At 44.4% G+C, this 115,343-nt stretch carries 93 protein-coding genes, 2 tRNA genes and 1 other annotated feature (1 of these 96 running past the window's edge); of the genes, 56 read left to right on the top strand and 39 right to left on the bottom strand.

Annotated elements, in window-relative coordinates; translation table 11 throughout:
• From AACT23_RS16485 to hemL, 12 genes are all read right to left on the bottom strand, one after another.
• Positions 1-32, bottom strand: the 5' end (the start) of a protein-coding gene (locus AACT23_RS16485) for a beta-N-acetylhexosaminidase (RefSeq protein WP_094128755.1). It extends 1,882 nt beyond the left edge of the window; the window shows 32 of its 1,914 coding nt (coding positions 1-32); its start codon is at positions 30-32; the stop codon falls past the left edge of the window.
• Between the two features lie 9 nt (positions 33-41).
• Positions 42-917 (bottom strand): N-acetylglucosamine kinase, encoded by an 876-nt coding sequence (locus AACT23_RS16480; RefSeq protein WP_094128752.1) that lies wholly within the window; start codon positions 915-917, stop codon positions 42-44.
• Positions 914-2,641 (bottom strand): glycoside hydrolase family 9 protein, encoded by a 1,728-nt coding sequence (locus AACT23_RS16475; RefSeq protein WP_094128749.1) that lies wholly within the window; start codon positions 2,639-2,641, stop codon positions 914-916. Before AACT23_RS16475 ends, AACT23_RS16480 begins: the two co-directional genes overlap by 4 nt.
• 148 nt (positions 2,642-2,789) lie before the next feature.
• Positions 2,790-3,782: an ABC transporter ATP-binding protein gene (locus tag AACT23_RS16470; RefSeq protein ID WP_013857643.1), complete on the bottom strand. Its 993-nt coding sequence runs from the start codon at positions 3,780-3,782 to the stop codon at positions 2,790-2,792.
• Between the two features lie 37 nt (positions 3,783-3,819).
• On the bottom strand, positions 3,820-4,803 hold the full coding sequence (locus AACT23_RS16465; protein ID WP_013857642.1) for an ABC transporter ATP-binding protein: 984 nt from the start codon (positions 4,801-4,803) through the stop codon (positions 3,820-3,822).
• Between the two features lie 2 nt (positions 4,804-4,805).
• Complete coding sequence (locus AACT23_RS16460; protein WP_013857641.1) at positions 4,806-5,831, bottom strand: ABC transporter permease; 1,026 nt, start codon at positions 5,829-5,831, stop codon at positions 4,806-4,808.
• Positions 5,832-5,833: 2 nt separating this feature from the next.
• Complete coding sequence (locus AACT23_RS16455) at positions 5,834-6,820, bottom strand: ABC transporter permease (RefSeq protein WP_013857640.1); 987 nt, start codon at positions 6,818-6,820, stop codon at positions 5,834-5,836.
• A 166-nt stretch (positions 6,821-6,986) separates the two neighbouring features.
• Complete coding sequence (locus tag AACT23_RS16450) at positions 6,987-8,657, bottom strand: ABC transporter substrate-binding protein (protein ID WP_013857639.1); 1,671 nt, start codon at positions 8,655-8,657, stop codon at positions 6,987-6,989.
• Between the two features lie 744 nt (positions 8,658-9,401).
• Positions 9,402-12,794: a response regulator gene (locus tag AACT23_RS16445; RefSeq protein ID WP_029189901.1), complete on the bottom strand. Its 3,393-nt coding sequence runs from the start codon at positions 12,792-12,794 to the stop codon at positions 9,402-9,404.
• 199 nt (positions 12,795-12,993) lie between these two features.
• Complete coding sequence (rsmC, locus tag AACT23_RS16440) at positions 12,994-14,037, bottom strand: 16S rRNA (guanine(1207)-N(2))-methyltransferase RsmC (RefSeq protein ID WP_094128746.1); 1,044 nt, start codon at positions 14,035-14,037, stop codon at positions 12,994-12,996.
• An 83-nt stretch (positions 14,038-14,120) separates the two neighbouring features.
• Complete coding sequence (locus AACT23_RS16435) at positions 14,121-15,206, bottom strand: AI-2E family transporter (RefSeq protein ID WP_094128743.1); 1,086 nt, start codon at positions 15,204-15,206, stop codon at positions 14,121-14,123.
• 277 nt (positions 15,207-15,483) lie between these two features.
• A complete protein-coding gene (hemL, locus tag AACT23_RS16430; RefSeq protein WP_026028237.1) occupies positions 15,484-16,779 on the bottom strand; it encodes a glutamate-1-semialdehyde 2,1-aminomutase in 1,296 nt (431 codons plus the stop codon).
• A gap of 322 nt (positions 16,780-17,101) precedes the next feature.
• On the opposite strand from hemL, the gene erpA reads away from it, so the two are divergent.
• The 3 genes from erpA to AACT23_RS16415 all read left to right on the top strand — a co-directional run bounded on the left by erpA (position 17,102) and on the right by AACT23_RS16415 (position 21,784).
• Positions 17,102-17,443, top strand: coding sequence for an iron-sulfur cluster insertion protein ErpA (gene erpA / locus AACT23_RS16425; RefSeq protein WP_026027518.1), 342 nt, complete (start codon positions 17,102-17,104; stop codon positions 17,441-17,443).
• 127 nt (positions 17,444-17,570) lie between these two features.
• A complete protein-coding gene (locus tag AACT23_RS16420; protein WP_094128740.1) occupies positions 17,571-18,677 on the top strand; it encodes an efflux RND transporter periplasmic adaptor subunit in 1,107 nt (368 codons plus the stop codon).
• Positions 18,678-18,685: 8 nt separating this feature from the next.
• Positions 18,686-21,784, top strand: coding sequence for an efflux RND transporter permease subunit (locus tag AACT23_RS16415; protein WP_094128737.1), 3,099 nt, complete (start codon positions 18,686-18,688; stop codon positions 21,782-21,784).
• Between the two features lie 51 nt (positions 21,785-21,835).
• On the opposite strand, the gene AACT23_RS16410 is transcribed toward AACT23_RS16415, so the two are convergent.
• Positions 21,836-23,128, bottom strand: a complete 1,293-nt coding sequence (locus tag AACT23_RS16410; protein ID WP_017048386.1) for a peptidoglycan DD-metalloendopeptidase family protein — start codon at positions 23,126-23,128, stop codon at positions 21,836-21,838.
• 129 nt (positions 23,129-23,257) lie between these two features.
• On the opposite strand from AACT23_RS16410, the gene tyrS reads away from it, so the two are divergent.
• Positions 23,258-24,445, top strand: coding sequence for a tyrosine--tRNA ligase (tyrS, locus tag AACT23_RS16405; RefSeq protein ID WP_013857629.1), 1,188 nt, complete (start codon positions 23,258-23,260; stop codon positions 24,443-24,445).
• A gap of 481 nt (positions 24,446-24,926) precedes the next feature.
• A complete protein-coding gene (locus AACT23_RS16400) occupies positions 24,927-25,772 on the top strand; it encodes a magnesium transporter (RefSeq protein WP_026027515.1) in 846 nt (281 codons plus the stop codon).
• On the opposite strand, the gene dacB is transcribed toward AACT23_RS16400, so the two are convergent.
• Both dacB and ompU read right to left on the bottom strand, forming a co-directional pair.
• The gene (gene dacB / locus AACT23_RS16395; protein WP_094128732.1) at positions 25,751-27,193 is read right to left on the bottom strand and encodes a serine-type D-Ala-D-Ala carboxypeptidase; all 1,443 of its coding nucleotides are present in this window, start codon (positions 27,191-27,193) and stop codon (positions 25,751-25,753) included. The genes AACT23_RS16400 and dacB overlap by 22 nt on opposite strands.
• A gap of 99 nt (positions 27,194-27,292) precedes the next feature.
• On the bottom strand, positions 27,293-28,324 hold the full coding sequence (gene ompU, locus AACT23_RS16390) for a porin OmpU (protein WP_094128729.1): 1,032 nt from the start codon (positions 28,322-28,324) through the stop codon (positions 27,293-27,295).
• Between the two features lie 553 nt (positions 28,325-28,877).
• Here ompU and greA point away from each other — a divergent pair.
• The gene (gene greA / locus AACT23_RS16385; protein WP_013857625.1) at positions 28,878-29,351 is read left to right on the top strand and encodes a transcription elongation factor GreA; all 474 of its coding nucleotides are present in this window, start codon (positions 28,878-28,880) and stop codon (positions 29,349-29,351) included.
• Between the two features lie 88 nt (positions 29,352-29,439).
• Here the strand turns inward: greA and yhbY are convergent, their stop codons facing one another.
• Entirely contained in the window at positions 29,440-29,736 is a 297-nt protein-coding gene (gene yhbY, locus AACT23_RS16380) for a ribosome assembly RNA-binding protein YhbY (RefSeq protein WP_010318529.1), read from the bottom strand.
• Positions 29,737-29,855: 119 nt separating this feature from the next.
• Between yhbY and rlmE the strand changes: the two genes are divergently transcribed.
• From rlmE to AACT23_RS16295, 17 genes are all read left to right on the top strand, one after another.
• Positions 29,856-30,485, top strand: a complete 630-nt coding sequence (gene rlmE, locus AACT23_RS16375) for a 23S rRNA (uridine(2552)-2'-O)-methyltransferase RlmE (RefSeq protein WP_047690104.1) — start codon at positions 29,856-29,858, stop codon at positions 30,483-30,485.
• A 98-nt stretch (positions 30,486-30,583) separates the two neighbouring features.
• Positions 30,584-32,533: an ATP-dependent zinc metalloprotease FtsH gene (gene ftsH, locus AACT23_RS16370; protein ID WP_017049783.1), complete on the top strand. Its 1,950-nt coding sequence runs from the start codon at positions 30,584-30,586 to the stop codon at positions 32,531-32,533.
• A 58-nt stretch (positions 32,534-32,591) separates the two neighbouring features.
• Positions 32,592-33,422, top strand: a complete 831-nt coding sequence (gene folP / locus AACT23_RS16365) for a dihydropteroate synthase (protein ID WP_019283238.1) — start codon at positions 32,592-32,594, stop codon at positions 33,420-33,422.
• Positions 33,423-33,444: 22 nt separating this feature from the next.
• Positions 33,445-34,785, top strand: coding sequence for a phosphoglucosamine mutase (gene glmM, locus AACT23_RS16360; RefSeq protein ID WP_088720912.1), 1,341 nt, complete (start codon positions 33,445-33,447; stop codon positions 34,783-34,785).
• 263 nt (positions 34,786-35,048) lie between these two features.
• Positions 35,049-35,384 carry a preprotein translocase subunit SecG gene (gene secG / locus AACT23_RS16355; protein ID WP_010318534.1) on the top strand — a complete coding sequence of 112 codons (336 nt, stop codon included), beginning with the start codon at positions 35,049-35,051 and terminating at the stop codon, positions 35,382-35,384.
• Positions 35,385-35,410: 26 nt separating this feature from the next.
• Positions 35,411-35,494, top strand: a tRNA-Leu gene (locus AACT23_RS16350).
• Between the two features lie 54 nt (positions 35,495-35,548).
• Positions 35,549-35,625, top strand: a tRNA-Met gene (locus tag AACT23_RS16345).
• 210 nt (positions 35,626-35,835) lie between these two features.
• Positions 35,836-36,291 carry a ribosome maturation factor RimP gene (rimP, locus tag AACT23_RS16340; protein ID WP_013857619.1) on the top strand — a complete coding sequence of 152 codons (456 nt, stop codon included), beginning with the start codon at positions 35,836-35,838 and terminating at the stop codon, positions 36,289-36,291.
• 36 nt (positions 36,292-36,327) lie between these two features.
• Positions 36,328-37,815 carry a transcription termination factor NusA gene (gene nusA, locus AACT23_RS16335; RefSeq protein WP_013857618.1) on the top strand — a complete coding sequence of 496 codons (1,488 nt, stop codon included), beginning with the start codon at positions 36,328-36,330 and terminating at the stop codon, positions 37,813-37,815.
• Positions 37,816-37,839: 24 nt separating this feature from the next.
• The gene (infB, locus tag AACT23_RS16330) at positions 37,840-40,554 is read left to right on the top strand and encodes a translation initiation factor IF-2 (protein ID WP_094128726.1); all 2,715 of its coding nucleotides are present in this window, start codon (positions 37,840-37,842) and stop codon (positions 40,552-40,554) included.
• A 105-nt stretch (positions 40,555-40,659) separates the two neighbouring features.
• Positions 40,660-41,076: a 30S ribosome-binding factor RbfA gene (gene rbfA, locus AACT23_RS16325; protein WP_026028089.1), complete on the top strand. Its 417-nt coding sequence runs from the start codon at positions 40,660-40,662 to the stop codon at positions 41,074-41,076.
• The gene (gene truB, locus AACT23_RS16320) at positions 41,077-42,027 is read left to right on the top strand and encodes a tRNA pseudouridine(55) synthase TruB (protein ID WP_013857615.1); all 951 of its coding nucleotides are present in this window, start codon (positions 41,077-41,079) and stop codon (positions 42,025-42,027) included.
• Between the two features lie 109 nt (positions 42,028-42,136).
• Positions 42,137-42,406 carry a 30S ribosomal protein S15 gene (gene rpsO / locus AACT23_RS16315; protein WP_010318921.1) on the top strand — a complete coding sequence of 90 codons (270 nt, stop codon included), beginning with the start codon at positions 42,137-42,139 and terminating at the stop codon, positions 42,404-42,406.
• Positions 42,407-42,722: 316 nt separating this feature from the next.
• Positions 42,723-44,849, top strand: coding sequence for a polyribonucleotide nucleotidyltransferase (gene pnp / locus AACT23_RS16310; protein ID WP_010318920.1), 2,127 nt, complete (start codon positions 42,723-42,725; stop codon positions 44,847-44,849).
• Positions 44,850-45,001: 152 nt separating this feature from the next.
• Positions 45,002-45,922 (top strand): lipoprotein NlpI, encoded by a 921-nt coding sequence (nlpI, locus tag AACT23_RS16305; protein WP_026029106.1) that lies wholly within the window; start codon positions 45,002-45,004, stop codon positions 45,920-45,922.
• Between the two features lie 119 nt (positions 45,923-46,041).
• On the top strand, positions 46,042-46,452 hold the full coding sequence (locus AACT23_RS16300; RefSeq protein ID WP_010318918.1) for a MarR family winged helix-turn-helix transcriptional regulator: 411 nt from the start codon (positions 46,042-46,044) through the stop codon (positions 46,450-46,452).
• Between the two features lie 40 nt (positions 46,453-46,492).
• Complete coding sequence (locus AACT23_RS16295) at positions 46,493-47,833, top strand: MATE family efflux transporter (protein ID WP_094128720.1); 1,341 nt, start codon at positions 46,493-46,495, stop codon at positions 47,831-47,833.
• Positions 47,834-47,870: 37 nt separating this feature from the next.
• Here AACT23_RS16295 and AACT23_RS16290 read toward each other — a convergent pair whose 3' ends face one another.
• From AACT23_RS16290 to AACT23_RS16280, 3 genes are all read right to left on the bottom strand, one after another.
• Positions 47,871-48,749 (bottom strand): U32 family peptidase, encoded by an 879-nt coding sequence (locus AACT23_RS16290; RefSeq protein ID WP_094128717.1) that lies wholly within the window; start codon positions 48,747-48,749, stop codon positions 47,871-47,873.
• 16 nt (positions 48,750-48,765) lie between these two features.
• Entirely contained in the window at positions 48,766-49,779 is a 1,014-nt protein-coding gene (ubiU, locus tag AACT23_RS16285; RefSeq protein ID WP_010318915.1) for a ubiquinone anaerobic biosynthesis protein UbiU, read from the bottom strand.
• A 101-nt stretch (positions 49,780-49,880) separates the two neighbouring features.
• Entirely contained in the window at positions 49,881-51,929 is a 2,049-nt protein-coding gene (locus tag AACT23_RS16280) for a bifunctional diguanylate cyclase/phosphodiesterase (RefSeq protein ID WP_026027438.1), read from the bottom strand.
• A 196-nt stretch (positions 51,930-52,125) separates the two neighbouring features.
• Between AACT23_RS16280 and ubiT the strand changes: the two genes are divergently transcribed.
• The 4 genes from ubiT to rimI all read left to right on the top strand — a co-directional run bounded on the left by ubiT (position 52,126) and on the right by rimI (position 54,257).
• A complete protein-coding gene (ubiT, locus tag AACT23_RS16275; protein ID WP_010318913.1) occupies positions 52,126-52,653 on the top strand; it encodes a ubiquinone anaerobic biosynthesis accessory factor UbiT in 528 nt (175 codons plus the stop codon).
• A complete protein-coding gene (locus AACT23_RS16270) occupies positions 52,637-53,140 on the top strand; it encodes a GNAT family N-acetyltransferase (protein ID WP_094128714.1) in 504 nt (167 codons plus the stop codon). The genes ubiT and AACT23_RS16270 overlap by 17 nt, the downstream gene beginning before the upstream one ends.
• Before the next feature lie 261 nt (positions 53,141-53,401).
• A complete protein-coding gene (locus AACT23_RS16265) occupies positions 53,402-53,806 on the top strand; it encodes a DNA polymerase III subunit psi (RefSeq protein ID WP_094128711.1) in 405 nt (134 codons plus the stop codon).
• A 4-nt stretch (positions 53,807-53,810) separates the two neighbouring features.
• Positions 53,811-54,257, top strand: a complete 447-nt coding sequence (gene rimI / locus AACT23_RS16260; protein ID WP_013857606.1) for a ribosomal protein S18-alanine N-acetyltransferase — start codon at positions 53,811-53,813, stop codon at positions 54,255-54,257.
• Positions 54,258-54,320: 63 nt separating this feature from the next.
• On the opposite strand, the gene AACT23_RS16255 is transcribed toward rimI, so the two are convergent.
• Positions 54,321-56,372, bottom strand: coding sequence for a putative bifunctional diguanylate cyclase/phosphodiesterase (locus tag AACT23_RS16255; protein ID WP_013857605.1), 2,052 nt, complete (start codon positions 56,370-56,372; stop codon positions 54,321-54,323).
• A 222-nt stretch (positions 56,373-56,594) separates the two neighbouring features.
• Here AACT23_RS16255 and prfC point away from each other — a divergent pair, with 222 nt between their 5' ends.
• Entirely contained in the window at positions 56,595-58,184 is a 1,590-nt protein-coding gene (gene prfC / locus AACT23_RS16250) for a peptide chain release factor 3 (RefSeq protein WP_026028084.1), read from the top strand.
• Between the two features lie 101 nt (positions 58,185-58,285).
• Here prfC and srmB read toward each other — a convergent pair whose 3' ends face one another.
• The gene (srmB, locus tag AACT23_RS16245) at positions 58,286-59,521 is read right to left on the bottom strand and encodes an ATP-dependent RNA helicase SrmB (protein WP_013857603.1); all 1,236 of its coding nucleotides are present in this window, start codon (positions 59,519-59,521) and stop codon (positions 58,286-58,288) included.
• Between the two features lie 92 nt (positions 59,522-59,613).
• On the bottom strand, positions 59,614-60,336 hold the full coding sequence (locus tag AACT23_RS16240; RefSeq protein ID WP_094128708.1) for a tRNA1(Val) (adenine(37)-N6)-methyltransferase: 723 nt from the start codon (positions 60,334-60,336) through the stop codon (positions 59,614-59,616).
• A 308-nt stretch (positions 60,337-60,644) separates the two neighbouring features.
• On the opposite strand from AACT23_RS16240, the gene brnQ reads away from it, so the two are divergent.
• The 5 genes from brnQ to AACT23_RS16215 all read left to right on the top strand — a co-directional run bounded on the left by brnQ (position 60,645) and on the right by AACT23_RS16215 (position 67,142).
• The gene (gene brnQ, locus AACT23_RS16235; protein WP_047690133.1) at positions 60,645-61,958 is read left to right on the top strand and encodes a branched-chain amino acid transport system II carrier protein; all 1,314 of its coding nucleotides are present in this window, start codon (positions 60,645-60,647) and stop codon (positions 61,956-61,958) included.
• A gap of 170 nt (positions 61,959-62,128) precedes the next feature.
• Positions 62,129-63,227, top strand: a protein-coding gene (prfB, locus tag AACT23_RS16230; protein WP_141195555.1) for a peptide chain release factor 2 whose coding sequence is annotated in 2 segments (ribosomal slippage) — positions 62,129-62,203 and positions 62,205-63,227 — 1,098 coding nt in all. Because the reading frame shifts where the segments join, the coding sequence is not laid out codon by codon here.
• A 33-nt stretch (positions 63,228-63,260) separates the two neighbouring features.
• A complete protein-coding gene (gene lysS, locus AACT23_RS16225) occupies positions 63,261-64,793 on the top strand; it encodes a lysine--tRNA ligase (protein ID WP_013857598.1) in 1,533 nt (510 codons plus the stop codon).
• Positions 64,794-65,055: 262 nt separating this feature from the next.
• Complete coding sequence (gene vpsR, locus AACT23_RS16220; RefSeq protein WP_017043264.1) at positions 65,056-66,390, top strand: cyclic-di-GMP-binding transcriptional regulator VpsR; 1,335 nt, start codon at positions 65,056-65,058, stop codon at positions 66,388-66,390.
• A gap of 500 nt (positions 66,391-66,890) precedes the next feature.
• Positions 66,891-67,142, top strand: coding sequence for a hypothetical protein (locus AACT23_RS16215; RefSeq protein ID WP_010319130.1), 252 nt, complete (start codon positions 66,891-66,893; stop codon positions 67,140-67,142).
• 37 nt (positions 67,143-67,179) lie between these two features.
• Here the strand turns inward: AACT23_RS16215 and AACT23_RS16210 are convergent, their stop codons facing one another.
• Both AACT23_RS16210 and mutH read right to left on the bottom strand, forming a co-directional pair.
• Positions 67,180-68,214, bottom strand: coding sequence for an NADP(H)-dependent aldo-keto reductase (locus AACT23_RS16210; protein WP_094128705.1), 1,035 nt, complete (start codon positions 68,212-68,214; stop codon positions 67,180-67,182).
• A gap of 134 nt (positions 68,215-68,348) precedes the next feature.
• Positions 68,349-69,014 (bottom strand): DNA mismatch repair endonuclease MutH, encoded by a 666-nt coding sequence (mutH, locus tag AACT23_RS16205; protein WP_026028083.1) that lies wholly within the window; start codon positions 69,012-69,014, stop codon positions 68,349-68,351.
• A gap of 605 nt (positions 69,015-69,619) precedes the next feature.
• Between mutH and rppH the strand changes: the two genes are divergently transcribed.
• Genes rppH through AACT23_RS16180 form a run of 5 tightly spaced genes read left to right on the top strand, consistent with a single transcriptional unit; the run spans position 69,620 to position 74,901 of the window.
• Positions 69,620-70,138 (top strand): RNA pyrophosphohydrolase, encoded by a 519-nt coding sequence (gene rppH / locus AACT23_RS16200; protein WP_010319133.1) that lies wholly within the window; start codon positions 69,620-69,622, stop codon positions 70,136-70,138.
• A gap of 2 nt (positions 70,139-70,140) precedes the next feature.
• Positions 70,141-72,387 (top strand): phosphoenolpyruvate--protein phosphotransferase, encoded by a 2,247-nt coding sequence (gene ptsP, locus AACT23_RS16195; protein WP_094128702.1) that lies wholly within the window; start codon positions 70,141-70,143, stop codon positions 72,385-72,387.
• Positions 72,388-72,395: 8 nt separating this feature from the next.
• The gene (locus AACT23_RS16190) at positions 72,396-73,187 is read left to right on the top strand and encodes a sulfite exporter TauE/SafE family protein (RefSeq protein WP_094128699.1); all 792 of its coding nucleotides are present in this window, start codon (positions 72,396-72,398) and stop codon (positions 73,185-73,187) included.
• 43 nt (positions 73,188-73,230) lie between these two features.
• Positions 73,231-74,034, top strand: a complete 804-nt coding sequence (gene lgt / locus AACT23_RS16185) for a prolipoprotein diacylglyceryl transferase (RefSeq protein ID WP_013857591.1) — start codon at positions 73,231-73,233, stop codon at positions 74,032-74,034.
• Between the two features lie 15 nt (positions 74,035-74,049).
• The gene (locus AACT23_RS16180) at positions 74,050-74,901 is read left to right on the top strand and encodes a thymidylate synthase (protein ID WP_094128696.1); all 852 of its coding nucleotides are present in this window, start codon (positions 74,050-74,052) and stop codon (positions 74,899-74,901) included.
• Positions 74,902-75,004: 103 nt separating this feature from the next.
• Here AACT23_RS16180 and AACT23_RS16175 read toward each other — a convergent pair whose 3' ends face one another.
• Positions 75,005-76,150: a Na/Pi symporter gene (locus AACT23_RS16175; protein WP_017047902.1), complete on the bottom strand. Its 1,146-nt coding sequence runs from the start codon at positions 76,148-76,150 to the stop codon at positions 75,005-75,007.
• A gap of 371 nt (positions 76,151-76,521) precedes the next feature.
• On the opposite strand from AACT23_RS16175, the gene nhaR reads away from it, so the two are divergent.
• Both nhaR and AACT23_RS16165 read left to right on the top strand, forming a co-directional pair.
• Positions 76,522-77,412, top strand: coding sequence for a transcriptional activator NhaR (gene nhaR, locus AACT23_RS16170; RefSeq protein ID WP_026027442.1), 891 nt, complete (start codon positions 76,522-76,524; stop codon positions 77,410-77,412).
• A gap of 274 nt (positions 77,413-77,686) precedes the next feature.
• Positions 77,687-77,980, top strand: a complete 294-nt coding sequence (locus tag AACT23_RS16165) for an ArsR/SmtB family transcription factor (protein ID WP_026028082.1) — start codon at positions 77,687-77,689, stop codon at positions 77,978-77,980.
• 152 nt (positions 77,981-78,132) lie between these two features.
• Here the strand turns inward: AACT23_RS16165 and rpsT are convergent, their stop codons facing one another.
• Positions 78,133-78,393: a 30S ribosomal protein S20 gene (rpsT, locus tag AACT23_RS16160; protein ID WP_026027444.1), complete on the bottom strand. Its 261-nt coding sequence runs from the start codon at positions 78,391-78,393 to the stop codon at positions 78,133-78,135.
• Between the two features lie 257 nt (positions 78,394-78,650).
• Here rpsT and murJ point away from each other — a divergent pair, with 257 nt between their 5' ends.
• The 6 genes from murJ (at position 78,651) to ispH (ending at position 86,258) form a co-directional block, all read left to right on the top strand.
• A complete protein-coding gene (murJ, locus tag AACT23_RS16155) occupies positions 78,651-80,213 on the top strand; it encodes a murein biosynthesis integral membrane protein MurJ (protein ID WP_026028080.1) in 1,563 nt (520 codons plus the stop codon).
• A 71-nt stretch (positions 80,214-80,284) separates the two neighbouring features.
• Positions 80,285-81,220 carry a bifunctional riboflavin kinase/FAD synthetase gene (gene ribF / locus AACT23_RS16150; protein ID WP_029189948.1) on the top strand — a complete coding sequence of 312 codons (936 nt, stop codon included), beginning with the start codon at positions 80,285-80,287 and terminating at the stop codon, positions 81,218-81,220.
• A gap of 63 nt (positions 81,221-81,283) precedes the next feature.
• Positions 81,284-84,142, top strand: a complete 2,859-nt coding sequence (gene ileS / locus AACT23_RS16145; RefSeq protein ID WP_094128693.1) for an isoleucine--tRNA ligase — start codon at positions 81,284-81,286, stop codon at positions 84,140-84,142.
• Positions 84,143-84,159: 17 nt separating this feature from the next.
• Positions 84,160-84,669 (top strand): signal peptidase II, encoded by a 510-nt coding sequence (gene lspA / locus AACT23_RS16140; RefSeq protein ID WP_026028078.1) that lies wholly within the window; start codon positions 84,160-84,162, stop codon positions 84,667-84,669.
• 168 nt (positions 84,670-84,837) lie between these two features.
• Positions 84,838-85,269 carry an FKBP-type peptidyl-prolyl cis-trans isomerase gene (gene fkpB, locus AACT23_RS16135; RefSeq protein ID WP_013857554.1) on the top strand — a complete coding sequence of 144 codons (432 nt, stop codon included), beginning with the start codon at positions 84,838-84,840 and terminating at the stop codon, positions 85,267-85,269.
• A 26-nt stretch (positions 85,270-85,295) separates the two neighbouring features.
• Positions 85,296-86,258 carry a 4-hydroxy-3-methylbut-2-enyl diphosphate reductase gene (gene ispH, locus AACT23_RS16130; protein ID WP_166538010.1) on the top strand — a complete coding sequence of 321 codons (963 nt, stop codon included), beginning with the start codon at positions 85,296-85,298 and terminating at the stop codon, positions 86,256-86,258.
• A 95-nt stretch (positions 86,259-86,353) separates the two neighbouring features.
• Here ispH and AACT23_RS16125 read toward each other — a convergent pair whose 3' ends face one another.
• Positions 86,354-87,838: a carbon starvation CstA family protein gene (locus tag AACT23_RS16125; RefSeq protein WP_017043277.1), complete on the bottom strand. Its 1,485-nt coding sequence runs from the start codon at positions 87,836-87,838 to the stop codon at positions 86,354-86,356.
• 243 nt (positions 87,839-88,081) lie between these two features.
• On the opposite strand from AACT23_RS16125, the gene AACT23_RS16120 reads away from it, so the two are divergent.
• A complete protein-coding gene (locus tag AACT23_RS16120; RefSeq protein WP_017046293.1) occupies positions 88,082-88,423 on the top strand; it encodes a DUF2799 domain-containing protein in 342 nt (113 codons plus the stop codon).
• Positions 88,424-88,474: 51 nt separating this feature from the next.
• Positions 88,475-90,271 carry a cation:proton antiporter gene (locus AACT23_RS16115; RefSeq protein WP_013857550.1) on the top strand — a complete coding sequence of 599 codons (1,797 nt, stop codon included), beginning with the start codon at positions 88,475-88,477 and terminating at the stop codon, positions 90,269-90,271.
• On the opposite strand, the gene murQ is transcribed toward AACT23_RS16115, so the two are convergent.
• The gene (gene murQ, locus AACT23_RS16110) at positions 90,268-91,197 is read right to left on the bottom strand and encodes an N-acetylmuramic acid 6-phosphate etherase (RefSeq protein WP_017048824.1); all 930 of its coding nucleotides are present in this window, start codon (positions 91,195-91,197) and stop codon (positions 90,268-90,270) included. The genes AACT23_RS16115 and murQ overlap by 4 nt on opposite strands.
• A 15-nt stretch (positions 91,198-91,212) precedes the next feature.
• The gene (locus tag AACT23_RS16105) at positions 91,213-92,325 is read right to left on the bottom strand and encodes an anhydro-N-acetylmuramic acid kinase (RefSeq protein ID WP_176428665.1); all 1,113 of its coding nucleotides are present in this window, start codon (positions 92,323-92,325) and stop codon (positions 91,213-91,215) included.
• Between the two features lie 98 nt (positions 92,326-92,423).
• On the opposite strand from AACT23_RS16105, the gene nagZ reads away from it, so the two are divergent.
• On the top strand, positions 92,424-93,410 hold the full coding sequence (nagZ, locus tag AACT23_RS16100; protein ID WP_094128687.1) for a beta-N-acetylhexosaminidase: 987 nt from the start codon (positions 92,424-92,426) through the stop codon (positions 93,408-93,410).
• A gap of 54 nt (positions 93,411-93,464) precedes the next feature.
• On the opposite strand, the gene btsR is transcribed toward nagZ, so the two are convergent.
• A complete protein-coding gene (btsR, locus tag AACT23_RS16095; RefSeq protein ID WP_017046291.1) occupies positions 93,465-94,181 on the bottom strand; it encodes a two-component system response regulator BtsR in 717 nt (238 codons plus the stop codon).
• Positions 94,182-94,190: 9 nt separating this feature from the next.
• On the bottom strand, positions 94,191-95,870 hold the full coding sequence (locus AACT23_RS16090) for a sensor histidine kinase (protein WP_088720932.1): 1,680 nt from the start codon (positions 95,868-95,870) through the stop codon (positions 94,191-94,193).
• 375 nt (positions 95,871-96,245) lie between these two features.
• Between AACT23_RS16090 and AACT23_RS16085 the strand changes: the two genes are divergently transcribed.
• Together AACT23_RS16085 and tyrA are read left to right on the top strand one after the other, a co-directional pair.
• Positions 96,246-97,325, top strand: coding sequence for a 3-deoxy-7-phosphoheptulonate synthase (locus AACT23_RS16085; RefSeq protein WP_010319158.1), 1,080 nt, complete (start codon positions 96,246-96,248; stop codon positions 97,323-97,325).
• Between the two features lie 11 nt (positions 97,326-97,336).
• Positions 97,337-98,464: a bifunctional chorismate mutase/prephenate dehydrogenase gene (gene tyrA, locus AACT23_RS16080; protein ID WP_017043283.1), complete on the top strand. Its 1,128-nt coding sequence runs from the start codon at positions 97,337-97,339 to the stop codon at positions 98,462-98,464.
• A gap of 45 nt (positions 98,465-98,509) precedes the next feature.
• Here the strand turns inward: tyrA and AACT23_RS16075 are convergent, their stop codons facing one another.
• Positions 98,510-98,887: a PilZ domain-containing protein gene (locus AACT23_RS16075; RefSeq protein WP_013857542.1), complete on the bottom strand. Its 378-nt coding sequence runs from the start codon at positions 98,885-98,887 to the stop codon at positions 98,510-98,512.
• Positions 98,888-99,077: 190 nt separating this feature from the next.
• The gene (ettA, locus tag AACT23_RS16070) at positions 99,078-100,745 is read right to left on the bottom strand and encodes an energy-dependent translational throttle protein EttA (protein ID WP_010319161.1); all 1,668 of its coding nucleotides are present in this window, start codon (positions 100,743-100,745) and stop codon (positions 99,078-99,080) included.
• Between the two features lie 259 nt (positions 100,746-101,004).
• Here ettA and AACT23_RS16065 point away from each other — a divergent pair, with 259 nt between their 5' ends.
• A complete protein-coding gene (locus AACT23_RS16065) occupies positions 101,005-102,954 on the top strand; it encodes a transglycosylase SLT domain-containing protein (RefSeq protein WP_141195554.1) in 1,950 nt (649 codons plus the stop codon).
• Positions 102,955-103,012: 58 nt separating this feature from the next.
• On the top strand, positions 103,013-103,312 hold the full coding sequence (trpR, locus tag AACT23_RS16060; RefSeq protein ID WP_013857539.1) for a trp operon repressor: 300 nt from the start codon (positions 103,013-103,015) through the stop codon (positions 103,310-103,312).
• A gap of 24 nt (positions 103,313-103,336) precedes the next feature.
• Here trpR and yjjX read toward each other — a convergent pair whose 3' ends face one another.
• From yjjX to bamD, 6 genes are all read right to left on the bottom strand, one after another.
• The gene (gene yjjX / locus AACT23_RS16055) at positions 103,337-103,864 is read right to left on the bottom strand and encodes an inosine/xanthosine triphosphatase (protein WP_094128681.1); all 528 of its coding nucleotides are present in this window, start codon (positions 103,862-103,864) and stop codon (positions 103,337-103,339) included.
• Positions 103,836-106,187 (bottom strand): putative bifunctional diguanylate cyclase/phosphodiesterase, encoded by a 2,352-nt coding sequence (locus AACT23_RS16050; protein ID WP_094128678.1) that lies wholly within the window; start codon positions 106,185-106,187, stop codon positions 103,836-103,838. The genes yjjX and AACT23_RS16050 overlap by 29 nt, the downstream gene beginning before the upstream one ends.
• Positions 106,171-107,217, bottom strand: coding sequence for a polyamine ABC transporter substrate-binding protein (locus AACT23_RS16045; protein WP_094128675.1), 1,047 nt, complete (start codon positions 107,215-107,217; stop codon positions 106,171-106,173). Before AACT23_RS16045 ends, AACT23_RS16050 begins: the two co-directional genes overlap by 17 nt.
• A 215-nt stretch (positions 107,218-107,432) precedes the next feature.
• Positions 107,433-108,611, bottom strand: a complete 1,179-nt coding sequence (gene pheA / locus AACT23_RS16040; protein ID WP_026028348.1) for a prephenate dehydratase — start codon at positions 108,609-108,611, stop codon at positions 107,433-107,435.
• 12 nt (positions 108,612-108,623) lie between these two features.
• Positions 108,624-108,742, bottom strand: a sequence feature (Phe leader region).
• 109 nt (positions 108,743-108,851) lie between these two features.
• On the bottom strand, positions 108,852-109,178 hold the full coding sequence (hpf, locus tag AACT23_RS16035) for a ribosome hibernation-promoting factor, HPF/YfiA family (RefSeq protein ID WP_026027341.1): 327 nt from the start codon (positions 109,176-109,178) through the stop codon (positions 108,852-108,854).
• A gap of 448 nt (positions 109,179-109,626) precedes the next feature.
• Positions 109,627-110,352, bottom strand: a complete 726-nt coding sequence (bamD, locus tag AACT23_RS16030) for an outer membrane protein assembly factor BamD (RefSeq protein ID WP_013857531.1) — start codon at positions 110,350-110,352, stop codon at positions 109,627-109,629.
• Positions 110,353-110,507: 155 nt separating this feature from the next.
• Here bamD and rluD point away from each other — a divergent pair, with 155 nt between their 5' ends.
• The 3 genes from rluD (at position 110,508) to clpB (ending at position 114,891) form a co-directional block, all read left to right on the top strand.
• A complete protein-coding gene (rluD, locus tag AACT23_RS16025; RefSeq protein WP_013857530.1) occupies positions 110,508-111,482 on the top strand; it encodes a 23S rRNA pseudouridine(1911/1915/1917) synthase RluD in 975 nt (324 codons plus the stop codon).
• The gene (gene pgeF / locus AACT23_RS16020; RefSeq protein ID WP_094128672.1) at positions 111,482-112,207 is read left to right on the top strand and encodes a peptidoglycan editing factor PgeF; all 726 of its coding nucleotides are present in this window, start codon (positions 111,482-111,484) and stop codon (positions 112,205-112,207) included. The genes rluD and pgeF overlap by 1 nt, the downstream gene beginning before the upstream one ends.
• 107 nt (positions 112,208-112,314) lie before the next feature.
• Positions 112,315-114,891: an ATP-dependent chaperone ClpB gene (clpB, locus tag AACT23_RS16015; protein WP_026027339.1), complete on the top strand. Its 2,577-nt coding sequence runs from the start codon at positions 112,315-112,317 to the stop codon at positions 114,889-114,891.
• The last annotated feature ends 452 nt before the right edge of the window (positions 114,892-115,343 follow it).

Raw genomic sequence — 115,343 nt, 5'->3', positions numbered from 1 at the left:
GAGAGTACCGCAAAGTCAATTCGATAGCTCATAGTGATTCCTTAATACAAATTATGCTCGGCTTTGCCGGCAAACATAATCGCGCCTTCGATAGCGTCGAATTGAGGTTGAACAATCCACTGTTGTACCGGTGGAGAAAGCCAATACAAGATACGCTCTGCAATGCTACCCATGAGGCAGATCCGCTTGGCTCCTTTGTTATGAAGAGCGACAAGAAACATTTCGATGTCTGCCGCGGTTTGTTTGAGAAGCTCGATCGCCAGCGCATCACCTTGTTGCGCTAGAGAAAAAATAACGGGAGAGAACTGGCCATAGTCGCGTGGGAGTGCAGTTTTTGACCATTCGACAATCTGATCAACATCGTGGTTAAAATGTTGCATCACATGAGCGCTTAATAATGAAGGCTCGCCGATGCCATCCTCAATGAGCAGCACGCGCTGGATTAGGCGTAAACTCATGATGGCACCACTGCCTTGATCGGATATGGGAAACTCACGTCCACCGACCACATGCTGCTGCCCTGCGTGTAAAAATAGGCCACAAGAGCCCGTTCCCGCGATCATAATTGCGCCATCGTCGCCATTATGAGCACCAATACAGGCACCGTAAGCATCTGTGTTGAGCGTTAGTGAAGCAAAAGGATGTGTCTGAGACATAAACGCATGCCATGCGGATTTTTGTTCTGCACCAGCCAGAGCAAGACCCACGTGCATCTGAGCAAAATTCTCTTTCGTCAGCCCGCTTTGGTGCGCCGCTTGAGTAATTGCATCAATGATTGCCTGCATGGCAAGTTCCACACCCAATAAAATATTGGCGCTACCGCTTTTCGCTTCACCTAACAGCGCGCCTTGCTCGTTGCGGATGCGTGCGCGACATGATGTGCCGCCTCCATCAATACCGACATAATAAAAAGTCATGATTGCCTCTCTAAGTCTGGTGTTGAGAAGTGGCAAAACTGGGTTGTGATGGCCAGCAGATACCAAGCACCATGAGGAATCCATTGCTCAGCCCAACGCCAGTTTTGCAGCATGTCATCCTTCTGTTTCGCTGGGTTAAAAGCGATATCTTCTTCATCTTCAAAACCGCCTGTAATGCCATTACACACTCCCCCTTTGGCGTTAAAAAAGCCTAAATGGGGTAGGTAGTCTGGATTGTTGCGACCGTGCCCATCGAGCATGCACATATCGTATGGATTTAATCCGATAATCCAGTTCAATGCATTTTGTGCAAAGGTGGTTAAAGGGGCATGCAGATCCGCGTTGACGAACGCTTGGGCGCGATAAGCCATACACGCGAGCGATCCTAAACGCGCATTTTCGCCTTGCCACCAGTAGCCGGATTCATTGTCGTGAGCGACAAAAAATGCGCAGCGTTTGTCGCCATTCACTGGTTTTACATATTGGCGTGGGTAGCCAAATGGGTTACTGACTTGATGAGTGATGGTGAGCTCAAAGCGGCAAGCATTCTCAATCACTTGAACGACTGATTGTTTGCGGTGTTCTTCTGTTTCAATCTCGAGATATTCGCACAGTGCAATCACTGGTAGTCCAGCTTCGGCGGCGTGATAATAAGGACGAGAGGCATCACTATTGGCTGCCCAATAATGAGCGATGTTAGCGTCGCTGTGTTGATAAGCGCATAACCTTTGTGCCCAAAGACGACACTCAAGTAGATAATTTGCTTGATGAGTTGAGCGGTAGAGTTCGACCGATGCAAGCAGAGCGCAATAGGCATCAATGATGTTTTCTTGGCCATCGTCGAGATAGCGCGTGTTATTTTCTTTTAAATGCCAGTAACCATGCTCCGCCGCTGTTAAATAGTGTTCTGAGGTGAAATCACCGTGAACATCTAAACGTGCTGCCACCGCAAGAGCGGCAATCGCAATACCGCCCCCTTGACGAAATCCTGCTTGATAATCGTCAGACTTGTGGCCGGATTGAGTAGCATAGGCGCAGATCTCTCGCTGCTTAATGTCCTTGCTCCATTTGTCAAAGACCGTTGTATAAAAGAACCCCTCGGAGTTTTGCATGCGGATCAGAAAATCAGCACCAAATAACGCCTCTTCCTTAAGGCGAGTGCGAGAAAATGCAGCAAAACTCGAGTGGTGTTCTAGTTGTGCCAATCCCTTTAGCATATTCCAAACCACCATTGGGGTTTGTTGAGGGTTTAAATAGTTGGCGTAAGAAAGGTGACTCAGATACTTACTGACGTCACCGGAAGCGTCGTACCAGCCACCGTGTACATCGGCAGTGGTTGATGTACCAAGCAGTGGTACGAGCTTATCTTGCTGGTCGAAAATGCCACCACAACGTTGTGATTTGAAGTAGTGCAATACATCAGAAAACGTTTTTTTCATCAGTATCCCTTCACCAATTTCAAAAATAGGGGAGTGGGTATTTTCAAAACGCAGGTAATACTGTCCTGAAGTGGTGTATTGAGAAAAGTCGATCGTATAAAAGCTACCTAAATGCCAATGTGCGACTTTAGCTTGTGGTTCAACAACGAAAGTCGACACCGTTTGATGGCTGTTTGCACAAACAAGCAGGGCGATATCGGAAGAAACACGGAGCGTGTTACTCACTAGTATCGCCTGTTTTGGCCCTTGTGGCTCATAACCAATATGGTTAATCAGTAGCAGCATTAAACATCTCCAAGCCAGATCTTTGATTTCTCGTCAGCACTCAACCCGTCGGGGGCGTGTGCTGAGTTTGTTTTATATTTTTACCTAAGGTATTGAAACCGATGAGGTTATGTCAGCGGCTTCAATACATTAAGGTGTGCGTTAGTGATTATTCAAATAAGTAACAACGAACAAAGTGGTTATCAGACAACTGAGTCACCGCTGGAAGTTGTTCACGACATTTGTCACTCGCCTGCATGCATCGACCAGCAAAAGGGCAGCCTGTTGATACCGGGGTCCAAAGTGGAATTTCGCCTTTGTTCCCTTTGAGCTTCTCGTGTATCGATTTACTAGGATCGGGCACCGCGGAAACCAATAGTTGGGTATATGGGTGCTGAGGATCGTGAATGATCTCTTCGGTATCGCCCCATTCCACCATATGTCCGACGTACATGACGGCTAAGTCTTCGGCGATGTAGCGTGCGGTGGCGATGTCGTGCGTGATATAAAGCAGCGACATCTGCTTTTCAAACTTCATCTCTTCCATCAGGTTGAGAACACCCGCACGAATCGACACATCCAACATGGAGGTTGGTTCATCAGCCAGTACCACTTCGGCACCAACCGCGATATTACGCGCTAAGTTGACACGTTGGCGCTGTCCACCAGACAACTGGTGCGGATATTTCGCGGCTGTTTCTTTTGGGGGAATAAGGCCGACTTGTTCCAGTAAATCGTGAACGCGTTCTTCTAACTCTCTCTTATTACCTGACGTCACTTTTTTATGGATAAGCAGTGGACGAGCAATATGATGAAAAATGGTATGAGTTGGGTTGAGTGAGCCAAACGGATCTTGCCATACCATCTGGACGCCTTCGCGATAGTGCATCAGGTCACTGCGTGAAGTGATGTCTAAAATATCGCGCCCTTTGTATTCAATTACACCGGATGTTGGGGCGTACATTTTGGCAATCATTTTAGCGGTTGTTGATTTGCCAGAGCCTGATTCACCCACGACAGCCAAGCCGCGGCTTTTGAACATTTTGAACGATACGTCGTTGATCGCTCGCATCATAGGTTGTTTTAGGGTGTTACTGTTGATTGGAAAATCTTTAACTAGATTTTTCCCCTCAACCAGTAATTCACCGAAATTTTTGCTCATAATTGTCTCCAGAAATTTTTGTAATACAGCTTGTGCTCTACAGTTTCACTTGAGCAATTGGGTCACCGTAAAGGTGGCAACTGGAGAAGCGTCCAAGCTCTATTTGGCGCAAACTCGTTGGAATTTTGGTGCAAGCTTCATGTACGCGATCGCAACGAGCTTGGAAACGACAACCTTGAGGTATATCCAATAAGTTCAACGGGTTACCTGGTATTCCAGTTAACTTCGTTTTAGGGCCTGTCAGTGGAGGGAAAGAACTACCCAGCCCTTTGGTATAAGGGTGGAAAGGGCTTTCCAGAATCTGTTTAGAAGGAGCCACTTCAATTAATTCACCGGAATACATGATGCCAATTCGATCGGAGAACTCGACCATCAACGACAAATCATGGGTGATGAACAAGATAGAGAAGCCAAACTCTTCTTTCAGCGCATAGATTTTTTGCAATATTTCACGTTGGACAACCACATCAAGTGCCGTAGTGGGCTCATCCATAATGATCATTTTAGGATTGAGCGCGAGAGCAATTGCAATCACCAAGCGCTGACGCATACCCCCAGAGAATTGGTGTGGGTAATCGTTTAAGCGACTTGGGTGAATATCGACAATTTCTAACAAACCTTCAGCGCGGCGTTTAGCTTGTTCACGAGTCATGTTGGTATGGCGCATGATCACGTCACAAAATTGTTCTTCCATCGTCAATACTGGGTTCAAAGCGTTCATCGCACTTTGAAACACCATCGACATTTGGCTCCAGCGAAAGGATTGCATGCGTTCATCGCTGTATTTAATGATATTTTCACCATTAAAAATCACTTCTCCACCAGTGATAAACGCGGGCGGCTTATGCAGACGCATCAGTGAAAATGCGATGGTTGATTTACCACAGCCAGATTCACCAGCAAGGCCAAATACTTCGCCAGGTGCGATGTCAAAACTGACGTTGCTGCATGCTCGAACATCACCGGCGTCGGTAATGTAGTCAACGCATAGGTTACGGATTGAAATAAGTGGGTTTGTCATGATTATTTATCTCCGCTCCAAAGTGCATTTTGTGGTGGCAGGTCAGGCTGACGCTCTTTCTTATCTTGCTCTGCGAGTTTTTTCCAACGCTTCATTCCTTTGTGTGAACGCAGTTGTGGGTTGGCAATTTCATCGACCGCAAAGTTCAGTAAAGCCAGACCAGTAACGAGCAGAGTCAAAGCAATACAAGGCGCAAGCAGTTCCCACCAAGCGCCAATTAGCATAGAAGAGGACGTTTGAACGTTGTACAACATGATGCCCCAACTGATGGTGTTTGGATCGCCAAGACCAAGGAAGGAGATGGTCGCTTCCATCATGATGGCGTACATCACTGAACCGATGAAGCTAGCGCCAACGATGGAGATGAGGTTAGGTAGAATCTCAACGAAAATGATGCGCCATGATGATTCACCCAAGACTTCCGCCGCTCTGACAAATTCTTTTTCACGCAGTGCGAGGGTTTGTGAGCGTACGACCCTAGCGCCCCAAGCCCAGGAGGTGCAGCCAATGATGAGTGCAATGGTTAATGGGCCGGCCTCTCCAATAAATGCCGCGACCACGAATAAAAGAGGATATTGCGGTATCACCAGCATGATATTCATAGCGGCGGTTAGAATGTCATCGACCTTACCGCCAAAGTAACCGGCAGAAACACCAATCACAGTCGCAAGAAAACAGACGGTCATTCCTGCGCCAAAACCCACGGCGAGTGAGACTCGTGCGCCATACACCACTTGTGACCAAACATCGCGTCCCATACGAGAGGTGCCTAGCACATGGTCTTCACCTTTTGAGAGTAGTAAGGTGCGGCGGTCAGTCGCCAAGTTTTCAGCAATCCAGCCATTCGGATCTGCTTTAGCGGCTTTGACGACGAACGATGGGTACTCGTGTGGATTTCCGGTACGTTTATCTGGCGCATGTTTGGTGATCAGTGGCGCAGCAAGGGCGATGAATAAAAATAGGCCCAAAATAATGACACCGACCATGGCAACGGTATTGCCGCGAATGAGTTTAATGAGATCTTTCATGATTATTTACCTCCCTTGCGTAGGCGAGGGTCTAGTACGACATAAAGCATGTCCGCCAACAGGTTAAAGAACAGCATAAAGAGCGTCATAATCAGTAGCTGCCCTTGCAGAACTTGGTAATCACGAGCGTTGATCGCATTAAATAAAACGGTACCAAGGCCAGGATAGTTAAAGATAATTTCAATGATGAGCTGGCCACCGATAGCCATACCCAAAGACATCGATAGAGCGGTGACACTTGGCAATAAAGCATTACGAGCGGCGTACTGGAAAACCACACGGTTTTCGCTGAGCCCTTTCCCTTTCGCCATCGTGATGTAGTCTTCAGCGAGCAGGTTAATCATGTTGTTACGCATGTTGACGAGAAATCCACCGATTTGTACTAGAGACGCACAGACAAGAGGTAAGAAAGCGTGGTAAGCCACATCTTTAATGAATGTCCAACTTGTCCAATCTGGCATCGTACCAGCAGTGTAGGCATAACCCGTAGGGAACCATTGCAAGCCGATAGCAAAAGTAAACATAGCGATCATCGCAATAACCACTTGCGGAACGGCTTGTATAACCAACATCCCTGGGGTAATAAACGTATCGTAACGACTGCCTCGTTTCCATGCGGCAAAAATGCCCAGTAGAGAACCGATTGAGAACGAGATCACAACCGCAGTACCCGCTAGAAATAACGACCAACCAAATGCACTACCCAGTAATTCATTGACACTTAACGGATAGAACTTAATCGACGTGCCTAATTCCCAACTTAGAATGCTTTTTAAATAGGTCAAATACTGTACGGGTAACGGACCATCAACGAAACCGAGAAGCTGTTTCATCGCTTCGATTCGTTCTGGCGTTACTTGCGTTGTTGCGTTTGCGAACATCATGGTCACTGGGTCTCCAGGCATGGCTCGCGGAATAATGAAGTTCAATGTTGCTGCAACCAGCAACGCGATAAAATAAAATGACAAACGTCTTAAAAAATAACCCATAACTCACACCTTACTCACCCAGTTTTATCCTGTACCTGGTTTCAGGTCGCTCCTAGCGAAATTTAGAGCGAAAAATCCCCTAACGACGAGCGTTATACATTTGCTAGGTATTTAGGGGATTTTATTTAGCGGCGCACGAAGTACGCCGCAAGGAATGAACTTCTACTTACTTAACTGGTTTTAGGTCCAGTACGTGTAATAGACGCTCAGGGATACCAGCCCAAATGTTTGGACGACCCTTAGGATTTTCTTCGTTCCACCAGCCGCTAAAGCGTGCTGTGTTGTATTGGTACATGTAAGCACCTGACATTACAGGGATGGTCACTTGGTTTTCAGCAATGATTTTCTGAATTCCGTGAGCGATTTCTAGCTGCTCATTTTTATCCGCTGTTTTATAGAAGCTGTCTAGCAAAGTATCTAGCTTGTCGTTTTTGTAGAAGTGCATAGCAAAACGAGGCATACCTTCACCTTTCTGTAGTGCAGAGTTGTATGCACTGTTCCAGTATAGATGTGGATCCGCACCGTGGAAGTAGTTGGTGTAAGCGACGTCATAAGTACCTTCAAGCATTGCTTGGTTATAAACCGCAAACTCTGGAGTACGAGCACGTGCTTTGATGCCTACTTCGGCAAGCTGTTCAACGGCAAGTTGTACTGTGTTGTTGAAGTCAGTCCAGCCATTTGGTGATTGAACAAGTAGCTCAAAAGATTTACCTGATGGAGTATCAACAAAACCGTCTTTGTTCACGTCTTTGAAGCCCGCTTTAGCAAGCAGTTTTTTCGCGCCTTCAACGTTGTACGTGTTGTAGCCTTTGTACTTATTGTGGATGTTTTCATCAGACCAAGCTTGGAATGCATAACCTAAGCCTGAAGCGAAGTCATTAACGGTACCGCCGCCATAGAAAGCGATATCGATAATAGTTTGACGGTCAAGAGCCATAGAGAATGCGCGACGGAAATCAACGTTGCTTAGCGCTTCATTTTTTACTGCATCTGGGTTTTTGAAGTTAACCATAAATGCTTGTGTGCCTGATGGCGGATACCAGTAGTGGTGGCTAGGGCTTGCAGCGGCATAAGTACGGTCAATATCCGGAACGAATGAAGAGGTCCAATCGAGTTCAGAGTTAACAATTTTACCTAGCAATTGGTCATTGTTTGCAATTTGAGGTACACGCAAACAGTCAACCTCAAGGTTTGCAGCATCCCAGTAATTCGGGTTACGGCATTGGATGTATAGCTGTGGAGTGAAGGTGTCGATTTCAGTAAACGGACCAGTACCTACAGGGTTCTCGTTGGTGAAAGTCGCTGGATCTTTCACATCTTTCCATACATGCTCAGCAACGATAGGAACTAACGAGATTTCATAAGGTACGTTTGAGTTAGCTTCACTTAAACGGAAACGGATTTGGTAGTCGTTCAGTTTTTCTACGCTCGTTACCCACTTGTTGATACCGCGTTGGTCGAGTTCAGGTTTATTTTTCAATAAGCCATAAGAGAACACGACATCATCCGCTGTAAATGCTTGACCATCTGACCATTTAACACCTTTACGGATATCAAAAGTAACACTCATTAGGTCATCAGACATTTTAAAGCCTTCAGCCAAACGCATAACGGGTGTATTACCATGCATTTCGTTGAAGATGACCAGTGGTTCATAGATGAAATCAGTGGTCGTACGTAGGTTTGTTGCTAGATACGGGTTAAAGTTACGTACCATTGTAGGGTAGAAATCAGGTACGATCGTTAGCTCACTGCGTGCGGCTGCTGGAGCTGAAAGGCTCGCTGCGGCGGCGATTACTGCAGCGGCTAGCGCTGTTTTTTTAATATTGGCAAGCATAGCTGTTCCTTACTATTTGCTTTCATTTCACTAATGGATATGAATGTCATCAATTGATAAACACTCTCCAAGGCCTACCTCATTGCGTGTTAACAAACCGGAGGAGTTGGTCAACATGAGTGGCCTGTAGACCTTTGGCAGGAGTAAGAAGACACCTTGGAGAGAAAATTATCAATTTGAATTCCCGTTAAAAACGTCAATTTGTAGAAAGTGACCGTTATAAACGTCAATTTACCATCTTTGGTTTGATTTTTACTCTCATTTAGGTCAGTGATCTGCCTCTCATACTCAATTCGATTAACTTATAGTTGTAAGCGCTCGCTATCTTTTTATCCCTTTATTTTTAATGTTTTTTTGTTTTTTTTGTATCATGAGATCTTGCTCACTTATAGTTTTATCGTTAATTTTTTTACTTAAATTAATTCTGCCGAATTGTTGTGATTCGGTTCGCAATCTGGATCTTTATTCATCTTCAATTGAAAATCTGCTGGTGAAATTGCCTAGAAATCAGTTTTTACTTCCAATTTTTATCATCATTTCCCCTCTTTTTTTCTATTGAGAAGTAAGGTTTATAATACCCAATAAATAAGGCGCAGCAGAGTAATGGATGCTTGAGGTTAACATTGATTAAATTTAACTAGTCATAACTCTGGATGCATCAATGGGGTGGTTGTTCCGTTGATGGTCATGGAAATATAGTGATAAAAAAGCCTGCAGAGTGCAGGCTTAATGGTGTTGATGTACTTAGAGTGATGAGGTCAGTAGCTTTTGCAATTTATCGCGCTGCGCTTCGATGTGAGAGCGTTCAGGGCCGTGCTCCTGACAATGATCAAGAATGTAATCTAACGAATTAAGAACGGTACGCCAGCGAGGTGTTTTAGGCAGTGTCTCGATACGTAAGTACTTGTCTAGTGTCCGAGTCTGTAATGTGCTTCTATCGAGATACACTCGCCATAGCCCACTCTGCTCTGCAAAGGTAAACTTGCTTTGGTTACTGACCCGTTCCCAGTAATCTAAAGCACTGGTCATTGCTTCAACCAGTACTTCGCGCATTAAATCTTGCTTAGATTGACTCTCTCCCGATACTTTGTCGGCGATACGTGTGAACTCGCCACCGAGTTCTTTGAGCTGCTGCAGTTTTTCTTTATCGCCTTCAAATGCGTAACTGGATAGCGCTTCAATAGCGGTTTCAAGGTTATTGATGCGCGCTGCATTGATGTTTCCACCCACGTTAAAGATGTACATAGCCTGCAACCCAGAGCCATCCGGTAGGCGTAACACATCAGCAGACATATGTTGACGTGTATCTTCGACATAGATATCGATATTACCGCAGTAATGCTCTTGCTCGACGACTAAGTATTTGGGGGCGATGAGTTCTTCCGCATTTGAGCGCTTTAGTTGTTCTTGGCTGCGCCTAAATAACCGAGCAGCCGCTTCGTTCGCAAAGCGGATTTTATGATCGTCTCGAATGCAAATAATGGCCTCAGGAGCGGATTCAAGCTGCTCTAGTAGACGGCCTTGGGTTTCCAATAAACTGGCCTCTACCATTGCTCTATGCTTCAGCTCTTGTTGCAGTTGGTTGTTCTCAATACGTCTTTGTTCAGCTTTGCTGGCCGTTAAATGCGCCGTAATACGTGCAGCGAGCTCTTGCTTATTAAAAGGTTTCGATAAGTAATCGTTCGCTCCCGCTGCAAAACCACGAACTCTATCGTCAGTTTGATTTAATGCCGTCAACATAATGATAGGTAGCTCGGCATGATCGTATGTTTCTCTTAACTTTTCACAGACTTGGTAGCCGCTTAATCCTGGCATCATAATGTCGAGCAGTAGAAGTTCCGGTTTTTCTTTTTCGACCGCGCTAATGACTTCATTGCCATCTTTAGCGGTGCGGACTTGATAGCCTTCTAAACGTAGGAAGCTGTCTAGGACACGCAGATTGACGGGTTCATCATCTGCTATCAGTAGCACTGGGCCTTCTTTATTTTCAGGTAGTGAATGCATTTCAGGCAGTTCAATGTCTGAAATGGTCGGAGATTGGAAATGGCCAGCTTCCATATAGCTTGTCGACTCAATTTCCGCTTTTGATGCTAATGGTAAGGTAAAGCTGAATGTCGTACCGACCATAGGTTGGCTACTGACATAAAGCGTTCCTTGCATTAATTCGATCAATTGACGGCTGATCGAAAGGCCCAAGCCTGCGCCTTGTCGATAACGACTAGCATCTTGCCCTGCTTGAATCAGTGGTTCGAAGATGTGTTCAAGTTGTTCAGCAGGAATGCCTTGTCCCGTATCGACAACTTGGACACGAATCTTGTCATCAACCACATTGGCTGAAATGACAATTTTCCCTTCAGTCGTATATTTAATGGCGTTTCCTACAAGGTTATAAAGCACTTGCTCTAATCGTTGTGGATCGGCAGAGACCCAAATGCATTCATCAGGGATTTGGTTTATTACGCGAATGGGCTTTTTGTTGAGTAGATGGTTAGACAGCTCTAACACTAAGCGTGTTGCGCCGGATAGATCAACAGCACACTGTTTGATATCCAAGCTGCCATAGCGCATTTTATGGTAATCGAGTAAGTCATCGACCAAGTTTGTCAGCCGTTGTCCACTGCTGATGATTATGCCCAATTGATAACGATGATCGGCGGTGATAGTTCCACTTGACCCAGAGATCAGTGCTTCTGCAATACCGACCATACCGTGTAGAGGTGTTCTTAATTCATGTGACGTTGTGGCTAGGAATTCATCTTTTAGTTTGTTAGCGAGATGCAACTCATCGTTCTGTTTGCGGATTAATTGAATGTTGCTTTCGAGCTCTTTATTTTGCGCTTTAATCAGCTGCATTTTTTCTCGGATTGAACGCTGCATACGTTCAAAACTCACTGCGAGTCGACCAATCTCATCTTTACGATCGGTATTGATAACATTTTCATCTAAATCCCCAGCTGAGACTTTTTCTGCCGCCCAAGTGAGCTTCAGTAGGGGAGAGGTAATAAAATTAGAGAGATAATGTGAAGCGATGACGACTAAAATAATCGCGGTTAGCATGGCGAAAATAAATAATTTCTCAAGTTGATGAACTCGCGCATAAGCCTCTTTTTCTGGTATCTCTACGACCAAGGCCCAATTGATGTTTTTGTTTGCAACAGGTGCATAGGCGGCAATGGTTTTCTCATTCAATGTATTAGTATAAGTACCAACGGCACTCAATCCAGAAAGCGCAAGATTGATCACTTTTTGACTAGTCTCGATTTCTTGCTGCGTGTAAGAGAGTATTCGAGAATGATGATCTTGCCCGACGAGTAAAGTCCTTATTTGCGATGTCGCATTGGTGTCAGCAACGAGCTTTGTGATGCCATTATTTGGTAGGCGGAACATGGCGTAGCTATGCAGGTAGCCCTGTTGAATAATGGGCGCGCCAAGCCAAGCAACTGATTGCCCTTCTTGTTGTGAAAAATCAGAAATAATGACTGGTGTATATTCTTCATTGATTTTTCGTTGTTCGCCAACTTGCTGCTCTAACTGGCGGAATGTTTTACCCAGATTGCTATCTTTGTATTTTCCGGTCAGTAAATTCGTCCCATAGTTGTCGTGCTTATAAACGGAATAAACGACATCACCATCGAGATCCACCAGTAAAATATCGTCAAAATCAGAACGTTTAAGCAGTTCTAAATACGCCCAATGATAGCGTTTGTGCAGTAAGCGATACCGTTCACTGCCTACATAGCTGCTCGATTGTGGCAATATTGACGTTTTTATCTGATCACCAGAGCCAGGAATATAACGCTGCTGGGCATGCTCACGAGCTTGATCAATATCCAGACCAAGTCTTTGGAACGCATTGACTAAGCCGTAAAAGCGCCCTCCACTAGCATAAGCTAACTCTGAACGGACAAACCCCATCACTTCTGATTCTTTGGCCGTGAGGTAATCGAGAACTTGCTGTTGCTTAGTGTCTCTGACTGACAATAAGTGAGACGTGCTTTGTTCTTGAAGATCTTTAGTGTGTGATTGCAGAAAAAAAATGGCAGTCACAGTTAAAGGCGTGATGCTCAAAACGAGAAAAGCCAGCATAAGAGTATTTTGCAGGCGCTTAAATTTTTGCTTACGAGAGAACCTAAACATAGAAAAAGGCATTACTTTCCGTGAGGCTTTAACGGCATGAGGTAGTCGTTAAAGTGAATGAAAAAAACAAAGAAAACCTAAAGTGACGAAATTAACGAGTTTTTTTACTTTGACAAGTAAGTCCTGTGGAAAGCGTGGTCACTAACGCAAAATTCGTAAAAATCATCCAGTTTAGTGACCAATTGAGAGTGGATTACACTTATTGTTGCGACTTTTGTAATGTTTTTTTTGCGTGGTAAATGATGAATTTGTTAGTCTTATTTAACACTTCGCAATGACCATAAGCCTGTTCAATCAGCGGGGTATATTTAAGAAAGCTGTTGGCCACAATAAAAAGTTCGCCTTTTACTGTTTGATGGCTTGGTGCGTTAGCCAGTAAGGCTTCTGTCGCACTATAGCTGGTCTCTAATCCAGAGTGGAAAGGGGGGTTTGAGACGATAAATTGATAATCTTTAGCGGTATCTGAGTAGACATCAGAGGCAAATACATTCCCTGATATGTTATTTGCTATCAAGGTTGCTTTGGTTGATTCAATCGCAAGCGCGCTGATATCGCACAGTTCAATCTCGATATCTGGGTTTAATGTGGCCATTACTGTACCCAGTACACCAGCACCACAACCAAAGTCGAGAACTTTACCTCTTAGTTTAGGCAGTGTATCGAGTAACAGTTGGCTGCCGAGGTCAAATTCGCCATGACTAAATACGCCAGGTAAACTTTTTACAATCAGTGCGTGTTGCTGATACTGCACCTGATAAGTTTTGAACCAGTCTGCAATTTGGAAGCTTGGTGGCTGCTGAGTGCATTGCCCCCAATAGAAGGAACAGCGTCGAGCTGAATCATACTTTTTAACCACCCCATAAGCTGCAAACATTTTTTCAATGCTTTTTATGCCCGAGCGGTTTTCACCCACGACCACAATCTCAGTCTCTTTGCCCAGTTTGGCCAACAGCATCGCAAGTAGATATTCAGCTTCCTGCTTCGCTTTGGGCCAGTAAAGCAGAATCATGTCAGCATCGGTTTTTTGCTCAAATTGAGCGCCAAAATGACATGTAATTTGCGGATAGGATTCGAGTTGGCGGTAGTAACCATAATGAGTGGTGAACACCGAAACAGAGCGACAATGATTAGCTAACTCTACAGGAAATAAATCCTCCGCTTCTCCAGCCACTAAAAGATGTTTTCCTTCGAAATAAGCAAGCTGACGCTGGGCAATTTGACTTGGTGCGGTGTAACTGGACATAGTAGGCTCTGCGCTAAAAAAGAGGGGCAGATTCTCGCACAGTCTGCCCCTTGCTTCTAGCTTGATCGTCAGTAAGTCAAAAGTTAGCTATTATCTTGTTGATTGAGAAAACCTTTAAACTCTTCCTCATAAATATTAAACAGCACCATAGTGATGGCAAAAATGAGTGGGCCGTAAATTAACCCAATCAGGCCAAACAGCTGAATACCACCGAGCAGAGAAAAGAAGATCATTAAGGTGTTCATGCCCGCGCTCCCTTGCATTAAAAAGGGCCGCAATAAATTATCAATTGAGCCAACAATGATAACGCTCCAGAGGGCCAAGAATATGCCCCATGTGCTATCTCCGGTTAGAAAGAGATAAATAGTGGCTGGAATCCATATCAGAGCAGTACCGACAACCGGAATAAACGAAGCAAACCCCATCATGGTGCCCCAAAATAACCCAGGGAAACCGGCGAGCCACATACCAAACCCACCCGCAAAGCCTTGCGCTATTGCGGTTAAAAATGACCCCATGACAGCCGATTTGGAGACTTGCTCAATTTCGCAGAGCAACCTGTCTTCTTGACTACGCGACAACGGCAAGATGTGCCTAAGAGCGCTGATGAGCTTATCGTGATCACGGAGTAGGAAAAACAACACGAACAGCATTAAGAAGAAATCCATCAAAAAACTGGTCGCATCACCCAGCACTTTTGCGCTAATACTGACCAAGTTGGTGCCAAATGAACTGGCAAATTGCCCCACTTTTTGTGCGATTTGTTGTGGCTGAATTTCATCAAAGGGCAAATATTGATTCGCAATGGCGAGTCCTTTGACAATCCAAGGATGAGCAAAGGCGGTTTGAATGCCACCATGGGTGACCCATTGGTACATGTTCTGAGAAAATACCGACCCTTGCTGCACAATAGCAGCAAAGACAAACAGCAGTGGAATCACAATAATAAACGTCAAAATAATACACGAGAGAAACGAGGCGGTATTTTTGTATTTGGGGATTTTTCGTTCGAGCCACTCATGAATGGGAAACATCAATAACGAGATGATGAAAGCCATCACAATCGAGTTGATATAAGGTGCAATCAACAGATAACAAGCAATAGCCGCAGCGACAAGTGCCGCAATGAGCACCCAGTGGCTAGAGGTGATTTTCACTTTTTCTGACACGTTGTTAATCCAACCTTGTAAAGTAATAGGGTTATAATGACTGCAAATCAGCGTGTTATCAATGAGGAACTGATGAGATGGGATGTTGTGATAATGAAAAAGGGTGTCAAAACCAGCATAAAAAAAAGTTGAAGCTACCGTGGTTTGCCATCAGCATGATGGCGTTGGTCGTTTTAGTGATTTATTACTGGCAATGATAGCTTGCTTATTGAGTCTGAAATGAATAAAGGGCTGATCTACAGCCCTTTATAATTATGATGAGTCTGCCTAATGGTGCTTATTCCGCTTGAGCTGCCATCATCGCAAAGCAGCGATCGGCCGCTTCTAATGTCGCTTCAATTTCTTTGGAGCCGTGCGCCAAAGAAGTAAAACTTGCTTCAAAAGCTGAAGGCGCTAAATAGACACCATGATCGAGCATCAAATGGAAGAAGCGCTTGAAACGTTCAACATCACATTTTGCGACTTCTTCATAACAGGTGACGCGTTCTTGATCGGTAAAAAAGAAGCCGAACATGCCACCAACTTGGCTGACCAGCAAAGGAATACCGTGTTTGTCTGCGAGTTCTTTGAATCCATCAGCCAATTGCTTTGTTTTGGCCGCGAGACGTTTTTCATTGCCTTCTTCTTTTAGAAGCGTCAAGCAGGCATAACCCGCAGCCATAGCCACAGGGTTACCTGATAGCGTACCAGCTTGGTACACCGGGCCCGTTGGAGCGATGTATTGCATCACATCACGGCGTCCACCAAAAGCGCCAACAGGCATACCACCGCCAATCACTTTCCCTAGCGTTGTTAAGTCTGGTTTGATGTTGTAGTAAGCCTGTGCACCACCTAGTGCAACACGAAAACCTGTCATTACTTCATCAAAGATCAGCAGAGCGCCTTCTTGGTCACAAATCTCACGTAAGCCTTCATGGAACCCTTCTACTGGTGGAATGCAGTTCATGTTGCCCGCGACCGGTTCGACGATAATGCAGGCTATTTGGTCTTTATTGGCCGCGAACAATTCACGTACAGATTCTAAATCATTAAAAGTGGCGGTCAGTGTATGTTTAGCAAAATCAGCAGGCACACCAGGAGAGCTTGGTTGGCCTAATGTTAAGGCGCCAGAGCCTGCTTTTACTAGCAAACTGTCCGCATGACCGTGATAGCAGCCTTCAAATTTTAAAATTTTATCGCGCCCAGTGAATCCACGAGCTAAACGAATGGCGCTCATCGTCGCTTCGGTACCGGAACTGACCATACGCAACTGTTCCATTGATGGAACCAGCTCAGAAACTAATTCTGCCATATCGATTTCCATCTCGGTCGGCGCACCAAAACTGAGACCGCGCTGCGCTGCGCCTATCACGGCTTCACGAATGACCGCATGGTTGTGGCCTAGTATCATTGGCCCCCAAGAGCCGACATAATCAATATAAGCTTTGCCATCAGCATCAAAAATCAACGGGCCGTCTGCGCGGTCGATAAAAATCGGCGAGCCACCAACTCCGTTAAAAGCACGTACAGGAGAGTTAACTCCACCGGGGATTGCACGTTGTGCCTTTTGATAAAGCTCTGCTGATTTGGTCATGGATTTATCCTCTTCTGCTTGTTCGGACCAGTTGGTGTCGCATTGTATACCCAAACTCACCAAAGACACTTTTTTTCACTCATTTTCTGAGCCCATTCACAGCCAAATAAGCGCCGTATAGTGTACAACTCACGCGACAGTGAGTGTTTTTTCAGTGCATAATGCCTCGATAGTTGGAGTTTTAGCTTAAGTGACGGTGAATACTTGAACGAATAGGTCAGGTATTAGATAATCATTGCATTATTAAAAAAGAATCACCTTTACAGGCATAAGTTAAGCATAATAAGTCTGACAGGTATTAACACGAGTGAGAGAGGCCATCGTGAGTGAAGTAAATGTACCATTGTCATTTTCTGATACTGCAGCACAACGCGTAAAAATGTTGATTGCTGAAGAAGAGAATCCAGCGCTAAAACTGCGCGTTTATATTACTGGTGGTGGTTGTAGCGGTTTTCAATATGGGTTTACCTTTGATGAAAATGTAAACGATGGCGATACCACAATAGTTAATAGTGGCGTGACATTAGTGGTTGACCCGATGAGCTTACAATATTTGATAGGTGGCATTGTCGATTACACAGAAGGCCTAGAAGGCTCTCGTTTTTTTGTCAATAATCCTAATGCAACAACAACATGCGGTTGTGGTGCATCATTTAGTGTTTAACTAAATAAAGGTTCGATGCACAATTAATCTACTGTAGCTAATTAAGCTTAATAGCCCTACGTATTTGGATGTTATGTAGGGCTTTGCCTTAACCTTAAGAAGGCAAGAACATAATAAAGGATTATTTATGCCTGATACCAAAATCAGCCGTTCATCTATTGGCCGCTTTTTTTCGCAACGACCTTGGCTACTCTCGACGATTTTTATTCTACTTCTCTGTTTTTGGTTAGGTTTTGGGGCATTGAAAGCGGAAGAGCCTCGGCAAACTGCCAATGACACCATTCCTCTTGCGAAAGTTATTTACCAATCTTTTGAGGCTGAATCGACCGATAAGCATATCGATCTTTACGGTCGGACAGCACCTAATCGTCAAGCTAAAATTGGTGCTGAAATCGCAGGGAAAATTACTCAGATATCGATAGCAAAAGGGCAGCCTGTCAATAAAGGACAACAGATCGTCTTAATTGATCAAGCTGATCTAGCGGCTCAATTAGAGAGTGCGCAAGCCTTGTTCAAACTCAAACAAAAAGAATTCAGTGCCGCTGAGTCGTTAAAGAATCGAGGCTTACAAGGCGAAGTGGCCTTTGCTTCGGCGCAAGCCGCTTTGGCGGAAGCCAGCGCTGTGCAAAGTCGTGCTCAATTGGCTTTGCGTAATACGTCAGTTGTGGCTCCCTTCGATGGCATTGTTGAAGACATCTTGATAGAAAAAGGCGATTTTGTCGGAGTAGGTGACCCGATGGTCACCTTTATTGATCTCAGTAAATTAGTGATAGAAGCGGATGTCAGCGAACGACACATCCAAAAAATCAAACAAGACCAAATTGCTCGTGTACGTTTTATCGATGGTTCTACTGTTGATGGCAAGGTTCGTTATATTTCTCGCGTCTCATCGCCTACCACCAACACGTTTGCTATCGAAGTGGAATTAGACAATCCCAACCAAACGATCCCCGCGGGTGTGAGCGCTGAAGTGGAGATGAGTTTGGAAACACAACTGGCGGTGAAAATCACGCCTGCCATGCTTGCGCTTGATGATCAAGGAAATTTAGGTGTTAAAACTCTGCAGCAAGATCGTGTTCGCTTCATCCCCATTCAATTGGTAAAAGCGGAGCAAGATGGTGTGTGGCTAACTGGGCTAGGGGAGACGGTGGATATTATCACCGTTGGGCAAGGTTTTGTTCGAGATGGTGATCAAGTGATTGCGGTCAAGAAACCTAACCACTCAGCGCAGTAGGGGGCGCCATGTTTTCTATTATTGATGCGGCGCTATCTCGCTCGCGCACTATGTTATCGCTGCTGATTTTTATCTTGATCGCTGGCGTAGCGACCTATTTTTCGATCCCTAAAGAATCGAGCCCTGACATTACTATTCCTATTATTTATGTCTCCGTAAGTCATCAAGGCATATCACCGAGTGATGCTGAGCGCCTTATCGTGCGGCCCCTAGAGCAAGAAATGCGCTCTATTGAAGGCGTAAAAGAGATGACGTCGAATGCTTCCGAAGGGCATGCTTCTGTAGTTTTGGAATTTAACGTTGGCGTTAACCTTGATAAAGCGATGGCGGATGTGAGAGATGCGGTCAATTTGGCCGAGCCGAAGCTACCCGCAGACAGCGATGAGCCGACCGTGAACGAAGTAACATTGGCATCAGAGCAACCGGTATTATCAGTGGTGCTTTATGGCACTTTACCAGAGCGAGCTATCGTACAAATTGCAAGGCAGTTGAGAGACAAATTAGAAAGCTACCGACAAGTATTAGAAGTTGATATCGCTGGCGATCGCGAAGATATTGTTGAGATCATTGTCGATCCCCTATTGATGGAAAGTTACGGACTTGATCAAGGCGATATCTATAACTTAATCGCACTGAATAATAAAGTCGTTGCGGCGGGTTTCGTCGATACGGGCTACGGACGTTTTTCCGTAAAGGTTCCTTCAGTTTTTGAATCCTTGAAAGATGTGTTAGAGCTTCCGGTGAAGGTTGATGGTAAGCAAGTAATCACCTTTGGCGATATCGCGACTGTCAGACGAGCATTTCGGGACCCCGAAAGCTTTGCTCGTTTAGATGGTAAATCGGCGGTGGTGTTGGACGTTAAAAAGCGTGCTGGTGAAAATATTATCGAAACTGTTGAGCTGGTAAAAACGGTAATGGGAGAGGCGCAAAAACGGGAAGATTGGCCAAGTAATTTGTTGGTGAAATACACGTGGGATGAGTCGAAAGACGTTGAAATCATGCTCAACGATCTACAAAACAATATTCTGTCGGCCATTATTTTAGTCGTGATCGTGATTATCGCTATTTTGGGAATGAGGACGGCGCTGCTGGTTGGTATCTCAATACCAGGCTCATTTTTGACCGGATTACTAGTCTTGTCGGTGTTTGGACTAACCGTCAATATTGTCGTGTTATTTGCATTAATTATGGCGGTTGGCATGCTGGTTGATGGAGCCATAGTGGTAACTGAGTTTGCTGATCGGCGTATGCAAGAAGGTGTGCCGCGTAAAGAAGCGTATCGAGATGCCGCAAAACGGATGGCATGGCCGATTACCGCATCAACCGCTACTACTTTAGCCGCTTTTGCCCCTCTGCTTTTTTGGCCGGATATCACGGGCGAGTTTATGAAATACTTGCCTCTCACGCTTATCGCTACACTGGCTGCTTCACTGATTATGGCACTGCTTTTTGTACCTGTGCTGGGAGGCTTAATTGGCCGACCGCAACATGCTTCGGCTGCCAGTCAATCACGGATGATTGCTTTACATGAAGGTGATTTTGCCCAAGCGACGGGCATCACCAAGCTCTATTATCACACGCTGGCTATCGCGATTCGTCACCCACTTAAAATACTGTTCAGTGCGATAGTGCTCGCGATTGTGATTGGTTTTGCTTATGCCAAAGCAGGGCTCGGTGCCGAATTCTTCCCAGAGGTGGATCCGCCTTATTTCACCGTTAAAGTTCGTTCTTATGGCGATCTTTCCATCCAAGAAAAAGACACCTTAATGCAAGAAATTGAGCAGGTGATGCTTGGCCATGAGGAATTTGAGAGCGTCTATACTCGAACGGGGGGAGAGGATGAAATTGGCCAGATTCAAATTACCCCTGTTGATTGGCAATATCGCCGCACCGTCAAAGCGATTATTGAAGAGCTTAAAAGCACCACGGATCAGTTTTCAGGGGTGGAAATCGAGTATAAATTTCCAGATGCAGGGCCACCGGTTGAGCATGATCTGGTGATTGAAATGTCGGCGCGTACTCCTGAAAATCTTAATGAGGCCGCTAAAATGGTCAGAAAGTGGGCTGATAACAATCCCGCGTTGACTAATATCAGTGACACCTCAAATAAAGAAGGGATTGACTGGCGAATTGATATTCGACGTGATGATGCTTCTCGATTTTCAGCCGATGCGACATTGGTAGGTAACACAGTGCAATTTGTGACTAATGGACTAAAAATTGGTGACTACTTGCCTGATGATGCAAACGAAGAGGTCGATATTTTGGTGCGTTATCCAGAGGATAAGCGGGATATTGGTCGATTTGATCAGTTACGGGTCAACACACCCGCAGGTCTGGTGCCGATAACCAATTTTGCGCAGATAAAACCGGATCACAAACAAGATACGATCAAACGGATTGATGGCCGACGGGTTATCGATATTATGGCGGATCTAAAGGAAGGGTATAATCTGGCCCTTGAATTGCCGAAAGTTACTCAAGCATTGTCGGAACTGAATTTACCTAATGGGGTGGAGTTTAAATTACGAGGGCAAAATGAAGAGCAGGAACATTCCTCAGAATTTCTAAAAAATGCATTTTTGATTGCGCTGGTGGTGATGGGGTTAATTCTGGTTACGCAATTTAATAGTTTTTACCAAGCATTCCTCATTTTAAGTGCAGTACTGTTTTCAACGGTCGGAGTATTTGCGGGCCTGCTGATTTTCCAAAAACCTTTCGGCATTATTATGTCAGGTATTGGGGTCATCGCCTTGGCAGGCATCGTGGTGAATAACAATATCGTATTGATAGATACTTATAACCAACTGATACGCAGAGGCTTGTCAAAACAAGAGGCCATCTTACGCACTGGTGTTCAGCGTTTAAGGCCCGTTTTATTGACCACAGTGACGACTATTTTAGGGTTATTGCCAATGGTACTGGAGATGAACATCGATTTGATTAATCAGAAAATTGAGTTTGGCGCTCCCAGCACGCAATGGTGGTCACAACTCGCCACGGCCGTTGCGGGAGGCCTTGCTTTTGCCACTGTCTTAACGTTAGTACTGACGCCTTGCTTGTTGATGTTGGGGCGTAAGGAACCACCACCTACTCTCGAAGAGTAATCTACTCAATCTTACACAATGAGGCCCACATTATTGGTGGGCCTTTTCTTATTATTTATTGGCATAGAGTAATTGGCTATAGCGTTCTAGCTTCCCAAGCCTAATTTGAGCATTGGCGATAAAGGTGGTTTTTGCTTGGCCCGTTAGGGATTTAGATTGCGGTAAAGAGACCGTTCTTGGGTTTTTGTGTACACCGTTGACCAAAAATTCATAGTGGAGATGAGGGCCGGTGACTCTTCCTGTCCCTCCTAAAGTACCAATCGTTTGTCCTTGCTTGACTCGTTGACCAGTTTTGACCATACGTCGTTGTAAGTGTAGGTATTTGGTAATGTAGGTGTTGCTGTGACGAATAAACACATAATTACCATTAAATTGGTTGTAACTTGATTTCTCAACCACACCATCGCCGGCGGCCCAAATTGGGGTACCAACTGGCGCGGCATAATCGGTTCCTCTGTGTGCGGTGACTTTTCCTGTGACGGGGTGGCGACGCACAGGATTGAAATTCGATGTCACGCGACGAAAATCGATCGGCGAGCGTAAAAAGGCCTTTTTCATGGCCCGGCCATTTTCGTCATAGTAATTGCCTGTTGCATCGTCCAATATTGCTGTAAACGTCGTACCTTGGTTGGTAAAGGCTGCGGCAATGATATTTCCGCGGCCAATTACCTCACCTTCCACCACCTTTTCTTGGAATAGCAGCTTAAATTGGTCACCTTCACGAATATCTAACGCAAAATCCACATCCCAACCAAATATACCCGCTAACTCCATGATTTGGTTTGCCGTTAAACCCGCGCTTATCCCCGCATTCCAAAAATTTGAAGTAATGATCGCTTCGGCATAGTTGTACTGGAACATCAGCTCTTTTTTATCAAACTCAGAAGTAAAGCCATCGCCCGATTTAGTGATACGAAAGGTTTCAAAGGCGCTAATAATGCGATTGAGTTGAACAAGTTCATTATTTTCATCAAAGCCAAATTGCAGCTCATCTCCTGGCTTAAGTCGCGAAAGCTGGCTGTCAATATCACGATTTGTTGCCGTGAGTTGATAGAGTAAGCGAGCCGAAAGCCCAATTCGCTGAAATAATACGGCGGCACTTTCCCCCGATTTAACTTGATAAGTTTCCCAACGCAGCATGGTGGAAGGCGAGATAGATATTCCCGGAGAGAGTGCTTCTGCGTTAATGGTTAATGGATAATGGCGACCAATTTCTAGACGGTTTGGATCCTGAGCGAGATCTTCAGGGTTTGGCAGAAATAGCAGCGCGAAAACCATGAGTGCGCTTAAAAAGGCGATGAGGATTCGATGCACCCAAGGGAGACGAGCGAAAATTGAAAGCATATTTAGGTTCGTTTAGTAAATTATAAAGAAATTAGCTGGTTCGTTAGTCTAACTGGTTTCAAAAAGCATCGCTATTCAAGTAAGATGTTCAACTATTAAATTTTGCCAAATCTGTAGGAGTGAACAAGAATGGCGAGTATTGAAGCGGCTTTAGCTGAAATTAAACGCGGCGTTGAAGAACTAATCCCAGAAGATGAATTGATCGCGAAACTGAAAGAAAACCGTCCACTACGCATTAAATTAGGTGCTGATCCAACGGCTCCAGATATCCATCTTGGACATACGGTGATCCTCAATAAATTACGTGCATTTCAAGATTTGGGCCATGAAGTCACCTTTTTGATTGGTGATTTCACGGGTATGGTTGGTGATCCAAGCGGTAAAAATACCACGCGCCCACCGCTCACTCGTGACGATGTTTTGCGTAATGCTGAAACCTATAAGACACAAGTGTTTAAGATTCTTGATCCGGCTAAAACGAAAATTCAGTTTAACTCTGAATGGTTGTCTCTATTGGGTGCGGAAGGCATGATCCGTCTTGCATCGAACCAAACAGTGGCACGCATGCTAGAGCGCGATGATTTCAAAAAGCGCTACGCTAATGGTCAGCCTATTGCCATTCATGAATTCATGTATCCACTCCTACAGGGTTATGATTCAGTCGCAATGGAGACAGATGTTGAGCTTGGCGGTACTGACCAAAAATTCAACCTATTGATGGGCCGTGAACTGCAAAAAGCACATGGTCAAAAACCACAAGTTGTCTTGATGATGCCACTGCTTGTTGGTTTGGATGGCGAGAAAAAAATGTCCAAATCAGCGCATAACTACATTGGTGTCAGTGAATCGCCAAGTGAAATGTTTGGCAAAATCATGTCGATCTCTGACACATTAATGTGGAGCTACTACGAGCTGCTTTCTTTCCGTCCATTGGAAGAAGTCGCACAGTTCAAAGCTGATGTTGAAAATGGCACGAACCCACGCGATCTCAAAATCTTGTTGGCGAAAGAGATCATTGCACGTTTTCACTCCAAAGAAGAGGCGGATGCGGCTGAACAAGAGTTCATCAACCGCTTCCAAAAAGGTGCGATGCCAGAAGAGATGCCAGAATTTGAATTTGCAGCGGGTATTGCTATCACTAACCTGCTCAAAGAGGCGGGTTTAGTGGCTTCAACGTCTGATGCGATGCGAATGATCAAGCAAGGCGGTGCCAAACAAGATGGCGAAAAAATCGACGACAGCAAAAATGTACCAGCCGCGGGGACTTATGTTTACCAAGTCGGCAAGCGTAAGTTCGCACGAGTTACTGTAAAGTAAAAATCACAGTAAAGTGAACCGTCTATTCATCAAAGCGCCTAAGGGCGCTTTTTTGCTGGGCCTGATCTTGGCATATTAATTAGTCATTAAATCTTCAATCTGAATGGTGTGGTTGGGTATGTGTGAAATTGGAACGCATTGGATGCAAAGATCAGAGTGTATTTCGCCAAAGGCTTTGGTACAATTTGCGCACTGCTAATTGAGCAGTACTTTCGGAGATTTTTATGAACAATACCGACCATCCCCCTAGTATGAAGGGAGAAAAATAACCGCTTTCGGTATTGGCGATCTTCGCTCCTACCTTCAGTGGTAGGGCTTATCTTTTCTGATTTACTCCTCTCGATTTTTCTCCTGCTCTCTAGTTTGAAATGAAAACTTATCTGTGAATTACATTGATGAACAATGACGTCATTGCTCATGTATATATTGCATTTGGGTATCATTTCGATGGTCGTTACCTTTGCCAATCGGGAGATTCGCCATGACGGTAATGAGCAACATTTATATTGAAAATTCACCTAACTTTTCTTTGGAAGAGATTGGTGCGGCTCGTAATGCATTTTTGCAGTACGAACAGCAAAAACAGGTACATTTATTGGCAGTGATGCCTATCGAAGAGGCAGTGGCGATTTTACGTCACTGTACTATTGGTTATGTTCAGCAACTACTCAGTGAATTAGATAAAGGGGGCTATGACATTCGCGCTCGCCATTACGCTAACCAATTGGGGTTTATTTACTCAGAAGTTGAAACGGCGCAAAGCTATTTAACCACTAGCGTGATTGAACATGTGAAGCAGCGTATTGGCTGGATTATTGTATTGGCACTACTTGGTATCGTATCCGGGCTGATTATTACCCAGTACGAAGATACATTGAGCCAGCTTGTGCTCTTAGCTGTGTATATGCCTGTTATTGCCGCTGCAGGTGGGAATACTGGCTCGCAAGCTGCGACGTTAGTCGTGCGCGCGTTAGCGGTTGGTGAATTACGCAAACGTCAATGGTTGCGTGTATTGTGGAAGGAGTGCCGTGTTGCGGTTTGCCTTGCGTTGGCTATCTCTGCGGTGATGGTGGCTCGCATTATGTTGTTTAGTGATGCCAACTCAACCGGAGGCTTTCCACTAGAAAACATTGCGTTTGCAATTGCGGTTGCGCTCTTTATCCAAGTCACTATTTCTACGACAATTGGCGGCTTATTACCCATTGCTGCGCGCGTTTTTAACTTAGATCCTGCGGTATTAGTTAGCCCTGTACTGGCTTCTATCGTCGATATTTCGGGTATGTGGATCTACTTTAACGTGGTGAACTATTCATTAGGACTGAGCTGACTGAACTTAACGACATCTTCAAAGAAGAGCGTCTCAAATTGAGCAATTGGGGCGGTAACACTAGTGTTATCGCCTTGATCTTGCGGATAATAATCAGTGATGAATTGAACAAATAATGTACTCGGTTTTCCTTGTTTATCTAAACCGAAGCCCGCCATGTTATGCGTTCCATAAAGCGAACCACTTTTGGCAATCAGCTGCCCTTGTATAGCTTGGCCACGCATACTACGTCGGTACTGTAAGGTACCGGATTCACCTGCTTTAGGCATGATGTCAATAAGCTTAAGGGTTTGATTATTAATCCAAATGTAATTCAGCACATCCACCATATTTTGTACTGACAGGCGGTTGTTACGTGATAAACCCGAACCATCAGCCAACTGAGCTTGTGCCAAGTTGATACCTGTTCGAGAAAAAAGGATCTGCTTGATCGCCTCGGTGCCATTACTAAAACTGCCGGGTTGAATAAAAAAATGCTGGCCAAGTGTTTTGGTTAAACTGTCAGCAATCAAATTGTCAGACTCTTTAAGCATCATTTCTAACAACGGGTACAGTGGCATAGATTGATGTGTTGCTATCAATGAACCCTTTTCTATGCTCAGTTCATCTTGCTTTACACCCAGCTTAATCTCGCCTATTAATTCAATGCCCACTTGTTTGAGTTGCTTATAAATCATACGCGTTGTGTATAAGTTTGGGTCTTGCACGGCAAACTTTAGTGGCAGAGGTTGTGTTCGCTCGGCCAAACAGCCATCGAGCTGGTAATGGTTCTGCTCTGAAGTACGCAGTTCTAAATCACAGCGAGCGCTCTCTTGTTCAGTCTTAGTAACACTTCTTGCGTAGCTGGTCACGTGAATGGGATAGTGCTCAGGCACATAAACCCGAGTTTTCCCGTTCGGCTGCGTATAAATAGAGGCTTGCACACAATTACCATCCAGAGTGATTGCACTTGATGGGGCGCTATAGCATACCCCCAGAATATCCCAAGGTGATCCAACCGCGCGGTCGTAACCTGAAAAGGCTGAATTATCTAACCAAAGGTTGCCTTTTATTTGTGGGATGCCCTGTTTTTTTAGCTCGCTGAGTAGCTGCTTCATATCTTGGCTGGTTAACGTAGGGTCGCCAGAGAAGTGAATAACAATGTCATCGCCATGTTGAGTTAGCTGAGTCGTGAAGCGAAATTGTTCGCCAAGCTCTAGCGTGGCGGCAAGCGCGGTGAGCATTTTTAAAGTGCTGGCAGGAGGGAAAAGCGCTTGTATGTTATTAGTATCTTGAAAAACCTGTTCAGTGGCTAAAGAGTGAACGAATAAACCCACCCGAGTACCTTGTGGCAGTGTTTGCAAAGGCGTATACGCCAAAGTCGATAAAGGAAGGAAGAAGGAGAGGATGAATAAAAAAGCACTGCGGTTTAATAAGAGCATGACACGGCATTTCAGGGCGGAATGTGCATACAGTATAGCGAGATAAAAAAACGCCTGCTAGCAAGCAGGCGTTTTAAATCTATGACATTAAGCCAAGAATTAGAAGTCGTAACGTAGACCTAGTGCTAGTTCGTCTTCAGCTTGAGCTTTAGTGATATTTGCATCAGAGTCATCTAGTAGGTTGAAGTTGTACGAGATGTACGAACGGAAGTTAGGTTTGAAGAAGTAAGTTGCGTCAACTGCAAAGTTATCTGCTTCATCTGCTTTATTGCCAGAAGTTTTAGATTCTAGGTAGTTGTAAGTAGTAGTGAATACAGCTTGACCCATAGTGTATTTTGCTGCTAGCTCATAACCAGTTTTATCTTTTTTGCTATTTGCTGCTTTGTCTTGACCATCAACAAAAGTACCAGCGAAGTAGAAATCAGAGATAGCGTAAGACGCTGCTAGCATATATTGATCAGAAGACGCATTCGCTGCTGTATCTTGATCTGCGTAACCCGCACCTAGCACAACGCCAGTGTCACCGATTGCATAGATAGCCGATAGAGAGTAGCCATCTGCATTGTTGTCTGTGTATTCAGCATTCCACGCATCGCCTGTTTTGTCTGCAGAACGATCAGCAAAACGGTAGCTTGCTTTAACGCCTAGATCAGCAAATTGACCTTTATAAGCAACCATGTTGTCTACGCGGTCTGCTACAGCGATTTTATACGCTGCTGAGTTGCCGTGGTAAGCCATGATATCAGTAAAGTCAGTGATAACACCTAGCGCGCCGTCATTTTTACCGTAAGTCACTTCACCGAAGTTACCGCCGATACCAGCATAAGTGTAACGGTTATCAACAGTGTTTGAACCTCTTACGTCCTTACCGCTAGCATCAGTGTCTGCTGTTGTAAACTCACCTTCGTAGAAACCAACGCCGTATAGGCTGTCGTTGATCGCTACTTTACCTAGGAAGTTTAGACGTACGCGTGATGCATCGTCCGCTTTACCATCTTTAAGAGAAAGACGTGCTTCTGCGCGGCCGCCCATTTCTAGAGATGTACCGTCTTGGTTGTATAGCTCACCAGCATTTACACCAGTTACTACTGCAGCAGCTGATACTGCTAAAGCAATCAGAGTTTTGTTCATCTTATTAGTCCTAATTTACTGTCCATAAATATTTTTATTTGCGACGTCTATATCGTCCTTCGAGTGCTTTTGAACATTGAGTTGCATAGGTTGGGTTTTGTAAACCTTCACTAACGTACAACCAAACGTTACTAGCATTTCGTGTTCTACTTTTTACTCTTAAGTTCCGAAATTAGTTAGTAAAATGATATAAAACAGGTTTATGAACACTGTTTTATTTCGTGTAAATAAATATCAAGTCTTTGTTTTTTATTTGGTTTATTGGTTTTTATCAACTGGTCTGAATAGTTTGTTTTTTATTTTTTTTTAGTGAAGTGGGTCGGTTTTTTGTGCAAAAGCATTCGTGAAAATGAGCTTTGTGTCTGTTTTTTATCACTTTCCCCCAAACTCATTCACAGAAACCTGACAGGGGTCACGTGTGATTTAAGATGATTTAGTCACGAAGTTTGATTACACTGATTAGCAACTATGTTAATCCATGTACTACCTAACCTTTGTTGTGTTGGGTAGTTTTGTTTTGCCCAAATACGAATTTTGGCATTAGAGGTATAAAATGGAAAAAGTTCCAATGACAGTTCGTGGTGAACAATTGCTGCGCGAAGAGTTAGATAGGCTGCTAAAATTACGTCCACAAATTACCCAAGCTATTGCAACCGCACGTGAACTTGGCGACCTAAAAGAAAATGCGGAATATCACGCTGCTCGAGAAGAGCAAGGTATTTGTGAGGCTCAAATTCGTGATATTGAATATAAGCTATCTGTTGCTCAGGTGATCGATATCACTAAAATGGAAAATACAGGCAAAGTGATTTTTGGTTCAACAGTGACATTGATTGACAGTGATACTGATGAAGTGAAACGCTACCAGATTGTGGGTGAAGATGAAGCTGAGATTAAATCTGGGCGCATTTCTGTCAGCTCACCGATTGCCCGCGGTTTGATCGGTAAAATGGAAGGTGATGAGGTGATTATCGCTACTCCCGGTGGTGATAAAGATTTCGAAATCGATAAAGTTGAATACCTCTAATTCATTTCAACAACAATCAAAAAGGTCGCAGTGTGCGACCTTTTTTTGTCTGTATCCATCAGAGTCAGAGCGTCGATAACGCGACTGATTACTTACGAGGGATCTCGATTTTACGTTGCTCGGTTTGACGAAATAGTACGAGAATCTTACCAATGGTTTGTACTTTTTCTGCGCCAGTCTCACGCACGATAGCATCGATAATCAACTGCTTAGTTTCGCGATCTTCGGATGCTACTTTCACTTTGATCAGTTCGTGGTGGTTGAGGGCAATCTCGATTTCCGCTAGAACAGCCTCAGTGAGTCCATTCGCGCCCATCAGTACAACAGGTTTCAAACTGTGTGCTAGGCCTTTAAGGTGCTGCTTTTGTTTGGTGCTTAGGTTCATTATGCGGCCAATTTTATTTAATATAAGGGTTGAAAAAAGCTATTTTAACGCCATCTATCCCTGAAGACTATATTTTCTACCATACTTTCTTGGATGGAAACATTTCAGTTAGGAATCGAATGAGTAAACAGAAGCATTCGGCCAGCTCTAGTCGCTGGTTGAAAGAACATTTTGATGATAAATACGTGAATGAAGCCAAAAAGAGAGGTTATCGTTCGCGTGCTATTTTCAAAATAGAAGAGATTCAAAATAAAGATAAACTGCTTAGGCCAGGAATGACTGTTGTGGATTTAGGGGCGGCTCCCGGTGGGTGGTCTCAATATTCAGCGGGTATCGTCGGTGATAAAGGCCGAGTGATCGCGTGTGATATTTTGCCGATGGATCCTATTGTTGGCGTTGCTTTCTTACAAGGCGATTTTCGTGAAGAGGCCGTGCTGGACGCACTATTAGATCGTATACAGCCTGATATGGTTGATGTGGTGATGTCAGACATGGCACCTAACATCGCCGGAAATAATTCGGTTGATCAGCCAAGGGCAATGTATTTGGTTGAACTAGCTCTAGATATGTGTCGACAAGTTCTTACTCCAAATGGTAGTTTTGTGGTCAAGGTTTTTCAGGGAGAAGGCTTTGATGATTATGTCAAAGAAGTTCGAAACCTGTTTAAAGTCGTGAAAATAAGAAAACCAGACTCTTCGCGAGCTCGCTCAAGAGAAGTCTTTGTTGTAGCCACTGGTTACAAAGGTTAACGTTTTTGCTGTACAAGGCATAAGTTAACATATGGCTACAGGTTACAAACTGTAGTACCCTACCTTTAATTACAATTAGTTATCGCGAGGCTTACACCTTGAGTGATATGGCAAAAAATTTAATTCTGTGGCTAGTTATAGCTGTCGTTTTAATGTCGGTATTCCAGAGCTTTGGCCCTGGTGATAGTAACGGCAAAGCAGTGGATTACACCACGTTCGTACAGGAAGTTGGCCAAGGCCAGATTCAAGAAGCTCAATTTAACAATAGTGAAATTTCCTTTACTCGTAGAGGCGGCGGTACTCGCTATGTAACTTACATGCCCGTGTACGATCAAAAACTGCTTGATGATTTGATTAATCAAAACGTTAAAGTACAAGGTACACCACCAGAAGAGCAAAGTTTGCTCGGGACCATTTTTATCTCTTGGTTCCCCATGATCCTACTGATCGGTGTTTGGATATTCTTCATGCGTCAAATGCAAGGTGGCGGTGGCAAAGGTGCCATGTCATTTGGTAAGAGCAAAGCTCGTATGATGAGTGAAGAGCAAATCAAAACCACGTTCGGTGATGTGGCTGGTTGTGACGAAGCGAAAGAAGATGTGAAAGAGCTTGTGGATTACTTGCGTGATCCGAGTCGCTTCCAAAAACTGGGTGGGAAAATTCCAACGGGTGTTTTGATGGTTGGTCCTCCTGGTACAGGTAAAACATTACTGGCAAAAGCAATTGCTGGTGAGGCGAAAGTACCGTTCTTCACTATATCTGGTTCTGATTTCGTTGAAATGTTTGTCGGCGTCGGTGCATCTCGTGTACGTGACATGTTCGAGCAAGCGAAAAAGGCTTCACCTTGTATCATCTTTATTGATGAGATTGATGCGGTAGGTCGTCAACGTGGTGCTGGTGTCGGCGGCGGTCACGATGAGCGTGAGCAGACTTTAAACCAAATGTTGGTTGAAATGGATGGTTTTGAAGGCAATGAAGGCGTTATCGTCATTGCGGCAACCAACCGTCCAGACGTTTTAGACCCAGCATTGCTGCGTCCGGGGCGTTTTGACCGTCAAGTGGTGGTCGGTTTACCTGATGTTCGCGGCCGTGAACAGATCTTGAAAGTTCATATGCGCAAAGTACCTTTAGCTGGTGATGTTGAACCTTCATTGATTGCTCGCGGAACACCGGGTTTCTCTGGTGCCGACTTGGCGAACTTAGTGAACGAGGCGGCGTTATTCTCTGCTCGCGGTAACAAACGCAATGTTTCAATGGTTGAGTTTGAGTTAGCAAAAGACAAAATCATGATGGGTGCTGAACGTCGTTCGATGGTGATGTCTGAAGAAACTAAAGCATCAACAGCTTATCATGAAGCAGGACACGCCATTGTTGGTCGTTTGGTACCTGAACATGATCCTGTTTATAAAGTATCGATTATTCCACGTGGTCGAGCTTTAGGTGTGACGATGTACTTGCCTGAACAAGACAGAGTTAGCATGTCGAAGCTGCATCTTGAGTCTATGATTTCAAGCTTGTATGGCGGTCGTTTAGCGGAAGAGTTAATTTACGGCCCAGAAAACGTTTCAACTGGTGCATCAAACGATATCGAACGTGCGACAGCCATTGCTCGTAAAATGGTTACTCAATGGGGCTTTTCGGAAAAACTTGGCCCATTGTTGTATGCAGAAGATGAAGGTGAAGTCTTCTTAGGGCGCAGCGTGACTCAAACTAAGCATGTGTCTGAAGATACTGCTAAGTTGATTGATGACGAAGTTCGTAAAATTATTGACCGAAACTATGATCGTGCGCGTAAAATCCTTGAAGAGAATATGGATATTATGCATGCAATGAAAGATGCGTTGATGAAATACGAAACGATTGATGCAGGCCAAATTGATGACTTAATGGAGCGTAAAACCGAGATTCGCGAACCTGCAGGTTGGGCTGATCAAGCCAAAGCTCAAGCAGAAAAAGCGGAAGCGGAAAAAGCTCAAGAGCCAAAAGTAGAGCCAGCAGCAGAAGACGAAGTAGCCACTGAGTCCTCAGAAAAGAAAGATGCTGAGTAATCGTTAATATTCAAATTAAACCCCGAGCTTTCTCGGGGTTTTTGTGTTTTAGAGCAAAATGAAGATTCAAACCCCAACAAAGACACTTATCCTCGATCGTCCTCATGTCATGGGTATCTTGAACATGACTCCGGATTCATTTTCCGATGGTGGAAAATTTAACGCGCTAGATTTGGCACTAGAGCATGCCGATACAATGATTGCCGCAGGTGTCAGCATTATTGATATTGGAGGGGAGTCAACTCGGCCGGGGGCTCCAGAAGTGACTCTCGATGACGAATTATCTCGTGTTATTCCTATTATTAAAGCTATTCGTGCAAAGTATGACGTCTGGATTTCAATTGACACCAGTAAAGCTGAAGTGATGCGTCAGGCGGTTGAGGCTGGTGCTGACTTGATTAATGATGTTCGTGCACTGCAAGAGCCGGGGGCATTAGAGGTTGCGGCTAAAGCACAAGTGCCTGTCTGTATCATGCATATGCAAGGCCAGCCACGAACGATGCAAACCAGCCCACATTATCAAGATGTGTTAGCGGATGTTAAGCTCTTTCTAGAAGATCGAGTCGCAGCGTGCGAGCGCGCAGGGATCGCGCGTGCAAATATTATCCTCGACCCCGGTTTTGGATTTGGCAAAACCATTGAGCATAATTATTATCTGCTTGCACATCTAGACGTATTTCATCAACTAGGTTTGCCGATATTGGCTGGGATGTCCCGTAAGTCAATGATTTTTAAACTACTCAATAAAAAACCAGCTGAATGTATGGTGGCGAGCGTTACCTGCGCGGCTGTAGCGGCAATGAAAGGTGCACAGATTATTCGTGTCCATGATGTGAACGAAACCATTGAAGCAATGAAAATAGTACAAACCATTATTCAAAATAGTTAACAATAATAATTAAGGAAAAATCATGTCTGACAAAAGACGTTACTTTGGTACAGATGGTGTCCGCGGTAAAGTTGGACAGTATCCTATCACTCCCGATTTCGTATTAAAACTTGGCTGGGCGGCTGGACGTGTATTGGCAAAACAAGGCACGAAAAAAGTCATTATTGGTAAAGATACGCGTATTTCAGGTTATATGCTTGAGTCGGCTCTAGAAGCGGGCTTAGCCGCTGCAGGATTAAAGGCGATTTTTACCGGACCTATGCCGACGCCAGCTGTTGCTTACCTGACTCAAACCTTTCGTGCCGAAGCGGGGATCGTGATCTCAGCGTCGCATAACCCTTATTACGATAACGGCATCAAATTCTTCTCATCCGAAGGGACTAAATTACCTGATGAAATTGAATTGGAGATCGAAGCTGAATTGGATAAACCGATTGAGTGTGTCGAGTCTGCCGAACTTGGTAAGGCTTCACGTATGGTCGACGCTGCAGGGCGGTATATCGAGTTTTGTAAAAGTACCTTTCCATCGCAATGGAATTTATCAAAGCTGAAAATCGTCGTTGACTGTGCTCATGGTGCCACCTATCACATCGCGCCTAATGTCTTTAAGGAACTTGGCGCTGAAGTGATAGCAATGGGGGTTGAGCCAGATGGTCTGAATATTAATGACGAAGTTGGAGCAACGGATGTCCGCGCGTTGCAACAGCGCGTTGTGGCAGAAAAAGCAGATTTAGGACTGGCATTTGATGGTGATGGCGATCGCTTAATTATGGTTGATGAGCTTGGCAATAAAGTGGATGGAGATCAAATTGCCTATATCATCGCCCGTGATGCCCTGAGACGTGGAGAATTAAAAGGTGGTGTTGTTGGAACGCTAATGACAAACCTTGGTATGGAAAACGGCTTAAAGCAGTTAGGTATCCCTTTTGTGCGAGCGGCGGTTGGTGACCGTTATGTGATGGAAAAATTGCTGGCAAAAGGTTGGAAAATTGGCGCAGAAAATTCAGGGCACATCATACTGCTAGACAAAGTGACTACGGGTGATGCGATTGTTGCGGCGTTGCAAGTTCTTGCTTCCGTTGTGGGTAGTGAAATGTCGCTCAATGAACTGGCTAAAGGCATGACGCTTTACCCGCAGGTTTTAGAAAACGTACGTTTTAGTGGTGATTCCAACCCATTAGAAGCCGAAGCGGTAAAAGCGGCTGTAGCTGCCGTAGAAGCGGAACTTGGTAACCAAGGTCGAGTGCTCTTGCGTAAATCAGGTACTGAACCTTTATTGCGCGTGATGGTGGAAGGGGAAGATGCTGAGCTAGTAAAAAATTCAGCATTAAAGATAGCGCAAGCGGTTAAAGATAATTGCTAACCAGACAAATAATATGAGTTAACCTAGGATTTCATGACCGTAATTTGGCTTGAAATCTTATGGTTAGCTGTACACATAGGGTGTTGTTGCCCTTTTTTTAACCGCTTGAAGCATAAACTCCATTTTTTTATAAAATACTCCTTGTCAGCATGGGATGCATTCGTTAGTATTGCGTCCGCCTTCGTTGAGGAGGTCGCTAGCCTTGTTCAAGTCAGTTGATAAGAACGGCGCTGGCTCAACTATTTGGAACATAGGTGGAAGTAATGTTTACAGTTCTACTTGTGATTTACCTGTTGGCAGCGCTTGGTATCATTGGCCTAGTGTTAATTCAACAAGGTAAAGGCGCAGATATGGGAGCCTCTTTCGGTGCTGGCGCGTCAAACACTGTGTTTGGTGCTAGTGGCTCAGGAAATTTCCTAACCCGAATGACTGCAATTTTTGCAACCGTATTCTTCATTCTTAGTTTGGCATTGGGCAATTTGTCTACGCATAAAACTGAATCACAATGGATTGACCCAACTAAAGGTCAAGTGATTGAGCAAACTACGGATACAGCGAGTGACGTTCCAGTAAAATCTGGTGACGAAATCCCGCAATAACTTATCTTAGATAAGTACAAATAATTGCCGAGATGGTGAAATTGGTAGACACACTAGCATGAGGTGCTAGCGCCTTAGGTGTGAGGGTTCGAGTCCCTCTCTCGGCACCATTATTTACAAACTTGTAAATCACTTGATAGAGCGTATAATGCTCGCAAGTCGGACGCGGGGTGGAGCAGCTTGGTAGCTCGTCGGGCTCATAACCCGAAGGTCGTCGGTTCAAATCCGGCCCCCGCAACCAATTCTTTTTGGGTTTTGGATGCAAGTTTGTGCAGTGTCAACCTCACTGCAATTGAGAATTTAGATTCTCAATCATCAGGGTCCAGCAACAAAAAACCCCGACTAATCGGGGTTTTTTGTTATCTGAGTTTCTCAAGTATGAGATTTTCAGATAGTTGCTTGGAATTTAAATTGGGCTCTGTGCCCTTTTTTTGTTTCTGGAGTGGTTTAAATGACTGGTTTAGAAAGACAACTTACTGAAATGCTTGACGCTCCAGTAGCGGCATCAGGTTATGAGTTAGTTGGATTAGAATTTATTCGTGCCGGAGAGCACTCAACATTACGCATCTATATTGATCATGAAAACGGTATTAACGTTGATGATTGCGCAGAAGTGAGCCATCAAGTGAGTGCTGTGCTCGATGTTGAAGATCCAATTTCTGTGGCTTACAACCTAGAAGTTTCTTCACCAGGTTTAGAGAGACCACTTTTTAAAGCAGCGCATTATGAACAGTTTATTGGTCACGAAGTCAGCATCGTTTTGAAAATGGGTGTCGGCAACCGTCGCAAATGGAAAGGAATTATCCATTCTATTGATGGCGAAACCGTTGCAATTAGCGTTGATGGGAAAGAAGAACTATTTGCGCTAAGCAATATTTCTAAAGCTAACCTGATCCCTAAATTTTAGTTCTCCTAGAGAAAAGAGCTTAAGAGGCTAGATTAAATGAGTAAAGAAATTTTAGCGGTAGTTGAGGCGGTTTCGAACGAGAAGGCCGTACCTCGTGAGCGTATTTTTGAGGCGCTTGAAACTGCGCTTGCCACATCAACAAAGAAGAAACATGAAATTGAAGTCGATGTACGTGTTGCTATCGACCGTAAAACGGGTGAGTTTGAAACTTTTCGCCGTTGGTTAATCGTTGAAAATGTTGAACATCCAACAAAAGAAATTTCATACGATGCAGCTAAATACGACGACGAAACAGCTGAACTTGGTCAATATATTGAAGATCAAATTGAATCAGTGACCTTTGACCGTATTACAACACAAACAGCAAAACAAGTTATCGTACAAAAAGTGCGTGAAGCTGAACGAGCGCAAATCGTCGAACAGTTTATTGATAACGAAGGTGAGTTGGTTACTGGCGTTGTTAAGAAAGTAAACCGTGATTCGGTTATTCTGGATTTAGGTAATAACGCTGAAGCGGTTATTTTACGTGATGACCAGCTACCGCGTGAAAACTTTCGTCCAGGTGACCGAGTTCGTGGTCTGCTATATGCAGTACGCCCTGAAGCGCGCGGATTCCAACTCTTCATTACTCGTTCAAAACCAGAAATGCTCGCTGAGCTATTCCGTGTAGAAGTGCCAGAAATCGGTGAAGAGCTGATTGAATTGAAAGCCGCGGCTCGTGATCCGGGTTCGCGTGCGAAAATTGCAGTCAAAACCAATGACAAACGCATTGATCCTGTGGGCGCGTGTGTCGGTATGCGTGGAGCACGTGTTCAAGCCGTATCGAGTGAGCTCGGCGGTGAGCGCATTGATATCGTTCTTTGGGATGATAACCCAGCTCAATTTGTTATCAATGCAATGGCACCAGCAGATGTTGCATCGATCATCATGGATGAAGATACGCACTCAATTGATATTGCTGTTGAAGCGGATAACCTAGCGCAAGCAATCGGTCGTAATGGTCAAAACGTACGTCTCGCTTCTCAACTGACTGGTTGGGAATTGAATGTTATGACGGTTGCTGATCTACAGAAAAAACATCAAGAAGAATCGATGGCTTCTATTGAAAACTTCATGAAGTACCTCGATATCGAGCAAGACTTCGCTGAGTTATTGGTTGAAGAAGGCTTCTCAACGCTTGAAGAAGTGGCTTATGTGCCAGTTGCTGAGCTACTTGAAGTTGACGGCCTAGATGAAGATATCATCGAAGCATTGCGTACTCGCGCGAAGAATGCGTTGACCACGATTGCGCTAGCACAAGAAGAGTCTTTTGAAGGGCTAGAGCCAGCAGAAGATCTGCTCGCACTAGAAGGTTTAGAGCGTGAAATGGCCTTTAAACTCGCAGCGAAAGGCATAGTCACATTAGAAGATCTTGCTGACCAAGGTATTGATGACCTCGAAAATATTGAAGGTCTAACAGAAGAGCGTGCAGGTCAATTGATCATGGCAGCGCGCAATATTTGTTGGTTTAGCGAAGAAGAATAATTCTCAGCAAGGGGAGAGAGCGGCATGACACAACTTACAGTTAAAGCACTGAGTGAAGAAATTGGTACGCCAGTTGACCGCTTGTTAGAACAACTTGCTGATGCAGGCATGAACAAAACGAGTTCTGATAACGTTTCTGATGATGAAAAACATAAGTTATTGTCACATCTTAGAAAAGAGCACGGTGATACCACTGGTGACTCAGAGCCGACTCGTTTGACGTTGCAGCGAAAAACACGCAGCACATTGAGCGTCAATGCTGGCGGCGGCAAAAGTAAGAATGTTCAAGTTGAAGTGCGTAAAAAACGTACCTACGTTAAGCGCAGTGCAGTAGACGATGAAGCAACACGTGAAGCGGAAGAAGCCGCGCAACGTGAAGCGCAAGAATTAGCAGCGCGTGAAGCACAAGCAAAAGCAGAGCGCGAAGCCGAAGAAAAAGCAAAGCGTGAAGCCGAAGAAAAAGCGAAGCGTAAGGCACAAGAGAAAGCGAAGGTTGAAGCACAAACGAATGCAACAGCTAACGCGGATGAGAAAGCAAAACGTTCTGCAGTGAAACCAGAACTTTCTGCTGAAAATAAAATGAAGCAAGAAACAGCGCGAAAAGAAGCCGAAGAGCTTAAACGTCGTCAAGAAGCCGAAGCATTACGTAAAGCTGAAGAGGAAAGTCAGCGCCAGCTAGAAATAGCACGTGAATTGGCTGAGAAGAATAAAGAGCGTTGGTCTGCTGAAGAAGAGAAAAAGGGTAGTATGGAAGAAAATACAGATTACCATGTTACGACTTCAACGTATGCACGTGAAGCCGAAGATGAAGCAGATCGCCGTGAAGAAGGTGCTAGCCGTAAATCTACGAAAGCTAATAAGAGCAAAATCTCATCGCAGGATGATAAGCAAGAGCGCGGTACGCGCCGAGGCAAAGCTCGTAAAGGTCGTATGGCTAAACCTGCATCGATGCAACATGGTTTTGATAAAACAGCGGTTGTCGCTAAGCAAGATGTTGTGATCGGTGAAACGATTGTTCTTTCTGAACTGGCAAACAAAATGTCAGTGAAAGCAACTGAAGTTATCAAAGTGATGATGAAGATGGGCGCAATGGCAACCATCAACCAAGTGATCGACCAAGAAACCGCGCAATTAGTCGCTGAAGAAATGGGTCATAAAGTTCTAATCCGCAAAGAGAATGAACTGGAAGAAGCGATCCTTTCTGACCGTGATAACAAGTTTGAAGCAGTGCCTCGTGCGCCAGTTGTTACTATCATGGGTCACGTTGACCACGGTAAGACATCAACACTTGATTACATCCGTCGCACACACGTTGCATCAGGCGAGGCCGGTGGTATTACTCAGCACATTGGTGCTTACCACGTTGAAACACCAAACGGTATGATCACCTTCCTTGATACTCCTGGACACGCTGCGTTTACTTCAATGCGTGCTCGTGGTGCTCAAGCGACAGATATCGTTGTATTGGTTGTTGCGGCAGATGATGGCGTAATGCCACAAACGGTTGAAGCGATTCAACATGCGAAAGCGGCGAATGTGCCACTTATCGTTGCAGTAAACAAAATCGATAAAGATGGCGCGAACCCAGATGGCGTGAAAAATGAGCTTGCTCAACACAACATCATTCCTGAAGAGTGGGGCGGTGAGAACATGTTTGTTCACATCTCTGCGAAACAGGGAACCAATATTGAAGGCCTACTAGAAGCTATCCTACTTCAAGCTGAAGTTCTTGAGCTTCATGCTGTTAAAGATGGTATGGCGTCTGGTGTGGTAGTTGAGTCTCGTCTTGATAAAGGCCGTGGCCCTGTGGCAACTGTTCTTGTTCAATCAGGAACACTACGCAAAGGCGACATCGTACTGTGTGGTCAAGAATATGGCCGTGTTCGTGCGATGCGCGACGAAACTGGTAACGAAGTTACGGAAGCGGGCCCATCAATTCCTGTTGAAATTCTAGGTTTGTCTGGTGTTCCAGCTGCCGGTGATGAAGCAACAGTAGTTCGTGATGAGCGTAAAGCACGTGAAGTGGCAAATTATCGTCAAGGTAAATTCCGTGATGTGAAGCTTGCACGTCAGCAGAAATCTAAGCTTGAAAACATGTTCTCTAACATGACAGCGGGCGAAGTGGCTGAACTGAACGTGGTACTAAAAGCAGACGTTCAAGGTTCGGTTGAAGCCATTGCTGATTCACTGCGTAACCTTTCAACTGATGAAGTGAAAGTGAACATCGTGGGTTCTGGTGTGGGTGGTATCACAGAAACTGATGCAGTACTTGCAGCAGCTTCTAACGCTATCGTACTTGGCTTTAACGTTCGTGCTGATGCATCAGCTCGTCGTACTATCGAATCTGAAAACTTAGACCTACGTTACTACTCAATCATTTATCAATTGATTGACGAAGTAAAAGCGGCCATGAGCGGCATGCTAGCACCAGAGTTTAAGCAAGAGATCATTGGTCTTGCTCAGGTTCGTGAAGTATTCAAATCACCTAAACTAGGCGCAGTTGCTGGTTGTATGGTGACTGAAGGCGTTATCAAACGTAATAGCCCTATCCGTGTTCTACGTGATAACGTGGTTATCTACGAAGGTGAGCTTGAGTCGCTACGTCGCTTTAAAGATGACGTGCAAGAAGTGAAGAATGGCTATGAATGTGGTATCGGCGTTAAGAACTACAATGATGTTCGCGTTGGTGACCAAATCGAAGTCTTCGAAACAGTGGAAATTAAACGTACACTGGATTAATTGACTGACGTTGCTGTATTGAAATAGACAGTAATCGGTTGTTGAATACACCATGGGGGGCTGGGTTGAACCATCCCCCCATTCTTTCTATATGTGAGAAAAGATATGTCAAAAGAATTTAGCCGCACGCAGCGCGTATCCCAACAGCTGCAAAAAGAACTCGCCATGATCATACAACGTGAAGTCCGTGACTCACGCTTAGGTATGGTGACTATTTCAGAAGTCGAAGTGTCACGTGACCTTGCTTATGCAAAAGTGTTTGTGACGTTTCTATGCGTTGGTGAGCAGACCCCAGAAAGCTGCTTAGCTGCGTTAAAAGAGCATGAAGTTCATATCCGCATGATGCTTGGCAAACGTATTCGCTTACGTTTGACACCAGAAATTCGCTTCACTTATGACAATACTTTGGTTGAAGGTATGCGCATGTCCAACTTGGTGACTGAAGTGGTCAGCAATGATAAGCGCAGACAGAAAGATGCAGGACGTGAAGATGAAGCGTCTGCAGAAGAAGGGAATGAATAGATGGCTCGTCGTCGTAAAGGTCGCCCAATCAACGGGGTAATTTTACTGGATAAGCCAACGGGTATCTCCTCGAATGATGCCTTACAAAAAGTAAAACGTATTTATTTTGCAGAAAAAGCCGGACACACTGGCGCGCTCGATCCTTTGGCAACAGGAATGTTGCCTATTTGCCTTGGTGAAGCGACAAAATTCTCTCAGTTTTTACTTGATTCAGATAAGCGTTATCGAGTCATTGCAAAACTGGGTGAGCGAACCAATACCTCTGATTCAGACGGAGAGGTAGTGGAAACACGCCCTGTCAATGTGCAATTAAATACCCTGCGAGAGTGCATCGAGCGTTTTCGTGGTGAAACCGACCAAATTCCGTCAATGTTTTCTGCACTGAAATATCAAGGCCGTCCTCTATATGAATACGCTCGTGAAGGCATTGATATTCCGCGCGAATCTCGAAAAATCACTGTCTATGATATTGAATTGATCCGTTTCGAAGGTGATGAAGTTGAAATGGATGTGCACTGTTCGAAAGGCACGTATATCCGCACTATCGTGGATGACTTAGGTGAAATGCTTGGTTGTGGCGCACATGTGACCATGCTGCGTCGTACTGCGGTCGCGAAGTACCCATATGAGAAGATGGTGACTTTAGAGCAACTTGATGCATTGCTGCAACAGGCGCTGCGTGATGATGTCGCACCGAAAAATGTGTTGGACTCGTTATTGATGCCAATGGACAGTGCGGTGCAAGATTTGCCGGAAGTTAACCTTATTCCAGAGTTGGCAGACATGGTACAACATGGCCAACCAGTGCAAGTGTTGGGTGTGCCACTTGATGGCACAGTGCGCATGACTATGGGTGAAGAGAAACTCTTTATCGGTGTGGGTGAAATTGACCAAGATGGTCGTGTTGCGCCTAAGCGATTGGTCGTTTTTAGAGACGAAGAGTCGCTTTAAATAGCTATTGCTTAACGTTGGGGATTTCCCTATAATCCCGGCTTCGCGTAGCGGCTGAATCAGAGATTGGCTGCTATACCTTTAAACTTACTCTTATTAGGAGAGCATTATGTCTCTGAATGCAGAAACTAAAGCGGCAATCGTTGCTGAATACGCACGTGGCGAAGGCGACACTGGTTCACCAGAAGTACAAGTAGCACTACTAACTGCTTCTATCAACCACCTACAAGGTCACTTCAAAACTCACAAAGGCGATCACCACAGCCGTCGTGGTCTACTACGTATGGTTTCAAGCCGTCGTAAGCTTCTAGACTACCTAAAAGGTAAAGATTTAGGTCGTTACCAAGACCTAATCAAACGTCTTGAGCTACGTCGCTAAGATCAGTTTGTTCAGAAAAGGGGCTTTTAGCCCCTTTTTTGTTATCTAAATTTGGCACAATCTCTCCTAAGTCGCTATACTACCCGCCGTTAAAGTGTGTTGTATGTACTTTAACGCTTCATACTCATAGCATTACAGTCACCGAAGTCGGCCAGCAGGTCGCGGCTATTAAAAGTAGCGTTCAGATACCAGTGGGAGCGGCAAGCCCAACGCTTTGTTTCCCGTGATATAGAGCCTATTTTTACTAGTCGCGATTCGTAATGTCTTGAGTGTTATTTCATTCAATCTAGAGGTAACTCTAGAGCAAGGATAAACAATGTTTGATAAACCAGTAGTGAAATCATTCCAATACGGTAATCATACCGTCACTCTAGAAACCGGCGTTATCGCACGCCAAGCCACATCGGCCGTTATGGTCACTATGAACGATACCGCGGTATTCGTTTCTGTTGTTGGTAAAAAAGAAGCAGTAGAAGGTCAAGACTTCTTCCCTCTTACTGTTAACTACCAAGAGCGTACTTACGCAGCGGGTAAAATTCCAGGTGGCTTCTTCAAGCGTGAAGGTCGTCCATCAGAAGGCGAAACTTTGACTGCGCGTCTGATTGACCGCCCAATTCGTCCTCTTTTCCCTAATGCATTTAAAAATGAAGTTCAAGTCATCGCGACAGTGATGTCTGTAAACCCAGACGTTCAACCTGATATCGTGACTATGATTGGTACTTCAGCAGCACTTGCTATCTCTGGCATTCCATTCAATGGTCCTATTGGTGCGGCGCGCGTAGGTCACATTGATGGTCAATTAGTGCTTAACCCAAGCATGACCGAGCTTGCAGTATCTCGTCTTGATCTTGTGGTTGCAGGTACAGACAACGCAGTACTGATGGTTGAATCAGAAGCGGATAACCTAACTGAAGAAGAAATGCTAGCAGCGGTTGTTTACGGCCACGACCAACAACAAGCTGTGATTAAAGCGATCAATGAATTTGCTGCTGAAGTTGCCACTCCAGCTTGGGATTGGGTTGCTCCTCAAGAGAACACAGTACTTAACAGTAAGATCGCTGAACTAGCAGAAGCTAAGCTTGTTGAAGCTTACAAAATCACTGAAAAAATGGCTCGTTACGACCGTATTCATGAAATTGCTGCTGAAGTAAACAAAGTAATTCTTGCTGAAGATCCTGAAGCAAATGCGAAAGAAATCCACACTATCTTCCACGATCTAGAGAAGACGGTTGTACGTCGTAGCATTATTGCTGGCAACCCACGTATTGACGGTCGTGAAAAAGACATGGTTCGTGCGCTAGACGTACGCACTGGTATTCTTCCTCGTACTCACGGTTCTGCACTATTTACTCGTGGTGAAACTCAGGCAATCGTAACCGCTACTCTTGGTACTCAGCGTGATGCTCAAATCATCGATGAGCTAACAGGTGAGCGTAAAGATAACTTCCTACTACACTACAACTTCCCTCCATACTGTGTGGGCGAAACTGGTTTTGTAGGCTCTCCTAAGCGTCGTGAAATCGGCCACGGTAAACTGGCTAAGCGTGGTATCGCTGCTGTTATGCCTTCAGTGGAAGAGTTCCCATACACAGTTCGTGTCGTATCAGAAATCACAGAATCTAACGGTTCATCTTCAATGGCTTCGGTATGTGGTACTTCTCTTGCTCTGATGGATGCAGGTGTACCAATCAAGTCTTCAGTTGCAGGTATTGCAATGGGTCTTGTTAAAGAAGGCGATGATTTCGTTGTTCTTTCTGACATTCTTGGTGATGAAGATCACCTAGGTGACATGGACTTTAAAGTAGCGGGTACTAACCAAGGTATCACTGCACTGCAAATGGACATTAAGATCGAAGGTATCACCAAAGAGATCATGCAAATTGCGCTAAACCAAGCACAAGGTGCACGTAAGCATATCCTTTCTGTGATGGATCAAGCGATCTCTGGTGCTCGTGCTGAGATTTCTGAATTTGCACCACGCATTTACACCATGAAGATCAGCTCTGAGAAAATCAAAGACGTGATCGGTAAAGGTGGTGCTGTGATCCGTGCTCTAACTGAAGAGACGGGCACAACCATCGAAATCGAAGATGACGGTACAATCAAGATTGCGGCAACCGATAGCGCTCAAGCTAAAGAAGCGATTCGTCGCATTGAAGAGATCACGGCTGAAGTTGAAGTCGGCGCTATCTATACTGGTAAGGTCGCTCGTCTGGCTGATTTTGGCGCGTTCGTTAACATTCTTCCTGGTAAAGATGGTCTAGTACACATTTCTCAAATCGCGGATCAACGCATCGAGAAAGTGTCTGATTACTTGAAAGAAGGCCAAGAAGTTCAAGTTAAAGTACTTGAAATCGACCGCCAAGGCCGTGTTCGTCTAAGCATGAAAGAAGCGGTAGAGAAACCAGCTGAAGAAGTTGTTGCAGCACCAACGGCTGAATAAGGCCACTTTAAGCTTGAGAAGCACGGCGCTTTAGTCGCCTTTTCAACATAAAGCATGATATAAAGGGAGCGTTATTCGCTCCCTTTTTCATGCCTAGATTAATGCGATACACCCACTTATCTTGGGCTTTGGGGTACACAGGAGTTTTATTTGTGAAATGGTTTCCAACGGCCGCATTGAGTGCTTTGATACTGATAATGTCGGGCTGCGCGTCAACTCAAAATGACAATCAAAGTCAATGGGTATACCCTCCGATGGCAGTGCCATTGCAGTCTTCATTACAGCAACAAGTTCAGATAGCGCGTTTGACGCAACTGCTACAACGTACTGATCTGCCTGATGATGTGCGGGCCAAAATGTTTTATGAGCGTGGTAACAACTACGACAGTGTTGGGCTACGCACTTTAGCACGTTTAGATTTTGAGCAGTCACTCGCTCTTAACCCGGCGCAGCCTGATATCTTTAATTTATTAGGCGTGTATTACACGCAAGTTGCAGAGTTTGATGCCGCTTATGAGGCATTTGATTCGACATTAGAACTTGAACCTGACAATTTTTACGCTGAGCGTAACAGAGCCATCGCACTTTATTACGGCGACCGTACAGAACTTGCGCTGGAAGAGATTCGTGCACATTATCAACATGACCCTAGCGATCCCTTTCGTGCATTGTGGCTATATATTATTCAAAGTGAAAGCGAGCCTTTGCAGGCACGTGTGGATCTCTTCAATCGCTATAAAGTTCGAGATGATCAATGGGGATGGCTCTTGGTTGCGTTAACGCTTAAGGAGATATCGGAAGAGCAAGCTTTTAAGATGATCTTAGAAGAAGGCAGCGGTAATGCGATACAAGCACAGCGTTTAACTGAGGTCTATTTTTATCTCGCTAAGCGTTACCAACAAGAGGGAAATTACGCGCACGCGATCGCCTTGTACAAGCTTGCGTTGTCATTTAACGTCTACGAATATGTTGAGCATCGATACGCTTATCTTGAATTAGGGAAAATTTTCCAGCAAGTAAGAGCCGACTATTTAGCTAAGGCGAAAGCTGAGCAGCCAGAGTCTCAGCAATAAGTACCTTATTATATCCTTTTCCTTAAAGCCGCTGACTTTTTCAGCGGCTTTTTTGTTGCTTAACGATCTAAAGATCCATAAAATAGTTAGCCTTGATAACCATTTTAATTTGAAAAGCAGTGAAACTAGAAGCTAACTTAGAAAAATTAGAGCGTTTTAGTGCCAAAATCTGGCGTCGGTATAGCAAAGCTGATCCCATTTCACAATTGAGCTTTAATGAATATGATTACCTTAAAGTGATTCAAAGCTCTTCTTTGCCACTGCGCTTAACTGATTTAGCCAATGAGATGGAAGTGAGTAAACCATCGGTATCAAATATGGTTAAAAGGCTTAAAAATAAAGGGTTGGTTCAGACGGCACAATGCCAAGATGATGCGCGTTCTTACCGAGTTTCTCTCACCGATACTGCGCGTGAGCATTTAGCGGATGAAGCGAAAGTGTACGCTGTTGTCGCAGAGCAAGTGACTAAGCATCTCTCGGAAGAAGAAGCACTGTGTTTTAATATGTTGTTATCCAAAGTATTACTTTAATTTACTTATATAGTTAGCTTTACTAACTATGGTGTCTGTTATGAAAAATTCAATTTACCGCCAATTTTGGCGCTATACCATTCCGACCGTGGCAGCTATGTTAGTCAATGGCTTGTATCAAGTGGTGGATGGTATTTTTATTGGTCATTATGTTGGTGCTGAGGGATTGGCGGGCATTAACGTTGCGTGGCCTATTATTGGCTTTATTTTAGGGCTTGGCATGTTGGTGGGCGTTGGAACTGGTGCCCTGGCTTCGATCAAGCAAGGTGAAGGGAACATGACGGCAGCCAAGCAAGTGCTTGCTACTGGCCTATTGTTGCTTGTGATGCTAGCTCCCGTGGTGGCGACAATTCTATGGTTTCTTGCGGACGATTTCATTGCGTGGCAAGGCGTTGAAGGACGAGTCTACGAACTTGGCTTGCAATATTTGCAGGTATTAGTGATCGCTTGTGTCTTTACGCTTGGCTCTATTGCGATGCCTTTCTTGTTACGAAACGACGACAGCCCTAATTTAGCCACATTGCTGATGGTGAGTGGTGCGATAATCAATATTCTCTTTGATTATCTGTTTATTGCCGTTTTACATTGGGAACTTACTGGTGCCGCCATAGCAACGGCACTCGCACAATTAAGTGTGACTGTATTAGGTATAGGCTATTTCTTTTCGACGCGAGCCAAGTTGCAGCTGTCACTCTCGGTGATGAGGGTGCAATGGTCGTTGTTACCTAAGATTGTTGCGATTGGTACTTCAAGCTTTTTTATGTATGCCTACGGTTCGATGATGGTGGCGGTGCACAACAGCCTATTTGCTCACTATGGCAGCGCGGTACTCGTTGGGGCATACGCGATATTAGGCTATATCGTCACGGTTTATTACTTAACGGCAGAGGGCATCGCGAATGGTATGCAGCCGTTAGTTAGCTTCAATTATGGTGCCAAAAACTATCTTCATATTAGAAAACTGCTCAAAATTGCAATGAGCATTGCCGTGCTTGGCGGGCTGGGTTTTGTGGTGCTGCTGAACTTGTTTTCCACTCAGGTTGTTGCGGTCTTCAATTCAACTGACCCGCAATTGATGGCAAGCGCTGTACTGGGCTTAAAACTGCATATGTTTGCGTTGTTTTTGGATGGATTTTTAGTTGTCGCCGCCGCCTTTTATCAAGCGACCAATCGCGGCAGTAAGGCGATGTTTGTCACCATTGGTAATATGGCGATCCAACTACCGTTCTTGTATTTGTTACCTAAGTTATATGGTGTGACTGGTGTGTGGATTGCCTTCCCCATTTCCAATATTGCGTTAAGTTTGGTAGTGGGTTTGATGTTGTGGCGAGATTTGCGTGCACTACCTTGTGATAACGCCAAGCAAACCGTGTTCGCTTAACAAGAGCCTCCCCCTTGTCTCTAGGGGGAGGCTACGCTCAGCTTTGTTGAATCGCTAGGCCCGGTAATTGGTGCCAATAGCCGTTACACTGGTGATTGGTTAAAGGGGAGGGATGCTCTCCTTTTTCATTGGCCTTGAACTGCGACAGATGTTCGAATGTCTCAAAACCAAGTGGGCTTAAACGAACGACATCGACCAATCCCGCCATACTTGGTAAATCATTAGCAAGGTTATAGCAATAGCCCGACTGGGTTTGGATACCGTTGAGGTTAAATACCGCTTGGCCTTCTTGGCTGTGAACCTGAATTCCGGTTGGATACTTGATACAGCAAGTCTCACATTCATCCTTCGCACGGTTTTCGGCCCGTGCGGTAAAGCAGCGTGCGGAGTAAGCCAGTGGCAGGTATCCGTGGCTAAAAACTTCTACTTCAAACTGGTTTTTGATACCAAGCTCGTCACATTGTTGCAATACATTGATTAGCCAATCACGGGAGAGTTCAACAGGCATGCACCAACGGATCATCCCTTGTTTTAGGAACAGTTGCAGTGTTCGCGCGTTGTAAGCATTCACGGCGGGCCCAACCACAAAAGGAAGGCGTTTTTCACTGGCGAGTTGAATCGCCGAAACGTCATTTGCTTCAATCGCAAAATCGCCATTCTCAATATACTTTTTCATCACATTGATTTCGCTCGGCGCTTCCAGTAGCGCCATGGTTGAGATCACAACCTGTTTACCCGCTTGTGAAAGCGCTTTGGCGATCTCAAACCAGTGTTGTGGTTTTATCTCACGTCGCTTGGAGCAGACCGATTCACCCAAATAGATCATATCAGCAGGGCTATTGATTGCCTGTTGATAAAAACTTTCTACCTCTTGTTTGGGCCAGAAATAGAGTAAAGGACCCAGCGCATATTTCATTCTCTTCTCCATTCTCTTATTGCCATTGGCGATGGTACGCGCCGAGTGTCGTTTGCGTGCCTTCAGAAACGTTGGCTAAGGCGGTATTCCAAGCCGTTTCTACTTGGTAGGCTTGTGGATTTGCTTGGTAGCGATCAATCGCCGCTCGCCAGGTTTTAGTCACTTGCTCCACATATGCAGGGCTACGTTGGCGACCTTCAATTTTGACGGAAGCAACGTTGGCTGCAAACAGTTCTGGTAATAGTGATAACGTATTTAAACTGGTTGGTTCTTCCAGTGCGTGGTAGCGTTTAGGTTGCCCATCGATCTGCGCTTCAAAACGACCTTTGCACAAGGTTGGGTAGCCTGCATTTTCTCCGGCTGCGTATTTATCAATCAAAATTTCGTTTAAGCGAGATTCCAAACCTGAGTCCGTTTCTTGCCAGCGGACGTACTTCGCGGGCGAACAGGCTCCGACAGTATTGGGTGATTCTCCCGTCATATAGGAAGAGAGATAACAGCGCCCTTCAGACATAATACATAAGCTGCCAAAGGCAAATACTTCAAGCTCGACGTCACTCATCATATTACGTGAGAGCTGTTTGACTTGATGGATTGATAGCACTCGCGGTAACACCACTCGCTTAATATTGAAATTCTGCTTATAAAACTCGATAGCGGCGACGTTGGTGGCGGAGGCTTGTACAGAAAGATGCAGTTCCAGATCTGGATATCGGTTAGCGGCATAATCCAATACCGCGATATCGGCGATGATCAACGCATCCACGCCTAAACTGGCGGCATTATCGACGGCGTGAGTCCAACGCTCGAAGCCATTAGGGTGGGCGAAGGTATTTAACGCGACATGAATTTTTTTATGGTGATCATGAACATATTGCACCGCTTTATCTAACTTCTTACCTGCGAAATTAAGGCCAGCAAAGTGGCGAGCATTGGTATCATCTTTGAAGCCGATATAAACCGCATCTGCACCACAATCGATCGCTGTTTTTAGAGCAGGCAGGTTACCTGCAGGACATAAAAGTTCCATTGATCCGTACGATATCTAAGGGAAAGTAGTGGTATTTTATGAAGCATTATGAATAGCAAATTTGATGTAAGGCAGGTTTGGGGCGAATAAACGAGATTTACTTATTTGGGAGTAGAACGATGACGACGATTTTGAACGAATAACTCTTCTACTTCCTGCCTCGGTTGTGGCCGATAAAAATGGAAGCCTTGAATTGAGTTACAGTTGAGATTAGAGAGCAGTGTGGCTTGTTGTTGAGTTTCCACACCTTCGGCAACGACCGTTAAGTTGAGTGATTTTCCTAAATTGATGATGTTTTCAATGACGGTGATTTGTTTAGGAAGCGTATCGATATCCGTTATAAAAGCGCGGTCAATTTTAAGTTCATCAATCGGGAAGCGAGCGAGGTAAGAGAGCGAGGAATACCCCGTACCAAAGTCGTCAATGGACAGAGAAAAGCCCAGTTTTTTGATCGCGTTCAACATTTGCAAGGTGTGTTCGCTGTCGCTCATAACGGCACTTTCGGTCAGTTCAAATGTGATGCAGTTTGGATCAAGCTCCGTGGTGCGAAGCAGTTTTTCCATATAATCAATCAACTTCGGGTTACAAAACTGTTCTGGCGATAAATTGATCGCCACGCGACCTGGTAAAATGCCTTGCAGCTTCCAGCGTTTTACGGTCGAGAAGACATCACGCATCACCACTCGGCCTAAATGTTCAATCAGCCCAGCTTTTTCCGCGACAGGGATAAAAGCGCCCGGGTTGATATACCCTTCCACAGGGTGTTTCCAGCGCACCAAAGCTTCCGCACCATTGATGCTGAAGTCGCGAGCATTTACTTTCGGTTGATACCACACTTCAAGGCCATTTTGTTGCAGCGCTTTTTGCAGTTCAATTTCAAGCCATAAGCGCATGCGCGCTTCTTTGTTCATTTGATCGTTGAACTTAATCAGACGGTTTCTACCACGATCTTTGGCTTCATACATCGCCGTATCGGCATTTTGCAACAATACGCGTGCATCGCTACCGTCACCAGGGTAGGCGACACTACCTATGGAGCAGGCTAAGCGTTTACTGAAATGGTGCAGATCAAACGGTTGGTTAATCAAAGAAATGATGCGTTCAGCCAACATTTCAGCGGCGCGACTATTTTCAGGATCAGGCAGTATTAGTCCAAATTCATCGCCGCCAAGGTGGCCCACAATCGCTTGTTGCGGTAGTAAACGTTTCAGCCGTGCTGAGACCTCTTTAATGACTTTATCGCCAATATGATGGCCTAAAGAGTCATTGATGTTTTTGAAGTTATCAATGTCTAAATAGAGCATCACAAGGGGGGTTTCATTTTGAATGAACTGTTCTAAACGTTTAGTGAAACCAAAACGGTTATACAAGTTAGTCAGCGAGTCAATGTGGATATCGGCATGCATAGTCGAAGACAACTGCTTAGGTGCATCTTCTGCATCTTGAATCAAAATCAGTTGTGAGCTGTTGCCCAGCACGACGGTGGCTCCAGCGTGCAGTTGAACTTTACGTTCAAAGCCACACTTTGGCCCAGTGAGGCAGACCAATGGTGCCCCTGCGAGTAATAAACTAAGTGGAGAGCTGAATACGGTTTTACTTTTTTCATCGACAAACAAGCGCGATAACTCTTCACCAAGAAGCTCTGAGGTATTTTCAAAACCGAGTAAACGAGCCGATGCGGGGTTAGCAGAGATAATGCAGTCGTCATCGACCAGCAACAATCCATCGGGAAGCAAGCTAGTCAAGGTTGAAAACTTATTTTCCGACTCTTCTAATGAGCGAATGAGGATCTGTTTTTCGGAGGTGTCGATCGCGTGAAACACAATATTTTCGACTTTTTTATCACCCATGATAGGTGATAAAGAGAAATGCAAACTCGTTTCTAAATCGATCTCGTGAAGAGTCAGTTCGGTCTCAAGCGTTTCTCCTTGAAATGCCCGTTCATAATAGGGTTTGAGATGGCGGTAGAAATGCTCACCCAGAATTTGTGAGTCATTCATTCCAACCAATTCGGTTGTGCTCAGCCCTGCAATATCACAATAACGTTCATTGACCATCACATAGTTATGTTGGTCGTTCAAGATGGCAAAAAAGAACGGACTGTTCGACGTGATTTTTGCAAACCAATGTTGTAAATGTTGCGAAGGCATCAAGCTACTACCACTCTCCAGAGCACTTATATTCATGAGGATGTTACAACGTAAGTAACACATTAACTATAACTTTGATTACTAAGCTAGAAAAGGTTCTCAAACAATGTACGTTTTTTGATGCATCACAGGAATTTGCACCCCCACATCCATTATGATTAGGTACTATTGCATTACAAAGTAACGGATAACGCTCGTGATTCACAAGATTCGTACTCAACTAGTTCAAAACGCCGCTTCAATTTTGCGATCCCCAGTCCACTTCTTACCGCAAGTTGTACAAAAAAAAGCCTTGCTAGAAGGGTTGAAAACTATATTTCATGAGGCTTTGCAAGAAGGTGACTTTGAATTTCTTGATGGGAAATGGTTAAAGGTTTCAATTCGCGATTTGAATTTGAATTGGTATATCAGCTATCAAGCGGAACAACTTGTTGTGTCTGATAAGACGGAAGTGGAAGATGTCAGCTTTAGCGGTAACCTAAATGATATGGTGTTGATTGCTGGTCGAAAAGAAGATCCTGATACGCTGTTCTTTCAACGTCGACTCTCCATTGAAGGGGATACCGAACTGGGGTTAGAGGTGAAGAACCTGATGGACAGTGTTGACCTAGAGCTTTTACCAAAACCATTCCAGATGTTAATAAATCAGCTAGCAGATTTTGTGCATAAGGGCGTACAATCGCCAGTGACACAAAATGAGGTAATGAATGCTTATTCGAACTGAAGCGCCAGCGGATATCTTAGCGATTGACCGCTTATTAAAATCAGCCTTTGAGACAGATGCTGAAGCTAATTTGGTCATGACATTAAGGGAAAACAGCCATTTGACGCTCTCTTTAGTGGCCTGTGATGATGACGGCGAAGTCGTTGGTCATGTGATGTTTAGCCCAGTATTACTCAATGGTGAAGACTTAAATTGGCAAGGGCTTGCACCGTTAGCCGTGAAAAAAGAGTGGCGAAATCAAGGTGTCGCCGCCTCGTTGGTAAAAGAGGGGTTAATCTGTTTGGCTGAGTTCGATTATCCAGCTTGTGTGGTTTTGGGTAACCCGGATTATTATCAACGCTTTGGCTTTAAAGAGGCGGCGAAATCTGATTTTCGTTGTCGTTGGGATGTTCCAGCTGGCGCGTTTCAGATCGTTTCATTAGTCGACGGCGAATTGAGCGGACGAGCGGGTTTAATTGAGTATTGCCCAGAGTTCAACGATCTTTAATCACCGTATTTCTATTCAAAACAGGGAGCCCAGAGCTCCCTGTTTACTTTTATGCCCTTCTCATTTGAAGCTACCGTGGTGTTGGCTACGTTCGCTCACCCCAATCACCTTGTTTATCTAGGCTCATAGGGATGAATTCACTTGCCGCCTATCTGCAACTTCAAGTTGTTTGGGCATAGCTCTTGGGGCATTGGATGATTAACGGTTTCTGTCTTGGCGCTGATTTGTTAGGATTGCGATGTTCAATGAGGTCATATACAGATGTCACATCACGAAAATCAATATTTACAAGAAATGGGCATCCAGCGTTGGGAGCTTATCCATCCACAGCGGCTGGCTGGCTATCAACCTGATCCGGTGACACTGCCGAGCTCGTGCCGATTATTACTCGTTTCCCCCCAATACCCGCAACAAGGTGCTCTATTGCTGTTTTCAAGAGTATTGAAGAGTATGGGGCTCGAAATCAGTCAGGCGTGTCATCTTGAGCCTCACTCTCTTAGCCAACTAACAGGCTCCAGCATTGAATGGTTGTGGTTTTCAGGCTGTGAAAAGAGAGAAAGCCCGTTGGCTCAGAAAGTGTTAACGTCACCGCCGCTAGTTGAGATAGATGGCAATACCGAGCTGCGCCGGGCGTTGTGGCAGCAAATTTGTTCTTATGAGTCATAAAACTATGAATATTGATGTTGTGCCTTTATCACTTCCTTATCTTGATGCTATTTGGTCCATTGAGCAGCAAGCTCACAGTTACCCTTGGGCTGAATCACTCGTACGCGACTTGGCGAGTCGTGGTGCATGCCACCATGCTATGTTGGTTGATGGCAAAGTTGTCGGTTATTTCTATGCACAGAATATTGTTGGAGAGGTGACCTTGTTGAATATCGCTGTGGATCCGCAGCAGCAAGGTAAGGGTTACGGAAAATTGTTGATGGAGTTTTTCTTAACTTACTGTGAAAAAGCGCAAGCTGAAAGTGCGTGGCTTGAAGTTCGCGAAAGTAACATCCGCGCTTATAGCTTGTACGAATCGCTGGGTTTTAATGAGCTCGATCGTCGAGTGAACTACTATCCCACTCCGAAAGGATCAGAAGATGCGATCATCATGAGCTACTATTTTTTGTAGCTTATTTTCCATCAGCAGATCGTTTGCAAACTCAGTTTTTTTTCATGGTTAGGCGTCTCGGAACTACTTCTGGTGCGCCTTATCTTTTTGATGTTCATTGAGTTGATAACATGGGCTTGCAAAACGCTTGACGACTTCCTTAGCGGTTAACGGCTTATCAAATAAGTAACCTTGGAACTGATCACAACCCAATTGTTTGAGAGTTTCGAGTTCTTGGCACTCTTCCACACCTTCGGCTATTACCTCCAAATTTAAACGTTTCGCAATCATAATAATCGTATCCACAATTGCTTGGTCACTCTCATCTAGATGCAATTGAGTGACAAAAGAACGATCGATTTTGAGCACATCCACAGATAAAAGTTTGAGGTAACGCAGTGATGAATAACCAGTGCCAAAATCATCAATCGAGATGCTCAGCTTACTTTTTTTAAGTTGCACCATTTTTTGAATCGCACTTTCTACATTTTCCAGCAATAGCCCTTCAGTAATCTCCAATTCAAGATGTTCACCAGTAATACCTGCTTGTTGCATTGCATGGTTAATGTGTTCAACAAAAGAATCTTGAGAAAACTGCAACGGACTGATGTTGATGGCTAAACGGCGAAAATGGGGAGGTAATACTCCTTGGCGCTTCCAAGCGGCGTATTGATAGCACGCTTGCTCTAATATCCAGTTTCCAATCGGAATAATTTGCCCCGTTTCTTCTGCTATGGTCATAAACACACCCGGTGGCAATACACCTTTGGTTGGGTGGTTCCAGCGGATCAAGGCTTCCACACCGACAATATTGTGCCGCTCATCGACTTGAGGTTGGTAATAGAGTTCTAACTGTTGGGTATTGAGGGCTTCATGGAGGCCTTTTTCAATTTCCAGAAACGATTCGACTTGAGCCTGCATTTCTGGCTCATAAAACATGTATTTATTGCGTCCATTCGCTTTTGCGCGGTAAAGTGCTGTATCGGCTTGTCTAAGTACATCGATATTGGTTTTGCCCACTGACGGAAAAATCGAGATACCAATACTCACAGTGCAATAAAGCTGGTGGTCATCAATCGAGTAAGGGTTGGAAATCAGAGCCAGAAGCTGCTGAGCTACCTTCTCTGCTTGTTGGCGAGAGAGATGAGGAATCAACACCGCAAACTCATCGCCACCGATGCGTGCGGCGGTGTAATCGTGTTTAAGCCAGCCATCCATACGCATGGCGATAGCTTTGATTAAATGATCCCCCGTTGTGTGTCCAAGTGAATCATTGATCGTTTTGAAACGGTCGAGATCAAGGTAAAACAACACACCAGAAGTGTGGGTGCGAATACTGTTATCAATCGCATCAGTGAGCAGTTGTAGCAGCAAGCTGCGATTAGCAAGGCCAGTTAACGTGTCGTAGTAGGCTAATTGGTTAAGTTTAGCATCCGCGAGCTCTCGCTCTTTCCATAAAGTATAGAAAGTACCGGCTAACTCACTGAGCTCATTTTTTTGCTGTTGTAATGGCGGCTGTGTTGGGCGTTGATTGTTTTGCAATGAGCGAACCCACGAAATTAACGTGGTGATGGGTTTTGACAGCTTGTAGTAAAAAAAGACTAAAAGGATCGAAGTCAGCAACACATTTCGAAAGAGATCAAATAGCAATACTCGTGTGGTTTTTGCAATAAATTCTTTGGCAATGGAAGAGCCGTTGACGGAAAAACTTAAGCTACCTACCACCACACTCGAATTGGGTTGATGCAAGTCAGTTTTAAAGATGGGTATTTCAGGTGTCAGATAATTCGATAAGAGCCGAATAAAAGCCGTCTGCGCTGGAATCTCTCTGCTTTTTTTTGCCAGTGTATCGCCAAAATCATCAATAATTTCAACATGATAAATGGCATTATCAACCATTAGGCTAGAGACGACTTGATTGGCTAATAAGTTGTTGAGGTGATAAGCAGCCTGGCTGGCATTTGAATAATTTTGCAGCAGTTTAAAACGGTAGTGATCTTCAATGCGAGCTTGCTCATGGTGTAGGTCGAGCAAAGTATGATACAAACTAAAGCCTATCCCAAGGATCACCGAGACTAGGAACACTGTTTTGGCTTGTTTAAATGCCAGAGAATTTCTTTGTTTGGTTATCAGCATAATACTCGCTTATTCTCTTCGCCCTTTTTAGTTATAGCTCATATTTATTGATAATTTAATTACAAATAGAAAGGTCGCCATTCTCTTGTTGATTTGTATAGCGACGAAAGTTGCTCCCAGATCAAATATAGGGGAGAATACCGCGCAAATTTGAATCGAACTGCTGATCAGCGTAAGCGCTTCGGCTCTCCCTTATATCAGCATATTGAGAAGACCTGTTTCATGTCAAATACTCCTTTTTTGAGTGAAGTTTCTAAACGTAGAACCTTCGCTATTATTTCGCACCCGGATGCGGGTAAAACCACCATTACTGAAAAAGTTCTGCTATTCGGGAATGCCATTCAAAAAGCGGGAACGGTAAAAGGGCGCGGCTCTAACCAGCATGCTAAATCAGATTGGATGGAAATGGAAAAAGAGCGTGGTATTTCGGTCACGACCTCTGTGATGCAATTTCCTTACAATCATTGTTTGGTTAACTTGCTCGATACTCCAGGGCACGAAGACTTCTCGGAAGATACTTACCGCACATTGACGGCGGTTGACTCGTGCTTAATGGTGATTGATGCAGCAAAAGGTGTTGAAGATCGTACTCGTAAGCTGATGGAAGTGACTCGCTTACGTGATACACCGATTGTAACCTTCATGAACAAATTGGACCGTGAAATCCGCGATCCAATGGAATTGCTTGATGAAGTGGAGAATGAGCTGAAGATTGCCTGCGCCCCGATTTCATGGCCTGTGGGTTGTGGTAAAGAGTTTAAAGGCGTGTACCACATTCACCGTGATGAGACGATTCTGTACGCGACCGGCCAAGGTCACACTATTCAAGAAGAGCGCATTGTTAAGGGCCTCAACAACCCTGATCTGGATAAGGCCGTGGGTGATGACCTTGCCGCTCAGCTGCGTGATGAGCTTGAATTGGTATTGGGTGCTTCTCATGAATTTGATCAAGAGCTGTTTTTAAAAGGTGAGTTGACCCCTGTTTTCTTCGGAACGGCATTAGGTAACTTTGGTGTGGACCATATGCTGCATGGTTTAACTGAGTGGGCTCCGGCGCCGATGCCACGTCAAGCTAATGAGCGTATTGTTGAAGCCACGGAAGAGAAATTCTCAGGCTTTGTGTTTAAAATCCAAGCGAACATGGATCCTAAACACCGCGATCGTATTGCGTTTATGCGTATTGTGTCGGGTACTTATACCCAAGGCATGAAAATGAACCACGTGCGTATTGGTAAGCAAGTGAGTATTTCTGATGCGGTTACCTTTATGGCGGGCGATCGCTCTCGTGCTGAAAATGCTTATGCTGGCGATATTATCGGTTTGCATAACCATGGAACGATTCAGATTGGTGATACCTTTACTCAAGGTGAATCGTTGAAATTCTCAGGTATTCCTAACTTTGCTCCTGAGCTGTTCCGTCGTATTCGCTTGCGCGATCCACTGAAGCAGAAGCAACTGCTTAAAGGTTTAGTGCAGTTGTCGGAAGAGGGAGCGGTTCAAGTCTTCCGCCCACTACAAAATAACGATTTGATTGTGGGTGCAGTGGGTGTGCTGCAGTTTGATGTGGTGGTGTCTCGTTTAAAATCTGAATACAACGTCGAGGCGATTTACGAAGGTGTTAACGTTGCAACAGCACGTTGGATTGAGTGCGCAGATGATAAAAAATTCGAAGAGTTTAAGCGCAAAAACCAAAGTAACATCGCGCTGGATGGTGGGGATAACCTGACTTACATCGCGCCGACTATGGTCAATTTAAATCTGGCCAAAGAGCGTTTTCCTGAAGTGGAGTTCCGTGCGACACGCGAACATTAAACCTTGGTGATTTTGAAGAGAGTGACACTCTCTTCAAACGTTAAAGATAAAAAATGCCGATATTTCAGTATCGGCATTTTTTTATAGGTGGTATTGGAACACTATTTTTTCTTTTTGTTCGCTTTCTTCTTCTTCGAAACCACTTTGACTTTTTTGTCATCGGTTTTCTTTTTCTTTTTGAATACCGGCTTTTTGTGCTGCGGGCGCATATCTTTAATGAAGCGCTCTTTGATCTCCTCATCGACATAACGCGCGACGCGGTCCATCATCACTTGATCATGGGCTTCAACCAAAGAGATCGCATTGCCTTTTTTACCAGCACGAGCCGTACGGCCTATACGGTGTAAGTACACATCCGCTGAGCGTGGCATATCAAAGTTGATCACGTGACTTACGTCAGGTAAGTCAATACCGCGTGCGGCCACGTCGGTTGCCAGTAGTACGTTGACTGCGCCTTCACGGAATCGCGTAATGGCGTTATTGCGACGATCTTGTGGCATTTCGCCTTGAATCCAAGCACAAGGAATTTGCGCTTTTTCTAGCTCTGTACGCAAATCAGCTAAGCGCTCACGAGTTTTGATAAACACGATAGAACGTTCGGCTTGCTCGGTGAGGATTTTCTTCAATAGCTCAACTTTGTGCACCATGGTATCGGCGCGGTGATACCATTGAGTGATTTTTTTGCGTTCACGACGAGAAGGATCGGCATTGATTGTTGCTGGTTCTTTTAAGAGATCGGCAGTAAAACCTTCCACACCATGACCTTCCAGTGTTGCAGAGAAGAGCAAGGTCTGTTTACGCCAGCGACATTCAGCAGCGAGACGATCGACGATTGGGCCAAAGCCCATGTCCAGCATGCGGTCAGCTTCATCCAAAATAAGCCATTCAATCGCACGACAATCAAAACGTTCGCCTTCAATGTATTCCATTAAGCGACCAGGCGTTGCCACCACAATATCTTGCGTTTTGGCTAAGATGTCGGCGTGCTCTTGATATTGTACGCCGCCGGTGATGGTGACGATATTGAGGCGAGTATTCTTCGCCAGTTCACGAGCTTGATCCGCCACTTGCATCGCCAATTCACGAGTTGGGGTCAGAATCAAGACGCGTGCAGGGCCGGCTCGCTTGCGCGGAAAATCTAAAAGATATTGTAGCGCGGGTAAAACAAATGCAGCGGTTTTACCGGTTCCCGTTGGCGCAGAGGCAAGAATATCTCGACCATCTAGGGCTTGTGGGATCGCTTCAGCTTGAACTTGGGTGGGACGTTCAAAGCCCATATCTTCAATGGCCGCAATGATGCAAGGGTCAAGATCGAGGTCAGCAAAGGTTTTGATCACAGTGAGTACTCCACAAGCCGTTAGGCTTATTTGGCTATAAAATTAAGGTCGAACATTATAGGGGGATTGGTGATTAGGATCACATGTTATTTCTACATCTTGAGATAAAAATCTTGAGTTAGGGCAATAAAGGCTTCGCTATAACCACTTGATGAGTGAATGACCAACGATGAATCAATCACAGAAGCCGAGGCTAAACTTAGTTCAATCAATAGCCGATGAGCGGGTTTGTGTGCTACGGGTTGTACAGTGCAGCGCCGCTTAAGCTGCCAGCCGAGCGTGGGTGCTTGCTCGATAAATTGTTCCCCTTCATACACGGGCAAAATAAAACAAGCTTGCCCCTCATCGTTGAGGAGACTTTTTGCTCTGACTAATAAAGCGTGATGAGCAAGTTGATTGGTGTGCCTAGCAGTAGCTCGCTGGGGATCATGAGACAGTTCACCACTGTTGAAATAGGGTGGGTTACAAATAATTGCATCAAAGGACGGCGTAAAAGAGGTGTCTAAAATATCACCTTGTAAAACCTGTATGCGTTGCCCCCATGAAGAAGCATTACTGTTGTATTGGGCCGCTTCAAAGGCAAAGGCATCGATATCGACGGCCGTAATTTGTGCATCGCTAAAACGTTGCGCGCACATTAATGCTAATAACCCGGTACCAGTGCCAATATCGAGAATGGTTTTGGGATGGTGCGTGAAAGCCCACGCGCCTAATAGAACCCCATCGGTACTGACAGGCATTCCCGCTTGTCCACCGTCAATGGAAAATTGTTTAAATTTGAAACGCTTATTTTTGGGCGTGTGACTTTTCATCATTATTTCAAAATATAGCTCTAATTAAGTGATAACCACTATTGTTATCTATTTGTTCGGATTATTCTTCTATCTGTTATGAGAGTGTATGAGAAAATGATCAACACATCATTCTTTCTATTTTTTAACATTTAGAGTTTTAAACTGGTTTTTCACCGATATTATAAATTAATGTAGCGTTTTTTGCTTTGCCCTTGCGAAGTCTTGAGTGTTTCGTCATTATTCGCCCTTAATTTTTAGATTTAGATGCGGTTTCAACCTCATCAACAATGCATACACAACATTTATCAAATAATAATTAAGGGTTATCTGTGAAGCAGACGTTAAAACTAACAGATATTATCGCGGTCGGCTTTATGCTTTTCGCGTTTTTCTTGGGTGCTGGTAACATCATCTTTCCGCCAATCGCTGGCCAACTTGCTGGAGAGCATTTACTGCCAGCCATGACAGGCTTTCTTATTACCGCTGTCGGTTTACCATTGATGACGATTATTGCGATTGCTGTCGCGGGTGGTTCTTGGGAGCATTTAACCAAAGATCTGCCTAAACAAGCTGCAACTATCATGGCAGTGATGATCTTTATCATCATTGGTCCTGCCTTTGCAGCACCGCGTACCGGCCTTGTGGCGTATGAAATGGCAGTGAAACCATTTTTCATTGATGCGCAACAATCGCATTTGACACTATTTTCGATTCTCTTTTTTGTCGTTGCGATGTTTTTTGCCTGGTCTCAAGGTCGGCTCATTGACATCATTGGTAAAGTGCTAACTCCTGCTCTATTTGTTGGATTAATTATTTTAGCCGTTGCGGTTTTTGTTGACCCGCAAGGTGAGATGGTGACTGCACAAGGCGAATACCTGACTCAGCCGTTGACGAAAGGTTTCCTTGAAGGCTACAACACCATGGATACGTTTGGCGCACTGATGTTTGGGATGTTAATTGTCGATGCACTGCGTAGCAAAGGCATTACAGAGCGCGCGGCAACCACAAAGTATTTAATCAGCGCGGCGTGTATTGCGGCGGTTGGTTTAGCTTTTGTCTATATTTCACTGTTTTATCTTGGCGCGACAAGCTCTGTGGTCGCTTTTGGTGCAGAAAATGGCGGTGCGGTGCTTAGCCAATATGTGCAAGCGCTGTTTGGCCCTTATGGGCAGATCGTGCTTTCTGTCATCGTGCTACTAGCCTGCCTAACCACGGCAATTGGTTTGATTTCAGCATGTTCAGATTACTTTTGCACATTGACTCCAATTGCGTATAAATCTTGGGTGATCATTATTGGTGTTGCTTGCGCTATCGTGGCAAACGTTGGTTTATCGCAATTGATCACGCTTTCTATCCCCGCACTGTATGCGCTTTATCCAGTTGCGATTGCCTTGATTATGTTGACCTTCTTGAGAGGGAAACTACCAAACCCAGCAGTGGCATACCGTGTAGTGCTACTTGTCTCTTTTCTTTTTGCGTTGATCGACGCGGCAAAAGTGGCTGGCGTTGATGTGTCTGCGTTCAATATGCTGCCACTGTTTGAGGTCGGCATGGGGTGGTTGCTTCCGACACTTGCTGCGATGATTTGCATGTTCTTTATTGCAACTACCGTTCAACAAAGTGTGGTTAAAGAAGCGGCATAATCGCGTTTTTAACCGTAAGCATTAAAGAGGCTGAACACGATTGTTCAGCCTCTTTTTTTAGGCGTGCGCCAGCTTTTATTCCAAGAGATCAAACGAATTTTTCCTGTATCTTCGTCACATTTTTAAGTAGAATTCTTCGGTTAAATTCTACTCATAAATGTTGAGCAAACATGTTTGAAATCAATCCTATTAAAAACCGTCTTCAGGATGTGTCAGAGCGCACAAATATCCTGAGGGGGTATCTTTGACTACGACTCTAAGAAAGAGCGTTTAGAAGAAGTGAATGCAGAACTCGAGCAACCCAACGTCTGGAACGAACCTGAGCGTGCACAAGCGCTAGGTAAAGAACGTGCTTCGCTCGAAGCCATTGTCGATACCATTGATCAGTTAGATCAAGGTGTGGATGATGTGGAAGGGCTACTGGAACTGGCTATTGAAGCAGAAGACCAAGAAACCTTCGATGAAATTGGCCCTGAACTGGATGAGCTGGAAACTAAGCTTGAACAGCTTGAGTTTCGTCGTATGTTTTCTGGCGATCACGATTCTTCAGATTGCTATATTGATCTGCAGTCTGGTTCGGGCGGCACCGAGGCTCAAGACTGGACATCAATCCTGCTACGCATGTATTTACGTTGGGCAGAATCGAAAGGCTTTAAGACTGAAGTGATTGAAGTGTCTGAAGGTGATGTTGCTGGCCTAAAAGGCGCAACCGTGCGAATTATCGGTGATTACGCTTATGGCTGGTTACGCACCGAAACTGGCGTACACCGCTTGGTTCGTAAATCCCCATTTGATTCGAGTGGCCGCCGCCATACCTCTTTTGCCTCTGCGTTTATCTATCCTGAGATTGATGAAAATATTGCTATCGACATCAACCCAGCCGATCTTCGTATCGATGTTTATCGCGCTTCGGGAGCGGGTGGTCAGCACGTTAACACCACCGAATCGGCGGTGCGTATTACGCACATTCCAACCAATACCGTTGTTCAATGCCAAAACGATCGTTCGCAGCATAAAAACAAAGACCAAGCGATGAAACAATTGCGTGCAAAACTGTTTGAACTTGAGTTACAAAAGCAGAATGCAGAAAAGCAAGCCAATGAAGATGCGAAATCTGACATTGGCTGGGGAAGCCAAATCCGATCTTATGTATTGGATGACTCCCGAATCAAAGATTTACGCACTGGCGTTGAAAACCGCAATACCCAAGCGGTATTAGATGGTGATTTAGACAAATTTATTGAAGCAAGCCTGAAATCAGGCCTTTAATGCTTTTTTACCGACATATAAGGTACATGTAAAATGACTGATGCTGTTCAAAACGAAATGAATCAAGAGCAAATTGCGCAAGAAGAGAACAAACTCATCGCAGAGCGTCGCAGCAAGCTGGATCACATCCGTAAGAGCTGTAAAGCGAATGGCCACCCAAATGACTTTCGTCGTGACAGCCTTGCGGGCGATCTTCAACAGCAATTCGGTGAAAAGAGCAAAGAAGAGTTAGAAGCCTTAAACCATGTTGTGGCGATTGCGGGTCGTATCATGGCGAAACGTGGCCCTTTCCTTGTTATTCAAGAAACCTCTGGTCGTATTCAAGCTTATGCTTCAAAAGAGGTTCAAACTGAGCTGAAGGAAAAATACCAAGGTCTAGACATTGGTGACATCATCGGCGTGAAAGGTGCGTTGCACAAATCTGGCAAAGGCGATCTCTACGTTAATATGGAAGAGTACGAATTGCTGACAAAGGCACTTCGTCCATTACCAGAGAAGTTCCACGGTTTGACTGACCAAGAGATGCGCTACCGCCAACGTTATGTGGATTTGATTGTTAATGAAAGTTCACGTAATGCGTTCATTGTTCGCTCTAAAGTAATGACTGCAATTCGTAACTTCATGATCTCAAAACAGTTCATGGAAGTAGAAACGCCAATGATGCATGTGATCCCTGGCGGAGCTAGTGCGCGTCCATTCATCACTCACCACAATGCGCTCGACATGCCAATGTACTTGCGTATCGCACCTGAGCTTTACCTTAAGCGTTTAGTTGTGGGTGGCTTTGATCGCGTGTTTGAAATCAACCGTAACTTCCGTAACGAAGGTCTTTCTCCTCGCCATAACCCTGAATTTACTATGATGGAATTCTATATGGCGTACGCAGATTACAATGATCTGATGGACTTTACTGAGGAGTTATTAAGCACTGTGGCACAGGAAGTTTTAGGTTCGACTTCAATGCCTTATGGTGATGAAACGGTAGAATTTGGTGGTCAATATGCTCGCATGAGTATGTTTGAAGCCATCAAACACTACAACCCAGAGCACGCTCAAATCCAAGCGTTAACTGAACAGGATCTGCAAAACCGTGAGCTCATGGTATCTATCGCGAAATCGGTTCATGTAGACGTTGAACCTTTCTGGACTTGCGGCCAACTGCTTGAAGAGATCTTCGGTGAAACGGCCGAACCTAAGTTGATGCAACCGACCTTCATCACTGGATACCCTGCGGATATTTCACCATTGGCGCGTCGTAGCGATAACAACCCATTCTTCACTGACCGTTTTGAGTTCTTCATCGGTGGTCGTGAAGTCGCCAATGGCTTCTCTGAGCTTAATGATGCTCAAGATCAAGACGAGCGCTTCTTAGCGCAAGTGAATGCCAAAGATGCTGGCGACGATGAAGCCATGTTCTACGATGCTGATTATGTTGTTGCGTTAGAGCACGGTCTCCCACCAACGGCGGGTCAAGGCATTGGTATTGATCGTTTGGTGATGTTACTCACCAACACCCATACGATTCGTGACGTTATCCTATTCCCTGCGATGCGCCCACAGCAGTAATTGCTACTTTCGTTCCGATAAACCGCCTAAATAGGCGGTTTTTTTTTGCATTAGTTTGAAAAATTTTGTTCACTAGCGTGGACTAACAGACAACAATTTCGAAAGGATTATGAAATAGTTCCCTATATTAAATGGCAAAGTGCTTATTTGTTGTCTAGTCTTATGATTGAGACAGACTACAGCGCCAAGTCTCGTTAATGTAACAGCCGTTTAATGTGCCAAAAGTAGCACTGCATATAAATTTAAAGATAAGGAATAATAGATGGGCACTCAATTCCGAATGGATTCTGTCCCTGGTTCGCTTGTCGTCGTTGGTGGGACATACGAGCCTTGGTTATCTGTACTTGAACAGGTTGGTTGGCGTTGTACACAATGCGCAGATTTACGTAAAGCGGATGCCTTGTTTGCAGAAACAGGCCCATGCATTGGTATTGTTGATTTGAGCCATGATGAATTCAGCCTCAATGGCATTGCAAATTTGGTCAGCAACCATAAACAAGTACGTTGGTTGGCGTTCATTCGCGAATCACAGTTGAGCTCGGATACGATTTGCCAATTCATTGTTAACTTTTGTATTGACTTTTTTACGGCGCCGATTCCCGATGCGCAGCTACTGAGCACCATTGGACACCAACTTGGAATGCTTAAGTTAGAGAAAAAAGTATGGCCACATTATGGAGCAACAGGGGATATTGGTTTAATTGGTGAGTCCACTCCCATGAAGCGCTTGCGTGATCAGATCAAACGCATCGGCCCTACAGATGTCAGTATCCTCATTTATGGGGAAAATGGAACGGGCAAAGAGACGGTCGCGAGAGCGGTACACAAAACCTCGTCTCGCGCACAAAAACCTTTTATTTCAGTGAATTGCCGAGCTTTATCGGAGAGCCGCTTTGAATGTGAGCTATTCGGTATTGGTTGTGAAGACTCATCTCAAACTTCATTATTGGAGCGGGCAGATGGTGGGACGATCCTACTCAAAGATATTCTCACGCTACCTAAAAGCCAACAAGCTAACCTCTTGCGCTTCCTGCAAGAAGGAACGATAGAAACTTCAATGGGTGTCAAAGAGGTGGATGTGCGTATTTTGGCCGCCAACTCTTCCGATATTGAAAAAGCGCTGATTGATGGCAATTTTAACGAAGAGCTGTACCACTATATCAACGTATTGCGTATTAATGTCCCGAGCTTAAAAGAGCGGGCGGGTGATATTGCTTTACTGGCACGACACTTCTTGCAGGAGTATTCAAAAGAGTTTAACGCGCAGGCGCGCAGTTTTACTGAAGAAGCGGCGCGCTCATTGGCTCGTTATCACTGGCCGGGTAACGTTCGTGAGCTGATGAATCAGATCAAACGTGTGGTGCTGATGTCCGATTCAGTCATGTTGGATGAATTGCAACTCGACTTACCAAAACGCAGTGATGGTAAGCGCAGCCTAAAAAGCATTCGTGAGCGTTCAGAGCGAGATGCGCTATTACTGGTTTTAGAATCCAACTCAGGGCAAGTATCAATGGCCGCCAAAGAGCTAGGTGTATCTAGAGCTACTATGTATCGCTTGCTTAATAAACATAACTTAATCACTGAAAATACCTATTAACTTGATGATTCTTCAAGTAAAAATGGCCACATTTAATCCATGTGGCCATTTTTTATAATCATATCTTTTGCGAATAAGTTATTCTCTAGCTGAATATGTCACTTATTTGCTGTCATCGGCTTTCATTTTAGGTTAATGCATTGTTTTTTAATTGTTTGAAAATTAAGAGTTGAATAATCACCTCAGTTGCATAGAATTTAACCGTGAGCCGTGCTCACACACTCATTTCACTTTGGATTAACTATTTGCTTGGAGGCGCAACATGAATCATTTCGTTTTTGTTCATACTGTTCGCGTTTCTATCGATCTTACTGCGCCTAAATCGTCTCTTACTACAGACGCCTGTCGTATGTTTGATGATAAAAAAGGCACCGATTTTTAGTTAATCCGTAACCTTGAGATAGGCTGCGGAAAAATGGCAGCTTATCAAAGTGTTGATCCACCTTGCTCGCCCCCATTTTTCCAGCCGTCAACGTTTAGTTTACTACTGGAGAATATTCATGCGTCATTCAATTTATTTACAACTTGCTACTTTACTGGTCCGTGCTGATTTACGCCGTGAAGAGCGTCAATGGCAACGAAATGTTCGCCGTCATGCTTTTGAGCTGCCTTTTAATAGCCAACACTTGCTTAAAGATATTGGCTTAGAAAGTGATGGACGCGCTATTGGCGTTTCAGTCCCTGACTCAATTAAAGCTGAACGTCATATTCGTCATCTTCGCCGTGTGTTAAGCATGCGAATAACAACGTAAAACGAGGGGCTAGTGGCTTCGCTAGCCCCGAAGATATCTACGGACAAGGGTTGGAGTAAGTCGTCCCAATCTCTTGAATTTTAAGAAGCAATTCATTACTGAGTACGACATCTAAACTATCGATATTTGTTTTCAACTGCTCTAGGTTTGTCGCGCCAATGATATTGGATGCGACAAACGGACGTTGATTGACAAACGCCAACGCCATCTGTGCTGGATCAAGGCCATACTGGTTAGCAAGCTCAACATAAGCGTGAGTGGCTTGTACACCTTGCGCCGTAAAATAGCGAGAAAAGCGTTCAAATAGGCTGCACCGAGCACCGTCAGGTCTTGCGCCATTTAAATATTTACCACTCAGGCAACCAAACGCCAGTGGCGAGTAAGCCAGCAGTTGAACACCTTCGAAGTGGCTAATCTCAGATAAGCCAATTTCAAAGCTACGATTCAGTAAATTATAAGGGTTTTGGATAGAGACAATTTTTGCTAGATCGTGTTTTTCTGCCAATTTTAGCAACGTCATTACGCCCCACGGGGTATCATTTGACACACCGATGTAACGCACTTTTCCAGCCTTGACGAGATCATTAAGCGCTTCGAGCGTTTCGATTAAAGTGACTTCTTCTTGCTGATCAGGATAAGGGTAGTTAAGTTGGCCGAACATGTTCGTTTGGCGTTGAGGCCAATGTAATTGATACAAATCGACATAGTCTGTTTTTAAGCGTCTTAAACTATCATCAATCGCTAAATGAATGTTGCGTCTATCGAGTGACATCTTTTCGCGGATGTGAGGCACGTTACGCGGGCCTGCCACTTTAGTCGCTAACACCACTTTTTCACGTTTACCTGATTTTTCTAACCAGTTGCCAATATAGCTTTCGGTCAGACCTTGGGTTTTACCGTTGGGGGGAACTGGGTACATTTCCGCAGTATCGATGAAATTCACACCTTGGTCTAAGGCGTAATCGAGCTGCTCAAAGGCTTGTTGTTGGCTATTTTGTTCACCAAAAGTCATGGTACCTAAGCAGATCTTGCTCACTTCCAGTGTGGAATGAGGCAGTTTGGTGTATTGCATATTTCTTCCTTGATGCTCTCGCTGGTGGAGTGTGTGACGTTTTTACTATAAGCGAAGATGGCAGTGAAACGGAAACGAATTGTGCAGTGAAAGATCAAACGGTTACGTTTTTTCATGAGCAATAACGAGCACTTTTAAATAAAGTGTTGCTCAAGAATGCTCGCGGTAAATTGAGTTCGAAGATAAAAGCCTCGTGGCAGGGTTTTGATAGGTTTACCATTAGCACCGTAGGCTTCGGTTAATGCTCGCCCGTTTGCCGCTTTTGGCCTGAGCTGTAATACTTCACCGTGCTTAGCGGTGATCTGCTCAACTTTGCCAAGAACGATGAACTCCATCAGTTCTTCCCAATCATTTTTTAGCTGCTGTTCTTGTGCAGGAGAAGGGCTCCATAGCAATGGCGATCCGACATGGCGCTGGGCTAGGGGGATCTCTCGCTCACCCTCTATTGGGATCCACAGTACTCGAGAGAGTTTATTTCGCACGTGGCTTTGCTCCCATGTTAAACCATGAACACCGGTGAGTGGGGCCACACACACAAACGTTGTTTCGAGCGGTTTTCCAGTGTAACTGATTGGAATACTTTTGAGCTCGATACCTAATTGCTCGAAATCTTGCTGAGGTTTGCTGCCTGCCGTTGCACCCAAATGCCACTCTAATAGCTGACCGACCCATCCTTTATCTTTTTTTAAGTCAGGGGGCACGGTCATCTTGGCTTCTTCGGCGAGTTGACTAAAGCTTAAGCCTGCAATGTCTTGGGCTCTAAGCATTAATTCATGTTCAGTTTTAGGTGCGGGTTTCATGATACTTTGAATGATAAAAACGTGATTGTAGCAAATTCTTATACACAATGTGCTGTCGTTTCTTTTGCTTAAAAGATCATCGCAACCCAAGTTATCCACAGGTTGATCGGAAAAATATTCCATTTTTTGTTTATCTGTATGCATTTACAGGGTTTTGCTTGAGAGAGTGGGCCTCTTAATCAGTAAATCTTATTTCTACTAGAGTGGGGGTGTGGATAACGAGCTAATTGGTGGATCTTTGAGCATGTTGTGAAAGGATCAATTTTTTGTTAATCGCAACGTAATGTGAATAATGGAAAATCCAATTAATTCATTGTTTTTAATGTATTTAATTTATTATTATCTTTTTTATATTGGCCCGTATTCTTTTGCTTTTTGGGGAAGTAAGTCGCTATCTAGAGATTCTTCACATAGTTACTCACAGAAAAGGTGAATAAATGTGGCTGGTGTCGCATTATTTTGTTGATAACTTTAAATTTGATGAAAAGTTATCCAATTAATGATTAGGAACACATAAATCTCGTGTTAATCACACTAGTAAGTTTGCTCCTATTGGGGATATGTGGAAAAATCAAAGCAATTAAGATTTTACTAGAGGTTGGCCAGTGATCGATGGCGATGGTTACCGACTCAATGTTGGTATTGTGATTTGTAACAACCATGGTCAGGTATTCTGGGCGAAACGATACGGACAACACTCTTGGCAGTTTCCACAAGGTGGAATTGACGACGATGAAACTCCTGAACAAGCGATGTTTAGAGAGCTTTACGAAGAGGTTGGGCTTACAAAGAAAGATGTGAAAATCATAGCAACAAGCCGTCATTGGTTAAGATATAAATTACCAAAACGGCTCGTTCGTTGGGATTCTCAACCTGTCTGTATTGGGCAAAAACAGAAATGGTTTCTTCTGCGCTTAGAGTGTGATGAATCAAGAATCAACATGCAGCGCGGCAGTACCCCTGAATTTGATGGTTGGCGTTGGGTCAGTTATTGGTATCCAGTGAGGCAAGTAGTCTCTTTCAAGCGAGATGTTTATCGTCGCGCCATGAAAGAGTTTGCATCATTCGCGATGCCATTTAAAGAACGTAATAACAAAGGTAAGCGCAAAAATAAAAGAGGATAGACATGCTCTCTCAGCTAAGGGAAATAGTTGAACAAGTATCCAAGGTAGAAGATGTACACCAAGCCTTGGATATTTTGGTTAAGCAAACGTGCAATGCGATGAGTACCGAGTGTTGCACTGTCTATCTTGCTAACGAAGAAAAACATCGCCTAGAACTGATGGCAACGCAAGGCTTAAAGTTCAAAGGCGACAAAATCCACATCGGTTTTGACGAAGGTTTAGTGGGCTTAGTGAAACGTTCAGCTGAGCCAATCAACATTGCTGAAGCGTCGAAACATCCTAATTTTAAATACTTCAAACAGCTTGGCGAAGAGGTGTATCAAAGCTTTCTTGGTACGCCGATTATTCATCGCAAGCGAGTATTGGGTGTCTTGGTCGTGCAGCAAAAAACACCTCGCTTATTTAGTGAGATGGAAGAGTCTTTTATTGTCACTCTGGCGGCGCAAGTGGCCGTGATTATTGCTCATGCTCAAACACAAGGGCAGTGGCTGCTTTCGAAAAAGCAGTTATCCACCAGTGGCATTGCTGCGTCATCTGGCATCGCGATTGGTGAGTTTTGGTGGGATGACACCCAGCCTCAACTGTCTGATGTTTACCCCGCCTCAACGCTCGATATTGAACGAGAACAAGAGTGGCTAGTGCTGGCGGTAGAAAGCGCCTTGAACGATTTTCGTCGTTTAAGAAAAAAACTCGATAGTGATATTAATAAAGATGCGTTAGCCATCTTCGATCTCTTTACTCATCTACTCAATGATCCGATGCTACGCAACGATCTGAAAAGCCAGATCCAAAAAGGTGATCGTGCAGATTGGGCATTACGGCAAGTTGTGGAGAGTTATTCCAACCGTTTTGCGAAGATGTCAGATGTTTACTTACGTGAGCGTGCACAGGATATTCGTGAGCTAGGTCAGCGACTGCTATTTTTTTTGCACAACACTGAACATGATCAGCAGCAACTTGATAAACCGATCATTTTGGTGGTACGCGAACTTACTGCTTCAATTCTCGCCGCTATTCCTAAAGATAAATTACTGGCGGTGGTCTCTTTAGAAGGGGCTGCCAATTCCCACGCAGCAATATTGTCACGGGCGTTGGGCATTCCCGCAGTGATGGGGATTTCACTTAATCTCAAGGAGATCAACGGTAAAAAGGGCATTGTCGATGGTTATAGCGGCAAGGTTTTTATCTCACCAAATAGACAAATTCTGGCGGAATATCGCGCTTTAGCTTATGAAGAAAGCGAACTTTCTCAAATGGTTAATGAAACCATTGCAGAAGCTCCTTTTACGCAAGATGGCACACGTATTGAAGTGATGCTCAATGCTGGATTAAGTGCGGATACCAACATCGCAATTAACCAAGGGGTTGATGGTGTCGGGCTGTATCGAACCGAAATTTCCTTTTTGCTGCAACATCGCTTTCCATCAGAAGAAGAACAAGTGCAGCAGTATCGCAGCGTTTTGAACGCTTATCCTGATAAACGGGTGGTGATGAGAACGTTAGACATTGGTGGCGATAAAGCACTGCCTTATCTACCCATTGAAGAAGACAATCCCTTTCTTGGCTGGCGAGGCATTCGTTTTACGCTCGATCATCCCGATATCTTTTTGATTCAACTGCGGGCGATGATGCGTGCCAGCGGCGATAACCAAAATCTCAGCATTTTATTGCCCATGATTTCAGGAACGAAAGAGTTGGACGACGCAATGCGGTTGATTGATCAAGCGTATCGAGAAGTTTCTAGCGTTGATGATCGGATCATAATGCCCAAGATTGGCATTATGATTGAAGTACCATCGATGATTTATCTTCTACCATTGATTGCGAGCAAAGTGGACTTTGTTTCGGTTGGAACCAACGATTTAACCCAATATTTGTTGGCCGTTGATCGGAACAATGCACATGTTGCTGATGTCTATGACTCCATGCATCCAGCGGTGGTGATGGCGCTTAAACAGATTTTAGAGACTTGCCAGTCTCATCGTATACCTGTTTGTGTGTGTGGTGAGTTGGCCGGAGACCCTATCGGTTCACTGTTATTAATTGGTTTGGGTTATCGCATGCTAAGTATGAATACCTCCAACGTAGCCAAGGTCAAATATTTGGTGAGGCACTCTCAATTAGGACAGTTACAGCGACTTGCTGACAAAGCGTTGATGCAACCTTACGGCAACGACATTTATAATATGATGCACTCATACTTTGAAGATAAAGGCTTTGCTGGCTTTATCCGCGCAGGCAAAAAATAGGAACCAATGTGAATTTTGAGTTGATGGTGTTGCTGGTGTTATTGGGCTCAGTCGTTGGTTTTATGGCTGGTTTACTGGGCATTGGTGGTGGTTTAATTGTCGTTCCGGCGTTGCTTCTTTTGCTTCCCAAAGCGGGTATTTCCGCCGAACTTAGTATGCATTTAGCGTTAGCGACATCGCTAGCGACCATCATTGTTACTTCGGCTTCTTCGGCATTAAATCACCTTAAATTGGGCAATGTGGATATGTTTGTCGTCAAGTGGCTCATGCCCGGCGTTATCGTCGGTGGGTTTGTTGGCTCAATGATCGCAGATGTGATTCCGACTCAATATCTACCGAAAGTATTTGGCTTGATTGTTTTTTGCCTAGCGATCCAAATGTTTTTATCGATAAAAGCGCAAATGCAAAGATCGATGCCCGGTGCGTGGGTGACCATGCTATGTGGCAGTGGTATTGGTATTGTCTCTAGTTTAGCGGGAATTGGTGGCGGTTCGCTCTCCGTTCCTTTTTTGAATCGTCATGGCGTTGAAATGCGTAAAGCCGTCGGTTCTTCTTCTGTCTGTGGGTGTGTGATCGCAATCTCTGGCATGATTGGTTTTATTTTGCACGGTTATCAAGTGGAGAATTTACCACCTTACAGCATTGGCTATGTCTATTTACCTGCGTTAGTCGCCATTGCTTCGACCTCAATTCTCACTACTCGATTAGGAGCGCGTTACGCGACTCAGTTACCGACGGCGGTATTGAAAAAAATATTCTCCGTTTTTCTGATGGTTATAGCGGCAACTATGCTGTTTTAATCACTTATTATCTTCACCTCATTTTTAGTAAGAGAACACGTTTATGTCTCAGGGTTTTATACAGTTCCCAAATATTGATCCCGTGCTGATTGCGATTGGCCCTATATCCATTCGCTGGTACGGCTTAATGTATTTAGTTGGTTTTGTTTTTGCGATGTGGCTTGCCAATCGCAGAGCGGACAAACCAAATAGTGGCTGGACTCGTGAGCAAGTCTCGGATTTGCTGTTTGCTGGATTTTTAGGGGTGGTCATTGGTGGTCGTGTCGGTTATGTGTTGTTTTACAATTTTGATCTGTTTCTCCAAGACCCGCTCTATCTTTTTAAAGTGTGGACAGGCGGGATGTCTTTCCATGGTGGTCTACTTGGCGTGATCAGTGCAATGTTTTGGTATGCACGGAAAAATAACCGAACGTTTTTTGGTGTCGCCGATTTTGTGGCTCCTTTGGTTCCATTTGGTTTAGGTATGGGACGATTAGGCAACTTCATGAACAGTGAATTGTGGGGGCGAGTAACCGATGTTCCATGGGCGATCATTTTTCCGAACGGCGGGCCTTTGCCTCGCCATCCATCACAGCTTTATGAGTTTTTCTTAGAAGGGATTGTGCTGTTTATTATATTGAACCTGTTTATCCGCAAAAATCGGCCAATTGGTTCAGTCTCAGGGCTATTTTTGATAGGCTACGGAACATTCCGTTTCCTTGTCGAATATGTTCGTGAACCTGATGCACAATTAGGATTGTTCGCTGGATTTATCTCCATGGGGCAAATCCTGTCGCTACCGATGATCATTGTCGGTGCACTGATGATGGTATGGGCGTACAAGGTTAACCATAAAGTGACTCAATAGTGTTAAGGATAGTTTGTGAAACAGTATCTTGAACTTTGTCAGCGAATTGTTGATGAGGGCGTTTGGATCGAAAATGAACGTACCGCCAAACGCTGCCTAACGGTGGTTAACGCTGATCTCACCTACGATGTAGGTCAGAATCAATTCCCGTTAGTGACAACGCGTAAAAGCTTCTGGAAAGCCGCAGTTGCTGAGCTGCTTGGTTATATTCGTGGCTACGATAATGCAGCCGACTTTCGCGCTTTAGGAACCAAAACGTGGGATGCGAATGCGAATTTAAATGCAGCTTGGCTTAACAATCCATACCGTAAAGGTGAAGATGATATGGGCCGCGTGTACGGCGTTCAAGGACGTGCGTGGGCCAAGGCGGATGGTGGGCAGATTGATCAACTGCGTAAGATTGTTGATGATCTTTCACGTGGCGTTGATGATAGAGGCGAAATCCTAAACTTTTACAACCCAGGTGAGTTTCATATGGGTTGCTTGCGCCCCTGCATGTACAGTCATCACTTTTCGTTGTTGGGCGATACTTTGTATCTCAATAGTACGCAACGCTCGTGTGATGTCCCGCTTGGCTTGAATTTTAATATGGTTCAGGTCTACGTGTTCCTCGCAATTATGGCGCAAATTACCGGCAAAAAAGCGGGCGTGGCCTACCATAAGATCGTCAATGCGCATATCTATGAAGACCAACTGGCGTTGATGACAGATGTACAACTTAAGCGTGATCCACTACCTATGGCGAAGTTTCATATCAACCCGGAAATTAAAACGCTAGAAGATCTTGAAACTTGGGTTACCTTGGATGATTTCTGGATTGAAGGCTACCAATGTCATGATGCCATCCAGTACCCGTTTTCGGTTTAGTTGCTCTCTCGCATTATTAAAAAGTACTGTTTTCTAGTTGTAAAAAATCCCCGAAGCGTTGCTCGGGGATTTTTTTTGATCTGTCGTGTGGTTTGTTCGTTACTTAAGCCGTTAGTGCCAGTATACCGCCAGGCATAATGATAAAGACCGATAGTAAATAACCCGCAACGACCGCTTTATTCTTTGTTGCCATCTCAGCAATCATTTCTGCGCCTTTAATTGGCAGTTCACGTAAAAACGGAACACCATAGATCAACACAGTGGCTAATACATTAAAGGTTAAGTGGACTAAAGCAATTTGCAAGGCAAATACCGCAAACTCACCAGAAACGGCCGTTGCCGCGAGTAGGGCGGTAATGCAAGTGCCAATATTAGCCCCTAAAGTGAATGGGTAAACATCGCGTACTTTCAATACACCAGTGCCGACCAGCGGAACCATTAAACTGGTGGTAGTTGAAGAAGATTGAACCAATACAGTGACGATTGAACCTGAAAGGATACCGTGCAGCGGTCCGCGTCCAATGGCATCTTTGAGTATCTCTTTCGCACGACCCACCATCAAACTCTTCATGAGCTTACCCATGACAGTGATAGCCACAAAAATGGTCGCAATACCAAGAACAATCAACATCACGCCACCTACAACTTCACCAAAAGTGATCAGCTGGCCTTTTAGTGCCGTGATAATTGGGCTCGTGATAGGTTTGATAAAATCGAGTCCTTTCATGCTCATATCACCAGTAGAGAGCAAAGGTGACACAAGCCAATGAGAAATTTTCTCTAAAATACCAAACATCATCTCTAACGGTAGGAAAATCAGTACCGCCAAAAGATTAAAGAAGTCGTGAATTGTTGCACTTGCAAAAGCGCGTTTAAATTCGACTTGGCAACGAACGTGTCCAAGGCTAACAAGCGTGTTGGTTACTGTGGTGCCAATATTGGCACCCATAACCATTGGGATCGCCATTTCAACAGGTAATCCGCCAGCCACAAGACCGACAATGATAGAGGTTACGGTGCTTGAAGATTGAATCAATGCTGTGGCGACTAACCCTATCATCAACCCCGCTATTGGGTGTGAGGCAAACTCAAACAGTACCTTAGCTTGATCACCTGTCGCCCATTTAAATCCACTACCTACCATCGCCACTGCAAGTAGCAGTAGGTAGAGCATGAATGCCAAGTTCGCCCAACGCAGCCAGCGAGTGGTACTCGCAATGGGTGCAGCAGTAGTTGTCGCTTGGTTCATTTTCTTTTCTCCATTGACCTTTTGAGTGTTGTTCGGTCTGTTGTTGAATCTGAGCGAGATAGTAGAGAATAATTATTTCATTTATATGACAGTGTGTTTCTCATTGATAACTCTGATAAAAACAAGTTTCACGGTGACTTTTAATTCTTTATTTATTGAATTTTCATGATGTTATGCGATTTTAACAACGTGGAGGAGGAGGGCGAGGGACGCTAGTTTTAGATATTTTATGACGAAGTTGTCATTTTTGAACTCTAACTGCTCGGTATTAAGATTAGCTAACGTTCTTAAGTTCGGTTTTTCCGAGTTAATTGCTCATTTGGTTTGGGTTTGTTATAAACAACGACCAGATAAAATTGAGTGTCCTTATCATGTTTCACCTCAACTACAATCATCTTTACTACTTCTGGATGGTATGCAAGCAGGGATCGGTCACTAAAGCTGCAGAAGCACTCTTCTTGACTCCGCAAACCGTCACTGGGCAAATTAAGGCTTTTGAAGAGCGCATGGATGGTAAGCTTACTAAGCGTAATGGTCGTAGTATTGAACCGACAGAACTTGGGCAACTGGTTTTTAAATATGCTGACCGGATGTTCGGCTTAAGTTATGAGATGCTCGATATTGTCAATTATAGTCAGCGCTCTAATCTGCTGTTTGATGTAGGAGTGGCGGATGCCCTCTCTAAACGGCTTGTCAGTAAAATACTGATGACGACGGTCCCGGCCGATAGCAGTATCCACTTGCGTTGTTTTGAATCGACCCATGAAATGTTGTTAGAGCAACTTTCACAACACAAATTGGATATGATTCTCTCTGATTATCCCGTCGATTCCAGCCAAAGCCCGGGCCTGTTCAGCAAAAAACTGGGTGAGAGTCACATGAGTTTTTTTTGTTCAGGCAAGGTTGAAAATGTCTCTTTTCCTGCCATTTTAGAGCAGAGAAAGTTGTTGATACCGGGAAGCCGAACCGCGATGGGGCGTAATCTATTGCAATGGTTTGACCGTCAAGGCCTGAAGCCGAATATTCTGGGGGAGTTTGATGATGCGGCATTGATGAAAGCTTTTGCGCGTTATCATCATGATGCAATTTTTTTAGCGCCCTCAATCTATGTGACTGAAGTTGGTGATGATCTTCCTTTGCAACTTATCGGTCAGATTGATGATTTAAAAGAAGAGTACTACGTCATTTTTGCTGAGAGGATGATCCAACACCCAGCAGTGAAAAATGTTTGCGATGCAGATTTTAATAATTTGTTTGTATGATGCTTTCACTACTAACGATAAATAGATTACTATCTCATTATCTAGCAATATTATTAATTATCGCTTGCCAAGTAATACTAATCTAAACTGGTTATACGCCTTCTGATGCCGTTATTGACGCTCTATTGAATGGTTGCCGTCATAAACGGTATAACAATTAAACTACGTAGAAAAAGGTACTAACCTTACTTATAAACTCATAACCTGTTGGGTTAAGGAAGATGCAAACTTGTGATGCGTTTGATGTAAGAAGTTGTTCCAAGGGAGCTTATTCATGAACCTACAAGAAATGGAAAAAAATTCCGCTAAAGCAGTGGTGTTGTTAAAGGCTATGGCTAACGAAAGACGCCTACAAATATTGTGTTTATTACACAATCAAGAACTGTCGGTTGGTGAGCTATGTGGGAAATTAGAATTGAGTCAATCGGCACTTTCGCAGCATCTTGCTTGGTTAAGAAGAGATGGGTTAGTGGATACAAGAAAAGAAGCTCAGACGGTTTACTACACACTCAGCAGCCATGAGATCAAGGCGATGATTGAGTTGTTACACGGTTTATACTGCCGCTAGTGTTTTGAAAAATACACAATCCGAAATTATGTTTCAGTAACATAGTTCGGATTTTTTTATATTAAAATTAGAGTAAATACTTTACTTGACATTGCAGATATAAAAAAACCGGCCTTAGCCGGTTTTTATTTTCGCGTGGAACCAAGTCTAAATTATAGAGCTTTGATTGCTGCAGCGAAACGAGACTTATGGCGAGCAGCTTTGTTCTTGTGAACAAGACCTTTAGTCGACATACGGTCAAGGATTGGTGTAACTGCAGCAAATGCAGCAGTTGCAGCTTCTTTATCGCCAGCTGCGATAGCTGCGATGGTTTTCTTCATGTAAGTGCGCATCATAGAACGACGGCTAGCATTATGCTGACGACGTTTCTCAGCTTGGATAGCGCGCTTCTTAGCAGATTTACTATTTGCCAAGGGTCTAACTCCCAAAAACTTAGTTCGGTGACAATTTAAGGGCGGGGAATATCCCTTATTTGCTCTCAATTGTCAAATGATTTGTGCAAAAACCGTTCTAGGCCAAACAAATTTTGGTATAGGAAGGTCATCGCGGTTAAGATGCGGGGATTCTAACAGTATTTTTTTTCCAATGCTAATACTTATCTGATCTCGCACTGACATTCCTTATGTGTTGCTGTGGATAATGACGTTTTGGCTTGTTTTTCGAGGTAATAGTGAGCAAACGCCTACTCAAATCTGGCTTGATTGTCAGTGCTATGACGTTGATTTCTCGTGTGTTGGGCCTAGTTCGTGACGTAGTTGTTGCGAATTTGATGGGGGCAGGTGCGAGTGCCGATGTTTTTTTCTTTGCTAATAAAATTCCTAACTTTTTACGTCGGCTATTTGCCGAAGGGGCTTTTTCTCAAGCGTTTGTTCCAGTACTGACCGAATACCATTCATCCGGAGATATCAATAAAACACGCGAGCTGATCGCTAAAGCATCTGGCACATTGGGGGTTATTGTCACTTTGGTGACTGTTGTGGGGATCTTATGCTCTGGTGCGGTCACGGCACTGTTTGGGGCTGGTTGGTTTTTAGATTGGCTTAATGATGGTCCTGATGCGCATAAGTTTGAGCTTGCGAGTTTATTATTAAAAATCACTTTTCCTTACTTATGGTTCATCACTTTTGTTGCTTTATCAGGAGCGATTCTCAATACCCTGGGCAAGTTTGCCGTCTCTTCTTTTACCCCTGTATTTTTGAATGTGATGATCATCGGTTGCGCTTGGTTTTTGTCGCCGCACTTACAGCAACCGGAAATTGGCTTGGCGATTGGCGTCCTTCTTGGGGGATTGGTCCAGTTTCTATTTCAAATTCCATTTTTGCTCAAAGCAGGTTTATTGGTTTGGCCTCAATGGGGTTGGAATGAACCGGGGGTTGTGAAAATTCGCACCTTGATGTTGCCCGCTCTTTTTGGGGTATCGGTCAGTCAAATTAACTTATTGCTGGACACCTTCATCGCCAGCTTCTTACAAACGGGCTCCATTAGCTGGCTTTACTATTCAGACCGTTTGCTAGAATTTCCGTTAGGCTTATTTGGTATTGCGATTGCTACCGTTATTTTGCCCGCATTATCCCGTAAACATGTCGATGCCCACAGCGAAGGATTTTCGCAAACCATGGATTGGGGTATTCGTATGGTTTGTCTGCTCGGTTTTCCTGCGATGTTAGGCCTGATTGTGTTGGCAAAACCGATGCTTATGGTGCTATTTATGCGAGGTGAGTTTACCCCGAATGATGTCAATCAAACGGCGTTGTCACTCTATGCATTTGGTTTGGGCTTGATCAGTTTTATGCTGATCAAAGTGCTCGCACCAGGGTACTACTCTCGGCAAGACACCAAAACGCCAGTTCGTTATGGCATTATCGCCATGATCTCTAATATGGTCTTCAATGCGCTTTTAGCGTGGCATTTAAGTTATGTTGGTTTGGCGTTAGCTACGTCATTATCTGCTTTTATCAACATGGCACTGCTTTACCGAGGGTTACATGTGCAAGGGGTGTATCAGATCACCCGTAAAACTATTGGTTTTATTATTCGCTTAATGGTGGCCAGCAGTGCGATGGTTGTGGTCATTGTTTGGCAATTGGAAGAAATGTCAACGTGGCTAGAGTGGAGCCTGACACAGAGGGCTACATCATTGGTGATGCTGATCAGTATCGGTGCGGTCAGTTATTTGCTTTGCCTAGCCGTGCTTGGCGTGCGTTTAAAAGACTTAAAAGCGGCGACAGATTAATGGTGATTAGTATATAATCCGTCGGTTTCGCACCTTGCTAATTGAGAACTATAGGTTTTAAGCATTTTCTAATGGAATTGATTCGCGGCATTCACAATATCAAGCCACAGCATCATGGCTGTGTATTAACCATCGGAAACTTTGATGGTGTTCATTTAGGACATCAGCAAGTTTTGAAGCAAGTATCCAAGAAAGCGCAATTATTGGGTTTACCTTCGGTGGTCATGACGTTTGAACCGCAGCCATTAGAATTATTTGCCAAGCACAATGCACCAGCTCGATTAACTCGATTACGTGATAAATTTGTGCAATTGAACAAGCAGTCGGTTGACAGATTGTTATGTGTGAATTTTAACCAGCACTTTGCTAATTTAACGGCAGAAGCTTTTATTCGTGACTTGTTGGTCGCTCAGTTGGGTGTTAAGTTTCTGGTGATTGGTGATGATTTTTGTTTTGGTAAAAATCGCCAAGGTAATTTCAGTATGCTGCAGCAAGCTGGACAACAGTTTGGTTTTGAGGTGGTAAGTACCCACAGTTTTTGCTTGCAACAACAAAGAGTGAGTAGTACTGCTATTCGTAACGCTTTAGCAAGCGATGACTTAGTGTTAGCTAAGCAGATGCTCGGTCGTGATTACGGTATCAGTGGTCGAGTGGCGCATGGTCAAAAGTTAGGGCGAACCATTGGTTTCCCTACAGCGAACATTCCGCTTAAGCGCTGTGTTTCACCGGTCTCTGGTGTTTACGTCGTCAATGTCTATGGCCTTGATAACTCGCCCATCGGAGGAATTGCCAATATTGGTAATAGGCCAACAGTCAACGGGGTTCGTCAACAACTTGAAGTACACTTGTTTGACTTTCATGCCAATTTATATGGCAAACAGCTAGAAGTGGCACTTTTACATAAGCTTCGAGATGAAAAGAAATTTGAATCTTTTGGAGCGTTAAAGCAACAAATTGAATTGGATGCTGATGCGGCAAGGGTGTGGTTGCATCAGCTAAAGAATTAGTCGGATTATTCCACCGATTAATATCATGTCTAACGTCGCCCAATATAACGGAATTAAGAATCGATGAGTGATTATAAAGATACCCTGAACCTACCTGAAACAGGGTTTCCAATGCGTGGCGATCTGGCTAAACGTGAGCCAGAAATGTTAAAGCGTTGGTATCAAGAAGATCTTTACGGCGAAATCCGTAAAGCCAAAAAAGGCAAAAAATCTTTCGTATTGCACGATGGCCCTCCTTATGCCAACGGTGATATTCATATTGGTCACGCACTGAATAAGATTCTTAAAGACATTATTATCAAATCGAAAACCTTATCCGGTTTTGACGCGCCTTACATCCCAGGTTGGGACTGTCACGGCCTACCTATCGAATTGATGGTAGAGAAAAAAGTCGGCAAACCAGGCCAGAAAGTGACCGCGGCTGAGTTTCGTGAAAAATGCCGTGAATATGCAGCAGGTCAAGTGGAAGGCCAGAAAGAGAGCTTTAAGCGTTTGGGCATCATGGGTGAGTGGGATAAACCTTATCGCACCATGGATTTCGCCACCGAAGCGAACATTATTCGCGCATTGGGTAAAATTGCCGATAAAGGCCACCTGCTGAAAGGTTTCAAACCTGTTCACTGGTGTACTGATTGTGGTTCAGCACTGGCTGAAGCGGAAGTTGAATACAAAGATAAAGTGTCACCTTCGATTGACGTACGATTCAAAGCAGCCGATGAAGCGGCGCTGCTTGAAAAGTTCACGCTCGCGGCTGATCACGCCGGCCACGGTGAAGTGTCGATTGTCATTTGGACAACCACACCTTGGACCTTGCCAGCTAACCGCGCAGTCTGCTTACGTGATGATCTTGAATATGTTTTGCTGCAAATTGAAGCAGACGGTGAACGCTCTGCTGAACGCATTATCGTTGCGTCAGAACTTGCAAAAAGTGTCATGGATCGTGCTGGTATCAGTCATTACCACAATCTTGGTTTTTGCCGAGGCGCAGACCTTGAACTAATGTCTTTTAATCATCCATTTTACGCATTTACTGTGCCTGCGATTTTGGGTGAGCACGTAACTACTGAATCGGGTACTGGTGTCGTTCATACTGCACCTGGTCATGGTCAAGAAGACTTCGTGGTCGGTCAGCAATACGGCCTTGAAGTAGCCAACCCTGTCGGTTCAAACGGCGTATATCTAGCAGACACCGAGCTATTTGCTGGTCAACATGTGTTTAAAGCGAATGACTCTGTACTTGAAGTACTGAAAGAAAAAGGTGCTTTGTTGCACCACCATGCCTACGAGCATAGTTATCCTCATTGCTGGCGTCATAAAACCCCAATCATTTTCCGTGCAACACCACAATGGTTTGTTTCTATGGAGCAAGCCGGTCTGCGCGCCCAAGCTCTAGAATCGATCAAAGGCGTACAATGGATGCCGGAATGGGGTCAAAGCCGCATCGAAGCAATGATTGAAGGTCGTCCTGAATGGTGTATTTCTCGTCAGCGTACTTGGGGTGTACCGATTGCGCTATTTGTGCATAAAGAGACGGCAGAACTTCATCCTAATAGCCCTGCGCTGATTGAAACAGTGGCGCAATTGGTAGAACAAAAAGGGATTCAAGCGTGGTGGGATGTCGACACTGCTGAGATCTTGGGCGAGGAAGATGCCAAGCATTACGAAAAAGTACTCGATACACTGGATGTGTGGTTCGACTCTGGTGTGACTCACTACGCCGTTGTTGATAAGCGTGAAGAGTTCAATGGCCACGGTGCAGATCTGTACCTTGAAGGTTCAGATCAGCATCGTGGTTGGTTCCAATCTTCATTGATTTCATCGGTAGCAATGAAAGGTGCTGCGCCTTACAAACAAGTATTGACGCATGGCTTTGTGGTCGATGGTCATGGCCGCAAGATGTCAAAATCAATCGGCAACGTGGTTGCGCCAAAAGATGTCACCAATAAACTGGGTGCAGACATCCTGCGTCTATGGGTTGCATCGACTGATTACACTGGTGAAGTGGCGGTTTCTGACGAAATTCTAAAACGTTCGGCGGATGCTTATCGCCGTATCCGTAATACAGCACGTTTCTTCTTAGCCAACCTCAATGGGTTTAACCCAGCAACGGATATGGTTGCAGCTGACGAGATGGTGTCGCTGGATCGCTGGGCCGTAGGCCGTGCCTTTGCGGCGCAACAAGAAATTGTCAAAGCATATGAAGAGTATAATACGCATGGCGTGATCCAACGTTTGATGCACTTCTGCTCAATTGAAATGGGTTCGTTCTACCTTGATGTGATTAAAGATCGCCAATACACCGCTAAACAAGGTGCACATGCACAGCGTAGCTGTCAAACGGCGCTGTATTACATCGTTGAGGCTTTGGTTCGTTGGATGGCACCGATCATGTCATTTACGGCTGATGAAATTTGGAACGAAATGCCAGCGATGCAAGCTAATGGCGAGCCGCGTGAAAAATTTGTCTTCACGGGTGAGTGGTTTGAAGGTCTGTTTGGGTTAACTGAAGGCGAAGAGTTGAACAATGAATTTTGGGCAGAGATGCAAAAAGTTCGTAGCTCGGTGAACAAGTTGCTTGAAACCGCTCGTAGTGAAAAAATCATTGGTGGCTCATTACAAGCTGAAGTGGTGCTGTTTGCTGATGATGCTTTAGTGGCTCAGTTGAACAAGCTTGAAGATGAACTGCGTTTTGTACTGCTGACATCAAAAGCGATAGTGAAGCCTCTGGCTGAGAAAAGCGATGCGGCACAAGCAACGGAAACAACAGGTTTGTTTGTGTTGGTGAGCGCAACGGAAGCAGAGAAGTGCGATCGCTGTTGGCATCATACTCCTGACGTTGGCACTATCACTGGTCATGAAACTATTTGTGGCCGTTGTGTGTCGAACGTGGATGGTGAAGGCGAAGTTCGTAAGTTCGCTTAATAATATTGGGATTCAATATGGCAGAGCAGACGCTTACTTGGAAACAATCAGGAGTTCGCTGGCTATGGCTAGCGCTTCTGGTCTTTACCCTTGATGTCGGTATAAAGCTGATGGTCATGGATAACATGGGGTATGGTTGGGCAAATCGCATCGAAGTAATGCCTTTTTTTAACCTACTTTATGTACATAACTATGGTGCGGCATTTAGCTTTTTAGGCGATCAAGCGGGTTGGCAACGTTGGTTGTTTACCGCTATTGCCTTTGCTGTGACGGGGCTCCTCACTTACTGGATGAGTAAGCTGCCTGCGCAAGAGAAGTGGCATAATATCGCTTATGCCATGATTATTGGTGGCGCAATCGGCAACGTGTTTGATCGTATCGTGCACGGTTTTGTGGTTGATTATCTTGATTTCTACTGGGGCAATTATCACTGGCCAGCGTTTAACTTGGCTGACAGTGCCATTTGCCTTGGTGCAGCAATGATTATCCTTGATGGCTTTCGTAAAAAAGACGATGCGCACTCATAATGGCTAAAATAGTTGAATAACCCTAAGCGCTGTCTGTTGATTCAGGTGGCGCTTTTTGTTTACTCTTCATCTCTAAAAATACGGTGGTGATAGGCGTACTAAAAACGGGCATTTTTATGTCGTTATGGATGCCTTGTCTCCACACTAAAATAAATAAAGAGAAATCACGTGACGACAATAAAAGCAAACAGTGCGGTAACCCTACACTTCACCATTAAATTAAAAGATGGCTCTATTGCGGATAGCACTCATAATATGGGCAAACCAGCGAAATTGGTTATTGGTGATGGCAGTCTAAGCGACAATTTTGAGTTGTGCTTAATCGGTCTGAGTGCCGGAGAATCCAAAACCATTGAGTTAAAAGCCGAAGACGCGTTTGGTTTGTCTAACCCAGATAACATCCACCATATGGATCGCGCCAAATTTGCCGGTAATACTGAGGTGGAAGTTGGCACGATTATGGCGTTTAGTGGCCGCGATGGCTTAGAAATTCCTGGCATTATCACCGCTATTGCGGGCGATTCGGTAACGGTTGATTTTAACCACCCACTTGCAGGACAAGATGTCATTTTTGATGTTGAAATTTTGTCTGTAGAATAATTGGCAACTTGCGATAACCCTATTCAATGAGCAATGAAATGAAAATATTGTTAGCCAACCCTCGTGGTTTTTGCGCCGGTGTTGATCGTGCGATCAGCATTGTTGAACGCGCACTTGAGCTGTATCAGCCTCCGATTTATGTACGGCATGAAGTGGTGCATAACCGCTTTGTGGTGGAAGGGCTGAAGCAGCGAGGGGCCATTTTTGTTGAGGACTTACACGAAGTACCTGATGACAATATTGTGATCTTTTCTGCTCATGGCGTTTCGCAAGCAGTGAGACTTGAAGCGAAAGCGCGTGCATTAACCGTGTTTGATGCCACTTGCCCTTTGGTGACTAAAGTGCATATGGAAGTGGCTCGAGCCAGTCGCCGCAGTATGGAAGTAGTGCTGATTGGCCATGCAGGTCATCCTGAAGTGGAAGGAACCATGGGCCAATACGCCAGTAAAAAAGGCGGCATGTACTTGGTTGAAAAACCGGAAGATGTTGAAACGCTAAAAGCTATCGTTAAAGATCCGACTAATTTACATTATGTTAGCCAAACCACCTTGTCGGTGGATGAAACAGCCGATGTGATTGATAAATTGCGTGAAGTGTTTCCCGATATTCAGGGACCACGGAAAGATGATATCTGCTACGCGACACAAAACCGCCAAGATGCGGTGCGTCAACTTGCATTGGATGTTGATTTGGTGGTGGTGGTGGGCTCGAAAAACTCATCAAACTCTACGCGTTTAAAAGAATTGGCGGAAAAGCTCGGAACGCCGGGTTACTTGATTGATTGCCCTGAAGATATTGATCCAACGTGGTTTGATGGTAAGAAAACCGTTGGCGTCACGGCCGGCGCATCGGCACCCGAAGCATTAGTGAATCAGATCCTAGATCGAATTAAAGAGCTTGGTGCTCAATCGGTTGAAGAAGTGCTTGGACGAGAAGAGAACATGTTTTTTGAAGTGCCCAAAGAGCTGCAAATCAAGCAAATCGACTAGTCAATAAAAAGTATTTGAATTAGACGTACCAATAAAAGAAGAAGGGCTTCCAAATGGAAGCCCTTTTCTATAACGCAAGCGAAGCGTCATTCACACTATGCAGTTTCTGTGACTGCTTTCGGTTTTTCTTCATCGGTAAGTTCGATGTCGCCTTTACCTTTGGAGATTCTAATTACATATATGGTTACGGACAGTGAGAACAAAATACCGGCAATGGTTGATGCTTGCATCGGTAAGCCAAAGCCTAATGCACTGTTATTAAGAATGAAGGTGGCACAAACCGTGGTCATAAACATCGCGGGGATAGTCGCAATCCAATGCAGTTTGTTGTGGCGTAGTAAATAGGCGGAAGCGGTCCAAAGCATCATTACTGCTGTGGTTTGGTTGGCAAAACCGAAGTAGCGCCAAATAATACCGAAATCCACTTGAGTGAGAATGGCACCCAAAACAAACAGCGGCAGTGCCATGAACAAGCGATTACGCAGCGTTTTTTGTTCCATATTGAAATATTCAGCTAAGATCAAACGACTAGAGCGAAATGCAGTGTCGCCTGAGGTGATCGGTAGGATAACCACACCCAAGAAGGCGATGATGCCGCCAAACACACCTAATAAGCCAAAGGATGCGCTGTACACAACGTTACCCGGGCCGCCGTTTTTCACCGCTTCTGATAATCCTTCCAATGAGCCAAAGAAAGAGAGTGCAATCGCACACCAGATAAGTGCGATAATGCCTTCACCAATCATGGCACCGTAAAACACGAAGCGGCCATTTTTTTCGTTTTCCATACAGCGAGCCATCAATGGCGACTGAGTTGCATGGAAACCAGAGATAGCACCGCAAGCAATCGTGATAAAGAGCGCTGGCCAAAGTGGTAGGTCGTTCGGGTTCATGTTGCTGAACATGTCGCTCATTTCAAAACCGCCCATCACAGTGTGTTCACTGGAAAGTGCAATCGCGGTCATTAAGCCAACCGACATAAAGATCAACAATGCGCCGAACAGTGGGTAGAAACGGCCGATGATTTTATCGACAGGAACGATGGTGGCGAGAATGTAGTAAGCGAAAATGATCACCACCATTGAGGTCATGCTCACCGTTAGACTCGTTTGCTCGTTAATCAGATTGGTGATCATCCCCGCAGGCGCAGAAACGAAAACAACCCCCACAAGCAGTAGCAGTACAATGGCAAAAATGTTCATAAAATGTTTGGCGCCATTGCCTAGGTAACGGCCAGTAATGGTGGGCACTGAAGCGCCGCCATTGCGTACCGACAACATGCCTGAAAAGTAGTCATGCACCGCACCTGCAAAAATACAGCCGACGACAATCCACAACATTGCTGCAGGACCATAGAGTGCGCCCATGATTGGGCCGAAAATTGGGCCTACGCCAGCAATATTAAGCAATTGTACCAAGTAGACTTTTTTGGTCGACATAGGAACATAGTCCACGCCATCACTCATGGTGTGGGCCGGTGTTTTACGGTTCTCGTTAATACCAAATACTTTTTCTACAAAAGCGCCGTAGATAAAGTATCCGGCCAGTAGGGCTGCGACACAGGTAAGAAACCACATCATAGCAATTGTCCTTTATGAATGAATTAAGCTCACTGTGGATAATAAAGGGCTCTGTGACGAGAAACATCTGCTTTTCCAGTGAGCGGCACTATAGCCAGTTAAGTGGCTATTTCACACAATAAGTGGTTTAGGGCTCGTCTCATCATCTGGATCAATAATGCTTTGCTGCTGGGAGGCAATGAGTGGCATCTTACAAGCAATCTGCTAGGCTAATTGAATGAAAATAAGAACTTAAGGACAACAATGAAAAAATTAAGTGTATTGTGCGCTGCTATATTGATGGTTGGGTGTGCGGCCTCTGATGCTGAATTAGCACAAAACGGAGATTGGCAACAAATTGGTTATCAAGATGGAGTCACAGGTCATACTCAACGCAGCTATAAAAAGCTTTCTGAGCTGGGTTCGGTGCAACAAGCCGATTACGAAGCGGGATACGTTAAAGGGCTAAGCGAGTATTGTAACCCCAATTTTGCCTATCAAATTGGATTGTCAGGACTATATTATGAAGGTGCGTGCGAAGGAACCGAGCAAGCACAGCGCTTTCGCATGGAATGGCAACGGGGTTGGAATGAGTTCACTAATTAACCCACCTATTGATGGGTTATCCATTTAAGATATCGCTATTAGAGAAAATATATGCATGAAGAGTTTATTGCTTTAGCTATTGCAGCCATTGGCGTTCTTGGTTTGACGTGCCAGTGGTTAGCATGGAAGTTGCGTCTTCCTGCTATTTTATTTTTATTAATTGCGGGCATTGTCGTTGGTCCGTTGACTGGGTGGTTAGAACCTCAGCAGTTATTGGGAGAATTATTATTCCCTTTGATTTCTCTTGCGGTTGCGGTGATTTTGTTTGAGGGTAGCCTCACACTCAACTTCAAAGATATTCGCGGCGTCAACCACACTGTGTGGAGCATTGTGTCGCTTGGAGCCCTAGTTTCATGGGGAATAACCAGCGTTGCGTCGTATTATTTATTGGACTTTGATTGGTCACTTGCGCTGCTGTTTGGCAGTTTGACCGTAGTTACCGGGCCGACCGTCATAGTACCGCTGCTACGTACCGTGCGGCCAAATGCTCGACTTTCCAATATATTGCGCTGGGAAGGAATACTCATCGACCCGTTGGGTGCACTGTTTGTGGTGATGGTGTATGAGTTTATTATCTCTAGCAGTGAAGCGCATAGCTTATACGTTTTCTCTTTAATTATTGGTGTTGGTTTAAGTATAGGAGCGGCTGCTGGCCAAGCCGTCGCTGTCATATTGAAGCGAGGCATGTTGCCTGAATATTTACAGCCTTTTGCTGTATTGGCTGTGGTACTTGGCGTCTTTTCCGCTTCTAACGCCATCGAGTCAGAGTCTGGCTTACTGACGGTGACGGTGATGGGGATGTGGCTGGCAAATGCTAAAAACGTCAATATTCAGCATATTCTTCATTTCAAAGAAAACCTGACTATTTTGCTAATCACTGGCCTCTTTATCCTTTTGGCTGCACGCATCGAGCTGGCTGATTTCCAAGCATTAGGGTGGAGTGCATTGCTGTTGTTGGTGGTAATGCAGTTAGTTTCCCGTCCGATGTCCATTTTTATTGCAACCGTGCGCAGCTCATTATCTTTCAAAGAGAAAGCTTTTTTGGCTTGGGTGGCGCCTCGCGGTATTGTGGCTGCTTCTATTTCTTCTCTATTTGCTATCAAACTGACAGCGGCAGGTGTAGAGGGAGCGACACTATTAGTGCCTTTAACGTTTATGGTCATTATTGGAACGGTGATTTTACAAAGTGCGACGGCGCGTCCTATTGCAATGGCATTGAAGGTGGCAGAACCTGCTCCGCGTGGTTTTTTGATTATTGGTGCGAATGACGTCGCTCGAGCGCTTGGAAAGGCGTTTGCGAAATATGATTGTCGCGTTGTGCTCACCGATTCTAACTGGGACTACATTAGTCAGGCGCGAATGGCGGGGCTAGCCAATTATTATGGTAATCCGATATCAAGCCACGCCGATGAATATTTAGATTTGATTGGTATTGGTCATGTGGTTGCACTTAGCCCTGATAAGCATTTCAATATTATGGCTTGCATGCATTTTCTCAGTGATTTCGGTGAAAAACGCGTATTTTGTTTGAACGATCATGCCAATGACAATAGTAGCGATAAACACAAAGTGGCTCAGGAATATCACGGTTTATCACTTTTTAATGGTGAAGTGAGTTATAAAAAATTAGCCAGTTTGATCAACCAAGGTGCAGAAATTAAGCACACAAAACTGAGCGAAAGTTTCACCTACCAAGATTATCTCCAGCAGAACAAAGAACATTTTGTTTTGCCACTGTTTATGGTGAACGTCAAAGGCCGTATCCAGATGCACCATTCTATTCAGGAGTTTTTACCTACGGAAGGTGAAATAGTCGTCTCGTTGATCAAACAGAGCCAGAGCCACTAGTGGCTCTCGTGTTCACTTTCCATTGCCCGGCGAAGAAAACCATCAGACTCGGTCAATTTATCCATAGCTTCTGCATAACTTAACCCCGTCAAGTGCATCAATATCGCTACTTTTACATTGTTGTTGCTTTGGGCTAATAAGTATTCAGCCTCAGCGCGTTCACAGTCGGTTGCTTGCATCACAATTCGCACCGCTCTGGCGATGAGTTTTCGGTTAGTGGCCTTAACATCGACCATTAAATTTTGGTAACTCTTACCAAGACGGATCATGCTAGCGGTGGTGAGCATGTTGAGTACCAGCTTCTGCGCTGTACCGGATTTTAAGCGCGTTGAACCGGTCAGAGCTTCTGGCCCAACGACAGGGCTAATGGCTATTTGCGCCAATTCTGCAATCGGGGAATCCGGGTTACATGATAGGGCAATGGTTGTCGCGCCCAAATCATTAGCATACTCCAAGGCACCGATGACATAAGGTGTTCGCCCACTAGCAGCAATGCCAACAACCACATCTTGATCCGTAAAATGAATACTTTTGAGATCTTGAATGCCGAGTTCTGCGCAATCTTCCGCCCCTTCTTTAGCACTGAACATGGCCTCTTTCCCACCGGCAATCAAACCAATCACCATCTGATCGCTAACTCCAAATGTTGGAGGGCACTCTGACGCATCAAGAACGCCTAATCGGCCACTGGTTCCTGCGCCAATGTAGATTAATCGACCACCATGTTTGAATGCATAGGTAATTCGATCCACGGCTAAGGCGATCTCCGGAAGGACTTTTTCGACGGCTAGCGGAACGTGCTTATCTTGTTGATTGAGCCGTTCTACAATTTCTTGTGCTGATAGTAGGTCAATATCCATTGTGTCAGGGTTGCGACCTTCGGAAATAAGGTGAGAAAGCGCAGAGAGCAGCGCGTCATTAGTCATACCATTCCTTACTTATTAATGAGTAAAATAGACCACACCCAACGAAGCGAGAGCGCTTGCTCCGGTTACTTCTGGTAGATTGCTGGGTAAATTATGCAGACGACGTTGAGCAAGCCAAGCAAAAGCCATTGCTTCCATGTAGTCACTATCCACCCCTTTATCGCTGGTGGGCATGATGCGCCAGTGTGCTAAATGGGCCTGCAAACGTTCAACCAATAGCGGGTTACGGGCACCGCCCCCACACAGCAGCAATTCCGGCGCTGGCCCACATTGGTAGTGTGCGACTTGCGTGGCGATGGTGAGTGCTGTGTATTCACAGAGTGTACGTTGCACATCTTCTGCTGCTAACGAAAACTCAGCCAATATCTGCTGAAGCCAAGGGAGATTAAACAGCTCGCGACCTGTACTTTTCGGTGCATTCAACGCAAGGTACGGCTCTTGATTGAGACGTTCGAGTAGTGGTTGGTGTACCTTTCCCGATCTCGCCCACATGCCATTATCATCAAACTTATGGCCTGTCTGTTCAAAGCACCACGCATCCATCAACATATTGCCCGGGCCCGTATCGTAGCCTAATACTTTTTGCTGCGGCCGCAGTACCGAAATATTAGCGATGCCGCCAATATTGAGTACTACAACGCTCGAATCGGTTGATTTGAAAATGGTGTCGTGAAATGCAGGGACTAATGGCGCTCCTTGGCCGCCGAGCGCCATATCTTTGCGACGAAAATCAGCCACTGTGTCGATGCCAGTTTTGCTGCTGATGATATTGGCATCACCGAGTTGCATCGTAAAAGGCGTATTACCGTTGGGTTGATGAAAAACCGTTTGGCCATGGCAGCCAATCGCGCGAATATCGCACGCTTGATAGCCTGATTGAGCCAGTAAAGCGATGACTGCATCAGCAAACAGATGGCCGAGCAAGTGGTCTAACTCGCCAATCTCTTGCACATTGGTTGATTGCCCAATACAGACATTCAGCAAACGCTGTTTGAGATCTTCTGGCATTGGGAAATCAGCGTGAGCCAATAAACGAATTTGGTTGCCATCCATTTCGATCAGCGCTGTATCGACACCATCCATGCTGGTGCCAGACATCACACCAATGTAGCGTTCAATGCTCTTCATTCGCTTCTCCTTCAACTCGAAAACAAAATCATTGTAATAGAAATTCAAAGCGAATAACCTCGTTAAATTAACTGTTTAAGTAAATTTTTGGAGTGAGCATGGGACCGTTGTGGCTAGATGTGGCAGGCTGTGAATTGAGCGCTGAAGACAAAGAGATTCTTGAGCATCCCACTGTCGGCGGGGTCATTCTTTTTGCGCGTAATTATCACGATAACGCGCAGTTGCTTGCGCTTAATAAAGCGATTCGCCACGCAGCAAAACGTCCGATTTTAATTGGTGTCGATCAAGAAGGTGGGCGAGTACAACGTTTTCGTGATGGGTTTTCGCTGATCCCTGCCGCGCAGCAGTATGCCAAGCAGAATAATGGTGAAGCATTAGCTCACCAAGGTGGCTGGCTGATGGCGGCGGAGTTGATTGCTCATGATATTGATCTCAGCTTTGCTCCTGTATTGGATAAAGGTCATGCGTGTAAAGCGATTGGTAATCGTGCTTTTGGCGATGATGTACAGAGCATCATTCGCCACAGTTCAGCCTATATGCAAGGTATGAAAGAGGCTGGCATGGCAACAACAGGTAAACACTTTCCCGGTCACGGCGGGGTAATCGCTGACTCGCATCTTGAGACGCCCTATGATGAGCGCAGCACGGTGATGGAAGAGGACATGGCGATATTCAAAGCGCAGATTGAAGCCGGAGGGCTCGATGCCATGATGCCTGCGCATGTGATTTATCCTCACTATGATGATCAACCTGCCAGCGGTTCTGCGTTTTGGTTGAAGCAAGTACTTCGCCAGCAGTTAGGGTTCAAAGGGCTAGTCTTTTCTGATGATTTAACAATGGAAGGGGCATCTGTCATGGGCGGTCCTGCCGAGCGCGCGCATCAATCGCTAGCCGCTGGATGTGACATGATTTTAGTGTGTAATCAACGCGCAGCTCAAATTGAAGTGTTGGATAATTTGCCGATTTTGGATGTGCCAGCGGCTGAGTCTCTACTCAAACGTCGTGCTTTTAATCTTCCTCAACTGCAAAGTACTGAACAGTGGAAGCAAGCTTCAGAAGCGATGAAACGACTGCTTGGTGAGTAAAAAAATGGCGCTGTGCGTGAAAGCTTCAGCGCCGTTATTTTCTATTCGTTGCGGTTAGTGAAAACCCAGAACTTCTTTTAAATTTTTTAGATAACGTCGACTGACGGGCACTTTGTGATCACTCAGGGTGATGATTTCCGCCAGCCCATTGTCCAATAATTTGATCTCTTTAATCGCCCTAGTATTGATTAAATACTGGCGGTGACAACGAACCAGTGGCGTTCTTTCTTCCAAAATTTTGAGCGTTAATTGGCTGGTGGCTCGTTGTAAATGGGTTTGCACATGAACACCACTGATGTCGCTCAAAGCAAACTCGACATCTTTGGTGGCAATGATCACAATTCGATTTAATCCAATGCAGGGAACTTGATCTAACCCTGCTGGTGATAAAATCGAAAAATCCTGCTTTTTGTGCCCTTGGCGAACTAAACGTTGCAGCGTTTTCTTTAAGCGCTCAGGGTCAACTGGCTTGAGTAGATAATCAAACGCATTTTCCTCAAACGCTTGCAGTGCATACTGATCATAAGCGGTGACAAACACCACATTGGGCATCGTATCTGGGTCAAGCATCCCTAGCAGCTCAATGCCAGTAACTTGTGGCATTTGGATGTCGAGAAACACCACGTCTGGCTTTAGCTGATTGATTTTTTTTAACCCTTCGATCGCATTACTGGCGTGACCAATCACATCAACATCGCCCGTCTCTTCTAGTAGCTCAGTCAGTTCTTCCCGAGCGAGCAGTTCGTCATCAATAACGAGTGCCGATAGCATGTTATTCCCTTAGTTAAATCCTTGATGAGGAATGAGAAAGCTCATTCGTGTGTATTGATTAGCCAATACTTCCGTTTTTAGTGCGGCTTGTTCGCCAAATTTATTAGTTAAGCGTTTATTGACAATTTGCATGCCTAAACCATCGTAATCTTCATTCGGAGCTTGGTAACTGCCCGCATTATCTTCCACTACAATTTTGTATCCTTCCGTTTGCACTTGGCTGTAGATTCGTACCCGCCCGCCTTCTAACAAGTTAGAGGTGCCGTGCTTTATCGCATTTTCTACCAGTGGCTGTAGAGTAAAACTGGGTACATTGCGCTCAAGTAGTAATGCATCATCGATGGCGATATCCACTTCAAGGCGATCGGCAAAACGCGCTTGTTCTATGGTTAAGTAGGCTTTGACATGTGCTAATTCTTCTTTAAGAGTCACTGTCTCAATATTTTGTTTGAGGTTACTACGAAAGAAGTGCGAAAGATGCTGGATAAGTTCTCGCGCTTTGTCGGGATCACGGCGGGTGATGGCACTAATGGTATTGAGCGCATTAAACAGAAAGTGGGGGTTGACTTGAGCATGCAGCAGTTTGATCTCGGCGCGAGAAAGCAGCATCTGTTTTTGTTGGTATTCGCCGTACAGAATTTGGCTCGACAGTAATTGTGCAATCCCTTCCGCCATTGACATGTTAATGGTTGAAAAAAGTTTACGCTTCGGCTCGTACAGCTTTATGGTTCCAATTACGCGATCACCTGCTCTAAGTGGAATGATTAGCGCTGAACCGAGTTTGCAGTTTTTAGAGAGTGAGCATTGATAAGGGGAATCTTTTCCGTCGAGGTAAATAATGCGGTTTTTGGTGATCGCATCGAGTGTACTTTGTGATGAGATCGGTGTATTGGGTTTGTGGTGATCGTCACCAATACCGATAAACGCGAGTATTTTTTCTCTATCGGTGATCGATACCGCGCCAACATTGGTCATTTCGTAAACAATTCGAGCGACTTTACCTGCATTGTGTGGATTAAAACCGTTGGCCAAAATGCCAACTGAACGCTCAGCAATATTCAGTGCGCGACGAGAAAAGGTGGCGGAATACTCTTCAAAAATGGTTTTTCTGTCTTGTAAAATGCTCATGAATAGCGCCGCGCCGACTGAGTTAGCGATGATCATGGGCGCGGCGATGGTCGAGACTAAGGCGTATGCATCAACAAACGGTTTAGCGACTAACAAAATTACCAACATTTGCACTATCTCAGCAAACAGTGTTACGGCAAAAACAATGCTGGGGCTAAACAGGAGTCGCCCTTTGCCCTTTCTCAGTAAATAGGTGTGCAGCAATCCACCAATCAAACCTTCTGCAGTAGTTGAAATGGCGCATGCCACATCGGTAAAACCGCCTAAAGTGTAGCGATGCATACCGCCAGTAAATCCAACCGCAAAGCCCACAATGGGGCCACCAAATAACCCGCCCATGACGGCACCTATCGCCCGCGTATTGGCAATCGCATCGTTGATCTGCAAACCAAAATAGGTGCCCATGATGCAAAAGAGGGAAAACAAAACATAGGTACTGATTTTGTGGCTAATTCGACTGGAAATGTTAAGCAGCGGCAAGAAAATGGGTGTTTTACTCAACATATAAGCGAGAACGAGGTAAACACACATCTGTTGCAGTAAGGAAAGAATTAAATCCATGTCAAAAACCCGTTGGTTTGGTGATCCCCTTTTCACTTGAAGCTACAGTAGTATTGGCTTTGTTCATTTTCCTAAGCGTAGAGTTTTCTATATACATTAGGATTTATGTACGGATGGCCAGACTGTAACACCAATCTCTTTGGGTATGATTTACGATTCATCCTCACTATTTTAGGTGAGATAGAGAGAATAAAATACGCGTCAGCTTATATTTTTTGCTTTAATAGAAGATAAATACGAGTGTAATTTTATTTTTACACATAATGTTTTTTTAAATTTACACTTGAAATGTTTTTAAAGCCTGTTAATTTGTCTTTTATTGGTGTTTAGGTATGCAATAAGATTTGTTGTAAACAAATAATTACAGGTGATGAGATGCAAAAAAGTGAACTAAGTAATATTAATATCAGTGATGAGCAAGTGCTGATCACTCCGGAACAATTAAAAGCTAAGCTGCCGCTCAGTCATCAAGCTCGCCAGTTCATTCAACACTCTCGTCAGACAATTGCCAATATTATCCATAAAAAAGATCACCGTTTACTGGTGGTGTGCGGTCCTTGCTCTATTCATGATATTGATGCGGCAAAAGAGTACGCAAAGCGCTTGAAATCACTCTCAGAGCAGTTGAGTGATCAACTGTACATTGTCATGCGTGTTTACTTTGAAAAGCCGCGTACAACGGTTGGCTGGAAAGGGCTGATTAACGATCCTCATCTTGATGGCAGTTTTGATATCGAACATGGTTTACACGTTGGTCGTCAATTGTTAGTTGAGCTAGCGGAGATGGAGATCCCTCTGGCGACCGAAGCGCTTGATCCGATCAGCCCTCAATATTTAGCTGATACATTCAGTTGGGCGGCGATTGGTGCACGCACTACGGAATCCCAAACACACCGGGAAATGGCCAGTGGTTTGTCGATGCCGATTGGGTTTAAAAACGGCACCGATGGCAATTTAGCAACGGCAATCAATGCGATGCAGGCGGCATCATCCAGCCACCGCTTTATGGGCATTAATAGTGAAGGGCAAGTGGCCTTACTTACCACTCAAGGCAACCCAAATGGACATGTCATTTTACGTGGCGGTAAGCAAACCAACTACGATTCAGTGTCGGTCACCGAGTGTGAGCAAGAGATGGCAAAACATAAATTGGATGCCTCGTTAATGGTGGACTGCAGCCATGCTAATTCACGTAAAGATTACCGTCGTCAGCCGTTAGTCGCTGAAGATGTGATTCATCAAATTCGTGAAGGAAATCAGTCTATTATTGGTTTGATGATTGAAAGTCACCTCAATGAAGGTAATCAATCTTCTGACCTTCCTCGCAACGAAATGGAATACGGTGTATCGATTACGGATGCCTGTATTAATTGGTCATCAACTGAGGCACTATTACGACATGCTCATCAAGAGCTCGTTCCGTTCTTAGAAAATCGCCTAAAAAAAGGTGAATAAAGGGAAGTGCCATGGCTGTTGAACTTAACGAATTACGTGATCAAATTGATGCTGTCGATAAACAAATGGTCGAGCTGCTTGCACGCCGATTAGCTTTGGTTGAAAAGGTGGGGGAGGTCAAGAGCCGACATGGTCTACCGATTTATGCTCCTGATCGAGAAGCGGCGATGCTGGCTTCTCGCCGCGCTGAAGCGGAAAGAAAAGGCGTCCCGCCGCAACTGATTGAAGATATTTTGCGCCGTACTATGCGTGAATCTTATGCCAGTGAAAAGGATTCTGGCTTTAAGTGCTTAAACCCAGAGCTGCGCTCTGTGGTGATTATTGGCGGTCATGGTCAACTTGGTGGCTTATTTGGCCGTATGTTCAAACTGTCGGGCTATCAGGTGAAAGTATTAGGCAGTAAAGATTGGCATCAAGCCGATGAGATACTGCATGATGCCGGTTTGGTTGTGGTGACGGTTCCTATTCACTTAACCGTCGGTGTGATTGAAAAACTTGCTCATTTGCCTGCCGATTGTATTTTGTGCGACCTCACATCGATTAAGTCTAAGCCGCTACAGGCGATGCTTAAAACACACTCTGGCCCAGTGGTTGGATTACACCCAATGTTTGGTCCAGATGTCCCTAGTATGGCCAAGCAAGTGATCGTCTATTGCGATGGGCGAGGAGAAGAGAGTTATCAGTGGTTGCTAAAACAGTTTTCGATATGGGGAGCGAGTTTGTGCCAGATTGATGCCGCAGAACACGATCACGGCATGACCTTGATCCAAGCACTGCGTCACTTCACTTCGTTTGTATACGGTTTACATCTTTCTAAAGAAAATCCGAATATCCAAAAATTACTGCAGCTGAGTTCACCGATTTATCGTTTAGAACTGGCGATGGTTGGACGGCTTTTTGGTCAAGACCCTCACTTGTATGGCGATATCATTTTCTCATCGGAAGAGAACGTTGAGATGATAAAACGTTTTCATGCTTGTTTTGGTGAGGCGTTAACCTTACTTGACGGGCGTGAGAAGCAAGCTTTTGTGGAAAACTTTAGCAAAGTGAGTGATTGGTTTGGCAGTTATTCACAACAATTTATGCTTGAAAGTCAAAACCTGTTAAAACAAGCGAACGATGCCATTCATCGTGTTTAAGGCTGTCTGAACGGCGAGTGCGGTTGTTGTGAATACGGCCGCCGCTCATTCTTCCGGTTCATCCCCTAAATCAGACAAGTATTCCAGTTCGCGATGGAGCAAACTTTCATCACCCATGTTCAATTCAACTAAACGTTTCAAATGGCCAATACTTTCAATATCAATGTGATTGATGCTGACACGAATAATGTTGTTTTGAATGTGGATCAACTTGGCGACTAGATTAATAGTGACATCGCTGTCTGGTAGTGTGAAATGGACTTGTGCCATTTCATTGAGCACTAATTTGTCCGCGTCAGGGCATGAGAGCAATAACCCATGCAGCGACAAATCCTGAATCGTTGTGGTGACGGTATGTTTACCTTGCAATAAGGTGGCAGGCATCTGATAGATGATGCGTGAAAAGCGACGTCTTTCAATCATGGTACTCTCTCTTGTTGAGCGTTGACCTGTGCCAGCTTCGGCTCTGTATCGATCATTGAAAAATTATACCCATTAAGTTTAGACCTAATTGAAGGCAGTGTCGCGAATCCTGCATCTTGTTGTGTGATGCGTGATGTACAAGTAATAAAAAGGCCGCAATAGATTGCGGCCAGAGACTTCAAATACAGAGTTATTTGGTCATACGCTTGTATTTAATGCGGTGTGGTTCAGCCGCTTGAGCGCCCAATGTCTGTTTTAACCACTCAGTGTATTCGCTGTAGTTGCCTTCATAGAATTTCACTTCACCTTCATCACGGTAGTCCAGAATGTGGGTCGCAATACGGTCTAGGAACCAACGGTCGTGCGAGATAACCATGGCGCAACCAGGGAATTCCAGCAGCGCTTCTTCCAATGCGCGTAGCGTTTCAACATCCAGATCGTTGGTTGGTTCGTCGAGTAATAGGACGTTACCGCCAGCTTTAAGCAATTTGGCTAAGTGAACACGGTTGCGCTCACCACCCGATAGCTGACCGAGCACTTTTTGTTGATCGACACCTTTGAAGTTAAAGCGAGAGCAGTAAGCACGCGCAGGAATTTCAAAATTGTTGATCTTGATAATATCCGCCCCTTCAGAGATCTCTTGGAAGACGGTATTTTTGTCGTTCATGCTGTCACGGAACTGATCAACCGAGGCTAATTTCACGGTTGCGCCCAATTCAATTTCACCAGAATCTGGTTGCTCTACGCCACTTAGCATTTTAAACAGCGTTGATTTACCCGCACCGTTAGCACCGATGATGCCGACAATCGCTCCTTTCGGCATGCTAAATGACAAATTATCAATCAGTACACGATCACCAAACGATTTGGTTAAGTTACGAACTTCCAATACTTTGTCACCTAAACGTTCGCCCGGCGGGATGAAGAGTTCGTTGGTTTCATTACGTTTTTGATGTTCAGTATTATTAAGTTCTTCAAAGCGTGCCATACGTGCTTTGGATTTTGCTTGGCGGCCTTTCGGGTTTTTACGAACCCATTCCAGCTCTTTTTCAATCGTTTTTTGACGAGCACTCTCTTGAGATGATTCTTGCTTTAAGCGTTCATCTTTCTGTTCGAGCCACGAGGTGTAGTTACCTTGCCAAGGAATGCCTTCACCGCGGTCAAGTTCTAAAATCCAACCAGCAGCATTATCAAGGAAGTAACGGTCGTGGGTGATGGCGACGACTGTGCCTGAATAGTCGACAAGGAAGTGCTCTAGCCAAGCAACAGATTCCGCGTCTAAGTGGTTGGTTGGTTCGTCAAGCAGCAGCATATCTGGCTTTTCAAGTAGCAAACGGCAGATCGCCACACGGCGGCGCTCACCACCAGACAAAACGGCGATTTTAGCATCCCATTCTGGTAGACGAAGTGCATTGGCCGCACGTTCTAAAGCGTTCTCTAAATTATGGCCATCTTTGGCTTGAATCAGAGCCTCGAGCTCACCTTGCTCTTTGGCTAACGCATCAAAATCGGCGTCGGGTTCTGCATATGCCGCATAAACAGCATCGAGGCGAGTTAGTGCGCCAGCAACATCAGAAACGGCCTCTTCCACCACTTCACGCACGGTTTTTGATTCATCCAGTACTGGTTCTTGAGGCAAGTAGCCGACTTTCAATCCTGCTTGCGGGCGTGCTTCCCCATCAATATCAGTATCGATGCCAGCCATGATACGTAACAGGGTGGATTTACCTGAACCATTGAGACCTAAAACACCGATTTTAGCTCCAGGGAAAAAGCTCAGAGAGATGTCTTTGAGAATTTGACGCTTAGGCGGGACAATTTTACTCACCCGCGACATGGTATATACGTATTCAGCCATTGCCGATTGTTCCTAATCTTAGTAACAGAAGAAAGTGGTCATTTTATACCAAAGCGATCGCATTTGTTACTAGGTACCTAATTTTTAGAGCTTAGATGGTGTTTTTCATCGATAAAAAAGTAACGAAACATTAAGTTACTAAGTTCATATGTCGCACTTTTATGAATTTAATATTATTTACATCTATGGCCTTTACTTTTTTATCTAGAATCAGCGTAATGAAACGGAAATTCCCTTGCTTTGGATAGGACGAGAGCACATGGCGCTCATGCATTTTATAAGACCGCAGCGATTGTTATCATCAATATTAGCGTTGAGCTCCTTGGTGTGCGGCACCGCGTTTTCAGGCGCAATAGAGGACTTGGATAGTCAACGAGAGCTGTATGATCAAGCTCAGAGGTGGCTTGATGAAGATAAAGTTGATGAAGCTAAAAAAATTAGAAATAAGATCAAAAACTATCCATTGACGCCTTATCTGGATTATCGATCTCTGCTGGTCGATATTGGTAATAAACCGCCATTAGCGGTTCAGGTTTTTATCGATACACATCAAGATTTCCCGTTTTCAAACCGCATTCGAGCACCGTATTTAGATGCGTTGGCGGCGAAAGGAAAATGGGCCACCTTGCTTGATTTTCAAAAAGCGGAGCCGAATGATGAGCCTTATCGCTGTCATTACTACAATGCGCATTACCAAACAGGCCAGCGAGATATTGCGTTCAAAGGCGCACAAAAATTATGGCTCAGTGGCAGTAGCATTTCTGACGCCTGTGATCCACTCTTCACCGCATGGAGTGAGCAAGGCGGGTTAACCGATGACTGGTTGCTTAAACGAATGTTATTGGCGTTTGATGGGCGTAATTTAACGCTAATGAAATACTTACAGAAAAAATTAGTTAAGCCAAAATCACAGGCGACAGCGCAAGCGATGATGGATCTCTACCGCTCGCCAGAAAATGTGCTGACTTTTGCTAAACAATACACCGATGGCACGTTTAATCAGCAGTCGATTCAATTTGCGTTAGAAAAGCTAGCACGCCAAGATGCAAAGCTTGCGCAAAGTGTGTACCAAACTCTTCTCGATCAGAAAATACTGGCGGATGCTTATCAGCGTCCTATTGCAGAATATATAGCCAGAATATTGCTTGATACCGAGGAGCAAGCACTCGCAATCTGGCGAGATAGTGTGATAGCGCAAAGCTCAAACAGTCTTTTGCTCGAGCAGAGGATCCGCAAGGCACTGACCGTTGGTCGTTGGGATGAAGTGAAATTCTGGACAGAGCAGCTCCCTGCTGATGAAAAAGCCAGCTTACGTTGGCAATATTGGCTTGGGCGCGCTGATATTGCGTTGGGTGATGAAGCCAAAGGATTACAACGTTTAAATGCGATGATTGGGCAACGTAATTTCTACAGTGTCGCGGCCGCTAATATGGTGAAACAGTCAGTAAATTATCCCAGTACATCGATTAAGCTTAATCCCAATTTATTGACGCCGTATAAAAAAGCCTTAGTACGGATCCAAGAGCTGATTGAACGAGATAAAATCGCGGCTGCAAAAAGTGAATGGAAATGGTTACTCGATCGTGCAGATACAAAAGAAAAAGAGATGCTAGCGGCCTACGCCGACTCCCAACGTTGGTATAGTTTAACTGTGACAGCCTCTATTTCGGCGCGGATGTGGGACAACATGCAATTGCGTTTTCCATTAGCCCATCAATGGTGGTTTAACTTCTATGGCCAAAAACACGACATTGACCCAATTATGCTGATGTCACTTGCTCGTCAAGAAAGTGGAATGGATGTTGAGGCTCAATCGCCCGTTGGCGCTCGCGGTATCATGCAGATTATGCCGAGCACGGCTAAGTATACGGCTAAAAAATATCAGCTGACCTATAACGATGAGCAAGAGTTATATGAGGTGGGCAAAAATATCGAAATAGGCAGCCATTACTTAAATGGATTATTAGAGCAATACAGCGACAATCGAATTTTTGCATTTGCTGCCTATAACGCTGGGCCAAATCGCGTCAATCAATGGCGAGAGAAAACACAAGGCAAGTTAGATGCTTACGCTTTTATTGAAGCGATCCCTTTTCGGGAAACCCGCGGGTATGTGCAAAATATTTTGATGTTTGAGACTTACTATCGAGATTTGATGGGGATTGAAGGTGAATTTCTCAACCAAGATGAGCTCAATACAAAATATTAATTCCAATACGAAGTGAAAGTTCTACAATAGCGGAACGTATCACTTTGCGAGTACATTCATGCCACACCAACCTGAGTACACTGATTGGCAGCAGCTAATGGAATTGGTTAAATCAGCCACAGAGCAAGAGCAGCACGCCATGCTACTCACCATGATGATGACCCCAGATGAGCGAGATGCGCTCGTGGCGCGTGCGAACATCTTATGTGAGCTACTTAAAGGGGAGTTATCACAGCGGCAGATTAGCCAATTGCTCGGAGTAGGAATTGCGACCATTACGCGTGGCTCAAATGAGCTCAAAAGTAAATCAGAACAAGAAAAGTCGCAATTAGCCGCTCTGCTACTCAAGGTGTCTTAGGGGTTCCTTGAGTTTGCCAACCTTTTATAAATTAGCAGGGAAATGCTCTGGGTTGATAAAAGGGATTAACGCGAGGATCAATGCTTGATGGTAGACCGAGCTGCGAGTGAGTTGGTTATGAGTGAGCAGGCTGATCGCCCCACCTTTCTGTTTGATATTTTGGCAGTCAAACAGTTTATCCATCACATCGCCTAGCTCATTTTCATGGCTTAACAGCTTCAATACTTGAGGTGGTAGCATTAAGCTGGCTGAACGCGATTCTCCTCGATGAGTGGCGGATTCAATCACCATCCATGCAAAAGTCACTGTATTCTCAATGCCCGCTTCTAACCCGACGTAATAATCTGCCGTGGGATCTTGCTCTTTCGCATTTCGTACTCGGTTAAGTGCGCCTTGATGGGTTTCTTCATCTGTCATCGGTTGATCCGCGACACCACTGGGCACACTCACCCCTTTAAATGAGAAAGTATCCAGCGGAAAGGTACTTTCAAATGCACTTTTGACTGCATTGATTTTGGCCGGGTTAAGAGAGGCAATGATCACATTTTTCATAAACAGCGTTTAACTCTTTTTGTTGTTGATACCATGAAACCAACGCATTTAATGGCATTGGTTTGGCAAAATAATAGCCTTGCATGAAATCACATTGGTAATCAGCAAGCCAATTATGCATCTCTTTACTTTCAATCCCTTCAGCTGTGACTTGCATTGATTGAGAGTGGCAAAGTTCGATCAAAGGCTTAATGATCTTGTGATTGTCAGTGGTGATGAGTGTATCTAAAAAAAGCCGATCGAACTTAATTTTTTGTACTGGATATTGCACCAATTGAGTAATGGAGGTGTAACCAGAACCGAAATCATCAATCGCCAATCCGTAGCCTAAATGCGATAGTTCGTGAAGCAGTGGAAAACCTTTTGAATTGGCAGAAAAAGTTTCTGTAATTTCAAAATCAATCAAATGGGGAGGAACTGCATTCTCCTGCGCATGTTTATGAATGTAATGAGCTAACTGTAAAGAGTTTAATTCTGCTGATGAAAGGTTAATCGATAACTGAACAGGGTGTTCAAACATCGCTTGCAGTGCATGGAACTCCTCGAAAGCTGAACGGACGACCCAGCGATCAATGTTGCCAAATAACCCGGTTTGTTCGGCTATCGGAATAAATTCTTTTGGTGAAATCGTACCGAGCAGGTTGGATTCCCAACGAAGTAAAACTTCAAATCCTGAGACTGTATTGCCAGCACGATTTAAATAAGGTTGATAGACCAAGCTAAATTCCTGATCAAAATCACCTCGGCGTAATGCTTGCTCAATATTGGCTCTGCGCTGAACACCCTTATTGAGCTCTGGCGAGTAGTAAGCTATTTGGTTCTTCCCAGCATTTTTTGCTTGATACATGGCCGTATCAGCATTAGATAATAATTTTTCTAAGGTATAGCCATCGGTTGGGTAGGTGGCTATGCCGATACTTGCTGTGATTGGGAAGTTCCCGAGTGGTGAATTGTGCTGATTTTGTAGTGGAGCCAGTAACTGGCTTGCAAATTCGCTTGCGGCTTGTTTAAAAGTACTAGGGGCAGAGATAAAAATTGAGAACTCATCCCCAGAGAGTCGAGCAGCTAAACTTTTAACTTGATACTTTTCAAAGGAAAAGTTGCGCAATGAGCCGATATGTTGTGCAAAATTGACTAACAATACATCACCAATCTGATGTCCATATTTATCATTGACGTATTTGAAATTATCTAAATCAATATACAAAACCCAGATGTTATCTGTGTGTCTTGCTTTTGCTAGCACTCTTTCTACCGATTGTTGAAAGTGGTGGCGATTGGCAAGTTTTGTTAAGTGGTCGTACTCGGCAAGTGCTTTTGTTTTCTTATATGTGGTATCAAGCTCCTGATACATATCGTAAAAACGAGAGGATAGCCGGCCAATTTCATCGTTACTCTTGAGAGTTTCGATATTGTCACGCTGCTTATTCTCTACTTCTTTCAATTGTTGATCTAATTGGGATATGGGCTTGATTACATGCCGGTATAATAAATACAAAAGCAGCAACACAGTCACTAGAGTCGATATTCCAAACGACAACGCTAACCGTTTTTTAATGGCATAAAGTTTGTCGTTAATTAGATACTGTGCAGGATCGAGCGTGGCATAAAGATCTGATTTTAATTCAACAGTTTGCGTTAATCCTACCTTTTTAATATCCGCTACGTCAGTGAAGAAAATGGTACTTCGGTTATCAAATTCTATTTTCTTCATCAGTCGATTAAAGGGTTCTAGTACGACGAAAACAACAACAAAGAAAATTTTATCGCGGTTATAGCTAAGCGGTGTCGTAAGTGTTTGAGTATCTAAAACATCATACCGAACTAGAATACCTTCACCGCTGGAATTTGTCGTATAGTCAACATAAGAGGTTTTCTGAGTGCTATCGAAAGTGTCTTGTATGTGGTTGAGAATTTTTGTATCGATTTTAGCGAAGGGGTCACCACTATTTTCGGCATAATAAAGAACATTTTTGCTGCCATCCAAAATCGATAACGCAATGAAATTATTCTCTTGTGATTGGAGAATGTCCAATGTTTGCTGAAAGTTATCAACCAGTTCTAACTCTCGATAAGGGTTGCGCTCATGTGCAACGTAGTGACGAATGATATCGCTTTTCGTGAGGGTGTAAGCGTAGCTATTCACCAGGTATTGGGTTTGACGAAAGTGACCCGCGAGTTTTTCCATACTCAGTTGAAGATAGCTTTCTTCTCTTTTCAGCAAAGCATCTTTCTGATTGGAGTAGATAATGTAACTAGATGCCACTGCACTGAGAAGAATAACCGGTGTTATCAGCAACAGAATTCTATTGTTGAGCTTCATGTTGTTCCAAAATACTGTTAATGATTTTTGCTCTCAAACTAATATCGGCAGGGAGCAATTCGCTATCAATAATGCCTTGCTCTAACAAAGCTGGGTTTGGAAATAATGATGCATCATTTCGGTAACTATCTGGCATTAAATTTAGGGCACTTAAGTTTGGTGTCGCAGCTTTAATATCTTTTGCATTTATTGCGGCAACTTCTGGGCTCAATAAGTGGTTTATAAACTCTTTTGCATGCTCTTTATTTTTTGAATTGCTGTTGATGGCTAAACAATCCACCCAAATATAGGGTCGGCCTTGCGGGGTGACAAAATCCCAATCATTGCTGCCAAAATACTTATTCAATGAAAATTGGTCACCGCTGTATGCGAGTGCCATATCTAAGCCATCACTGTCAGGATGGCTTCGGACGTAACTCAATATATATTCATAGGTTAAGATGTTGTGATTCACGGATAGCATCTTTTGATAAGCCTGTTTCAGTGCATTATCGTTATTTGTAATTGGCGATTGTTGTTGGGCATACAATGCTGGCAGCAGGGTTTCAACTGTATCGTGAAGCATCCCCACATGGCCTTGGAGTGCTGGTGGCATATCGATGAGATCAGCCCAGTTTTTGGGTTTGGCTGGAAATTTACTTTTTTTGTAGACGATGCCTACGGTTCCCCAAAAGTAGGGAACGGCGTGGCTACCGCACGCTTGATTCCATTTCGTATCATTATGCTTTCTATTCGGTAGAGCACGAAGATCTTCAAAGGTGTTGAGCCGAGAGTAGATAAGAGCTGATACGTTATCTAACACTACAATATCAAAAGGCAGCTGGACACTTTTGACCATCAATAGACTGCGTTCATCGTCATTATCAAAATGATATAGATTAATATCGATGCCGCTGCTTTGCCGCCATTGATCAACGATTTGCGGTGACATAGTGTCTTCCCACAAATAAATATTGAGCTCTGAGCTTCGAATGTGCGCTGAAATGCCTAGCAGAAATAGCATTAAAGCCAAAGGATGGATTTTCATCATGATATAAGTAGATGAACCTTATTTATTGGAAAAGGGCATCGTTCACAATGAAAGTGTCACAGATATCTTATGACGTGCGGAATATATTCCGTGAATTCAAAGTAGGCTGACAGCCCAAAACATAGTGATTAATTATGTGTGAAATGATTGGGCATTATATGAACTATGTTGATGGCTGTCAGCTGACTTCTGTCAAATATTTGACTTAAATGTGATTATTGAAGTTTTACTTGGGTCGGTTTAACATTTTCGCTTGGGTAGCAACCTAATACTTTTAAATGCTTAGTGATTTTTGTTAGCTCATTCAATGCTTGCTGCATTTCAATGGAATCAAGATGAGATTCAAGATCAACATAGAACATTTCTTCCCAAGGATTACCCATAATAGGTCTCGATTCCAATTTGGTCATATTGATGCCGTAGCGTTGCAGCACTAACAAGCTTTCAACAAGTGAACCAGCTTGTTGTGATGTCGACATGATTAATGTCGTCTTCGCTGGAATTTGAGTAGAGACTTCCACGGGTTTTCGCGCAACAACAATAAAGCGAGTCTGGTTTTCTGTTTGATTGGCGATATTAGATTTGATCGATTGTAAGCCGTACAGTTTACCGCTGGAGGCATTGCCAATTGCGGCAACATCGTTGCGATTAAGCTGCTGTACTTTTTGCATCGCATCAGCGGTGCTCGCACAGGTTTCAAGTGTAACGCCTTTTAGGCGGCTTAAAAATTCGCTGCACTGCTGGTGGGGCTGTGGGTGTGAATAAAGGATTTTAAGCTCTTCCAAACGTAATTCAGAGGTGGCGACCAAGCAGTGCTCAATCGGTAAAGTGAGCTCACCGACAATGTACAAGGTAGTATGTTGCAGCAAATCATACACTTCGTTAATTGAACCTGAACTGGTATTTTCAATCGGCAATACCCCATAGTCAGCATGACCTGATTCAACTGTTTTAGTGACTTCTTTAAACTGATCGCAATTGAGTTCGATCAACTCTGTATTTTTACGACTGAAGTACTCACGGGTTGCAAGATGGGAGTAAGAACCTTTAGCACCTAAAAAAGCAACCCTTGCCAGCGGTTTACGGCTCAGTTGCGGATTGGCTAGATTCTGCAAGTATGCTTGCTGTAGCAAGACGGAGTCTTCAATGATGGTATGAAATAGTTTAGTAATATACTGAGCATCTAAATTGTATTTTTCTTTACCAGTGTTAATCAATTTGACTAAAAGTTGCTGTTCACGTATTGCATCTCTCACAGGTTTTGCGGTTTCCACTTTGCTTTTAGCGACTTCAATGCTGAACTTTCGACGTTCTGCCAGTAGGTTTAGCAGTTGATCATCAAGCTCGTTCAGTCGCAAGCGGATCTCTTCAAGTGAATAGTGCTTTTCAGTCATAAAAATGTCCTTGTAAAAAAGCCTCCCAGTGGGAGGCTTCCTGTTCGTTTTTGACTTATCTTCTGTCAACGACCATGCCTCCAAGGTTATTGGAGAAAAAAGAAGTCAAAAAAGAACAGTGAGGTTAAGTGCATAAGAAGGTGATTCCTCTTTGAATGTAAAGACACAATAAGCAAGCAACCGTAGAGCGTCAAGCAAAAAAATAGCGCTTGAAAGCGCTATTTTTCATCATATTAAACTTTATTCAACTTCTTCTTCTACTTCCGGTTTGTCGGTACGACGAGCTTCCGGTTTATGGCGCAGTTTGTTGAGTTGGCGTTCTAATTTTTGTTCTACCTCATTGATAGCTGCGTAAAGATCTTCGTGGGTTGCAGAAGCGACTAATTGTCCTTTGGGTACCGTGATAATAGCTTCGAATCTTTTTTGTTTATTGGGCTCTTCACTAAAGCTAGCTTGGCATCCTATGATATCCACTTGCCATTTTTCTAGTTTTTTAAATTTGCTCTCAATGTGAGTGCGGATTGCAGAGGTGATGTCGATATTTTTACCAGTGATAGTTACTTTCATAGATGTTTTCCTCTGTTGCATCCCTCATGGGTTAACTTCAGATTACTGATTTAATACTAAAGTAATGTGATATATATCACTTTATTGAATGTGATTTCAAAGGGCGAGTTTAAACGTGATCTCACGCAAAGAGTGCTGACAAAGAGTAAAGAAAAAGCTTGTGATTCCTATCAATCTGGATAGATTGGTTAAAAGATCAAGCTAAGAATTTCCCATTTTTAGGGTGTTTTTGCGGCCTAAAAAGAGCGCTGCTCATTTCTTATTCAAGTGTTTTTTGTGATCTTTATTCTAACGATGTTTTGAACACCTCCCTTTTTATTTCAGTTTTCCCTGCACCACTCATTTTCCAGCCGTCTTTTGCTGGCGTGTTATTATTCCCATCGACTCCAAATAAAAAAACCACTCAAAGCGTGAGTGGTTTTCATGGCGTACCTAAGCTTATTGCAAACTATTGTGGATTGAGTGCAATTAACTTTTGAGTTCTGGCAATGGCATCGTTCAGTTTGAGCTGTTTATACGCTTCCAACTGAATGTGTAATGATTTGCGAGCCGCTTCAGTGTCTGGATACGTTTTTTGTAGCTCCTGAGCACGGTTGATGGCCGCAATCCAAGATTCACGGCGTAAGTAAAAATCAGCTGTGGCAAGGTCATATTCAGCCAGCCTATTTTTTAACGCGAATAAGCGTTTATGAGCATCTTCTGCATAAGGGCTTGTTGGGTAGCGTTGCAGCAGTTTCTTAAAATCAGCAAACGCAGCTTTTACCGGTTCTGGATCACGATCCGCGCGATCGACATTAAATAGGTCATGCATGAAGTTGCGATCTTGCGCCATATGCGTCAAACCACGCATGTAGAGTACCCAATCCATTTTTTCATGGGTTGGATTCAAACGGGTAAAGCGTTCAATGGTCGCTAAACCTAACGCAAGATCATCGTTTTTGTAGTAAGCGTAAATAAGGTCAAGTTGAACTTGTTCTGAATACGCGCCGAAGGGATAACGTGAATCTAACGCCTCAAGTTTTTGAATGGCTGTTAGCCAGTTACCACTTTGCAGTGAGGTTTGTGCTTCTGAGTATAATTCAGAAGGCGGCACATCAGGGACAATCTCTTCGCTGCTTGAACAGCCAAATAACAGTGATAATGCGAGTAAGCCTGATAAAGTGTGGTGTTTCATGACAGGAGTCGTTTCCTTGAATTAATGCTTCTTAATTGAGTGCGTAATCGCTTTACAAATCGTTTCGTTACTTTCTTAGCAGTAACAGATACAATGACGCCATATTTTATCCATACTAGACGCTATTAGTCTCACGGTTTTTAAAAAAGTTCGATATGGCTCAGCAGATTGAATTAACAAATACAGTAAAAGATAGCCAGTTAGGTCAACGTTTAGACCAAGCTGTCGCTGAATTATTCGCAGATTTCTCTCGTTCACGTCTAAAAGAGTGGCTTTTAGAAGGCAAAGTTCAGGTCAATGGTGAGGTGATCACTAAACCAAGAACGAAAGTCATGGGGGGAGAAATCATTACGGTCCAAGCCGAGCTTGAAGATGAAGAGCGTTGGGAAGCGCAAGATATACCTTTAAATATCGTGTATGAAGATGACGATATTATGGTCATCAACAAACCACGAGATTTTGTCGTTCATCCAGGCGCGGGTACTCCAGATGGCACAGTGTTAAATGCACTATTGTTCCACTATCCAGCTATTGCAGAAGTACCTCGTGCGGGGATTGTGCATCGTTTGGATAAAGATACGACTGGTTTAATGGTGGTCGCTAAAACGGTTCCTGCACAAACACACTTAGTTCGAGCGTTGCAAAAGCGTAAGATTACGCGTGAATATGAAGCGATTGTGATCGGTACTATGACTGCTGGTGGGATGATCGATAAGCCGATTGGCCGCCACTCAACAAAACGTACATTGATGGCGGTAAGCCCGATGGGTAAACCAGCGGTAACTCACTATCGTGTGGCCGAGCATTTTCGTGAACATACTCGCCTTCGGTTGCGTTTAGAAACGGGCCGTACTCACCAAATTCGTGTGCATATGTCATATTTACAGCATCCTTTGCTTGGGGATACCGCCTATGGTGGCCGCGCTAGGATTCCGAAAGGGGCAACGCAAGAGCTGACCGATATGATCCGTGGTTTTGATCGTCAGGCTTTGCATGCCGTTATGCTTCGACTTGAGCATCCTGTGACTGGTGAAATGCTAGAATTTCATGCGCCAGTACCTGACGATATGATCATTATGGCGGAAGCTTTACGCGTAGATACTAAGTTGAATAAAAAAGACGAGTTCTAATGCAGAAGATCATCCCTAACTGGAATGCACCTAAACATGTAAAAGCTTTCTCCTCGACTAGAGTCGGTGGCTTTTCGTTAGCTCCTTATCAAGGGCTGAATTTAGGCATGCATGTTGGGGATGATCCTTTATCCGTTGAAAAAAATCGCCAATGGCTAACGCAGCAAGCGGCGATGCCCTCTGAACCTATTTGGCTTGAACAAACGCATTCAACACAAGTGCTAGAGGTTACTCAACCTACTCAGCAGATTCTGAGTGCCGATGGTGTTTTTACCCATCAGCATAATGTGGTTTGTTCTGTAATGACCGCTGATTGCTTACCTGTTCTACTCACTAATCACCAAGGCAGCGAAGTGGCTGCAGTTCATGCTGGTTGGCGCGGTTTAGCTAATGGGATACTCGAAAATACGCTCGCCAAATTTTCTAGTGATATCCTTGCTTGGCTCGGTCCTGCTATCGGTCCTACGGCATTTGAAGTCGGTGATGATGTATACCATGCCTTTGTTGATCAAAATACCAAAGCAAAGGCCGCATTTTCTCTTCAAGAGAATGGAAAATGGCTAGCAAATATTGCACAGTTAGCCACGTTAAGGTTGCATCAATGCGGTGTTTCAGAAATATCAGATAGCGGCCTTTGTACCTTCCATAATCCTCATCAGTTTTATTCCTATCGACGCGACGGAATCACAGGTCGCCAAGCTTCATTTATTTGGATCGAAGAGTAACTTACGCAAGATCAATCTTCCCTAACTTGCCCCTTGAAAAAGCACTAGTGCGTAGCCATCTTTAGCTACGTAAGATTAGTTTCTCAATTAAGGTGAGGAAAGTTGGTATGCGTCTTGATCGATTTACAAGCAAATTTCAAATTGCCATTTCTGATGCTCAATCATTGGCATTAGGCCGTGATCATCAATATATCGAGCCTGTTCATTTGATGGTGGCATTGCTCGATCAAAATGGCAGTCCAATTCGTCCACTTCTTACTATGTTAAGTGTGGACGTTATGCAGTTGCGCTCGAAGCTCAGTGAGATATTAGACCGTTTGCCAAAAGTTAGCGGTATCGGTGGTGATGTTCAGCTTTCTAGCGCAATGGGTACTATGTTCAATTTGTGCGATAAACTCGCGCAAAAACGGCAAGATTCCTACATTTCTTCGGAAGTGTTTTTGCTAGCCGCACTAGAAGATAAGGGCGCGCTTGGTCAATTACTCAAAGAAATAGGGCTTACCGAGAAAAAAGTTTCTGAAGCAATAGAAAAAGTGCGTGGAGGTCAGAAAGTGAATGATCCAAATGCAGAAGAGCTAAGACAAGCGCTTGAGAAATTCACAATAGATCTAACTGAACGAGCGGAACAAGGCAAACTTGATCCTGTCATCGGGCGTGATGATGAAATTCGTCGCACCATTCAAGTATTGCAACGCCGGACCAAAAACAACCCCGTGATTATTGGTGAGCCCGGTGTAGGTAAAACGGCGATTGTGGAAGGGTTAGCGCAGCGCATTATTAATAATGAAGTGCCAGAAGGTCTACGTGGTCGTCGAGTATTGTCATTAGACATGGGGTCTTTGGTCGCAGGGGCTAAGTATCGTGGTGAATTTGAAGAACGCTTAAAATCGGTGCTTAACGAGCTAGCGAAAGAAGAGGGTAATGTCATCCTCTTTATTGATGAGTTGCACACTATGGTCGGTGCAGGTCGAGGCGAAGGCGCAATGGATGCGGGGAATATGCTTAAGCCCGCTCTGGCTCGAGGAGATCTACACTGCGTCGGTGCGACGACTTTGGACGAATATCGTCAATATATAGAGAAAGATCCGGCACTTGAGCGACGTTTCCAAAAGGTACTGGTTGATGAGCCTAGCGTAGAAGACACAGTAGCTATTTTGCGTGGTTTGAAAGAGCGTTATGAGCTCCATCACCATGTGGAGATCACCGATCCCGCTATTGTTGCTGCTGCGAGCTTATCGCACCGTTATATTTCTGATCGCCAGTTGCCCGATAAAGCGATTGACTTGATCGATGAAGCCGCTTCAAGTATTCGAATGCAAATAGATTCAAAGCCAGAATCTTTAGATAAGCTTGAGCGCAAAATTATTCAGCTGAAAATTGAGCAACAAGCGCTAACGAATGAACACGATGAAGCGAGTGAAAAACGCTTACAGGTGTTAAACGAAGAGTTAAAAGTGAAAGAGCGCGAGTTTGCCGAGCTGGAAGAAGTTTGGAATGCGGAAAAAGCAGCTCTTTCGGGTACACAGCATATTAAGTCCGAATTAGAGCAAGCGCGTATGGATATGGATTTCGCACGTAGAGCGGGTGACTTGAACCGTATGTCAGAACTTCAATATGGCCGAATTCCTGAACTTGAAAAGCAGCTCGACCTTGCAACTCAAGCTGAAATGCAAGAGATGACTTTACTGCGCAACAAAGTAACTGATGTAGAAATAGCGGAAGTGCTTTCAAAGCAAACTGGTATTCCAGTTTCTAAAATGCTGGAAGCTGAGAAAGAAAAACTGCTGCAAATGGAGGATGCGCTGCATCAACGAGTTATCGGACAAGTTGAAGCCGTCGAAGTGGTATCAAATGCGATTCGCCGTAGCCGAGCTGGGTTATCTGATCCAAATAGACCGATTGGTTCCTTCTTATTCTTAGGGCCAACTGGTGTGGGTAAAACTGAATTGTGTAAAACACTCGCAAACTTTATGTTTGATAGTGAAGATGCCATGGTGCGAATCGACATGTCTGAGTTTATGGAAAAACACTCAGTAGCGCGATTAGTCGGCGCGCCTCCAGGTTATGTGGGCTACGAAGAGGGTGGCTACTTGACCGAGGCTATTCGTCGTAAACCGTACTCGGTTATCTTGTTGGATGAAGTTGAGAAAGCACACCCTGATGTCTTTAATATCCTACTACAGGTATTAGATGATGGGCGCTTAACTGATGGACAAGGACGCACAGTTGATTTTCGTAATACAGTGGTAATTATGACCTCAAACTTAGGGTCTTCGCAAATTCAAGAAAAATTCGCAAGCTTGGATTATGAAGGCATTAAAAAAGAGGTAATGGAGATTGTAGGTAAACATTTTAGACCAGAGTTCTTAAACCGAGTGGATGAAAGTGTAGTATTCCATCCGTTGGCGCAAGAACAAATTAAATCGATCGCTTCTATTCAATTAGCCCGTCTTGGTAAACGAATGGAAGAGAAAGGTTATCAGCTTGAGGTATCTGAAAAAGCGTTAGAGCTGATTTCTCAAGTTGGGTTTGATCCTGTTTACGGAGCAAGACCATTGAAACGCGCTATTCAACAAAGCGTTGAAAATCCATTAGCGAAAGAAATCTTGGCAGGAAGAATCCTACCGGATAAAAAAGTTAAGCTAGTTGTTAGCAATGACCAAATTATTGCTCATCAAGACTAAACATTTACATTCAAAAGGGCCAGAAATGGCCCTTTTTGTTTGAAAATCACTCTCATTGGTTCTTTTATGAGCTGTCAGTTCGTTTTTATGAGAAAGTTTCATTTTAAGACTTGTGTCCTTCTCTAAACTACCTATAATGCGCCTCGTTGTCAGGGCAGTGCTAGTTACTTCTGCTGATAACAGATGGACACTTGTTTAAAAGAAATAATCGATAAAGTGTTTGACACTTAAGGTTATATCGCTAGAATGTTCGTCCGCTTTGAATGCTTTTAGATAAGCATCCAAGCAAGCTCTTTAACAATATAAACCTATCAATCTGTGTGGGCACTCGTTGATGATAATCAAAAAAGATTTATCAATGAACTGAGTGACCAATCAGAATCAAGTTTACTTGATTTTGGCACAGTCAATTCATTGTTGTTCTGTTGGAACAACAATAGCTTTAAAATTAC

Source organism: Vibrio sp. V09_P4A23P171 (assembly GCF_963875615.1).
Classification (GTDB): domain Bacteria; phylum Pseudomonadota; class Gammaproteobacteria; order Enterobacterales; family Vibrionaceae; genus Vibrio; species Vibrio anguillarum.
The sequence above is the reverse complement of the archived record's forward strand: the minus strand, read 5'-3'. Positions and strand labels throughout refer to the sequence as shown.

Bases quoted from the DNA above. Each gene is read 5' to 3' on its own strand.
- ileS (WP_094128693.1), top strand. From the start codon at position 81,284: ATGAGTGATTATAAAGATACCCTGAACCTACCTGAAACAGGGTTTCCA.
- AACT23_RS16240 (WP_094128708.1), bottom strand. From the start codon at position 60,336: ATGATGAAAAGTCACACGCCCAAAAATAAGCGTTTCAAATTTAAACAA.
- AACT23_RS16090 (WP_088720932.1), bottom strand. From the start codon at position 95,870: ATGGATTTAATTCTTTCCTTACTGCAACAGATGTGTGTTTACCTCGTT.
- AACT23_RS16115 (WP_013857550.1), top strand. From the start codon at position 88,475: ATGCATGAAGAGTTTATTGCTTTAGCTATTGCAGCCATTGGCGTTCTT.
- lgt (WP_013857591.1), top strand. From the start codon at position 73,231: ATGTCTCAGGGTTTTATACAGTTCCCAAATATTGATCCCGTGCTGATT.
- AACT23_RS16280 (WP_026027438.1), bottom strand. From the start codon at position 51,929: ATGCCTTCGCAACATTTACAACATTGGTTTGCAAAAATCACGTCGAAC.
- prfC (WP_026028084.1), top strand. From the start codon at position 56,595: ATGTCAAATACTCCTTTTTTGAGTGAAGTTTCTAAACGTAGAACCTTC.
- rpsO (WP_010318921.1), top strand. From the start codon at position 42,137: ATGTCTCTGAATGCAGAAACTAAAGCGGCAATCGTTGCTGAATACGCA.
- AACT23_RS16415 (WP_094128737.1), top strand. From the start codon at position 18,686: ATGTTTTCTATTATTGATGCGGCGCTATCTCGCTCGCGCACTATGTTA.
- bamD (WP_013857531.1), bottom strand. From the start codon at position 110,352: ATGAAACACCACACTTTATCAGGCTTACTCGCATTATCACTGTTATTT.
- hpf (WP_026027341.1), bottom strand. From the start codon at position 109,178: ATGAAAGTAACTATCACTGGTAAAAATATCGACATCACCTCTGCAATC.
- rluD (WP_013857530.1), top strand. From the start codon at position 110,508: ATGGCTCAGCAGATTGAATTAACAAATACAGTAAAAGATAGCCAGTTA.
- AACT23_RS16475 (WP_094128749.1), bottom strand. From the start codon at position 2,641: ATGCTGCTACTGATTAACCATATTGGTTATGAGCCACAAGGGCCAAAA.
- AACT23_RS16165 (WP_026028082.1), top strand. From the start codon at position 77,687: ATGAACCTACAAGAAATGGAAAAAAATTCCGCTAAAGCAGTGGTGTTG.
- murQ (WP_017048824.1), bottom strand. From the start codon at position 91,197: ATGACTAATGACGCGCTGCTCTCTGCGCTTTCTCACCTTATTTCCGAA.
- ribF (WP_029189948.1), top strand. From the start codon at position 80,285: ATGGAATTGATTCGCGGCATTCACAATATCAAGCCACAGCATCATGGC.
- AACT23_RS16450 (WP_013857639.1), bottom strand. From the start codon at position 8,657: ATGCTTGCCAATATTAAAAAAACAGCGCTAGCCGCTGCAGTAATCGCC.
- mutH (WP_026028083.1), bottom strand. From the start codon at position 69,014: ATGAAACCCGCACCTAAAACTGAACATGAATTAATGCTTAGAGCCCAA.
- AACT23_RS16460 (WP_013857641.1), bottom strand. From the start codon at position 5,831: ATGAAAGATCTCATTAAACTCATTCGCGGCAATACCGTTGCCATGGTC.
- rimP (WP_013857619.1), top strand. From the start codon at position 35,836: ATGACTGGTTTAGAAAGACAACTTACTGAAATGCTTGACGCTCCAGTA.
- glmM (WP_088720912.1), top strand. From the start codon at position 33,445: ATGTCTGACAAAAGACGTTACTTTGGTACAGATGGTGTCCGCGGTAAA.
- rbfA (WP_026028089.1), top strand. From the start codon at position 40,660: ATGTCAAAAGAATTTAGCCGCACGCAGCGCGTATCCCAACAGCTGCAA.
- btsR (WP_017046291.1), bottom strand. From the start codon at position 94,181: ATGCTATCGGCACTCGTTATTGATGACGAACTGCTCGCTCGGGAAGAA.
- AACT23_RS16400 (WP_026027515.1), top strand. From the start codon at position 24,927: ATGACGGTAATGAGCAACATTTATATTGAAAATTCACCTAACTTTTCT.
- hemL (WP_026028237.1), bottom strand. From the start codon at position 16,779: ATGACCAAATCAGCAGAGCTTTATCAAAAGGCACAACGTGCAATCCCC.
- nagZ (WP_094128687.1), top strand. From the start codon at position 92,424: ATGGGACCGTTGTGGCTAGATGTGGCAGGCTGTGAATTGAGCGCTGAA.
- vpsR (WP_017043264.1), top strand. From the start codon at position 65,056: ATGGGCACTCAATTCCGAATGGATTCTGTCCCTGGTTCGCTTGTCGTC.
- ompU (WP_094128729.1), bottom strand. From the start codon at position 28,324: ATGAACAAAACTCTGATTGCTTTAGCAGTATCAGCTGCTGCAGTAGTA.
- rlmE (WP_047690104.1), top strand. From the start codon at position 29,856: ATGAGTAAACAGAAGCATTCGGCCAGCTCTAGTCGCTGGTTGAAAGAA.
- nusA (WP_013857618.1), top strand. From the start codon at position 36,328: ATGAGTAAAGAAATTTTAGCGGTAGTTGAGGCGGTTTCGAACGAGAAG.
- greA (WP_013857625.1), top strand. From the start codon at position 28,878: ATGGAAAAAGTTCCAATGACAGTTCGTGGTGAACAATTGCTGCGCGAA.
- AACT23_RS16085 (WP_010319158.1), top strand. From the start codon at position 96,246: ATGCAAAAAAGTGAACTAAGTAATATTAATATCAGTGATGAGCAAGTG.
- folP (WP_019283238.1), top strand. From the start codon at position 32,592: ATGAAGATTCAAACCCCAACAAAGACACTTATCCTCGATCGTCCTCAT.
- pnp (WP_010318920.1), top strand. From the start codon at position 42,723: ATGTTTGATAAACCAGTAGTGAAATCATTCCAATACGGTAATCATACC.
- AACT23_RS16045 (WP_094128675.1), bottom strand. From the start codon at position 107,217: ATGATGAAAATCCATCCTTTGGCTTTAATGCTATTTCTGCTAGGCATT.
- ettA (WP_010319161.1), bottom strand. From the start codon at position 100,745: ATGGCTGAATACGTATATACCATGTCGCGGGTGAGTAAAATTGTCCCG.
- pheA (WP_026028348.1), bottom strand. From the start codon at position 108,611: ATGACTGAAAAGCACTATTCACTTGAAGAGATCCGCTTGCGACTGAAC.
- AACT23_RS16420 (WP_094128740.1), top strand. From the start codon at position 17,571: ATGCCTGATACCAAAATCAGCCGTTCATCTATTGGCCGCTTTTTTTCG.
- AACT23_RS16270 (WP_094128714.1), top strand. From the start codon at position 52,637: ATGCTTATTCGAACTGAAGCGCCAGCGGATATCTTAGCGATTGACCGC.
- secG (WP_010318534.1), top strand. From the start codon at position 35,049: ATGTTTACAGTTCTACTTGTGATTTACCTGTTGGCAGCGCTTGGTATC.
- tyrA (WP_017043283.1), top strand. From the start codon at position 97,337: ATGGCTGTTGAACTTAACGAATTACGTGATCAAATTGATGCTGTCGAT.
- AACT23_RS16480 (WP_094128752.1), bottom strand. From the start codon at position 917: ATGACTTTTTATTATGTCGGTATTGATGGAGGCGGCACATCATGTCGC.
- infB (WP_094128726.1), top strand. From the start codon at position 37,840: ATGACACAACTTACAGTTAAAGCACTGAGTGAAGAAATTGGTACGCCA.
- dacB (WP_094128732.1), bottom strand. From the start codon at position 27,193: ATGCTCTTATTAAACCGCAGTGCTTTTTTATTCATCCTCTCCTTCTTC.
- ptsP (WP_094128702.1), top strand. From the start codon at position 70,141: ATGCTCTCTCAGCTAAGGGAAATAGTTGAACAAGTATCCAAGGTAGAA.
- tyrS (WP_013857629.1), top strand. From the start codon at position 23,258: ATGGCGAGTATTGAAGCGGCTTTAGCTGAAATTAAACGCGGCGTTGAA.
- lspA (WP_026028078.1), top strand. From the start codon at position 84,160: ATGGCAGAGCAGACGCTTACTTGGAAACAATCAGGAGTTCGCTGGCTA.
- pgeF (WP_094128672.1), top strand. From the start codon at position 111,482: ATGCAGAAGATCATCCCTAACTGGAATGCACCTAAACATGTAAAAGCT.
- lysS (WP_013857598.1), top strand. From the start codon at position 63,261: ATGACTGATGCTGTTCAAAACGAAATGAATCAAGAGCAAATTGCGCAA.
- AACT23_RS16465 (WP_013857642.1), bottom strand. From the start codon at position 4,803: ATGACAAACCCACTTATTTCAATCCGTAACCTATGCGTTGACTACATT.
- AACT23_RS16295 (WP_094128720.1), top strand. From the start codon at position 46,493: ATGAAAAATTCAATTTACCGCCAATTTTGGCGCTATACCATTCCGACC.
- AACT23_RS16175 (WP_017047902.1), bottom strand. From the start codon at position 76,150: ATGAACCAAGCGACAACTACTGCTGCACCCATTGCGAGTACCACTCGC.
- AACT23_RS16215 (WP_010319130.1), top strand. From the start codon at position 66,891: ATGCGTCATTCAATTTATTTACAACTTGCTACTTTACTGGTCCGTGCT.
- AACT23_RS16120 (WP_017046293.1), top strand. From the start codon at position 88,082: ATGAAAAAATTAAGTGTATTGTGCGCTGCTATATTGATGGTTGGGTGT.
- AACT23_RS16050 (WP_094128678.1), bottom strand. From the start codon at position 106,187: ATGAAGCTCAACAATAGAATTCTGTTGCTGATAACACCGGTTATTCTT.
- AACT23_RS16290 (WP_094128717.1), bottom strand. From the start codon at position 48,749: ATGAAATATGCGCTGGGTCCTTTACTCTATTTCTGGCCCAAACAAGAG.
- ubiU (WP_010318915.1), bottom strand. From the start codon at position 49,779: ATGGAACTTTTATGTCCTGCAGGTAACCTGCCTGCTCTAAAAACAGCG.
- rimI (WP_013857606.1), top strand. From the start codon at position 53,811: ATGAATATTGATGTTGTGCCTTTATCACTTCCTTATCTTGATGCTATT.
- rsmC (WP_094128746.1), bottom strand. From the start codon at position 14,037: ATGTCCAGTTACACCGCACCAAGTCAAATTGCCCAGCGTCAGCTTGCT.
- AACT23_RS16065 (WP_141195554.1), top strand. From the start codon at position 101,005: ATGGCGCTCATGCATTTTATAAGACCGCAGCGATTGTTATCATCAATA.
- yjjX (WP_094128681.1), bottom strand. From the start codon at position 103,864: ATGAAAAATGTGATCATTGCCTCTCTTAACCCGGCCAAAATCAATGCA.
- AACT23_RS16210 (WP_094128705.1), bottom strand. From the start codon at position 68,214: ATGCAATACACCAAACTGCCTCATTCCACACTGGAAGTGAGCAAGATC.
- AACT23_RS16455 (WP_013857640.1), bottom strand. From the start codon at position 6,820: ATGGGTTATTTTTTAAGACGTTTGTCATTTTATTTTATCGCGTTGCTG.
- AACT23_RS16075 (WP_013857542.1), bottom strand. From the start codon at position 98,887: ATGATTGAAAGACGTCGCTTTTCACGCATCATCTATCAGATGCCTGCC.
- clpB (WP_026027339.1), top strand. From the start codon at position 112,315: ATGCGTCTTGATCGATTTACAAGCAAATTTCAAATTGCCATTTCTGAT.
- yhbY (WP_010318529.1), bottom strand. From the start codon at position 29,736: ATGAACCTAAGCACCAAACAAAAGCAGCACCTTAAAGGCCTAGCACAC.
- AACT23_RS16470 (WP_013857643.1), bottom strand. From the start codon at position 3,782: ATGAGCAAAAATTTCGGTGAATTACTGGTTGAGGGGAAAAATCTAGTT.
- AACT23_RS16125 (WP_017043277.1), bottom strand. From the start codon at position 87,838: ATGATGTGGTTTCTTACCTGTGTCGCAGCCCTACTGGCCGGATACTTT.
- trpR (WP_013857539.1), top strand. From the start codon at position 103,013: ATGCCACACCAACCTGAGTACACTGATTGGCAGCAGCTAATGGAATTG.
- AACT23_RS16445 (WP_029189901.1), bottom strand. From the start codon at position 12,794: ATGTTTAGGTTCTCTCGTAAGCAAAAATTTAAGCGCCTGCAAAATACT.
- AACT23_RS16105 (WP_176428665.1), bottom strand. From the start codon at position 92,325: ATGAAGAGCATTGAACGCTACATTGGTGTGATGTCTGGCACCAGCATG.
- ispH (WP_166538010.1), top strand. From the start codon at position 85,296: ATGAGCAATGAAATGAAAATATTGTTAGCCAACCCTCGTGGTTTTTGC.
- nhaR (WP_026027442.1), top strand. From the start codon at position 76,522: ATGTTTCACCTCAACTACAATCATCTTTACTACTTCTGGATGGTATGC.
- truB (WP_013857615.1), top strand. From the start codon at position 41,077: ATGGCTCGTCGTCGTAAAGGTCGCCCAATCAACGGGGTAATTTTACTG.
- AACT23_RS16265 (WP_094128711.1), top strand. From the start codon at position 53,402: ATGTCACATCACGAAAATCAATATTTACAAGAAATGGGCATCCAGCGT.
- AACT23_RS16410 (WP_017048386.1), bottom strand. From the start codon at position 23,128: ATGCTTTCAATTTTCGCTCGTCTCCCTTGGGTGCATCGAATCCTCATC.
- AACT23_RS16255 (WP_013857605.1), bottom strand. From the start codon at position 56,372: ATGCTGATAACCAAACAAAGAAATTCTCTGGCATTTAAACAAGCCAAA.